This window comes from Brucella sp. H1_1004, from assembly GCF_047308065.1.
GTDB classification, from domain to species: Bacteria; Pseudomonadota; Alphaproteobacteria; order Rhizobiales; family Rhizobiaceae; genus Brucella; species Brucella pseudogrignonensis_B.
Genome location: NZ_JAYKZA010000002.1, coordinates 240001 through 354284, shown reverse-complemented (window position 1 = coordinate 354284; position 114284 = coordinate 240001). Strand labels below are relative to the sequence as shown.

The following is a 114284-nucleotide window of genomic DNA, read 5'->3' as shown; positions in this document are numbered from 1 at the left end:
CTATGAAGCAGTGTTCCAGACTTCGAACGAAGGCCTCGGCCAGACCACTGCTGTTGGTATCGGCGGCGATCCGGTCAAGGGCACCGAGTTCATCGACGTGCTGGAAATGTTCCTCGCCGACGACGAAACCAAGTCGATCGTCATGATCGGTGAAATCGGTGGCTCCGCTGAAGAAGAAGCAGCGCAGTTCCTGAAGGACGAAGCAAAGCGCGGTCGCAAGAAGCCAATGGTTGGCTTTATCGCTGGCCGTACGGCTCCTGCCGGACGCACCATGGGCCATGCTGGCGCCGTGATCTCGGGCGGCAAGGGCGGCGCAGAAGACAAGATTGCAGCCATGGAATCGGCTGGCATTCGTGTGTCTCCTTCGCCAGCACAGCTCGGCAAGACGCTGGTTGAAGTCCTCAAGGGCTGAGACTGCGTTATTGATTGAAATGAACCGGCCGTGGCGAAAGCCACTGCCGGGTTTAATATACCAGCCGCAGCGGTCGGTTTAAGAGAATGTCAGGCTTTGGCCATCATTCTTCCGCAGGAATAGAGTTCGCGATTGAGTTATGCCGGGGTCTGTTGTGGTTCCTCCCCGGCGGCGTGAGGGATGAAGGTCAAAAGCTTCCGGCCCGCGCATGATGAGCCACTACAAGGAGACGGAGCGGAGGCTCCGGATTAGGTTATGGCAAGGCAAGAACAAGCCAACGACGTTTTCGCCCTTACCTCGTTCCTCTATGGCGGCAATGCCGACTATATTGAGGAGCTCTATGCCAAGTACGAGGATGATCCCAACTCGGTCGATGCCGAGTGGCGCGATTTCTTCGCACAGCTGAAGGACGATGCCGACGATGTGCGTAAAAACGCACAGGGCGCAAGCTGGACCCGCAAGAACTGGCCAATTCAGGCCAATGGCGAGCTGATTTCGGCACTCGACGGCAACTGGGCCGAAGTTGAAAAGCATGTCACCGACAAGCTTAAAGGCAAGGCTGCAAAGGGTGATGCAAAAGCGTCTGCTCCGGCACTGACATCCGAAGAGATTGCACAGGCTGCACGCGATAGCGTTCGCGCCATCATGATGATCCGCGCATTCCGTATGCGTGGCCATTTGCACGCCAATCTTGATCCGCTCGGTCTTGCTGAAAAGCCTAATGATTTCAGCGAACTTGATCCGGCAACCTATGGCTTCACGCCTGCCGATTATGATCGCAAGATCTTCATTGATAATGTTCTTGGTCTAGAATACGCGACAGTTCCGCAGATGCTTGAAATTCTCAAGCGCACTTATTGTGGCAATATCGGCGTTGAATTCATGCATATTTCCGATCCGGTCGAAAAGGCCTGGATTCAGGAACGCATCGAAGGTCCGGATAAAGGCTATGCTTTCACCGCGGAAGGCAAGAAGGCCATTCTGTCGAAGCTGATTGAAGCCGAAGGCTTTGAGCAGTTCATTGACGTCAAGTATAAGGGCACCAAGCGTTTTGGTCTTGATGGCGGTGAATCGCTGATCCCGGCGCTGGAACAGATCGTCAAGCGCGGCGGTCAGATGGGCCTCAAGGAAGTCGTGCTCGGCATGGCGCACCGTGGTCGTCTGAACGTGTTGTCCCAGGTTATGGGCAAGCCGCACCGCGCAATTTTCCACGAATTCAAGGGCGGCTCCTATGCGCCTGACGATGTGGAAGGTTCGGGCGACGTGAAGTACCATCTTGGTGCGTCGTCGGACCGCGAGTTCGATGGCAACAAGGTTCACCTTTCGCTGACTGCCAACCCGTCGCACCTTGAAATCGTCAACCCGGTTGTCATGGGCAAGGCACGCGCCAAGCAGGATCTGCTCGTTGGCCGTACCCGCGACGATATGGTGCCACTGACTGAACGCGCAAAGGTTCTGCCGCTGCTGCTGCACGGCGATGCTGCTTTCGCAGGTCAGGGTGTTGTTGCCGAGTGTCTCGGTCTTTCGGGTCTGAAGGGTCACCGCGTTGGCGGTACACTGCACTTCATCATCAACAACCAGATCGGTTTCACCACCAATCCGGCCTTCTCGCGTTCGTCGCCTTATCCATCGGATGTGGCGAAGATGATTGAAGCGCCGATCTTCCACGTCAATGGTGACGATCCGGAAGCGGTTGTCTTCGCAGCGAAAGTTGCGATGGAATTCCGCATGATCTTCCACAAGCCTGTTGTTGTGGACATGTTCTGCTATCGCCGCTTTGGTCACAATGAAGGTGACGAACCTTCATTCACTCAGCCATTGATGTATAAGGAAATCCGTGCGCACAAGACAACTGTTCAGCTTTACAGCGACAAGCTGATTGCTGAAGGTTTGCTGGCACAGGCTGACATCGACAAGATGAAGGCTGACTGGCGCGAAAAGCTTGAGCAGGAATTTGAAGCGGGTCAGAGCTATAAGCCAAACAAGGCTGACTGGTTTGACGGTGCGTGGAGTGGCCTGCGTACGGCAGACAATGCCGACGAACAACGCCGCGGCAAGACCGGCGTTCCGATCAAGACGCTCAAGGAAATCGGCAAGAAGCTTGTTGAAGTGCCAAAGGATTTCAATGTCCATCGCACGATCCAGCGCTTCCTCGATAATCGCGCCAAGATGATCGAAACGGGCGAAGGCATCGATTGGGCAACTGCTGAATCGCTGGCATTTGGTTCCCTGGTTTCCGAAGGCAGCCCGATTCGCTTATCGGGTCAGGACGTGGAACGCGGCACCTTCTCGCAGCGCCACACGGTTCTCTATGATCAGGAAACCCAGAACCGCTATATCCCACTGAACAACATTCAGAAGGGTCAGGCGATCTACGAAGCCATCAACTCGATGCTTTCGGAAGAAGCTGTGCTCGGCTACGAATATGGTTATTCGCTTTCCGATCCGCGCGCTCTGGTTCTCTGGGAAGCTCAGTTCGGCGACTTTGCCAACGGTGCACAGGTCGTGTTCGATCAGTTCATCTCGTCGGGTGAACGCAAATGGCTGCGTATGTCGGGTCTCGTCTGCCTTCTGCCACATGGCTATGAAGGTCAGGGTCCTGAGCATTCGTCGGCGCGTCTTGAGCGTTATCTCCAGCTTTGTGCGGAAGATAACATGCAGGTTGCCAACGTTACCACGCCGGCTAACTACTTCCACATTCTGCGCCGTCAGATGAAGCGTGACTTCCGTAAGCCGCTGATCATGATGACGCCAAAGTCGCTGCTGCGCCACAAGCGTGCTGTGTCGAGCCTCAACGAACTGTCGGGCGATTCATCGTTCCACCGTCTGCTTTGGGATGATGCGCAGTACAACAAGGGCGATGAAGGCATTAAGCTTCAAAAGGATGCCAAGATCCGCCGCGTCGTTCTGTGCTCGGGTAAGGTCTATTACGATCTTTACGAAGAGCGCGAAAAGCGTGGCATCGATGATGTCTATCTGCTGCGTGTCGAACAGCTTTACCCGTTCCCGGCAAAGGCGCTCATCAATGAGCTGTCGCGCTTCCGTCAGGCAGAAATCGTCTGGTGTCAGGAAGAGCCGAAGAACATGGGTGCGTGGTCGTTCATCGATCCGTATCTGGAATGGGTTCTTGCACATATCGACGCAAAGCATCAGCGCGTTCGCTACACCGGTCGTCCGGCAGCGGCGTCGCCTGCAACGGGTCTGATGTCGAAGCACCTTGCGCAGCTTGAGGCTTTCCTCGAGGATGCGCTCGGAAACTAATTGAATTGTCAGTAAGAAGCGGTTTGAAAAAGCCGCTTCATCCTGAGTTGAACATAAATCTAAAGATCGAAGATCACGGAAGAAGAAACCATGGCCACCGAAATTCGCGTTCCCACGCTTGGGGAGTCCGTTACTGAGGCAACCATCGGAAAGTGGTTCAAGAAGGTTGGCGACGCAATCGCTGCTGACGAACCGCTGGTGGAACTGGAAACCGACAAGGTGACAATTGAAGTTCCAGCTGCGGCTGCGGGCGTTTTGGCTGAAATCGTTGCGCAGGAAGGCGACACTGTTGAGGTGAACGCACTGCTCGGCCAGATTTCCGGCGAGGGCTCCGCTCCTGCCCCTAAGAAGGAAGAAGCCAAGCCAGCAGCAGCTGCTGCTCCGGCGGCGGCGCCTGTTGCTTCCGCATCGTCGGGGCCAGCCATGCAGCCAGCACCGGCTGCTTCCAAGCTTCTCGCTGAAAAAGGCCTTTCGGCTGATCAGGTTGATGGCTCGGGCAAGCGCGGTCAGGTTCTCAAGGGCGACGTTCTCGACGCAATTGCTAAAGGCGTTTCGGCTGCTCCAGCGGCAGCTGCGCCTGTTGCTGCACGTCCTGCTTCGTCGGCTGACGATGCTCCGCGCGAAGAACGCGTGAAGATGACCCGTCTGCGCCAGACCATTGCCAAGCGCCTTAAAGACGCACAGAACACCGCCGCAATGCTGACGACTTATAACGAAGTCGATATGTCGGCTGTGATGGAGCTTCGCGCTCGTTACAAGGACATTTTTGAGAAGAAGCACGGCGTCAAGCTCGGCTTCATGGGCTTTTTCACGAAGGCTGTGACGCACGCGCTGAAGGAAATCCCAGCTGTTAACGCTGAGATCGACGGCACCGACATCATCTACAAGAACTTTGCGCATGTCGGCATGGCTGTCGGCACCGATAAGGGCCTCGTTGTTCCTGTTATCCGTGATGCCGATCAGATGTCGATTGCTGGCGTTGAAAAGGAACTCGGTCGTCTTGCGAAAGCTGCGCGCGATGGTTCGCTTTCGATGGCTGACATGCAGGGCGGCACCTTCACCATCACCAATGGTGGTGTTTACGGCTCGCTGATGTCTTCGCCGATCCTCAACTCGCCGCAGTCGGGTATTCTCGGCATGCACAAGATTCAGGATCGCCCGGTTGTTGTCGGCGGCCAGATCGTCATCCGCCCGATGATGTATCTTGCGCTTTCCTATGATCACCGTATCGTTGACGGCAAGGAAGCCGTGACCTTCCTCGTTCGCGTCAAGGAAAGCCTGGAAGATCCAGAACGTCTGGTTCTTGACCTGTAAGGAATAGAGCTATGGAGCTGGGTATCTTTTCCGCGTCGCCTTTTCTCCCGCTGATTGGCTGGAGTGTTGTCTTGCTGGTGGTTCATATCCTCCTGCAGGGCTGGACGGTGACGAGGGAACTCGGCTCCAAATGGAATGCGGGTCCGCGCGATAATGGCTTGAAAGCCTCTGGTCATCTGGCCGGTCGTGCGGAACGCGCGTCCAACAATTTCCGCGAGACCTACCCTGCATTTGTTGCGCTCGCACTAGCGCTTGTGTTCAAGGGCGATGCAGCAACGCTTGGGCTTTACGGTGCGTGGATCTGGTTCGTCTGCCGCATCATCTATGTGCCGCTTTACCTGGCGGGTATTCCGTATATCCGCTCGCTGGTCTGGGTCGGTTCGCTGGCCGGGCTTGCACTCATGTTTTTCAATCTGGTTTTTTAGGCGATTTCCTGCATCTGAACGGTGCCGGGCGAAGGAAAAGCGATGCATCCCTATCTGTTTGAACTTGCATCTCTGATGGCGATTTTCGTTTTTGCTATCGTTTCGCCGGGCGCTGATCTGGCGATGGTTATTCGTCAGTCACTGATGCATGGTCGTCGTGAGGCAATCATTACCAGTTTCGGTATTGGCGCTGCACTGATGATGCATGTCACCTATACGGTGCTGGGTCTTGGACTGATTATCTCCAAGTCGATCTATCTGTTCAATATCGTCAAATGGTGCGGTGTGGCCTATCTGGTCTATATCGGCATCAAGGCATTGCGTGCCGGTTCAACCAAGATTGATGTCGATATAAGCACACAGGAAGCGCGTGTTCAGCAGAGTGCACTGAAAGCTTTCAGTCTCGGTTTTGCTGCCAATGCGCTGAACCCCAAAGCCGTGTTCTTCTTCCTTTCGATTTTCTCAACCGTTGTCAGTCTGCACACCCCCAATGAAGTGAAGCTCGGCTATGGTGTTGTGATGGCCTCGGCATTGATTTCGTGGTTCATCGGTGTCAGCCTTTTCATGACGACGCCTAAGATGCGCGCGGTGTTCTCGCGTGCTTCAAAATGGATCGACAGGACAAGCGGCGTGGTTTTCATTGCCCTTGGTCTCAAACTTGCCATCGCTAAAGCGCAGTAATCGCTGCCGGATGATTGAGGAGAACCGACAGATGCATGACGTTAAAAAGCTTTTCAAGGTAATGGCTGCATCAGCGCTTGCTGTGACTGTTTTCTCGAGCGCTGTTCAGGCCGCCTGTACGCAGAATCGCGCGACTTATCGCGATCAGGGCGATGCTTACACGCTCACCTTCAACGAGGCGCAGTCGAATGCGCTCAAGATGAGCCCGGCACCGACCAATGAATTCACAATCACTGCTGATGATAAGCCGGATTTCAAATTGTCCGGCCTTGTGATCTGGCCGGAAGAGGGCGTTGCGCGTCCTTATGCGCTGATCACTTATAATTGCAAGAATGGCGGTACTGATCCGGAAGATCTGGATGATTGCAGTCTCTGGCAGAGTGTCGTCTATGCGTTGAAAGAGGGAGCGGAAGCTGATGTCTTGCCAAAGGCCGATGAACCGGCAGCGCAGGCAATTTTGTTTCCCGATCTGGTGTCGGCGCTGGACGGATATGATTTTGGTGCAGCGAAGCCGGATAAGCCGCTTCAGTTTGAAAGCTTCCGCTTTAAATCCTGCACACCTGAGGAATAACCGGATTTCTGGTTGAAAATAGTTGACGAGCCAGGAGTGGCTCAGACGTAAGAAGGATAGTTCAATGTCTTATGATGTGGTTGTCATTGGTACCGGCCCCGGCGGCTATGTTGCTGCAATCAAGGCGGCACAGCTTGGCCTATCGGTCGCTGTCGTGGAAAAGCGCAAGACCTTTGGCGGCACCTGTCTCAATGTTGGCTGCATTCCTTCCAAGGCGCTGTTGCATGCATCTGAAGTTTTTGCGGAAGCCGGACATTCATTTGATGCGCTCGGCGTTGAAATCAGCAAGCCGAAGCTCAATCTCGAAAAGATGATGGCGCATAAGGATGCGACCGTTAAGTCGAACACATCGGGCGTCGAATTCCTGTTCAAGAAGAACAAGATCACTGCTTTCATCGGCACCGGCAAGATCGTTGCCAAGGGTAAGGTTTCTGTAACTGCCGAAGACGGCAGCGTTCAGGAAATTGAAGCCAAGAATATCATCATCGCAACCGGTTCGGATGTTGCTGGCATTCCTGGGGTTAAGGTCGATATTGACGAGAAGGTTATTCTCTCTTCGACCGGCGCAATCGCGCTCGACAAGGTTCCTGAGCATCTCGTCGTTGTTGGCGGCGGTGTGATCGGTCTGGAACTTGGTTCTGTGTGGGCGCGTCTCGGCGCGAAAGTGACTGTTGTCGAATATCTCGACAAGGTGCTCGGCGCGATGGACGGTGAAGTGTCCAAGCAGTTCCAGCGCCTGCTGGAAAAGCAGGGCATTGCGTTTAAGCTCAGCGCAAAGGTAACCGGTGTTGAAAAGTCGGCTAAGGGCGCGAAAGTGACCTTTGAGCCGGTTAAGGGTGGCGACGCAGAAACCATCGAAACCGATGCAGTTCTGATTTCGACGGGGCGTCGTCCTTACACCGATGGTCTGGGTCTTCAGGAAGCTGGCGTGAGTGTCGATGATCGCGGTCGCGTGGCCATTGATGGCCACTGGCGCACCAATATCGAAGGCATTTATGCGATTGGCGACGTGGTTCAGGGTCCGATGCTGGCGCATAAGGCGGAAGATGAAGGCATTGCGGTTGCTGAAATCATCGCTGGTCAGGCCGGACACGTAAACTTCGACGTCATTCCAAGCGTTGTTTACACGCAGCCGGAAGTGGCTTCCGTTGGCAAGACCGAAGAAGAACTAAAAGCCGCTGGTGTTGAATATAAGATCGGCAAGTTCCCGTTCACGGCAAATGGTCGTGCACGCGCCATGCAGCATACAGACGGCTTCGTGAAGATCCTTGCCGACAAGGCCACCGATCGCGTTCTGGGTGCTCATATCCTCGGCTATAATGCCGGTGAAATGATTCACGAACTGGCTGTGCTGATGGAATTTGGTGGTTCGTCCGAAGATCTGGCACGCACCTGCCATGCGCATCCAACTATGTCGGAAGCGGTGCGTGAATCGGCCTTGGCAACTTTTGCCAAGCCAATTCACATGTAAGATCTGGTTTCTACTAAAAAATCAAAGGCCCGCTTAGGCGGGCCTTTTTCGTATGATTAGTTCTGTGCGGGTGGTGTTGTGGGCGGTGCCGCAGATGGCATTGTTGTTTCGCTCTGTGTCGCAGGTGGAGGCGGCGCTGACGTATCGCTGGTTCCGCTTCTGTAAAAGAAGAAACCCATAATAAGGATTGCGATGAGCAAAATGACGGCAAGCACAAGGCCGCTACTTCCTTTTGGCTGTGGAGGCCGTCCAGCCGGGTTTGCAAGCGGGTCCGTCTGACGTGGATTGTTTAATGGATCATTGCTGGGATTGAGTGGGTCAACCATTTGCGCTCCTCCAGTTGGTTGCAACCATTGGAAAGTCTAACGCGAGCAGGCCGGGATGGTTCCACTTCTGGGCATGTGCTTACATCGCTGTGAGCCTATAGCCCTGCGCACGCAGCAGTTCTACCAGTCCTTCCTTGCCGGGCAGATGCAGGGCGCCGACGGCGATAAAGGCATCACCAGTGGCAAGGACAGGTGCTGCACGTTTTGCCATGATGTGGTTGCGGTCTGTGAGCAAAACTTTCTGGAAAAGGTCGTAGTCTTCCTCGGACAGACTGTCCGGCACGATTTTTCGCAATGCGGGCATAATCATCCCGATTTCACCCTGAAGATAGAGCGCAATCGTGGTTTCCATGGCATCTTCGATGTTGTCGCCATATTGCGCGGCAGATATCAGATTGCGAATATGAAAATCGAGCGGAAGCCGGTTCATCGCCTCAAGCTGCTCGACCGCGTTTTCAAGGCCGAGAACTGGCCGGCCCTGATCCTGCGCTTCTGTGATCAAGTATTCATCGAGGAAGTCTGCACCGTCGAGTTTTCTCTGTCTTTCGCATTTGGGAAGCGCCAGCAGACTTGTGATGATCCACGGTTTCATTGTGCCGACGGCACCCAGAATGATGCCGCGCGCTTCCAGTTTCTTATCGATTTCTTTAAGCTGGTCCTGTGGCAGATGCGATTGCAGCGTGGAGCCATCGGTGAACTGGATCAGTTCCGGCTGTTCAAGTTTAACCCGCAGAAACGCTTTCGGATCGGTAATATCTGTGGCCTCGACGACAATCCTGTCCGCATCATTATAGGCTTTCGTTACGGCCTCGGGCAGGGCTATCACACGCGGATCGCTCAGATGAATGGTTCCAAACAAATAGGATGGCTTTAGCCCATCCTTTTCGATTTTCCAAAAGATGCCCTTGTGATTGGGCATTTTGATCGCTTCATTCTGAAGCTCGGACCAGAGTTTTGGGTCTTTTTTGTCCAGACCATCAATCAGATTGACGCCGTGTGGAGTACAGGTGACTTCCGAACTTTCAGCCCGGGCGTGGGCGGAACTGACGATGAGGGCGCAGGCAAAAAGAAAGAACAGCTTTTTCATAAGCCGAATATAGGGTGGTTAGCGGCGGATAGCACCCCCGATTAAGCGCGCGGATGCGCTTTGTCGTAAACATCCAGAAGCCTTGCGCTATCGACGCCGGTATAGACCTGCGTGGTTGAGAGGCTTGCGTGGCCAAGCAGTTCCTGAATGGTGCGAAGATCGCCGCCGCGGCCCAGCAGATGCGTGGCAAAGGAATGGCGCAGCGCATGTGGTGTTGCGGTGTCAGGAAGTCCGAGACCTGCACGTAGCTTTTGCATTTCGCGCTGGATGATGGCTGCATGAAGTTCGCCGCCTTTGGCCCCTCTGAACAGCGGCTTGTCGGCAGAAAGATCAAACGGGCAGAGTTCCCGATATTGGGCAACAGCGCGATGGACTGCTGGAAGCAGTGGCACCATGCGGGATTTGCCACCTTTACCCGTGATCGTGATCGAAAGCGCTGACGTGTCGCTCAATGCATCACCCGCGAGGCCCAGTGCTTCGGAAATGCGAAGACCGCAGCCATAAAGCAATGTCAGAACAGCCGCATTGCGTGCCGCAATCCAAGGCTCTTCCGCCATCTGGCCATCGGCGGCGACAACCTTGCGCGCATCCTCTGCGGTCAAGGGCTTTGGCAGTGATTTTGGCTGACGCGGTGCGCGTATGGCGCTCGCGCCTGCGGCATTGACCAGACCGCGTTTTTCCAGGTGCTTGAGCAGGGAGCGGACACCAGCAAGACCGCGCCCCAATGTGCGGGCACCGGCACCATCGCTGCGGCGGTTTGCCAGATAGGAGCGCAGATCAGCAACGCGCAGACTGCCAATATCTTTGATGGACGGTGGCTCACCCAAATGCCCGGTCATGAATTGCAGAAACTGGCGGGTGTCGCGCTCATAGGCTTCCAGCGTATTTTCGGACAGCCGACGCATGTCTTTGAGCGTCTTCAGCCACTCCTCGCGTGCAGCCGCAAGATCCGCGCGGGCAGGGATAAGGAATTCGCTTTTGCTCGTCATGGTCGGGATTCGCTGCTTGAGTTGGGCTTGGTATAGTTTGCCAGCGATAGGTTGCCGGGCGGTAAAGATACTGCCTTTCGTTTTTCTTGGCGTTTTTAGGGGAAATTGGGTAAGCGATAGAAAATCACCCTTCAAATACGGAAATATTCATGTCGCGCCTAGAAAATCCAATCCAGCTTGCCGTTGTTGGCGCCGCTCATGGCATCCGTGGCGAAGTGAGAGTTAAGACTTATACCGATGATCCGCTCGCTATTGCCGATTATGGCCAGCTTTATGATGCGCAGGGCAAGGCGTATGAAGTGCTTGAAGCGCGTGCGGCCAAGACTGTTGTTGTTGTTCGCTTTAAAGGCGTCAATGACCGCAATGCTGCTGAAGCCTTGAACGGCACCGAGCTTTTCATCGACCGTTCGCAGCTTCATGATGAAGAACTCAATGAAGACGAGTTTTTCCAGACTGATCTGATCGGACTTGAAGCCTTTGATGCTGACGGCAAATCTTACGGTGTTATCAGTGCCCTTTTTGATTTTGGCGGCGGTGATCTGATTGAATTGAGCCTCAAGGGAAAACGTCCGATGCTGATTCCGTTCACGGAAGCGGCTGTGCCGGACATTGATTTTGACAAGGGAACGATTACCGTCGAGCCTTATGCTGCCGGGCTGATTGCTGATGACGATGATAATCCGCTCAACGATCGTGATAGATCTGAAAAACAACAGAAGCGGCCGAAGAAGTCATGAGCGACCTGTCTGAAACACAGAAGCAGGGATTTCATGCCTCGGTGCTGACGCTTTATCCCGAAATGTTTCCGGGACCGCTGGGTGTATCGCTGGCAGGAAAAGCGCTTACTGATAATACATGGTCGCTTGATACAATTCAGATCCGTGATTTTGCCGAAGGCAAGCATCGCATGGTCGATGACACGCCATCGGGTGGCGGCGCTGGCATGGTGATGAAGGCGGACGTGGTTGCGCGTGCGCTTGATTCTGTTGCTGATGAGCGCCCCATGCTGCTGATGAGCCCGCGTGGTGCGCCCTTGACGCAAAAGCGCGTGCGCGAACTGGCCGACGGTCCGGGTGCCATCATTCTCTGCGGTCGTTTTGAAGGCGTCGATGAGCGGGTGATTGAAGCTCGTCAACTCGAAGAGATTTCAATTGGCGATTACATTCTTTCAGGTGGAGAGACGGCGGCGATTGTGTTGCTTGATGCGATTGTCCGGTTGCTTCCGGGTGTAATGGGCAATCAGGAGTCTGGCGAGACGGAAAGTTTTGAGACCGGGCTTCTGGAGCATCCGCATTATACGCGCCCGCAAGTATGGGAAGACCGTGCAATCCCTGATGTACTGACATCGGGCAATCATGGTGCAATAGCGAAATGGCGTCATGCGCAGGCTGAACGCATTACAAAAGAGCGGCGTCCTGATCTCTGGAACACTTATTGCGAGGGCAAACGCAAATGAACCTGATTCAGCGGCTCGAAAGTCTTTCACTCGCGCTGCTGGCGCTGGGTGCTTATTGGGTGAGTGGCGTGAGCTGGTGGCTGTTTGCGATTCTCATCCTTGCGCCTGATTTGTCATTCTTTGCCTATCTCAAAGGGCCGCGCACGGGCGCTATCATTTACAATATCGCGCATAGCTGGATTGGTGTTGTGCTTGTGGCAGTTCTTGGCTGGGTGATGAGCTGGCCGCTTTGCTTCGCGCTTGCGCTTATCTGGGCGGTTCATATTGGTATTGATCGCGCCCTCGGCTTTGGCCTTAAATATGGAACTGGTTTTCAGGACACGCATCTTGGACGCATTGGCGGTAAGTCGGGAAATCGTCGTCTTGATATTGATTCATTTCACGCAATGGTGTATTGCCGCGCCAGTTCGGGAAAACCCGACGTCTTTTAACTAATAAATGGTGCACCGCTCCTGCCTGATTTATCGGGCATAACCACAGGGCCAAGATGCTTGGTGGTAAGTGCAGAGCGCTCTGGCTGTTTGAGAATAATTCGTAAAGGAGTCAGACGATGACCGACATTATTCGTCAGCTTGAAGCCGAACAGGCAGCAAAGATCGAAGAAAAGCGCAAGCTTCCAGATTTCCAGCCAGGCGACAGTGTTCGCGTTCAGGTTCGCGTTACCGAAGGTACACGTACCCGCGTACAGGCCTATGAAGGCGTTTGCATTGCGCGCTCCGGCGCTGGCATCAATGAAAGCTTCACCGTTCGTAAGATTTCTTACGGCGAAGGCGTAGAGCGCGTATTCCCAGTTTACTCGCCAATCGTAGAAGGTGTTGAACTCGTTCGCCGCGGTAAGGTCCGTCGCGCGAAGCTTTACTACCTGCGTGGCCTCACCGGTAAGGCTGCACGTATTGCTGAGAAGAAAGACAACCGCTCCAAGGCAGAACGCGAAGCCGACAAGGTCGCTGCTGCTAAGGCAGAAGCTGCAAAGACTGCCGCTGAATAAGCCAGTTTTCGCAAGAATCTGAAAAGGGCGGTCTTTGGACCGCCTTTTTTATTTGCAAAATCCAAATGCCTGCGTAACATATTGCATAATTCCGCCAATATTGCGCAAGATTGTTACTGCGACACCCTGTTGCGGTTTGTGTTTCTTGACGAAACGCCAAGGCGGGTGCATATGACAGCTCAAATTAAGAACTATTCAAAGGAACTCTCGCAATGAGCGCGCCGCGTACACTTTACGACAAGATTTGGGATGACCATGTAGTGGACCAGCAGGACGATGGTACCTGCCTCCTTTATATTGATCGCCATCTTGTGCACGAAGTGACAAGCCCGCAAGCCTTTGAAGGCTTGCGCATGGCGGGTCGGCAAGTGCGTCACCCTGAGAAGACGCTCGCGGTTGTCGATCATAACGTTCCAACGTCAAAAGACCGCGTAAACGGCATCAAGAACGAAGAAAGCCGTATTCAGGTTGAAGCGCTTGCAAAAAATGCGGCCGACTTCAATGTCGAATATTACTCGGAACGGGACCGACGTCAGGGCGTTGTGCACATTGTCGGACCGGAGCAGGGCTTTACGCTGCCGGGCATGACGATTGTTTGTGGTGACAGCCACACGTCAACTCACGGTGCTTTCGGATCGCTGGCACACGGTATCGGCACATCGGAAGTCGAGCATGTTCTCGCGACCCAGACGCTGATCCAGAAAAAAGCCAAGAACATGCTGGTGCGTGTTGAAGGCGAACTGGCTCCGGGCGTTACCGCCAAGGACATCACACTTGCTATCATCGGCGAAATCGGCACCGCAGGCGGCACCGGTTACGTGATCGAGTATGCAGGCAGCGCCATTCGCTCTCTTTCGATGGAAGGTCGCATGACCGTCTGCAACATGTCGATTGAGGGTGGCGCCCGCGCCGGTCTGATTGCGCCAGACGAGACAACTTTTGCTTATGTCGCCGACAAGCCACGCGCACCGAAGGGCGAGGCTCTCGAGCAGGCAATCGGTTACTGGAAAACGTTGCATTCGGATGAAGGTGCGCATTTCGACAAGATCGTTGAACTGGATGCTGCTAAAATTTCGCCAGTTGTCTCCTGGGGTTCTTCGCCGGAAGACGTGGTCTTTGTGACCGACATCGTTCCGAATCCTGACGAAATCAAGGACGAAACCAAGCGTGCATCGAAGTGGCGTGCGCTTGATTATATGGATCTGAAGCCGGGCACCAAGATGACCGACATTAAGATCGATCGTGTTTTCATTGGTTCGTGCACGAACGGACGCATTGAAGATCTGCGCGATGCAGCCCGTATGGCTGCTGGCAAGAAAGTTGCTGCAGGTGTCAGCGCCATGATCGTTCCGGGTTCTGGTCTTGTGAAGGAGCAGGCGGAGGCCGAAGGTCTCGACAAGATTTTCATCGAAGCAGGCTTTGACTGGCGTGAGCCGGGCTGCTCAATGTGTCTTGCGATGAATGATGATCGCTTGAAGCCAGGTGAACGTTGTGCGTCGACCTCGAACCGTAATTTCGAAGGCCGTCAGGGCTTCAAGGGCCGCACACATCTTGTGTCGCCAGCGATGGCTGCGGCTGCGGCAATTGCCGGTCATTTCGTCGACATTCGCGACTGGAACTGATTTTTCCAGTTTATGAATCTGAAAGCCGCCGGAGCAATCCGGCGGTCTTTTTGTTTTTTGAAGGGCATGCGATGTATTGATCTAAATTAGATGCTTTTTCACTTTTTTGGTCTAATATAGTTTTTTAAAAGACGCCGTTATTTAGCGTCAGCAAACATATATGCCGGGACGCACGGATGGACGGCGCTGAGTTCATACTTTTGATCAATATGACCGTCTCCGGTCTGTTTGCGCTTACTTTTTTTGGTATTGCGGCCTATGCGCGTGACAATAGTGCGGCACCGGTTTTTGGCATCGGCTTTGTTTTTGCGATGCTCTACTTCCTCACAGAGCTTCTGACGCCGTCAATTCCAAACCCGAAATTCGCCTACATGCTTGGCTTTAGTATGTATTTTCTGACGATGGCATTTCTCGTGATTGGCCTTGCACGGATGTATTCGTTGCCCGTGCCATGGCTACCGCTGGGTATTCTTTCTGCCGCCTCCCTGCTGTTAATTTATAGTATTTACGATATTGCACGCAGTGAAATGCTGGGTCGTATTCTCTATCAATTGCCGTATTTTTTAATCCTCATGCTTGCAGTCTGGATTGTGATTCATAGCCGAACAAGCAGTAGAGCTCGTACAAGGCCTTTTGGCCGTGCCTGGGGTGCTCTTGATGGCTTGATGGCGGGCTTGTTTACGGTGAGTGCAATTCATTTTCTGATCAAGCCTGTGCTGGCCAATCTGGTTGGTGGGGCTGGTGCATCGCCTGATGATTATATTCGCACGGACTATGCGCTTTTGGTCCAGTCGATTGGTGCAGGGCTCTCGGTCGCTGGGGGTTTGCTGCTGCTTTTAAGCCTCATGGGAGAGCTGATTTCCGATGTGACGCTGCGTTCGGAGACTGATCAGCTTTCGGGATTGCTCAATCGGCGTGGTTTCGAATTTAGAGCCGAAGCCGCCATCGAAAAATCCAAACGGATGCGGCAGGCACTGTCGCTGATCGTCTGCGACATTGATTACTTTAAACTCATCAACGACACGCACGGACATGCTCTGGGTGACCGGGTGATCGCGGTATTTGCTGATGAGTTACGCCGCACGGCAGCAGCGAAGGGTGGTATTGCGGCACGTATGGGGGGCGAGGAGTTTGCTGTGCTGTTGCCCGGTCATACGATCCAGTCAGCATGGCGTTTTGCGGAGCGTGCGCGGTTGTCTTGTGCCGATATTTCCCTGCCCACCTCCGGTGGTGAAGTTACATTCACGGTCAGTTTCGGTGTGACTGAGATGGAGTTTGATGACTTTTTCTCTGATGTCTACAAACGCGCTGATGCAGCACTTTATGAGGCCAAGAAGAATGGCCGTAATTGCGTCCGCACGGCTTTGCCTATGATGCTTGATGACAATGTTGTCGAATTGCGTGGCACCAACAGAGCCCGATAAAACACGTTGAATTATACGGATATGCTTTACCTATGGGCGGGCTGTTGTCTACAATCGCCGCACTCCCGTTTTTGGGGATGCGTTTGGAGGAAAGGACTGAAATGACCACAGATCATGCCGTCGATATTGCACTTTTGCATTTGCGTGATGCTCATGAGTTCTCGCCTCTGCTTGCAAGCTATGCACAGGCATTGAAACGCGGTGCGCCACGTCGACCGGATGATTTTTATGCCGAGCATCTGTTGCAGGATCGTGCGACCGAAATCCTTGGTGCGCGCGTTGATGGCGATCTTGTTGGTTTTGTCATTTTCTTTGATCTGCCGGAGCCGGTTTCCGGCCTGCGTGCAGGGCAGGTGGATCACATTTACGTTCATCATGATCATCGTGGCAAAGGCATTGCGAAAGCGCTGATTGATGTGCTGGCTGACAAGGCCGAAGAGCGCAGCTGGTCAAAGCTTGTGCTCAATGCGCCGCGCGTGCCGGAAGATGGTCGCAAGCTCTATGAACAGGTCGCTACGGCTGCTGACTGGTCCAGCTATGTGATTCGCTTCGGGAGCTGAGTTTCATTGGTAAAAGTGGATGAAATTACACATGTTTTGCCAAATATAGGACTTCAATCGTTTGAATTCCTAAATCACGTGAAAGTGTCGTCCGGGTGCGACCAATTGTTAGTCTTTTCGTGAAAAAGCTTCTTTGACGTGGTGGTGAAAGCGCAGTAGAAAGCGCCACATAGGGTCGTGTGACACGATCAAGCCATATTTTCTGGGTCGTGCTGGCGCAGGATCGAACAATTCTGTTTCCTTGCGCTGCGAACGACATCGAACTGGGCTTTTTACAAGCCCACATCTGCTTCGTCATGCCAAACAAAGTTGGTCAGTGATGAGGCGGGTGGAAACGTCAGGGAAGCCCACGAGAGCCATGACACAACCGACCGTTACGCGTCAGCGTCCTTTGTCGCCACATCTGTCGATTTATCGACCGAAGATTACGATGACGATGTCGATCATCCATCGTATCACCGGTGTTGCGCTTTATTTCGGAACCGTTCTTCTCGCTGCTTGGCTGATTGCCGCTGCCATCGGTGAAGACGCTTTTAACACTGTGAGCTGGGTCTACAATTCGTGGATCGGCTACGTTGTTCTGTTTGGCTACACCTGGGCGCTGTTGCACCATCTGGCTGGCGGGGTGCGCCATTTCATCTGGGACATGGGTGCCGGACTTGAAAAGCACACAGCCAGCAAGATTGCCTGGGCAACGCTTGCCTTCTCATTGCCTGTAACAATCCTCGTCTGGGTTGTTGCTTTCGCAGTGCGCTGAAAGGAGTTCTGACATGAACGATATGCGTACACCTCTCGGCAAGGTTCGCGGTCTGGGGTCTGCCAAGGAAGGCACGGGCCACTTCTGGTTTCAGCGTATGAGCGCCGTGGCGCTCGTTCCGCTGGTTCTGTTTTTCGTTGGTCTGGTCATTTCGCTGCAAGGCGCAAGCTATGCGGAAGTGAAAGCCGTTCTGGCGCATCCTTTCACCGCTCTGGTGATGGCGCTGTTCGTGTTGACCGGCGTTTACCACATGCGTCTTGGCATGCAGGTTGTTATTGAAGATTACATTCACAGCGAAGGCCTGAAGGTTCTGCTGGTCATGCTCAACACCTTTTTCACGGTGGTTGTAGGCGTGGTTTGCGTTTACGCGATCCTCAAGCTGAGCTTCGGAGGTTGATAGCCCGATGGCTAGTGCACAAAACAATGCAGCTGGTGCTGCGGGCGAAAAGAACTACACATTCGTTGATCACAAATTTGATGTTGTCGTGGTGGGTGCCGGTGGTGCCGGTCTGCGCGCAACACTTGGTATGGCCGAACAGGGGCTGAAGACAGCCTGTATCACCAAAGTTTTCCCGACGCGCTCCCATACGGTTGCAGCGCAGGGTGGAATTGCGGCATCGCTCAAAAACATGGGCCCGGACAGCTGGCAGTGGCATATGTACGATACCGTTAAGGGATCGGACTGGCTGGGTGACACCGACGCGATGGAATATCTGGCGCGTGAGGCTCCTGCTGCGGTTTACGAGCTTGAACATTACGGTGTGCCGTTCTCGCGTACCGAAGAGGGCAAGATTTATCAGCGCCCGTTCGGTGGCCACATGCAGAACTTTGGTGATGGCCCTCCGGTTCAGCGCACCTGTGCTGCTGCCGACCGTACCGGCCACGCGATCCTGCACACGCTTTACGGTCAGTCGCTGAAAAACAATGCGCAGTTTTTCATTGAATATTTTGCGCTTGATCTGATCATGACCGATGGTGTGTGCACCGGCGTTGTGGCCTGGAACCTCGATGACGGCACGATCCATCGCTTTTCTGCCAAGATGGTGGTTCTGGCGACGGGTGGGTATGGCCGTTCGTACTTCTCTGCAACCTCCGCGCATACATGCACCGGTGACGGTGGCGGTATGGCGGCACGCGCGGGCCTTCCGCTTCAGGATATGGAATTTGTTCAGTTCCATCCCACTGGCATTTACGGCGCAGGCTGCCTGATTACCGAAGGCGCACGCGGCGAAGGCGGTTATCTCGTCAATTCCGAAGGCGAGCGCTTTATGGAGCGTTATGCACCTTCTGCCAAGGACCTGGCCTCACGTGACGTCGTTTCGCGCTGCATGACTATGGAAATCCGCGCTGGTCGCGGCGTCGGCAAGAACAAAGACCACATCTACCTGCATCTCGACCATCTTGATCCGGCTGTTCTGCATGAACGTCTGCCCGGTATTTCCGAGTCGGCCAAGATTTTCGCAGGCGTTGATGTGACCAAGGAACCGATCCCGGTTCTGCCGACCGTTCACTACAATATGGGCGGTATTCCAACCAATTATTGGGGCGAAGTGCTGAACCCGACGTCAGAAGATCCCGACCGCGTTCAGCCGGGCCTGATGGCTGTGGGTGAAGCTGGTTGCGCATCGGTGCATGGTGCAAACCGTCTCGGCTCCAACTCGCTGATCGATCTTGTTGTGTTTGGCCGTGCGGCGGCTATCCGCGCTGGCGAAGTTATTGATCGTTCTGCAAAGATCCCGGATATCAACGAAGCTGCGTGCGACAAGATCATGGAACGTTTCCATCGTCTTCGTTATGCGAACGGCAATACGCCAACCGCAGAACTGCGCGAAAAGATGCAGCGCACGATGCAGGAAGATGCAGCTGTGTTCCGGACGTCAGAATCGCTCAAACAGGGCGTGGCGCGTATGGCTGAAATCTGGAAAGAACTGCCTAACCTCAAGGTTTCTGACCGCTCAATGATCTGGAACTCCGATCTGGTTGAAACGCTGGAACTGGAAAACCTGATGGCAAACGCCATGGTGACAGTTGTTTCGGCTGAAGCTCGTCAGGAAAGCCGCGGCGCACATGCGCATGAGGATTTTCCGGATCGTAATGACGCCGAATGGCGTAAACACACCCTGTCATGGCTGTCACCAAATGGTGACGTGAAGCTTGATTACCGCCCTGTCCATCTCGATCCGCTGACGACCGAGGAAGAAGGCGGCATCAGCCTGGCCAAAATCGCGCCGAAAAAGCGCGTTTACTAATCGAGGGAATGAGCAATGGTTGAACTCGCACTTCCCAAAAACTCCCGTATGCAGGAAGGCAAAACCTGGCCGCGTCCAGATGGTGCCAAGAATGTGACGGAGTTTCGCATTTATCGCTGGTCGCCGGATGACGACGCAAATCCAAGCATCGATACCTATTATATCGATCGCGATGATTGCGGCCCAATGGTGCTCGACGGTCTTCTCTATATCAAGAACAAGATTGATCCGACGCTGACGCTGCGCCGTTCATGCCGTGAAGGCATTTGCGGTTCATGCGCGATGAATATCGACGGCGCGAACACGCTTGCCTGCACTAAGGGCATGGACGAAATCAAGGGTTCTATCAAGGTTTACCCGCTGCCGCATATGCCGGTTGTGAAGGATCTGGTGCCTGATCTCAGCAACTTCTATGCGCAGCACCGTTCGATTGAGCCATGGCTCAAGACGGTTTCTCCAGAGCCACAGAAGGAATGGTTGCAGAGCCACGAAGATCGTCAAAAGCTTGATGGTCTTTACGAATGCATTCTCTGCGCCTGCTGCTCGACCTCGTGCCCAAGCTACTGGTGGAACGGCGACCGTTATCTCGGACCGGCTGTGCTGCTTCAGGCCTATCGCTGGCTGATTGACAGCCGCGATGAAGCCAAGGGCGAACGTCTCGATAATCTCGAAGATCCGTTCCGTCTCTATCGCTGCCATACGATCATGAACTGCGCGCAGACTTGCCCGAAGGGTCTTAACCCTGCCAAGGCGATTGCCGAAATCAAGAAAATGATGGTTGAGCGCCGCGTGTAATCGCGGCAATCGCCTTTTTTGTTTCCCTTTCGGCCTGTGGCCTCAACGCCTCTTGTACCGAAATTAAGAAAACGATGGTTGAGCGCTGCGTGTAATCGCGGCAATCAAATGAAGAATTAAAGGGAGGTTTTGCCTCCCTTTTCTTTTGCCGACGATCTGGCTGATACTTGATTTTTTCGTGTTGCCCATATCTGATCAGAAAGCAGAAGTTTACTCCTCGTTTGAAGGTTTCATCATGCTTGATCATATCGGTTTCAATATTTCCAGCATGCCCAAGTCCAGTGCATTCTACGATGCCGCGCTAAAACCACTTGGTATTTCGCGTGCGATGGAATTTGGTGACTGGGTTGGCTATGGCCGCAACGGTAAGCCGGAGTTTTGGATTGGCAAGCAGAAGGGTTCAAAGCTGGAGGGCGTTTTGCATGTGGCCTTTTCAGCGGGAACCCGGTCTGAAGTCGACCGCTTTTACGAGGCGGCTATCGCGGCTGGTGGGCGCGATAATGGTAAACCCGGAATCCGTGAACATTATCACCCCGATTATTATGCGGCTTTCGTGACCGATCCTGACGGCCATAATATCGAAGCCGTCTGTCACCTGCCAGAATGAAAAAGCGGGCAATGCCCGCTTCTATTTTATGATACCAGTTTGGCGTCCAGCGTAACTTCTATGGCACCAAGTGCTTTAGAAAGCGGGCATGTCTTTTCCGCTGTTTCAGCGAGCTTCTGAAAATCGTCGTTTGATATGTCGGGAATGGTTGCATTAAGCGTCAAAGCACTGCGCGTAATCTCGAAGCCACCACCAGAGGCAGGAACCACTGTGACCGCCGCTGTTGCTTCAAGCTTTTCAGCCGGCGTGCCATTTTTTGTCAGAAGTGCTGAGAGGTTCATAGCAAAGCAGCCTGCATGCGCTGCACCAAGCAATTCTTCCGGATTGGTGCCAGCGCGGCCGCTTTCATCCTCAAAGCGCGCTTTGAAGTCATAAGGCAGATCTTTCAAGGCACCACTCTGTGTATTGAGCGTACCTTTGCCTTCTTTGAGCGTGCCTTTCCAGACGGCTGTTGCTTTTCTATCCATGATGAAACTCCTCTGTTGGGTTTAAAAACCACATAGGGCGCATTCAGATGCGTTCCAGTGTCAGCTATGGGCAATCTTACGGTTTGTATCGTCTGCCCATGCCAGTGAAAGCATGAGAACGATGATAATAATCATGTTGAAGAAGAAGCGATCATAGGGCATCGGAAAATAAACAAACTTTCCAAGAATTCCGATGACCATGGCAAAGATAATACCATTCAATCGCGGTATATCTGATCTGATCCCGGCTCTCGCCATTGCGATCCATGCGACCAATGCTATCAGAAGTATTGAGGGCCAGCTTTCGAGATAAAGCGCGAGTATGATACCTCGAATATAGGCTTTGATCAGAAGGACGAGCGAAAAGTCCGGATTAAAACCAGCCATAGAGTTTGGCATATTAATGCAGGTGAAATAGAGGTGCGCCCACCACCCCGGATGCCCCGCAGTTTTCTCCATTATTAATCCTGCTGCGATGCACACTGCGAAGGCGATCAGAAGTGGGAGTTTTCGCCAGCCGAACAGGAATGCTGTGATCAACAGGGCGAATATCATGATGATATTATCCGGGCGAACTGTGAAGGAGAGCACGAGTAGCATCGCACCCAGCCAGTCATGTTTACGCAGAATGGCAAAAATGGCAGCGAGGGATAGCGCTGCCATGATGATATCAGGAAACACAGCTGACGATATCGGTCCATAGCCGGCTAGCAAAAGTACGGGACCCACGATGAGGCCAGCCTGAAGCGATTGATAGCTGGCGAGCAACCACAGCGTGAGAAGCCCAATCGTAATCGAGGCTGCAATACTGATAACATGGCCGCCGAGCACAAGGCCTGTATAAGGCTCAACCCAGCGCAGCAATTGAATATAGCCAGCCTTGACACGATACATCACCAACAGTGATTTGAAACTGTCGGGGCTCTCCCATTGGGCACTTCGAAAGCCCCCATCGTGTTTCAAGACTTGAAGTTCACCTTCTGATGCCACTTCGGCGACTTGCCGCCATGTTTCCGTATGTAGCTGTTCTGCATCGGGATAGCGGTTTTCCAGGGCTGTCGCGATATAGGCGATCATATCCCAATTATTGTCAGGCTTAACGGCTGAATAGATGACGGCGGACGCCATAGCGGTAATGATAGCAATCGCACCCGCTATTTTGGATAGTTTGTGTACGCGTGTGGTTGACCAGAAGCTTGCCTGGGCGTGCAGGATCACATCGATCAATCGTTTATTGATATACATGCCCCGAGGCCCCCACGCCTATATTACATTTCGCTTTTTTAGCAGACGTGAAAGCTTTTTCCAGTGGTCGTGCTGAGACTAAATCGCTTCTCCTTGCAGCAGGCGCGGAGTGTCGCCCGAAAGACCAGCCGCCTGTTTAATAAAGAACGACTTGAGGCTCGGAACGCGATCCACGAGACCCAGCCCAATGTCGCGAATGGTGCGCACAGCCGGATTGTCGTTGGAGAAGAGTTTGGTCAGCACGTCTGTGGTGACACCCATCTGTACCGTGTCGAACCGGCGCCATGCCTGATAGCGTTCCAGTGCCGCAAAAGAGCCGATGTCGAGGCCAAGGCGGTCTGTCTCGACGATTACTTCTGCAATCGCTGCAGCATCGCGGAAACCGAGATTGAGACCTTGGCCTGCAATCGGATGAATACGATGGGCTGCATCGCCCACAAGTGCGAAACGCGGTTTTACAAATTCGCGTGCCAGGGTGAGGCCGAGCGGGAAGGCGCGGCGTGGGCCTTCGACTGTGAGTGCGCCAAGGCGATGGCCAAAACGCTGTTCGAGTTCTGTTTCGAAGATGAAGTCATCTTCCCGGATGAGACGCTCCGCATCGGCGGTGCGTTCTGTCCAGACGAGTGAACTGCGATTGCCTCTCAGCGGCAGGATTGCAAATGGACCAGCAGGCAGGAAATGTTCGTCGGCACGGCCTCCATGTGGGCGTTCATGGGAAACATTACAAACAATGCCGGACTGGTCGTAATCCCAGTTAACGGTTTTGATGCCTGCAATATCACGCAGGCGCGATTTCGCTCCATCAGCGGCAATCAGCAAGCGCGTGGAGATTGTTTCGCCATTGGCCAGAGAAACTGTGACGGATTCGGGCAGTGTTTCAAAATTCTCGACACTCATGCCTTCGATAAAGGTGATGCCGAGTTCATCCGCTTTTCTGTGAAGGGCGGTGTTGAGAACGCGGTTTTCCACCATATGCGCAAAGGGTTCGCCGGGATTAACATCACCAGAGAATGTCAGAAAGACTGGACGCACCGGATCAGAGGTGCGGGAGTCTGTGACGACCATTTCGGTAATTGGCTGCGCATCTGTGACAATCTCCTGCCAGCAGCCAAGCTGATCAAGCATGCGCGAGGCGGCAGCGGCAATGGAAGAAGCACGCGGGTCATTTTTCCATGCGCCTGCGGGTGCACCATCAATGACGGTTACGGAAAGATGCGGGGCTGCGGATTTGACAGCAACAGCAGTCACAAGGCCGACATAGCCACCACCTGCAATCACCAGATCGCGTTTGTTGGCTGCATTTTGTGTGGCTTCGGCGGACATAGCTCTTCCTTTCAGGTCGTTCTTCGATGAAGCAGATAAGGCTGCGACAGTTTGGGTGAACTTGACAGTTTCCCTTGTGCAAGCCCAAACAGTTCATCAAGAATATGTTCTCTATATAGGGTTTCAGGAGACAGGCTGTCCATGTCCAATAATGAAAAGACCGATCTATCAAAGGCCGAGCAAACGGCTGCCATGCAGCAGCTTCTTGAGACGCTTGATCTTGAAACGCTGGAAGTGGATCTTTTCCGTGGTAATAGCCCACAAGTGGGGTGGCAGCGCGTTTTTGGTGGACAGGTGATCGGTCAGGCGCTGATTGCAGCCCAGCGCACGGTGGAGGCAGAGCGGCAGGTTCACTCTCTGCATGGCTATTTTGTGCGTCCGGGCGATCCGGCAATCCCGATTATTTATGAAGTTGACCGTATTCACGATGGTTCGAGCTTCAACACGCGTCGCGTTTTGGCAAAGCAGCACGGTAAGGCGATCTTCACTCTCTCGGCCTCATTTCAGATTGATGAGCCGGGTCTTGATCATCAGATCGAAATGCCGGAAGGTCTGCCATTGCCTGAGCAACTGGTCGGCGATCACGATCTGAAAGACGAATATCTGCATTTGGCACCCGCTGGTGTGCGCAAATATTGGGAGCAGGAGCGTCCCATCGAGATCAAGCCGGTGTCGCTTAAGCATTATTTCTCGCGTGAAAAACTGGCGCCAAGTCAGCATGTATGGGTGCGCGCGCGGGGCATCGTGCCGGATGATCGTGCGCTTCAGGCGGCTATTCTTGCCTATCTCTCCGATATGACATTGCTTGATACATCGCTTCACCCGCATGGACGCACGATTTTTGATCGTGATCTGCAGGTGGCGAGCCTTGATCATGCCATGTGGTTTCATCGCCCATGCAGGCTTGATGACTGGCTTTTATACACGCAGGACACCCCAAGCGCCTCCGGCGCACGTGGATTTAACCGTGGTGCCCTTTACACACGCGACGGCTTGTTAATCGCGTCGGTTGCGCAAGAAGGGCTTATTCGTGTGCATGAAAAAGCCAAATGATGATATTTTAATCATCGGCAATGCGCGTGTTTAATTTTTATGCAATGGTCGTTGGCGTAAAATGAACTCTACGGCTAAAAATTGAATCCGATGAATCACTTAAAGCGGTTTTGCCCATCCGGGCGAGACCGCTTTTATTTTCTCATCGAAAGATTTTTCGGTGCTTTCACCTTTTATCGAGTTTACCGAAAAGCCCGCATTTTGGGCGAAAATATAGCGTCCAACTGATAGTTTTGAGACATCATTGAGCATGAGACATCAGAAAAATTGCATTTCTATGGAGTGGTGGTCGGTAACTGGCACGATTTTTGTTTCTCTTAGTTCGAACCGGTCTTTTCAGCGCAGACGCGTTTGAAGCCGCCATTCGACGGAGATACTCGATGCTCATAACTGAAAGATTCAAGCAGACGGCATTTGCCACCCTTCCTGCGCTGCTCGTATTAGCTGGAACAGCTTTTGCACAGGATGCAGCCGAAGCGACCCCGACCCTTGATACGGGCGACACCGCCTGGATGCTGACTTCAACCGCGCTCGTGCTGATGATGACCATTCCTGGTCTCGCACTTTTCTACGGCGGTATGGTTCGCAAGAAAAATGTGCTTTCCACTGTGATGCAGAGCTTCGCCATCACCTGCCTTATGTCGGTCTTGTGGATGTTCTTTGGCTACTCGCTTGCTTTCACCGATGGCGGTTCGATGAACGCCTATATCGGCGGTTTCGATAAGGCATTCCTGTCGGGCGTGACGATGGAATCGCTCACCGGAACCATTCCTGAATATCTCTTCATCGTGTTTCAGATGACCTTTGCGGTTATCACGCCTGCGCTGATTGCAGGTTCGTTTGCTGAACGCATGAAATTTTCATCCATGCTCGTTTTCATGGTTCTGTGGCTGTTCATCGTCTATGTGCCGGTGGCGCATTGGGTATGGGGCGGCGGCTTCCTCGGTTCTGACGGTGTTCTCGACTTTGCTGGTGGTACGGTTGTTCACATCAATGCTGGTGTTGCTGGTCTTGTTGCAGCCCTTATCATTGGCAAGCGCGATGGTTACGGCCACATCAACATGGCACCGCACAACCTCGTTCTCTCGGTCATTGGTGCTGCTCTTCTGTGGGTGGGCTGGTTCGGCTTCAACGCTGGTTCGGCTGCTGGTGCCAATTCGCTTGCTGCTGTCGCCATGCTTAACACACAGGTTGCGACCGCTGGTGCAGCGCTTGCCTGGATGTTTGCTGAATGGGCAATCGCCGGTAAGCCAAGCGTTCTTGGCATCATCTCGGGTGCGGTTGCAGGTCTCGTTGCCGTTACGCCTGCCGCTGGTTTCGTCAACCCAACGGGCGCACTGATCATCGGTATCATTGCAGGCCTTATCTGCTACGTGGCAGCGGTTAAGCTCAAGCACGCACTTGGCTATGACGACTCGCTCGATGCCTTCGGTGTACACGGTGTTGGCGGCTTTGTTGGCGCGATCCTGACTGGCTTCTTTGCCGATGTAGCCATCAATGCTGCTGGTGAAGGTGCAACCATGGGCAAGCAGTTCTTCGGTGCGGCAGTTACGATTGTTTACACCGCAGTTGCGACAGCCATCATCCTTTATGTGATCAAGGCCATCATGGGTTTGCGCCCGACAAAGCAGGAAGAAATGGAAGGTCTCGACATCGCGTTGCACGGCGAGTCTGTTCAGTAGAACAGGGTTGTCTCAAGAAGAAAAAGGCGCGGGAAACCGCGCCTTTTTCACGTTCAGCGTTATTTGCCTGTGCAGGACACTGCATGGTTAATGAGGAATTAACCATCGCAAGGCTAGGATCGTCCCGATTCATTGCGCCCAGGGCCATTTAAGCCTGAGGGCAACAAACCATAGTTCGGGACAGGCTTTATGCGGCAAGGATATTCGCCCTCATACCCGCTGCGTGACGAGCGGATTTCGGAAGATAGACTGCGGCTGGTCAATATCTTCCGCAGGCAGTTCTATATCCTCTTTGGGTTGGCGCTGCTTTCGCTGGCAGCGATGGCTGTTGGCGCGCTTGCGACATGGAATGTGGCTGATCCCAGCCTCAGCCACGCCACGGATAATCCCGTCACCAACGCGCTTGGCTATCCGGGTGCGGTCTTCTCCGATATTGCCATGCAGTTCTTCGGCCTTGCCAGTGTTCCTGCACTTTTGCCGCTTGCAGTCTGGTCGCTGCTGATGATGACGCGCGGTGGCATTGGCCGGATCGCAAAGCGCAGCATCGCTTGGTTTGGCGCGGCTTTGCTGTTTGCAGCCATTGCAAGCTGCTTTGCAGTTCCCGAAAGCTGGCCGATGCCGATTGGTCTCGGCGGTGTTTTCGGTGATCTGGTTCTGCGCATCCCCGGCATCTTTTTAGGTTCCTTCCCGCAAGGCGCAATTGCTTCGGGCATTGCGCTGGTTCTGGCTTTCCCGGCGCTTTGGCTGTGCTTGTTTGCAAGCGGGATCATCGGACGAGGCAACGCCGCGGCTGATGGTGCGAGCGAACGCGGCGCATCGACTGAAGATGACTATTCGGATTATGAAGATGCAGACGATGAAGCAACTTCTGGTGGCCTCTCTGCGTTTGTTGGTTCTCTTACCCACACAATTTACAGCGCAACTGCAACTTTCAAACGTCTGACCGGAATGAACCGCCGCAAGCCGCGCGAAGATGAATATGGCGATATGCGTCAGGTACGCCGCAGTGCGGAAGCGCGTGGCAGTGCCCGCCATGAGCCGGGCTTTGGAGGCGCATCTTCGCAAGAACCGCCATTTGATATGGATGGTGATGGCGATGATATGCCGCTTGCCGGTGAAGAGTGGCACGATGCACCGCCGCAGCGTTCTAAAGCGAGGATCGCTGAACGTGCACCAGCACCAAAGAGCGGTGCGCGCATTCAGCGTGAAGCGCAGTCTTCGTTCCTGAAAGATGGTGGCGCATTTGAAATGCCATCCTTGCATTTCCTTGCTGAACCGAAGCTTGTGCAGCGCGATGCATCGCTGTCCAAGGAAGCGCTCGAACAGAATGCGCGTCTTTTGGAAGGTGTACTGGAAGATTTCGGCGTGCGCGGCGAGATCATCAATGTGAAGCCGGGGCCTGTTGTTACGCTTTACGAGCTTGAGCCTGCTCCGGGTATCAAATCGTCCCGCGTGATTGGCTTGGCTGACGATATTGCCCGCTCGATGAGCGCGATTGCAGCGCGTGTTGCTGTTGTTCCGGGGCGCAATGTGATCGGCATCGAACTGCCAAACCAGAAGCGCGAAATGGTTTATTTGCGCGAAATGCTGGCGAGCCGTGATTTTGAGCAAACCAAAGCAAAGCTTGCGCTGGCACTCGGCAAGACCATCAATGGTGAGCCGGTCATCGCCGATATTGCAAAAATGCCCCATGTTCTGGTGGCAGGTACGACGGGTTCGGGTAAATCGGTTGCGATCAACACGATGATCCTGTCGCTGGTCTATCGCATGACGCCAAAAGAATGCCGCCTGATCATGATTGATCCCAAGATGCTGGAGCTTTCGATTTATGACGGTATTCCGCATCTTCTGACGCCTGTTGTGACCGACCCGAAGAAGGCGGTGGTTGCGCTCAAATGGACTGTGCGGGAGATGGAAGACCGCTATCGCAAAATGTCCAAGGTTGGCGTGCGCAACATTGACGGCTTCAATCAGCGCGTTGGCGAAGCCCAGAAAAAGGGGGAGAACATCGCGCGCACTGTGCAGACCGGCTTTGACCGGAACACGGGCGAAGCGATCTATGAAACCGAGCAGCTTGATCTCGAACCAATGCCATATATCGTCGTGATTATCGACGAAATGGCCGATCTGATGATGGTCGCGGGCAAGGATATTGAAGGCACAGTGCAGCGTTTGGCGCAGATGGCGCGTGCGGCGGGTATCCATGTGATCATGGCAACGCAGCGTCCTTCGGTTGATGTGATCACGGGTACGATCAAGGCGAATTTCCCGACCCGTATTTCCTTCCAGGTTACTTCTAAGATCGATAGCCGCACCATTCTGGGTGAACAAGGCGCTGAGCAGTTGCTTGGTCAGGGCGATATGCTGTTCATGGCCGGTGGCGGTCGCATTCAGCGCGTGCATGGTCCATTCGTGGGCGATGACGAGGTTGAGCGTATTGTTCAGCATCTCAAGCTTCAGGGCGTGCCGGAATATCTCGACGCGATAACCGAGGATGAGGAAGAAGACGAAGGCGGCGGACCGGCTGGAACGTCCAGCCTTGAAAACTCCGACGATCCTTATGATCAGGCTGTTGCGGTGGTATTGCGCGATAAGAAGGCTTCAACGTCCTATATCCAGCGTCGCTTGGGCATTGGCTATAATCGTGCGGCTTCAATCATTGAGCGCATGGAAGAAGAAGGCATTGTCGGTCCTGCCAATCATGCGGGCAAGCGCGAGATACTTGTGCCGACAGAAGACGACTATTAATTCTCAGGATCTCATCGGTTTTTGTGCTGCCATACTGGCGCCTAACTGCCGGTTTATTCTGAGACAATGATGAAAAAAGAGAGTTTGCTCATGATGATCTCCCGTATTTCGAGTTTTATGAAAGCCAGCCGCTTAGTGGCCGTCCTCGGATTGGGAGCATTGAGTCTTGGTGTTGTGGCTCCGGCTTTGGTGCCGGTGGCAGCCCATGCACAAGGCGCAAGCGGTGCTGCCGCTGCACAGCAGATCGCAGATCATTTCTCATCATTGCGGACGCTGACCGGTGAATTTGTTCAATTCGGCCCCAAGGGTGAACAGACAGGCGGCACCTTTTATCTGGAACGTCCGGGCAAGATTCGTTTCAACTATGACAAGTCGCCAATCCGCGTGATTTCTGATGGCAATCAGGTTGTCATCAACAATCGCAAGCTCGATACATGGGATATGTACGCGCTGAACACAACGCCTTTGCGGATGCTTCTTGCTGACCGGATTGATCTGGGTGGCGGTCGCCTTCAGAGCGTCAAACAAGACCCTGACATGACCACACTGGTGGTTGGTGACAAATCAGCTTTTGGAAACTCAAAAATAACCATGATGTTTGAGCCCAAGACCATGGACCTTAAGCAATGGACCATCACTGACGCGCAGGGGCTCGACACAACGATCATGGTGTTTAATGTTCGCAGTGGCGTTCGCTTTACCGACGACATGTTCAAGATTGACTATCAGCGCATCGCGATGAAGCGCAAGGGCCAGTAAATCTTACGCTCGATATTTGCATTTTTCGGATAAATCGTTAGGTTCGCGGCCATCTTCTGATGGCTGTGAGTCTTATTTCCATGACATTTTCTGTTGCTACCTGGAACATCAATTCCGTTCGCCTGCGTATGCCGCTGGTTGAGCAGTTTTTAAGCGATTATCAGCCGGATGTTCTCTGCCTTCAGGAAACAAAATGTCCCGACGATCAGTTTCCTTCCAAGGGCTTCCGCGCGCTTGGTTATGAGCATATCGCGATCAGTGGCCAGAAGGGCTATCACGGCGTTGCAACGATCTCAAAACGGCCGCTGAGCGACGTTGAAAAGGTCGGTTTTTGCGAAATGGGCGATTGCCGTCATTTAAGCGCGGTCGTCGAAGCAGGCGGCAAAAAACTGCGCATTCACAATTTCTATGTGCCGGCGGGTGGCGATGAGCCGGACCCGGAAATCAATCCAAAATTTGCGCACAAGCTTGGTTTCCTTGAAGAGATGCGCGCGATTGTTGCTGACAGGCAGGATGGCAATTCGTCGATCCTCGTGGGTGATCTCAACATTGCGCCACTGGAAAACGATGTCTGGTCGCATAAGCAATTGTTGAAAATCGTCAGCCATACACCGATCGAGACCACCACACTTGAAGATCTTCGCGTCAAAGGCGGCTGGAGCGATCTGATGCGTCAGGTTATTCCAGCAGACCAGAAAATCTATACATGGTGGAGCTATCGCGCGAAGGATTGGGATGCAGCCGATCGTGGCCGCAGGCTCGATCACGTTTGGGGTTCGGCTGATCTGGAAGCGCATATGCAGGGCCTGCAAATTCTGCGCGAAGCGCGTGGCTGGGATCGTCCATCCGATCACGTACCAGTGATTGCGACATTCAATCTGGATTAATCGAACGCGCAAGCCTATATAGAGCGAAGTTTAGAAGAGGAGATAAGAGCATGGATCGTTCAGCACTGTTTTCAATGACCAGTGTTTGCAACGTTTCCGGGGTTCTTCATGTCTTCTCTTCTCACGCTTCAGGATATTTCCGCGCTCTCGCCTGATGGCCGTACACTCTTTTCCTGTATCAATTTCAACTTAACTGAAGGCCGTATTGGGCTTGTCGGACGGAATGGTATTGGCAAATCCACCCTTCTGAAAATCATGAGCGGGGCGTTGTTGCCTGCAAGCGGAACTGTTGCGCGCACTGGCCGGATTGGTGTGCTTGCGCAGAATATCGGCAGTGATGGTCAGCAGACTGTAGCCGATCTGTTTGAGGCGGGTGCTGCCTTTGACATGCTTGCGCGTATCGAAGCAGGTGCGGGCACTGACGCTGATTTCGAGCAGGCCGATTGGCTGTTGCCACAGCGCTTTGATGAGGCTTTGCAGCTGTTTGGGCTTTCGCTTGCGCCACAAACCCTGCTTTCAGCATTAAGCGGCGGGCAGCAGACACGGGCAGCACTCGCAGCTTTAATGTTTAAGAAGCCCGATCTTATTCTGCTCGATGAACCCACCAACAATCTTGATCGCGATGGTCGTCAGGCTGTCGCTGACATGCTTGCGAAATGGCAGGGAGCTGCTGTTGTCGTTAGTCATGATCGTGAATTGTTGCGGGGAATGGATGCGATAGCTGAGCTTTCGCAAGGCGCTTTGACGCTTTATGGCGGCAACTGGGATTTCTATCACGAGCGGAAGGAAGCAGAGCGGGAAGGGGCGCAGCGTGATCTTGAGCTTGCGCAGCGCGATGTGAAACAGGTCAGGCTCAAGGCGCAGGAAGCTGCCGAACGGCAGGCAAAAAGCGATGCACGCGGGAAAAAGTCTCGCGCCGATGCGGGCATGAGCAAGCTGCTGCTGGATGCGCGTGCCGATAAAGCGCAAAAGACTGGCGGTCGTGGTGAATTGCTTGCTGAGCGCAATGCAGAGCGCGCGCAAAACCAGTTGCGTGAAGCGCAAGCTAAGGTCGAACGCAATAAGCCAATGCGCTTTAACATTGAGGCTGCGCTTTCGTCTTCCGGGCGTGTGATGCTGGAAATGCTCAATGTTTCTGGCGGGCCAGTACCGGAGCGTCCAGTTATCCGGGACTTCTCGCTGAAAATTGTCGGGCCAGAACGCATTGTCATTCGCGGCGCAAATGGTGCTGGCAAAACCTCGCTGTTGCGATTGATCACGGGCGATTTGCAGCCTGTTTCAGGTGAGGTGAAGCGCTTTGCGTCTATTGCCGTGTTTGATCAGCAGATGAGCTTGATGGATCGAGATGCGACGCTCTATGAGAATTTCCGCAGGTTGAACAAAGGTTCCAGTGATAATGATGCTCATTCGGCTTTGGCGCGCTTCTCATTTCGTGGTGAGAGTGCGTCACGTCTGGCAGGTAGCTTAAGCGGTGGTGAATTGCTGCGTGCAGCGTTGGCGTGTGTGCTTGCAGGAACGCGCAGACCTGAACTGCTTATTCTGGATGAGCCGACAAATCATCTCGATCTTGATTCAATTCAGGCACTGGAAACAGCACTGAATGATTATGAGGGTGGCCTGTTGCTGGTAAGCCATGATCAGCAGTTTCTGGATGCCCTTAGCTTGAAAACCACTGTCGAATTATAGGTATGGAACTTTTCGTCAAATTAAGCAGCAGTATCGGTTCAAATAATTTTGAAATATATTTTCAGTGGAAATGAAATTTAATTCACCTAACGATTGATTAATTCGATCATCGGAAATTCCTCTAGCCAGATATCTTGGAGATATTATTGGCTTTTGCCCTTGATTCAGACCATAAGATTCAGATCCACGCGCTACAGGATAATAAAGGCGATCACTTGATTTATGAGATGAACAATATTTTGGAATATTTGATGTCGCTATATAGTCTTTTAAATGGATATTTTTTATTTCATTTTCTTCAATAAATGTATGACCTACGAAATACTCCGTTGGTAATAAATTTTTTAGGTTGTCAGGTATGAAATCGATTTCATCAATACTTGGCTTATAATGACCGCTTTTATTATCCCATTTAATTATTTTCCCGTTTTCAAGAGAAATATTTCCTGCGTAATATACTCTCGGGTTTTCTGTACCAGGTATTGATGCCAACGAACCGTGACCAATCAATTTATCATCATTTAAGTTATTTGGCTCTGGCCGGACAGGAACACCGCAAATTATTCGAGGATTACGTATTTCAATAGGTATAACAAAAGCAAAATATCCGTCAGCTATTACAGGTAACTTATGACCCAGGCTGTACATGATATATTTGTCATTAATTTTAATAAGTTGATATATATCATTTAATTCTGGCTTATCTTGCATACAAAATTTTTTTAAAGATACGTATCCCATATTATAAATACTCTTTACTGAAAATAATAATATAGCATATAAAAATGTTTATCGTGCTGTCATAATATGTAGTATTTATTTTTTAGTTGATCGATCATCAATCAAAGTGTGGTGCTACTTTTTCAATATCGGCAATCAGTTGCAGCAGGTTTCTTCTGATATGCGCGTGTAGCGAGGCTGCAGCTTCCGGATATTCTTCCAAAATGCGCCGAAACACTGAGCGGCTGATGCGGATGACTTCGGTTTCTTCCTCAGCCAGCGCACCGGTCATACGGGAGGTTTGGGCAATCAAAGCCATTTCGCCAAGCATGGCACCGGGGCCGACGGGGCGGATTGTGACCCGCCCTTCGTCTGTATCGTGAAACAGGCTGATATTGCCCGATACGACAATATAGCCGCAATCAGCACTCTGGCCTTCGCGGAATAATTCGCGACCAGCACGCAGCACAAGACGTTCTGCGCCGAAAGCGAGCAGACGCAACTGTTCGGGTGAAAAAGACTCGAACAGGCTGACTAAACTGAGAATGCGGATATCGTCATCGAGCGCCATAGCTTGTCATGACACCCGCATCATGCGCTGTCCATCATGGGACAAGTTTGTATCCCCCGCTTTCTGTAACCAGAAGCGATGCATTGGATGGATCCTTCTCGATTTTCTGACGCAGACGATAAACATGGGTTTCCAGCGTGTGTGTCGTGACACCAGAATTATACCCCCAAACTTCTTCAAGAAGCACATCGCGGCCAATGACCTTGTCGCCAGCGCGATAGAGATACTTGATGATCGCCGCTTCTTTTTCGGTCAGGCGGATCTTGCTGCCCTTCTCATCGATAAGCAGCTTCTGGCCCGGCTTGAATGTGTAAGGCCCAACGATAAATGTCGCGTCTTCGCTTTGCTCATGTTGGCGCAATTGCGCGCGGATACGCGCAAGCAGCACAGCGAACTTGAACGGCTTGGTTACGTAATCATTCGCACCTGATTCGAGACCGAGAATCGTGTCCGATTCGGTGTCGTGACCGGTCAGCATAATGATAGGAGCCTTAAATCCACCTTTGCGGAGCAGCTTGACTGCTTCGCGACCGTCCATATCCGGCAGACCCACGTCCATGATCAGCAGATCAACAATGCCGTTGCGCGCTGTCTGAATACCCTTGGTGGCATTGTCTTCCTGAAGAATCTGGAACTCTTCGCATAGCTCCAGCTGTTCGACGAGGATGGAGCGGAGATCTTCGTCATCGTCCACGAGCAGTATTGTACGACCTGTCATGCCTGTCCTCGTTACTCTTTGATTCAAATAGTTGTTCGTGTTTTATGACATTTAATGGCGACAAGTTGAAGCCGTGAAAAAACAGAGCAGCTTTTCAGGCGATCACCCAAACTTTACCAGCAGGCAGAAAACGGAGGCAGGCTTGTCCAAATATCACAACAACCGCGGAATTGGCGTCATCGAGGTACGGGCAAAGCCCGGCCATAAAACGCGCGGCCTGCTTGCTGCTGGCAATTTGGTGCTCGAATGTGCGCTTGGCAAGGGGGGAATCAGCGCTTTCAAGCGCGAAGGTGACGGTGCGACGCCACTTTCTTCCATGCGGTTGCTTTATGGATATCGTCGTGGCGATGCCCGGCAATGGCCTCTCACGCCTTTGCCGTTGAAGCGTGTGCGCAAGCTCGATGGCTGGTGCGATGCGCCAAACGACGCCAATTACAATCGTCCGGTCCATCTTCCTTTTAAGCCAAGCCATGAGAAGATGTGGCGCAATGATGACGTTTACGATGCCTGCATTGTAATGGATTGGAATATCAGCCCGCGCAAACGTGGCTGTGGCAGCGCGATTTTCTTTCATCTTGCGCGTCCGGGTTATACGCCGACCGAAGGCTGTATAGCATTGAAGCGCGCCGACATGGCGCGCCTCTTACCGCATCTGACCAATAGAACGGTTGTTCGTGTTCTCAGGTAATTAGTGTGCCCCCGCCGGAACGATTTTCACTTCATTGCCCTCAACATCGTAGAGTTTACCGTTCTGGATATAATCGCCATCATGTAGTTCTGCGATCTGGTGGTGGCGAATAATGCGTTCCGTGCCCTCAGCAAAGACTGACATCTGGTTTGAGTTGCCAGCTTTGAACTCGTTGAACATCAGGTTGAGCACGATTGCCATCAATGCAGCTGAGCTGATGCCCGAATGAAAGATCGTCTCAAACCATGCCGGAAAATGGTGATAGAATTCGGGTGCTGCAATCGGAATCATACCGAAGCCGATCGACGTTGCCACGATGATCAGATTGATATTGTTCTGATAATCGACTTTTGACAGTGTGCGGATGCCACTTGCGGCAACCGTTCCGAACAGAACGATACCGGCACCGCCGAGCACGGCTGGCGGCACACAGGCGATCACACGGCCCATCACCGGAAGAAGACCAAGCGTAATCAGGATAAGCCCGCCCGTGGCAACCACATAGCGACTTTTCACACCTGTTACAGCAACAAGACCGACATTCTGTGCGAAGGCACTCTGCGTGAATGAGCCGACGACAGGTGCGAGAATGCTCGATGCCATATCGGCGCGCAGCCCATCGCCGAGACGGCGGGAGTTGACTTTCGTTCCCAGAATTTCACCGACCGCCAGAATATCGGCAGAGGTTTCGACCAGTGTCACGACAATCACGATGAACATCGACAGCGTTGCTGCGATGCTGAAAATCGGCCAGCCAAAATGGAAGATTTCGGGCAGGGCCATCACCGGGCCTTCTGCTACACGCGTAAAATCCGTCATGCCGAGCGCCCATGCAACGCCTGTTCCGATCACCATCGCAAGCAGGATCGATAGACGTGAAATCGTTGCATTGCCGATTTTGCTGAGCAAGAGCACGATCAGCAGGGTGAGACCTGCAAGACCAATATTACCCATGCTGCCAAAGTCGGGCGCTTTGCTGTTGCCGCCCATCGCCCAGCGCGCGGCAACCGGCATGAGAGTGAGACCGATGGTGGTGATCACAATGCCTGTAACAAGGGGTGGGAAAAAACGTGTCACGCGTGAGAAGATTGGCGTGATGAGAAAGCCTATGAGCGCTGCTGCTATCACTGCGCCCAGCACGACCTGAATGCCTGCCTCGCCGGTTTCGGCAGAGGTGACAATGGCAACCATCGTCGCAACACCAGCGAATGATACGCCCTGCACCAGCGGAAGCTGGCAGCCAAAAAATGGAATGCCGATGGTTTGCAGGACGGTTGCGACGCCACCGGCAAAAAGCGACGCGGTAATCAGCAAACCGATCTCGCTGGCGCTCAAGCCTGCCGCCTGACCGATAATCAGCGGCACGGCGACAATGCCGCCATACATGGTTAGAACATGCTGAAATCCATAGGCAAGATTGGCGGCGACGGATAGTTTTTCGTCTTCAGGACGCGGACTGGCCATCATCCCTGTTGGGTGTGCATTCACGATTATTCCTCCCGATGTCTCTCCTCAAAGACAGGGGGCGAGTATATTCCTCACACACAGACTGACTGCATTGCTTTTGCTTGAAGTTGTTTTCGATGTAAGCGACCTAATGGGTTAGGCAGGCGCTTCGCGCATGGCATCACTGAGAACGGTGAAGATATAAGGCTCAAGTGATTGCGCGACGTTGAAACGCAGATAGCGGGTTGCACTGCGCGATGGGCTGAAGACGTCGCCGGGTGCTAACAATACGCCCTTCTCAAGCGCATAGCGGGCAATCTGGCCTGAATTCATGCCTTCAGGCAAGCGCGCCCATAGAAAGATGCCGCCCTGCGGTTCGGTCCAGAGTTCCAGCCCGATTGCTTTGAGCCGGTTTGCCGTCATGGTCATGGTGTCAGCGAGCTTAGCGCGCAGACCGTCGATATGGCGGCGATAGGTTCCATCGGTAAGCAGGGCGTGCACAATCTGGGCGGACAGAACGTTGCTGCTGAATGAGGTCGCAAGTTTCAGATCAGTAATTCCGTCGATCCAGTCACGACGACCTGCGATATAGCCGACACGCGCTGCGGCCGAGAGTGTCTTCGAGAAACTACCGATATGGAGCACCCGGTCAAAGCCATCAAGCTCGGCAAGAAGCGGTGCTGGTGACGGATGAAAATCGCCAAAGATATTGTCTTCTACAAGCTTTATGTCGTGGATTTCGGCAAGCTTCAGCAAACGGTGTGCTGTGGCGGGCGTCATGATGCCGCCCGTCGGATTGTGCAGCCCAGCATTGGAAATATACAGCTTTGGCGCTTGTTCTTCAGCGGCCTTTGCAAAGGCCTCCAGATCGGGGCCTGTATGCGTGTAGGGGATGCCGATCAGTTTGACGCGATGTGAAAGAAGCGAAGCCTGAAAGTTGAAATAGCAGGGGTCGTCGACCAGCACGGTGTCGCCGGGCTGCAGCAGAAAGCGGCAGATGAGATCGATAGCATGTGTGCCTGAATCGGTCAGCAAGATATCGCCACCGGACATATCAATGCCCTGTTCAGACAGTTTGCGCGCCAGATGATTGCGCAGAGGAAGAAAGCCGAGCGGCTCTCCATATGCGACGAGATTGCTGTCTTCATCGCGTGCGATGGTGCGCATGGCGCGACGAATGCCTTCAAGCGGCAGCCATTGATCAGGCAGCCAGCCACAACCGGGCTTATAGGTTTCGTTATCCGTTTCAAGAGATTGGCGCATGACCCAGAAAGGATCAATCTGCCGATCTTTGTATGGTGTAGTTGCAGCAACCGTAAATGGCTGGCGTCCGCGCTCAGATACATAAAACCCTGCACCCCGGCGCGATTGAATAACGCCTTCCGCTACCAGCCGATCATAGGCTTCAACCACAGTGGATTTCGAGACATTCATGGTTTCGGCCAGACGACGGATTGATGGCAGACGTGCTCCGGGTGCTAGGCTCATAGCGGCAATGCGCTCACGAATAATCGTCATGACTTTGTCAACGAGCGAGATTTTTTCAGCAGTCGTTTTCTCTTCGCTGTTGCCAGCGAGATATGCGGCTTCCACTGCTTCAAGACTGCGTAACAGGCCTGTTGAAATCATCTGTACCATCCTTCGTATCAGTACAGTTTAGCAAAATTGTATGGAAACTGTCTCTGCTTAATTTGCCGAATTCACGACACTTTGCCAGAATCATCTCCATGAAACTGCAACAGATCGAAAAGACTTATGAACAAGACTGCGGGTTGGATTAACGGATTTATCGGTGTTCTTATTTTTAGTGGGTCGTTACCCGCAACACGTCTGGCGGTGATCGATATAGACCCGACGTTTTTAACGATGACGCGCGCGTCGATTGCGGGGCTGCTGGGCCTTGCGCTGCTGCTCGCCTTCCGCGCGCCATTTCCCAGCCGAAATGACGTTGTTTCGCTGATTGTTGTGGCGCTTGGTGTGGTGGTGGGTTTTCCATTGCTGACAGGCATTGCACTGCAACACATGACCTCTGCCCATGCAATTGTGTTTATTGGCCTGCTGCCTTTGGCGACAGCCGTATTTGCTGTTTTGCGTGGCGGTGAAAGCCCGCGCCCACTGTTCTGGCTGTTCTCTGTGGCGGGTAGCGCTATTGTTGCGTCTTATGCTTACGGGCAGGGTTCTCAGTCCACGTTACTGGGCGATGTGCTGATGCTCGGCGCGATCATTGCCTGTGGGCTTGGTTATGCAGAAGGTGCGAGCCTTTCGCGCAGACTAGGTGGCTGGCAGGTGATCTGCTGGGCGCTGGTCTTCTCGCTGCCGGTGATGTTGCCGCTCAGCATTCTCACACGCCCTGAGACATGGGCTGGCATCGGCGCCATGGCATGGGGTGGACTTGCCTATGTGACGCTATTCTCGATGCTGATCGGCTTTTTCTTCTGGTATCGCGGGCTTGCGCAAGGCGGTGCGGCAGCCGTTGGCCAACTGCAATTGTTACAGCCATTCTTTGGCCTGATGCTGGCCGCATCGATTGCCGGTGAACCGGTTAGTATGGGTATGGTGCTGACTGCCGGTGTGGTGGTGCTCTGCGTGGCTGGAGCCAAACGGTTTGCTTAGACAAGCTTGTCGCCCAAAAGTGGGAACCAGTTTTGGGATAAAGACAAGCGTTATATGAATCCCCAGACTGTCGTGCGTTTGACTTCAGCATCCTCAAGCGCTCGTGTGACAGGCACTGTATAAACGGCAAGCTGCTCAAGCCGGTTTTTGGGCAGATAGGCGCGGCCCGGATCACCGACGATGATGTGGGCACCGCGAGCGGCAAGCTTTGCAAACCATGGGATCAGACGATCTGCGAGCGGCTTTTCGTAGAACACATCGCCGGCAAGCACCACTTCCCATCCATGATCCTGATTGATCAGATCGGTGAGTGTCGGGGTGATGGTAACACTGTTTGCAGCCGCGTTGATTTCGATAGCTGGCAGCGCAAATGGATCAATATCGGAAGCAAGCACGTTGTCTGCGCCCGCTTTCATAGCTGCAATTGCAACCAGACCTGAGCCGGAAGCGAAATCCAGTACAGTTTTGCCGAAGACCATTTCCGGGTGATCGAGAATATAGCGTGCTACGCCCTGACCACCCGCCCAGGCAAAGGCCCAGAAAGGCGGCGGCAGGCCGATGGTTGCCAGTTCTTCCTCGGTTTTATGCCAGAGGTCGTGGGCTTCATCGGCCAGATAGAGATTGATTTCCGGCACATGCGGCGGCGCTTGCAATCCTGTATTGGCCAGTATGAAATCGCGCGTCGCCTTATGTGCCGGATTAAGCATCAGATTCTGTTCGCGTCCAGTCCGCCCATGCGGCAGACTTCAATCCACTCGTCTTCCGTTACCGGCTGCACCGAAAGGCGCATGGATGTGACGAGCGCCATCTTTTCGAGTTTCGGATTGGCTTTCACATCTTTGAGCGTCACCGGCTTCGGCATATCGCGAACAGCCTTTATGTCCACGCAATCCCAACGCGGATCGTCTGTGGTGCTGTCAGGATGCGAAAGCGCACAGACCTCGACAATGCCGACCACTTCCAGACCTTCGTTGGAATGGTAGAAAAAGCCTTTGTCGCCGATCTTCATGGCGCGCATGTTGTTGCGTGCCAGATAGTTGCGCACGCCGTCCCACTGTTCGCCTTGTTCGCCACGGGCTTTTTGCATTTCCCATGACCATTTGAATGGTTCAGACTTGAACAGCCAGTAAGCCATGACCTGCCCTTATGCGTTTGCTGGATTGTTGATCGCCCAGTTCCATGGGCGCACGGTCACATCAGCAAAAAGGCCAGCCAGTGCGTAAGGATCATTCGCGCCGATCTTTTCAGCTGTTGCCTTATCGGCGGCTTCCACAACGACGAGGCTGCCATTTGGCTTGCCATCTTCACCAAGGAATGGGCCTGCGAATTTCAGCACATCACCCAGCGATTTGAGATAGTCGAGATGGGCCGGACGCGTATCAAGGCGCACTTGCAGATGATCAGGCTTGTCGTTGCACAGAAGAGCAAAAAGCATGTTATTCTAACCTTTTTGTTTATGAATGATCTTATCCGAAATTGGCTTCCCACTTTTCGGGATCATGCATTTTGTTTGAGCATGATCTTATCTGAAAACCGCTACGCCCTTTTCGGGATCATGCTTTAATCCTCAGTCTTGAGTGGTCGGTTTAAAAGCGCGGTAACGGCTTCATCAATCGTGATTTTTCCTGCAAGAAGTGCAGCGACTGCCGAAATGATTGGTGCTGGCACGTCATGTTGTCTGCAAAGTTCGGCAGCTATCGGAGCGGTCGCCACACCTTCCGCCAGCGGGCGGTTGGTGAGATCTTCGCTACGACCGATTGCCAGCCCGTAGGAATAGTTGCGCGATTGCGATGATGAGCAGGTCAGCATCAGATCGCCAAGTCCGGAAAGGCCCATAATGGTTTCTGGCTTTGCGCCCATGGCCTGCGCAACACGGCGCAGTTCGGCAAAGCCGCGCGTGACAAGGGCTGCTTGCGCGCTGGCACCATAGCCGCGCCCGATGGCAGCCCCTGCTGCAAGCGCCAGCACGTTTTTCAGAGCGCCGCCGATTTCAACGCCTTTGAGATCGGTGGTCGAATAGCAGCGGAAGGCTGGCCCGGAGAGCATCGCTGCAAGCTGATCGGCAATGGCTGCGTCTTCACAGGCAATGGTGACTGCCGTTGGCAGACCGCGTGCTACGTCGGTTGCGAAACTTGGGCCGGACAGCGCGCTGATTGTATGGTGTGGAAGCACTTCAGACACCACTTCTGACATGAGGCGTCCTGTCTCGCGCTCGATGCCTTTGGCGCAAAGAATGACGGGTGCGGATTGCGGAATATGCGCGCTTAGTTCCATCAGTCCTTTGCGCATTGCCTGTGCTGGAATAACGACGAGAACCGCATCGGCCTTTTCAAGGACAGCCTTGGCATCCGTGCTGGCGCGAATTCCTGCGGGCAATTCGATCTCGCCGAGATAGGAGGGATTGCGGCGCTGGTCGTTTATATGAGCAACGGTTTGCGCATCGCGTGCATAAAGCCATGCGTCGTGACCGTTGATGGCTGCCATGGCTGCAAGGGCTGTTCCCCACGCGCCGCCACCCAGAACGGCGATTTTAGCGCGTTCGCTCATGCCTTTGCTCCCCGTCGTCCGGTGCCGAACATGGGCGCTGATTTTTCATCAAGCGGCCAGCGTGAACGCGGAGCAAGATTGAGCGAATCAGGGCCTTGGGTTGCAGCCCGCTCGGCACCTGCCCATGCAATCATTGCTGCATTATCGGTGCAGAGATTGAGCGGCGGTGCGATGAAGCTGAAACCATGCTTTTCGCAAAGCTTCTCCAGCGCGGCCCGCAAGGTTTTGTTGGCTGCAACACCACCTGCAACGATGAGCGACGGTGTTTCGCAATCCGGGAACTCATCCTTGAACCGCTCGAGCGAGCGCTTCACACGATCTGACAACGTATCGGCAACCGCATCCTGAAACGATGCGCAGATGTCAGCTACATCCTGATCAGAAAGAGGGCTAAGTTCTGTTGCGGTCTGGCGCACAGCCGTCTTGAGGCCAGAGAATGAGAAATCGAGCCGGGCTTCACCCTTAAGTGGGCGTGGCAGCGGGAACCTTTTCGGGTCGCCCGTTAGCGCCATGCGTTCAACAGCCGGACCACCCGGATAAGGCAGACCAAGCAGCTTGGCAGTCTTGTCGAAAGCCTCCCCCAGAGCATCGTCGATTGTCGTGCCAAGGCGTTCATAATCACCAAGACCACGCACAAGAACCATCTGCGTATGACCGCCGGATACCAGCAGCAGCAGATACGGAAATGGGAGGTTGTCGGTCAGTCGTGCTGTGAGCGCGTGGCCTTCCAGATGATTGACCGCATAAAACGGCTTGTTCGCAGCCATGGCCATCGCCTTAGCAGTCATCAGGCCGACGATAAGACCGCCGATAAGCCCGGGACCGGCGGTCGCGGCAATCGCGTCCACATCATCGAGCGGCACATTGGCGTCTTTCAGCGCACGTTCCACCAGCCGGTCGAGCGCTTCAACATGGGCGCGGGCGGCAATTTCCGGCACCACGCCGCCGTAAGGTTCGTGTTCGGCGATCTGGCTGAGCACCACATTGGACAAAATATGCCCTTTGCCGCTATCGTCGCGTTCAACGATGGCGGCGGCTGTTTCGTCGCAACTTGTTTCTATTCCAAGAACGCGCATTTGCGGTTAGACCCTGCCTGTCTCATAACTTTACATAATATTTCCCGGAAACCCGGTATCATGGACGGCGCGATATGCAAACAGCATCCTTGAAGATTGGCAGCTTGAAGATCGGTACAAGGGGCAGCAAGCTTGCGCTCGCGCAGGCCTATGAAACGCGCTCCCGTCTGATTGCCGCGCATGGCTTCAATGAAGATGCGATCGAAATCGTGCCCATGTCCACTGCCGGAGATCGTATCCAGGATCGCCCGCTGTCGCAGGTTGGTGGCAAGGGGCTGTTTACCGAAGAGATCGAAGCAGCGCTGAAAGATGGCCGCATTGATCTGGCTGTGCATTCCACCAAGGATATGCCGACTGTTCTGCCGGAAGGTCTTCATCTTTCCGCATTCCTAGAGCGCGAAGATCCGCGTGATGCTTTTGTCGGTCGCACCTCCAAGCGTTTTCTTGATCTGCCGCAGGGGGCTGTGGTTGGCTCATCCTCGTTGCGCCGTCAGGCAATGATCAAGCGTCTGCGGCCTGATCTTCACGTGGTGATGTTCCGTGGCAATGTCCAGACACGTCTGCGTAAACTCGAAGAAGGCGAAGTGGATGGAACATTTCTTGCGTGTGCCGGTTTGCGACGGCTTGATCTGGCAGATGTTATCACCGATTTGCTCGATCCGTCGGTGTTTTTGCCAGCGCCGGGACAGGGTGCAATCGGGATTGAAACCCGTATTGGCGATGAAAAAATCGATGCACTGTTAAAGCCATTGGCGCATCATGACACGCATGTGGCGCTGGCCTGTGAACGTGCATTCCTTGCGACGCTTGACGGCTCTTGCCGCACGCCGATTGCCGGTCTTGCGATTGTGAATGGTGACACGATTTCATTTCGTGGGATGATCCTGACGCCGGATGGTCGTGAGGCGCATGAAGTGACGGCTGAAGGTTTGGCGTCCGATGCAGCCGAGCTTGGATCGGATGCCGCCAAGCGCGTGCGCGCGGAAGCGGGTCCAGATTTCTTTGAGGGCTGGGAGTAACATTGGCAGCTGAGCACAAGACAGGAACGCGCGGCCCTGTTCTGATCACAAGGCCCGAACCATCGGCATCAGTGACGGCAGCAAAGCTTGCCGCACTCGGTTTTTCGCCGGTTTTGATGCCTTTAAGCCGTACGGTTGCTCTGGAGTTTTCTGCCGCGAATCAATCCTTCGACGCACTTGCTGTGACCAGCGCCAATGCATTCCGGCATGTGCAGGACGATTTTCTCCGGCTTTATAAAGCATTGCCGCTGTTTGCCGTTGGTGAGGGCACGGCGCGTGCCGCGCGTGCAGCGGGTTTTGATCAGGTGATTGAGGGCGGCGGTGATGCCGTTCGTCTGGCGGCGAGCATGGCAGAACATTTGCCAAAAGGCGCACGGGTTTTTTATCTCGCCGGACGGATACGTCAGCCGATCTTTGAAGAACGTGTGCTGCAGGCTGGCCTTAAAATGCGGGTCTGCGATGTTTATAACGTCGAGCAGATTGGCTATTCTGATGATGAAATCAGAGCGCTTTTGCCCAAAAGTCCATTTGTCGCGGTTTTGCTTTATTCGGGCGTCGCTGCGCAGTATCTGGCTCGGATGATGCCGCAGATTGAGGCCGCATTTGGCTCGGATACGCAGTTTTTGTGCATTTCTGGCCGGGTTGCGGAGCAATTGCCGGAGAAATGGAAAACGCAGAAACGCATCGCCGACCATCCTGACGAGAAGGGAATTTTTCGTTTGGTTTCCAAACTTTGACTCTTTTGGGCGCAACCTTCCTTCATCTCGTGATTTTATCTGATAAGCTTCACAAAAATTCTTTGCACACCGAGAGGACCCATGGCGAAATCTGGCACTCCGCGGCATTCCAAACCGACCACCAAACCCGTGACGATCAGTCTTGATCCGTCGGATGTTAAACGCGTTGATGAAGCAGCAGCGCCGAAGGTGACGCCGGCTGCTGAGCCAGTGGGTGATGCAGCAGTGAAAATGGACCCCAAGCCAGAAGAAAAGCCTGTGTTCAAGCCGGAAAGCAAATCAGAAAAGCCACCCTTTACTGCCGGTGTGAAGCCAGAGGCGTCGCGTTCTAGCGTCGCTGCGTCAGTCCCAGCGCAAAAATCGGGTTCAGGCGGCTCTCACTTGCTGGCAGGTGTTGCAGGTGGTGTGATTGCACTGGCTGGTCTTTTTGCATTGCAGTGGGGCAATGTCGTGCCATCGCCCGGCGCAAGAGTGACCGCCGAACAGCTGGCCCATATTGAGCAGCAGATTGCAGATTTACGCTCCAATCCAGCGCCTGCGCCACTTGATGACGCCAGCAAGGCGCAGCTTGCAGATTTGCAGAAAAATGTTGAGGCAGCTGAAATCAAGGCGGAAGCCGTGGCCGCAACTTTGACAGAAGTTCAACAGCAGTTTGCGTCGCTTCCAAAGTCAGATGCCGCTCCCGTGGACATTTCGGCCTTGACGGAGCGCCTTAGTGCGCTCGAAACGCAGTTAAGTGATGCAAAGAATCAGGCTGATCAGGCGGCAGCTGGTGTTTCTGGCAACAGCGGCACAATTTCAAACCTTGAACAGAAGCTGGTTTCGCTTGAGGGCAAGGTGAGTGAAAACGCGCGCCAGCCCGATGCGTCCGTATTGATTGCTGCCAATGCACTGAAGACTGCGATTGATCGCGGTGGTTCATATAAGGCTGAGCTCGATACATATGCCTCGGTTGCTCCGCAGGATAAGGCAATTGAAGGACTGAATGCCTTTGCACATTCAGGTGTGCCGACAGTTGCTGATCTCAATGCATGGTTTGGGCCGGTCGCTAACAAAATCATCGCCACTGAAAACAAGCTGCCTGCCGATGCCGGTGTGTGGGATCAGCTGGTAGCCAGCGCGAAGGGGCTTGTCAGTGTGCGTCCGGTCGCGGGCAATGTCAGCGGCACTGGCGCAGGTCCGACAACGGCCCGCATGGAAGCGGCCCTGCATGCTGGTGATCTGGAGCGCGCGATTGCTGAATGGGAGCAGCTGCCCCCTGACGCGAAAGCTGTTTCGGCAGAGTTTGCGAGCCAGATGAAGGCGCGTCGTGACGCTGATGCGCTTATTCAGCGCGTCGTCACTGAAAGCATTAAGCCAAAGAACGCAACAGACGCCACGGCGCCAAACTAAGGAGCCGTTCATGCTGCGTGTGATTTTTTACTTCGCTATCGTTGTTGCTCTCGGTTTTGGTTTCTCATGGCTGGCTGATCGACCCGGCGAACTTGATGTCACCTTTGCTGGCAATCATTACAATGTGCCGCTGATTACTGCTGCCGCAGGTGTCGTGGCAATTGTGGCTGCAATTCTGATCCTCTGGTGGGTCATCAAAAGCACCATTCAGTCGCCTTACACGTTGCGCCGTCATTTTCGTTCGCGCAAACGCGACCGGGGGTATCAGTCGCTTTCAACAGGCTTGATTGCCGCTGGTGCCGGTGATGCAGAAGCTGCCCGCCGTATGGCAAAGCAGGCCGGTACCCTGCTTGATCCTGATCTGGAGCCGATGATCAAGTTGCTGGAAGTTCAGACGGCCATGCTTGAAGGCCGTTCGGATGATGCGCGCAAGGCATTTGAGGCCATGGTTGAGGACCCTGAAACCCGACTTCTGGGCTTGCGCGGACTTTATATTGAGGCGCAGCGCATGGGCGCACGCGAAGCGGCACGTCACTATGCGACAGAAGCCGCGAAACATGCACCGCAGCTTGAATGGGCGTCGTCTGCCGTTATGGGGCAGCTTTGCTCGGAAGGTGACTGGGATGGCGCGCTTAAATTGGTTGATGCGCGTAAACAGGCCCTCTCGCATAGCAAAGATGTTGTGAAGAAGGAGCGTGCAGCGCTTCTGACGGCCAAAGCAATCGCAACTGTTGATGTCGATCATGCAAATGCCAAGGCGATTGCGCTTGAAGCCAACAAGCTTGCGCCTGATCTGGTGCCCGCGGCTGTCGTTGCAGCGCGGGCATTGTTTGCTGATGGCGAAGTGCGCAAGGGGTCGAAAATTCTAGAGGCCGCGTGGAAGCGTGCTCCGCATCCCGATATTGCATCGACCTATATTTATGGTCGCGCTGGAGACACAGTGCAGGACCGTCTCAAACGGGCAAAGCACCTGGTGACGCTCAGGTCCAACAATGCCGAAGGCAGTCTGGCGCTTGCGCGGGCTGCTTACGATGCGGGCGATTATCGTCTGGCGCGAGAAAATGCCGATAAGGTGTTGCGCGGGTCGCCGCGTGAAAGCGCTTATCTTTTGCTGGCAGACATTGAGGAAGCCGAAACAGGCGATCAGGGCAAGGTGCGTCAGTGGCTTGCACAGGCGGTGAAAGCACCGCGCGATCCGGCATGGACCGCTGATGGTTATGTGTCTGAACAGTGGTCGCCTGTATCGCCTGTGACCGGACGCCTGAACAGCTTTGAGTGGAAAGTACCTGTCGAGCAGCTTTCACCGGTGATTGAAGTGGAGAAGCCCGAAATTGCAGCGGCTGTTGAAGATTCTGTTTTGACAAGCAATGCGATTATTCCGGCTGAAAAACTTAAACCGAAGCCGCAAAATGATGATGTGATTGAGGCGGAGGTGGTCTCGCCAAAGCCTGTTGAGGTTAAGCCAGAGCCCCAAAAACCTGTAATTCAGCAGGTCGAGAAGCCAGCATTTATCGATGCAGCCGGGCCGGACAGTGATGAGACGGACAAAAAACGGACGGCTCATATCATTGTGGATGACCCGGGTGTTGATGAAAGCACAGCATCGCAAAAGCCGCAAAGCGGGCTTCGTCTGTTCTGAATTGGCGCATTGGCGTGTAGATTGTTGCTTAAAGACCACGCGATGCCGTCTTTCGCTGTTGAAAGACGGCATCGTCGCTTTCCAGTCTTGTCTCATATTTCCATCCCGTTAGTTTTAAAGTTTCTAAAGAAGAGCAGACCGAGTTGGTCTTTTGCGGTTTGAGACTTGGCGAGGGTGAATGTTCGAGCGGTTGCTGGATTTTCTGAAAGAGTTGCCTGGAAGCGGTTTACGTGAGCGGGGCGAAAAGTTTTCCGACGATGATCCAAGACTGGCTGCAGCAGCGCTGATGTTTCACATCATGGATGCTGATGGTGATGCGCGTGAGGTAGAGCGCGCCAAGCTTTCGGTCACGCTTGCACAGAAATATGGACTGAAGGGCGATGCTCTTAAGCAGCTTCTCCGAGCTGCCGAAGAGGCTGATCAGGAATCAATCAGCCTGTCGGATTTTACATCTGTTCTCAAACGCCATCTCGACTATCAGGCTCGGCTCGATTTCATCGCCCTGATGTGGAACATTGTCTATGCCGATGGTGTTGCAAGCGAAGTCGAGGTTGATGTGATGTGGCGTGTTGCCGATCTGATTGGCATCAAAGCTGAAGATCGGGATCAGATTGAAACGCGTGTTCAGGCCGGGAATATCAGCGCGTCAGAAGCCTGACGCTCTGATCGGAAATTAGGTGCGCCCTTGCAAATTGCGCGCTTTGCGCAGTTGCGGGAACATCGCGGCCCACGCAGCCGCAACAGCGATGGAACCTATTCCGCCAATAACAACGGCAGGTACCGCACCAATAGCCGCAGCCATAAGCCCGGCGCGGAATTCACCCAGCTCGTTTGATGCGCCGACAAACACCATATTGACCGCATTGACGCGTCCGCGCACGTGGTCTGGCGTCCAGAGCTGCATCAGCGTTTCGCGGATATAAACGCTGATCATATCGGCAGCACCGGCAAGAGCCAAAGCGATAATCGACAGCCAAACGAGTGTCGACACGCCAAAGATGATATTGAATAAGCCAAATAGACCGACAAAGACGAACATCACTCGACCTGCATGATCGCGGATCGGGTGACCTGCAAGCCAGATCGCGGTCAGGACGGCACCAATACCGGGTGCAGAGCGTAGCAAACCTAATCCCCATGGTCCGAGATCGAGAATGTCACGGGCATAAATCGGTAAAAGCGCGACCGTGCCACCAAGCAGAACAGCGAAGAGATCAAGCGAGATGGCGCCCAGAACAATCTTTTCTTTCCAGATATAGCGGAAACCAGCAAGCATGGAGGTAAGCGAACGCTCCTCCATCGTCGTATGTTGCCTTGGTTTTGGGATCGAGAAAATCAGGACCGAACCTGAAATCAGAAAAACTGTTGCGACACCATAAGCTGCAAGATGTGAGATACCATAGAGCAATCCACCGGCAACCGGGCCGACAATTGTTGCTACCTGCCAGGCTGATGAGTTCCATGAAACTGCATTGGCAAAATCTTCTGTCGGAACGAGGTTTACAACTAGAGAGGCTGACGATGGTCCAAGAAATGCGCGGGCAATCCCGAACACCAGAAGGGCTGCGAAGACAATTATCGGCTCGAAATCACTCAACAGCGTGAGCAAAAGCAGAAATGCAGTGACACCTGCTTCCAATATGAGCGACAAGCCCATGACAAGGCGTCGGCCAAACCGGTCAGCAGCGGCACCCGTCAACAAAACCAGCAGCAGGGCGGGTAGAAACTGTACGAGCCCTACCATGCCAAGATTGAAGGCATCGCGGGTTTGGTCATAAATTTGCCAGCCGACCGCGACGCTGACGATCTGAACGGCAAATGCGCTCAGGAAGCGTGCGGCCCAATATTTTTTGAACGACGTATGACGGAATGCGGCATAGCGATCCGCATGGGTGGCATCAGTGCTGGGGGACATTGCTCAGAACATCTGTGAAAGGGAGTTCTGTCTTATAGTAATTTATTGCGAGCAATGATCACTTTTTCTTGGAAAATCGAAACTTTTGAAAGATCTGGTGTGGTTTGCTTTAAAACACATAGTTGAAAAATAAAAAGACCGGTTTGACCCGGCCTTTTCGATGATTGCGCATAAAAAACAAACAGATAGAGCATTTCTAATGATTCAATGAAAACTGGAAATGCTCTAGGGATGCTGATCAGTCTTTACCGAGTAGGCCTTTCCAGATAATTGCACCGATCGCAGCCCCAAGTAGTGGAGCCACCCAGAATAACCACAGCTGGCCGAGCGCGTTGGTTTCGGCAAAGAGAGCTGCTGCCGCTGAACGTGCTGGATTCACCGAGGTGTTACTGATGGGGATAGCCACGAGATGGATCAGCGTAAGGGAAAGACCAATGGCGATCGGTGCAAAGCCTTTTGGCGCAGAAGAGGATGTTGAGCCGAGAATCACGATGAGGAAGAATGCTGTGAGCACGATTTCCACAATCAATGCAGAAGTTAGGCTGTAGCCGCCGGGTGAAAGTTCACCATAGCCATTGGATGCAAAGCCACCAACTGTGAAGCCAGCCTTGCCTGTGGCAATAAGATAGAGAATTGCCGCCGCGGCAATGCCGCCCAAAACTTGCGCGACCCAATAAGGGATGAGATTTTTGGCCTCAAAACGACCGGCGACCAGAAGGCCGAGCGAGACGGCTGGGTTAAAATGGCCACCGGAGATGCCACCAACGGCGTAAGCCATTGTCAGGACCGTCAAGCCAAAAGCAAGAGCGACACCGGCAAAGCCAATGCCGAGCTCAGGATATGCAGCAGCAAATATGGCGCTGCCGCAGCCGCCGAAAACAAGCCAGAATGTTCCGAAAAATTCCGCAGACAATTTATTCAACATGGAAGTCCCCAGTGTTGGTGTCGTGATGATGCCAATGCGAATCAATTTCTCAAATATATATCTATGAATTTATTGCTTCAATTGCATTTTATAGGACTTATATTTAATCAATATTTCTAATATTTAATATTTTAATATAAATTACATTTGTATTGATGGAGATTGCTTCAATTGATGGTGAAATATTAAATATACTTTATAAATCCGTAATTTAGCCGCCTTTATGCCTTAATTTAAATCGTGTTTGTTTTTGGCGAGTATATTGCGGTAATGGGTGAGCACGGGCTATAAGAAGCTTGTTCAGGCAGATAATTGCGATGAAATCGATCTAGGTACGCGGGTGTTTCGTGGGGCGTTTTAGGGAGTTGCCAGTCTTGAATAGTCAATTTCAGGCGCGAACATGCAGATTGGTTTTACAATCGGCCATGGTGATTGGAATCGGTGCGGCTGTTTCCGGGTGCACCGCGACGACGTGGTCAGAAACGGTCAGGATCGATAGCAGGCCACCAATGCCAACGGAATGTGCAGGCTGGCAGAGGATTGATCTTAAACAGCGCACGACGATGATTTTGTTGCGGGAAGACGCGCGCCTCGTCACTGACATTGACTCTCATAACCTCAAGGGCCGTAATCTGGGCTGCTGGGAATAATTAACATCGGCTTTCGTGGATAATTTGCATCGTTTATTCCGCAATTATTTTTTGCGGAGTGATTTGGTGCGTCCGCTCCAAGATTTGCCCAATTTTTCTGCGTTATAGAAAATCAAATCTCTCGTAATTTTTACAGGTGATTTTAATATAATTAACCTCACATTAACCATGGGGGTTAAAGGTCATTTTAAATTAGATTTCATCCGCAGCACCGATTGGTGGGCGGACAATTCAGAGAAGCGCAGCGGTGATACGTTTTGAGAATGTTGGCCTGAGATATGGCATGGGGCCAGAAATCCTGAGGGATGTCAGCTTCCATATTCCACCGCGCTCATTCCAGTTTCTGACTGGCCCGTCAGGCGCGGGCAAGACCTCGCTATTGCGACTGCTGTTCATGGCGCTGAAGCCAACTCGTGGACTTATCAATATTTTCGGCAAAGATGTTGCGCGTCTCGACCATAAAGCTGTGCCGTTACTTCGGCGCCGTATTGGAATTGTGTTTCAGGATTTTCGTCTTCTCGATCACATGACGACCTATGAAAATGTTGCGCTTCCTTTGCGTGTACGTGGCAAAGAAGAAGCCACTTATCGTCATGAAGTCGAAGAGCTTTTGCATTGGGTTGGTCTTGGTGATCGTATGAACGTGCTGCCACCTGTCCTTTCAGGTGGAGAAAAGCAGCGCGCGGCGATTGCACGTGCGCTGATTGATCAGCCGGAACTGCTGTTGGCCGATGAGCCGACAGGCAATGTCGATCCTCCACTTGCAAAGCGTTTGTTACGGCTTTTCGCTGAGCTTAATCGTTCGGGCACCGCGGTTATTATTGCGACGCATGATTTATCTTTGATGGATCAGGTGAATGCGCGCCGTATGATCATAGAACATGGACGGCTCGATATTTATGAATAATGCGCGCAGAAACAGCCAAAACGCTTTCGCGAAAGCCATGACAGATCTCCGCATACGCTTTGAAGATCTCAAAGATATGCTGCTGGTGCGCATCGGTAAACGCAGAAAGCGTCAGGGACCAAATCCCATTGTTCCTGATGGAAGTGTAACCGGAACAGCTTTGGTCACCGTCATTGCGATCATGACCTTTCTTGCTTGCCTCACGCTTGGCGGTGTCACCCTTGTGCGAACATCGGCTGCGCAATGGCAAAGCCAGATTGCACGTGAAGCAACTATCCAGATCAGGCCTGTCGACGGGCTGGACATGGATAAGGCGCTGTCGGATGCCAGCAGCATTGCTCGCGGTTTTTCCGGGGTCAAAGACACCAATATTATCGACAAGGACGCAACGGCACGGTTGCTTGAGCCATGGCTTGGCAGTGGTCTGAATATTGACGAATTGCCAGTGCCGCGTCTTGTCGTGGTCACGATCGATGAAAACGCGCCGCCGGATTTTGAAACCATGCGGACGGAGATTTCGCGCGCTATTCCAAGTGCCAGTTTTGATGATCATCGCACCTGGGTCGACAGACTTGTTTCGATGGCCAATACGACTGTGCTTATAGGGACTGGCGTTCTGTCACTGGTTATTGCTGCCACGGTTTTGACGGTGATTTTTGCCACGCGCGGCGCGATGTCAGGCAACGGCCATATCATTGAAGTTCTGCATTTTATCGGCGCAGAATCAAAATTCGTTGCGCGTGAATTTGAATGGCACTTCTTCCGCACGGCGCTCAAAGGTGCCTTGTTTGGCGGCGGTGCAGCTATGTTTGTGTTCTTCTGCTTTTCCTGGTGGGCATCCCGACGCATGGGAACACCGGCTGGCGATCAGGCCGCGGCGATGTTTGGCAATTTCGCGATTGGTCGTGAAGGCTATATCGGTGCTGCAGCAATTATCATTCTTGTGAGCTTTTTGACGATGCTGACAAGTCGGCTGACGGTTGTTCGTCAACTTGCGACGATGGATGGTCCGGGAGTGCGGGCTGAATGACAGCTTTTTTTGCTCATACCGATCGCAAATCGCGAATTCCTGGCAGCTTTCCGACATATCGCCGCAATGGTAGCTATGATGGCAAGTCGAACGAACACGCAGTTGAATATCGGGAAAGCAATGATGCAGCGGCACGCCAAGAAGCAGGGGCGCATATGGGCGCTGTGGTATGGCGCCGCAGTAGCACTATTGACGCGCCCTCTGGACTTGCACTGGCGGGCGCTAAATTTCTATGGTCGCTTTTAATGCGTGTATTCCGTCGACTTCAGCCTGTTTCCATTTTTCTGTTTTTGGTGATTGTCGCCTTTCTGATCGGCTTTGTTGTGTTCAGTGAGAAAGTGACAAGCATGCAATCGCCTGCATTGGATACGCCTGCTGATGCAATTGTCGTTCTGACAGGTGGCCAGTCGCGTATTCAGGCGGCGCTTGACCTTTTGAAAAATAAGCAGGGCAAGCGACTGCTGATCAGTGGCGTGCATCCTTCGACCAATGAAAAAGATTTGCAGCGCGCCACACATACGGATGCGAGCCTGTTTAACTGTTGCGTCGATCTTGATCGCTCAGCGCTGAATACGGTGGGGAATGCGACTGAAAGTGAACGCTGGATACGTGCCAACAAGTATCGCCGCGTGATTGTTGTTACGAACAATTACCACATCCCACGCAGTATTCTTGAGATGTCATCGCGGATGCAGGACGTGGAATTCGTGCCTTATCCGGTGGTCAATGGTGAGAAGCGCGCTCATAGCTGGGTTGCTGAAAGCGATACGCTGCGCGTGCTATTTATCGAGTATATTAAATATATTGGCGCGGCCATTCGTGTGGGCGGAGCGAAGATTTTCGGCGAAGCTGCCTAATCCTTTCGTGATCATGCGCAATTGATCGTCTTGTGCAACGATTTCCTTATGGAAAAATTTCGGCTTCCTGATATATCGGGTGCCGCTGCTTTCTCACAAAAGCATTCAATTTCTCTGCTTAGTTGCTCCAGATGATAAAATGTGGGGTGATGGGTATAACCAAGGTTATCGCCGATACGATGCTTCTCTATCTGCGCTCCATTTTGTTCAATCTCGCTTTTTACATCGGCACATTCGTGCAGATGGTTCTTTACACACCATTTTACTTTTTGCTTCCGCGCAAGAAGGCATGGATCGTACCCAAGACATGGGCACGCGTTAATTTGTGGTTGCAAAAGTATATTGCAGGCACGGACTACGTGATTGAAGGCCTCGAGAATATTCCTGAAGGCGCTTATATCGTCGCGCCAAAGCATCAGTCGGCATGGGATACATATGCGTTCTTGCCGCAGCTGGATGATCCGGTTCTGATCCTTAAACGGGAATTGATGCGGATACCGCTGTTTGGCTGGTATGTCGCAAAAATGGAAATGATCCCGGTCGATCGTGGATCGCGCGTAAAGGCGTTGCATTCGATCACAGTTGGCGCGCAGAAGGCGATTTCTGAAGGCCGTCAGATTCTGATTTATCCCGAAGGCACGCGTCGTTCACCGGGTGCGCCGCCAGAATATAAATATGGTATCGTGCATCTTTATCATGCGCTCAAACTTCCAGTTCTGCCTATCGCGCACAACGCCGGGCTTTACTGGCCGCGCCGCAAGTTTTTTCGCTTTCCCGGCACGATCCGTTGCAGGGTCTTGCCGCCTATTCCAGCAGGACTGGAAAAAGAAGAGTTTCTGCGTCGTCTGATCGAAACGACGGAGACGGCTTGTGATGAACTGCTCGTTGCAGCAAGTCGCGATGTGAATGCACCACCTATGCCACCAACAGCCGTGCAACGGCTGAAGGAACTCAGTGAAACAACCACAACTCCCAAATAACTCGATTGCGCTTTGTTACGGCAGAGGGAACGACAATTCGTCACGTTTTGTTGAAACTTCGTTTTTCTTGCACGCAAACATGAAACCCGTTATCAGAGCGCGACACGAAAGGACCCATCATGAATATCGATGCTATCTCGATTGGTAAGAATCCGCCAGAAGACATCAACGTAATCATCGAAGTGCCAGTTGGCGGACAGCCGATCAAGTACGAGATGGACAAAGAAGCTGGTGCCCTGATTGTGGACCGTTTCCTTTATACGCCGATGACCTATCCGGGCAATTACGGCTTCGTTCCGCATACGCTTTCAGAAGATGGCGATCCGATTGACGTTCTGGTGTGCAATACCCGTCCGCTGATTCCGGGTTGCGTGATCAACTGCCGTCCAATCGGCGTTCTGGTCATGGAAGACAATTCCGGCAAGGACGAGAAGATCATCGCAGTTCCTTCGCCAAAGCTGACACAGCGCTACGAAAAGGTGCATGATTATTCCGATCTTCCGGAAATCACACTCAAGCAGATTGCGCACTTCTTTGAGCACTACAAAGATCTGGAACCCGGTAAGTGGGTTAAGATCGGTGACTGGGGTGATGAAGATTACGCACGCAAGTTCATCGTTGAAGCGATTGAACGCGCTAAGAACAAGTAACCAGCCTTATATGATTTATAAAAATGCCCGGATGAAAATCCGGGCATTTTTGTTTACCATGTCGCTTTTGCTTCTTACAGAAGTGCTGGAAGCAGCGTCGTCCACATGAACTGGCGGATGAAGAAGATAATCAGCAGCAGGACGATCGGCGAAAGATCGATGCCACCGAGATTGGGCAGGATATTACGGATCGGACGCAGAACCGGCTCAGTAACTTTGTAAAGAAACTCGCCAATCGATGCGACGAAACGGTTGGAAGAATTGACGACGTTGAACGCATAGAGCCATGAGAAAATGGCACTTGCGATGATGATCCACGTATAGATATCGAGCGCCAGATCAATGGTGCGAAACAATGCGATCATAAAAACTTCTCCTTGAGAACTTGCCGAGATGTAGCGGTTGCATTGGGCAAGAACAAGAGCTGGGATACCTGTTTCTTATACTGATTACATGAACCGGGCTGGTGACATCAGCAACCGAGCTGTGTATCACTTTCTTTAAGTACGGGACCGTCGGCATTTCTTGCCCGCAATTCTGTGCGCCTCATAACGTCTTTTGCTGATTACGGAACGGCGATGAAGCTATTGGGTGTCTGGCCCCTTGTGACCGAAAGAGTTTGCAGTTTTCACGGCGCTAGAATGGTCTGGCTTGCGAGAATGCAACGCAAAGGGCTGGGGTTTAAGTTCTCAGAAAACAATTCTCAGCAGGTTCCGTTCTGGCAGATCCAGGGCTATAATGCCAGAATTGGGATTTCATTCGCTGTGGGCGCTTTCATTTTTGCGATGGGAAGTGTCCTTATGTTTTGCGCTCTTCGCTGGCCTCAGCTGGCTAATCTGACCAATCTGACTTTTTTTGCAGGCTCCATCCCTTTCACCATTGCTGCTGCGCTACAACACTTTCAATCGGCCAATGCTCAAGATTTTAATGCTGCATTATCGCAATCAATTGGTGAGCGTAAAGGCTTGTCGATTATCGGATGGCATCCGCATAGTGCTGGATGGCTTAGTTCGTTCACACAGTTACTCGGAACATTTGCTTTCAATATCAGTACATTTAATAGCATCGCTGCGCCTGGGTCGCCTGAATTAAATGTTCTTGAGATATGGGCACCTAATTTCGAAGGATCTGTCTTGTTTTTGATTTCAGGCTATCTTGCCTTTGTTGAAGTTGGAAACAAGCACTGGAGTTGGCACCCAAAGAGCTTGTCCTGGCAGATCGTATTTATCAACCTTTTGGGCTGTGTCGCATTTATGATCGCAGCGATTACGCCGACGTCGCCGGACCGAGGCGATGCGCTATGGTTACTCAGCTATTCAAATACGCATACGCTAATCGGAGCTTTATATTTCTTTGTGGGCGCTGTGCTTCTCATCCGGGAAAGCCACGAAGCTAAGCCGAACTGAGACAGGGCGCTTATCAGATAGCATTTCCGCTTGTTCTGCCTATTAGTTCGTTGACGTGCTCAAGTGCGTGATCGCGTACACGCATATTCCGCAAATGCTCGATAGTGTTTGAAACATAATCGATATTCGCGCCTGAATCGCCACGAGCTGATGCAACAATCGCGGCTGCTTCTTCGGCTTTGAGGGATCCTGCATATTGAATATGCGCTCGGTCTGCGACATAGGTGACAGCCTTAACATCGCGACCATCTGCAAGGCGCAGACGCAGCCATTTCTCATGATAAACGCGATTGGACATTTCACGCTCGCGTAAATAAATCATGACTTCATCTGTCATCTCGCCCGGTACACGGAACGCAATTCCAAGGCAGGAGCCGCCTGTATCCAGACCGAGCACCAGGCCTGGATGATCAGGCGTTCCGCGATGAACATGTGAATAGATGCAAAGGCTGCGCCGATAACCGTGCAGGCGTGCGCGCGCGGTTTCTACATGTGCGAATCCCGGTCGCCACATAAGGGAGCCGTAACCGAATACCCAGAAGTCATTCATATGCTGATTGTTGGTATGGTTTGTCATGGTGAGAATCAATATACGTTTAAATATGGCGCGTTTTTACCAGCAATCTCAGGATATACTGCTTTTTTTGATGTGCGAAACTTCACAAGACTCAATCCTGCCATAATATAGCCACCTGTTGGGAACAGCACATTGACTTATGTTGCGTCAGGTTTGCAAACAATCAACATCTTCCGCTAACAAAGTATTTGATTAAAAAGGTTTTTTTAATGGCGCATGCTGGGACTCAAACCAAAAAATCCAGAAAGCGTCCGATTACGATTGCGATTATCGTTCTGGTATTGATAGCCGCCTATACGGCTGGGTGGTTTTATGTTGCCGATAAGATTGAGGTGCGCGCTAAAGCTGACATAGCCAAACTGGCAGCGCAGGGCGTTGGCGTTCAGTGTGAAAACCTGCACATGGGTGGCTACCCGCTTCGCGTGAATGTGGTTTGTGCCAGCATATCATGGCAGAAGCCTTCTGAAGGTATGGCGCTGCGCGCCGGGCGATTTACCTCTGGTTCTCCGGTCTATGCGCCACACTCACTGAGCAATGAGTTGGTGGGGCCAGCTTTTGTAGAATTTCCCGGTGTTCAGCCGCTCGAAATCAATTGGGGAGCGTTTACTTCCAACACGCGTCTTGCACGACCTTTTCCAACCGAGATTGAGCTAAACGCACGAGACGTTAAGGTCGGATTGCGAACCGAAACCACGACCACTGAGCAGATTAGCAAGCTTGAGCAGATGAATTTCCGCATGAGCAATGAGGAAGGTCAGCTCAAGATCAATGGTCGTTTCGCTGGATTGAAGCTTGAACCCTATATTATTGGCAATGCCAAAAGCCCCGAGATTGACGGTCTGGTTGATTTAGCTGTTGTGGATGCAGCGACGTTCCTTGCTCCAAGTTCCGCGCCATTCAACGAACGGATGCGCGGTCATAGCGGGGTGATCAATCAAGCATTTCTCTCGATGCCAAATGGCGCAATGTTGACGGTCGCCGGGCCTTTTTCAGTTGGTCTGCAAGGCGAAATTGATGCTGACCTGAAAGTTACCATGGTCAACTCGCAATCTTTCGCACAGGCTGGACAGACGGTGTTTCCAGAACAGGGCGGTAATATTGCCACTGCCCTTTTCGCTCTTTCCGCTATGCCGAAAGACGAAAACGGCAACCCTGTTATTGATATCACCGTTCGTAAGGGTAAGGCCAGCGCTGGCTTTATCCCACTTGGGCGCTTGCCCAACCTATAAAGAAAAGGGCAGTATCACATACTGCCCTTTTTTTATTTCTTGCCGCTTGTTTGTGAGGCTGCCTGACGCCCGAAATTCGGTGCATCGACTTCCTGACCGGCATCAATGATGCTGCGGCGTACAGCCCGCGTGCGGGTGAAAAGATCAAACAGAGCTTCACCATCGCCCCAGCGGATCGAGCGCTGCAACGAGGCGAGATCTTCCGAAAAACGCGCCAGCATCTCAAGGATCGCGTCCTTGTTATGCAGGCAGACGTCTCGCCACATAGTTGGATCTGATGCAGCTAGACGTGTAAAATCGCGGAAGCCGGATGCTGAATATTTGATGACTTCCGATTTTGTCACCTGCTCAAGGTCGCTGGCTGTACCAACGATGTTATAGGCGATGATATGCGGAAGATGAGAAACAATGGCAAGCACCAGATCATGATGCTGCGGGTCCATCTGATCAAGGCGCGAGCCGCAAGCCGTCCAGAATGCGGAGAGCTTGTCTATGGCCGCTTGGTCCGTGTCTCGCAGTGGCGTGAGAATGCACCAGCGATTGTTAAATAGCTCTGCAAAACCAGCATCAGGACCAGAATATTCCGTACCAGCAAGCGGATGGCCCGGAATGAAATGCACATTCTCAGGCAACTCCGGCTGCATCTGCGCAATCACCGAAGCCTTCGTCGAGCCAACATCGGTTACGATAGCGCCTGGCTTCAGATGTTCAGCAATCTGTCTGGCAACGGTGCCGGATGAACCGACTGGCACCGATACGATAACGAGATCGGCATCTTGAACGGCTTTTGCACTATCGGTTGAGTAGCTGTCGCCGAGGTTTAATTCCTCGGCGCGCTTTAGTGTTTCGGCACTGCGTGTTGCAATGGCGATATGATTGGCAAGGCCTTCACGGCGAATGACGCGCGCCAGCGATGAACCGATGAGTCCGATACCGATAAGCGCGATTTTTTCAAAATGGATCGTGGGCATCGTCTTATTTCAGAAACTCGGTCAGAGCTGCCACAACGCCACGATTGGCCTCTTCCGTGCCGACCGTCATGCGCAATGCATTCGGGAAGCCATAGCCGCTCACACGCCGCAGAATATAGCCGCGCTTTGAAAGCCACTCATCCGCTTTATCTGCAGAATGTGCGGAATCTTCCGGGAAATGAAACAACAGGAAGTTTGTAACCGATGGTGTGACACGAAGCCCGAGCTTGGTGAATTCGTCTGTGAGCCATGACAGCCATTTTTCATTATATTCGACCGACTTCACCACATGAGCACGGTCGCGGATTGCGGCGGCACCCGCAGCGATTGCTGCCGAGTTCATGTTGAAAGGCCCACGGATACGGTTAACCGCATCAATGATGTGCAATGGCGCATACATCCAGCCGATACGCAGGCCCGGCAGACCGTGAATCTTCGAGAAGGTACGGGTCATGACGACATTTTCGTTCGACGACACCAGTTCAAGACCCGACTCATAATCATTGCGACGAACATATTCTGCATAGGCAGCATCCAGCACCAGCAGAACGTTCTTCGGCAGACCTGCATGAAGACGGCGCACCTCCTCAAACGGCAGATAGGTGCCGGTCGGATTGGCTGGATTGGCAATGAAAACGATCTTCGTGCGTGGCGTTACACCAGCAAGGATCGCATCGACATCGATGCGCTCGTTCTTTTCCTTTACCGTCACAGGCGTTGCGCCTGCGCCAAGCGTCTGGATTTTGTAAACAGCAAAGCCATGCTCCGTGATGATGGCTTCATCACCGGGTGCGAGATAGGTCTGGCAGATCAGGCCAAGCAATTCATCCGAGCCATTGCCGCAAATGATATTGCCGATGTTAAGCCCCTGTGATTCCGCGATTGCCTCGCGCAACGCCTGTGCCTGACCGTCTGGATAAATCGCAAGCGTATCGGCCAAATGCCGATAGGCCTCGATTGCATGAGGGCTGGCGCCGATTGGCGTCTCATTGGAGGAGAGCTTATAGACCTTTGCAACGCCTTCGACGTGTTCCTTGCCGGGTACATAGGCTGCTATATCGAGCAAGCCGGCTTTAGGCTGGGGACGAGAAAGGTCTTGCGTATTGGTCATGATTTTGGCTCCGCCAAAAGGACTGATGTTAAGGTTGCGTAGCGGGCATAAACCTCTGTCGCGTTCAAGTCGAGAAAAACCTTGCTGTGAAAGGTTGCAGCGCTATTTTGGGGGGTCTTTTAATGCAGTTTTTCTCAACCCGCTGACCGGAGTTCCTTGTGGAGCGAGAACCGGCACGAAGACACGACGCGAGGAGCGTTGTGCGACAGGCAGACCCTGATAGAGCCGCTTCTGTGCTTCGACCACCAAAACGCCTGAAAACAGTGGCCAGAGTTTGCGGCCAATTCCTTCAGTTGCCATGCAAGGACGCATCATCCAGCGGCGTTTCACGGGTGGGAAATGCAGCGCATTGCTGATTGTATTGACGCTAAAATTTGCCTCGCGCAGTAGCGCGGTCAACTGCGTGCGGCTATAGGGCCGGCCACTGCCAAATGGCGTGCGGTCGAGACGTGCCCACACGCCACGCCGGTTTGGCACGACAATAACGAGCCGTCCGTTCGGGGCCAGTACACGCCACATTTCTTTTAGCGTTTCCGAAGCGTTTTCGGCATATTCGAGTGCATGAACCATCAACACCCGGTCGATCGAAGAATCAGGCAGCGGCAGTTCTTCGTCGAAGACAAGCGCTGTGCTTGATTTGCCCGATGATGGCCATGCGACAGCACCCTGTCCTGCAGGCATGAATGCGAAGCTTCGCTCTGTATCTGCGCTGAATCGATCGAGATAGGGGAGGCTATAGCCAAGGCCTACGAGTCGTTCACCCGGGACGTGCCCCCATAGTGCCGCAAGCGCCATGCGAATGGATCGCTCGGCGAGATGGCCAAGGGTGGTTTCATAAAAGGAGCGGAATTCGATAATGTCCGGATGCATGGCAGGCACGCTATATCAAATCGATGAAATGGCAAATGAATATGCGCACTTCAGCGGTTCTCTAACTCGTGCACTGCAAAAGGGTGCATTTTTCTGAAAGCATGCTATAGAGCGTGCCTTTCAGAGCGAAGTTATGCTTATAAATCAGGAGACGCAGCAGATGCCTCAGGTTGGCGGAAAAACCATCGACGTGCTTTTCAGCCCGGAGGAAATCGCTGCGCGTAATCTCGCGCTGGCAAAAGAAATAGCAGGACGTGATTTTCACAATCTGCTGACGATTTCGATCCTCAAGGGGTCGTTCATTTTCGCAGCCGATCTTATTCGTGCTATGCATGATGCTGGAGTTGAACCGGATGTCGAGTTCATTACCGTTTCAAGCTATGGCAAGGGTACGACCAGCAGCGAAGTGCGTCTGCTGCGCGATATCGACAGCGATGTGAAAGATCGCGACGTTCTTCTGATTGATGATATTCTCGAATCAGGCAAGACGCTCAAGTTTGTCCGTGAGCTGATGATCGAGCGTGGAGCGCGCAGTGTGAGTATTGCCGTTCTTCTCGATAAAAGCGTGCGCCGCAAGGTGGATCTGGATGCCGATTTCGTCGCTTTCGAATGCCCGGACTATTTCGTTGTCGGCTATGGCATGGATGTCGCGCATTCGTTCCGCCAGCTACCTTACGTCGGTCACGTCCGGGACTAACCCAGAGATTTCGGCTTTAACGGCCTGCAAATGGCGCTTTCCTGCGCTTCCGGTGCTCACGTACTTTAAGTACGCTGCGCGCCGGTTCTCGAAAATCACCATTTTCGGCACGTTATAACCAAAATCTCCCGCGGCTAATGGTGTACGTTTTGGAAAAACTGATCTCGCTTTGATCAGTCGAACTGCAACAAACGTTGAAGATATTCTTTTTCCAGCTGTGGTGTCAGCGCATCGCCAAGTTTGCGACGGATTTCATCCAGAATCTCGCGGGCGCGCTGAATATCAATCTCGCCGGGAATCTTGACGCCATTCTCATTCGACATGCCGTTGCTGCCCTGCTGACGCCCGAGCGGATCGCGGCCATTCTGTCCTTGTCGCCCGTTCTGGCCTTCACCTTGCTGCCCCATGGCTTGCTGCATTTGCTGCATCATATCGCGACCACCGCGGCGCAGAGCCTCCAGCGCATTGCCTTGATGGTCTCCGGCTTCAGTGCTTTGATTGCGACCAAGAGCGTCAGCGGCATTACCCATGGATTTGTCTGCGTCAGAGAAATCCTTATTGGGGTCTATTCCCATGCCTTTCAGGTCTTCGCCGAACTTTTTCAGTTCTTGCTGAAGTGCTTGCTGCTGTTCTTGCAGCTTGCGCATAGCTTCAGCCAATTCCGAAGATGTTTCACCCGACTGGCCGCCTTGCTGCGATTCGCCTTGTCCCATCGTTCCATCATCACCGGGCAGCAAATCTTCATCGCCAAATTGGTCGCTTCCATATAGCTGCTGCATCTGCTGATCGAGCTTGAAAGTCTCGTTCATCATCTGTTGCTGACGGCGCATCAGATCGCCCAGCTTGTTCATCTGCTGCTGCATCTGATTGGGCTGACCCTGACCTTGCCCCTGTTGGCCCGCTTGAGACTGTTGCCCCATCTGCAGATTGTTCATCATATCCTGCAATTGGGACAGAAGCTGTTCAGCCTGATCGCGCGAACCCTGACGGGCCAGATTTTCAATCTGGTCCATCATGCGCTGCAGATCCTTATCGGTCAAAACACGGGCATTCGGGTTCATCGGCTGGTTTTGCGCATTTGGATTTTGCTGCTGGCGCTGCGCAAATTCGCGCAGGAATTGCTGCATGGCTTCACGAAGTTCCGCAGTCAGCTTTTCGATTTCTTCCTGTGATGCACCATTTTGTAGTGCATTACGCAGGGCTTCCTGTGCCTGACGCAGACGCTTCTCTGCGGCCGACAGATTGCCGTCTTCAATGCCGAGTGCCACCTGCCACATATAATCCGCTGTATCGCGCAGGGCATTGTCACCTGTTGCCAAGCGCAGACGCGTACGGATGGTCACGAGGCCGAGATAGTGCGCTTTGTCCTTAATCGTCTCTTCCGGGCGGACCATCAGTGCTGACAGCATATCGCGCACATGATCACGCTGCGTTGCATCGAGTGCGAGAATCCGGCGCTGCTCTGCAACAGCCTTAGCAAGCGGATTAGAGAAAGGCCGTTCCGGGAGCGTGATGATCTTCGTCTCACTGCGTCCGAATTTTCCTGCTGCATCAGTTGCAACCAGCGTCAACGCCACTTTCTGGCCAGCCCATGGGTGTTGGGTCAGGTCTTTGGAAGTCGTCGCTTCTTTGGTTCCGCGACGCGGCAGTGTAAGTGGCAGGTCTGGCGCGCCATAGAGCGGCGCCGTTTCCTCGTCCTCGTGGTCAATGTCGAGCGGAACTATTTCGCCATAGGCTTTGACGGCACCGTAATCGTCGGAAATTTCATAGCTAAGCTGCAAAGTGCCGTTTAGTGCGTGACCCGGCTCTTTGCTGAAGCGTATAGTCGGTGGATTGTCGGGCGTGACAGCAAAAGTCCAGCGGGCATCTATGCCGGAAAGATTGAGCGTCTGGTTCTGTTGCAGATCATAACGGAAATTCCGGCTATCATCGAGGCTTGTTTTCTGGTCGTCTTCGCCTTGCTTTGGTGCAATGGGCTTAATCTCTGCGCGATGACCTGTGGCATCGGTGGTGGTTAGCCTTTCGGAACTGCCGCCGATGATACGGATATTGACGACGCTGCCCTGCGGCACTTCTATTGGCTTTTCGACATTTGCTTCATCGAGCGCCGTGCTGAGGAATATCGGCGCACGACCGGTATAGGATGGCGGCGTTACCCAGGCATCAATGCGCGCAACGGCATTTGCCGAACCGGCACGGACATTAAATGCATCAGCAATCTGACCGCTATTCGGGCTGAGGCTATAGGCGGCGGAAGTCACGAACAGCAAGACCACGACAGCGCGCAGTGCATAAGGATCGCGCTCAGGGATGTGCGGACGTGGAACACCGGATTGCAGGTTTTTCAACCGCTCGGCCATGCGACGCTGATGCTCACGCCAGAGGGCTATGGTGAAGGGATCGTTGCCTCCGGTCGCCATCTGGCCAGTCTGGACGGCCAATGGCTCGTGGATCAGTCCATTCACATCTTCAATGCGGGCGGTGACCGCATCATCATCTGGCAGACGAAAGCGGAAAGGCAGATACAGTGCAATTAGCCCTGCAAGGCCAAAAAGTCCAAGCACGCCCAGATGCAGCCAGCGCGGCATGAGCGCAAAAAGCCCAAGCCAGCTCAGGCTTGCAAAAAGCGCGATCAGCAGAATCAGCGGCAAAACGAGTGGCCATGCCCGCTCAAAGCTGATCGTCAGAAAACTTTGCAGACGCAGGCGCCGAAGGGCCGCACCCTCGCCGGAAAACAGGCGGAAAAACGCATCGCGCTTGCGGATTGGCAAGTCTTTGCTGTCTTTTGTCTGTTGTGTCATCGGGTCTTTCTGATGCGTGTAACGCCTATGGTTGTTTCATAGAATAACACGCATCATGGCAAAGGCGAGGCTTTGGTCCCAATTAGAGCGCGTTTCGATCTGATTAAATCAGATCGGCGCTCTAATCATTGTTTTCAACGCGCATCTTTTCCGAAAACCGCTTCACACTTTTTGGGATGCGCTTATAGCCAGTCCGGCACGGAATCGAGCGCCAGAAGCTCTTCATAGGTGCGGCGTGGACGGATGACGTGATAGCGATCACCATCGACCAGCACTTCGGGGATCAAAAGACGGCTATTGTAGGTGCTGGACAGAACGGCACCATAAGCGCCCGTCGTGCACACGGCTATCAGATCACCCGAAGCGGGCTTTGCCACTTCACGATCAAGGCCAAGATAATCGCCCGTTTCACAAACCGGACCAACAAAATCGGCGCGAATGCGAGGGGCATTATCTTTGGTTTCCAGAACAGGCTTGATGTCATGGAAAGCTTCGTAAAGGGTCGGACGGATGAGATCGTTCATCGCTGCATCAACGATGATGAAGTTCTTGGCGTCGCCTTCTTTGACGAAAATCACTTCTGTGACCAGAAGACCAGCATTGCCGACGATCAAACGACCCGGCTCAAAGACGGTTTTGAGGCCCAGCGGCTTGATGTGCTTTGCAACGATTTCCGCATAGGCCACAGGGAGCGGCGGCGGGTTGTTATCGGTGCGATAAGGAATGCCCAAGCCTCCGCCAACATCGACGTGGCGGATGTTGTGACCGTCGGCACGCAATTCCTCAACCAGCTGCGCCATCAGCGCAAATGCATTGTCGAAAGGCTCAAGATCAATGATCTGGCTGCCGATATGCATATCAATGCCAACGACATCGATACCGGGAAGGCTTGCAGCACGCGCATAGGCCTGTCGGGCTTTTACACGTGGAATGCCGAATTTGTTTTCGGATTTGCCCGTCGAAATTTTGGCATGGGTCTTTGCATCGACATCAGGATTGATGCGCAAAGATACCGAGGCGACCTTGCCTGCCTTCACCGCACGAGCTGAAAGGATTTCAAGCTCTGGTTCGGATTCGACGTTGAAGCAGTAGATGCCTGCTTCCAGCGCGAAATCCATTTCATGCGGCGTCTTACCAACGCCGGAGAACACGATCTTGTTTGCCGGAATACCTGCGGCCAAAGCGCGGCGAATTTCGCCTTCCGAAACCGTGTCAGCTCCTGCGCCAAGCTTGGCAAGCGTCTTGAGAACAGCCAAATTGGAATTGGCCTTCAGCGCATAGGTCACCAGCGTATCCATATCGGCGAAAGCTTCGCTAAAAACGCGGAAATGGCGCTCAATGGTTGCACGGGAATAGACGTAAAAAGGCGTGCCAACCTGTTTTGCAATCTCAGGCAGGCTTACATTTTCGGCATGAAGAACGCCGTCACGATATTCAAAATGATTCACGGGAAACAATCCGAATGAGGGGATTTACAGGATTTTGTCGAGGATGAAAGGCTTGTCTTCCTTCGGTTTTTCGACTGTACGACCCTGTTCATTGGTGATGAGCTGTGCTGGCGGTGGCTCAAGTGGGCCTTTACGTCCGCAAGCGGCAAGAGTGGCAGCAAGGGCTGCGATCAGAAGCACGGAAGAAATGGCGGAGCGGCCTGTCATCAGCTTTGGTTCCCGGAATTTTTGGATGGGTCAGGTCTAACCCAAAATATCAGAAAGTGAAATCACTCCTTTAAGAGTGACTTCACCAGAATGGTCAGCTTACGCCTTCGCGATGCGATTTTTCCAGTAGGCAATCTGTTTGCGCACTTGCTGTGGTGCGGTGCCACCAAAGGACTGGCGGCTCTCAACCGACTGCTCAACCGTCAGATAGCCGAAGATCGCATCGGTAATGCCTGCATTGATCGACTGAAGATCTTCAAGCGTGAGTTCTGCAAGATCAACCTGTTTGCTTTCAGCCAGAGCAACAGCGCGGCCGGTGACATGGTGCGCATCGCGGAAAGGAAGGCCCAGTTCACGCACCAGCCAGTCAGCCAGATCGGTGGCAGTCGAATAGCCCGAACCAGCAGCTTTTTTCATGCTTGCAACATTGACGGTCAGGTCACGCACCATGCCGGACATGGCAGCGATTGCGAGTTCGAGATTTTCGGCAGCGTCGAAAACCTGCTCCTTGTCTTCCTGCATATCCTTGGAATAGGCGAGCGGCAGGCCCTTCATGATGGTCAGAAGTGCTACAAGCGAGCCGTTGATGCGGCCGGTCTTGGCGCGAACGAGTTCGGCAGCGTCCGGGTTCTTCTTCTGAGGCATGATCGACGAGCCGGTCGAGAAAGCGTCGGACAAGCGCACGAAGTTGAACTGAGGGGTTGACCAGATGACGATTTCTTCAGCCAGACGCGACAGATGGCCCGCGCAGATGGCTGCGAGTGACAGGAATTCCAGCGCGTAATCACGGTCGGAAACGCTATCGAGCGAATTGCGGGTTGGCTCGCGGAAACCGAGCGCCTGAGCCGTCATATGACGATCAATCGGGAAACCAGTGCCTGCAAGGGCTGCGGCACCGAGAGGTGATTCGTCCATGCGTTCAATCGCATCGCGTACGCGGGAAAGATCGCGGCCAAACATTTCCACATAGGCCATGCAATGATGACCAAAAGTGACAGGCTGGGCGGTCTGTAAATGCGTGAAGCCCGGCATGACAGTTGCCGCATGTTCTTCGGCACGTTCAAGAAACGCGTTGATAAGGCCTTCAAGCGCGACGGCAGTCTTTTGCATTTCCTGCTTAACCCAGAGGCGGAAATCCACCGCCACCTGATCATTGCGCGAGCGGGCTGTATGCAGACGTCCGGCAGATGCGCCAATCAGATCGGCCAGACGCGCTTCGATATTCATATGAATGTCTTCGAGCTTGCGCGAGAAGGTGAATTGGCCGTCTTCGATCTCTTTGAGGATGGTTTTCAGGCCGTCTTCGATCTTTTTATGATCGTCTGCCGCAATGATGCCTGTCTTTGCGAGCATGGCAGCATGGGCGAGCGAGCCTTGGATATCCTGCGCATAGAGTTTGCGGTCGAAGCCAATCGATGCATTGATCTCTTCCATGATCGCATCGGGTCCTGAGGCAAAACGGCCGCCCCACATCTGATTGCTTGATTTTTGTTCGCTCATGCTCGTATGCCTCGAATGCAAGACTAGGAAAGAAGTGACGCGAGATGGCAAAAGACAACGATAAGGCTAAGTCAGGAAATCGCAGGATCGTCTATCTTGCCGCTCTGGCCGGTGTCATTGCCGGTATAGGCGCGGTATACGTGATGGAACGGCCTTCTGGCAATGCTACACCCAGCAAAGTTTACGTTCAAAGTGACGAGGCTTCCGCACAATGTGCGTTAAAGGCCGATAGTCTGAAGAGCCTTGATCAAGCTGCAACCGGAAGTGTTGCTGCTATGCGTGCAGCTGAAAAGCCGATTTCAGTGGCGCATATTGCGTCCACTGGACCAGATGGCAAGCAGATGACGCTGGGTGATTACAAGGGCAAAACCCTGCTTGTGAATCTCTGGGCAACATGGTGTGCGCCTTGCCGTGAAGAAATGCCGGAGCTGGATAATTTGCAAGCGGCAAAGGGCGGAAGCGATTTTGATGTGGTTGCTATCAATATTGATACCGGCTCGGACGAGAAGCCAAAGAAATTTCTCGAAGAGATTGGCATCAAGAGCCTGAGCCTCAACCGCGATGCCACCATGTCGAGCTTCAATGAATTAAAGCGCAAAAATCTTGCATTTGGCCTGCCTGTGACATTGCTTGTCGACAAAGACGGTTGCCAGATTGCATCGATGAACGGTCCGGCTCCATGGGATGGTCCGGATGCAATCAAGCTGATTGAAGCTGCCCAAAAACTTTAGATAGACAAATATCTTGTTTGGTGGCTTCCTTAACCTCACAAAAGGGGGAGATACCAATGAGTCTGGAAGTCTGGCTGGCATTTTCTGCTGCTTCAATTGTTATGCTGATAATTCCGGGGCCAACCGTTCTGCTGGTCGTGTCTTATGCACTGGGACAGGGCTGGAAAGCGGCACTCCCTATGGCCATTGGCGTGGCGCTTGGTGATTTCACTGCCATGACGCTGTCTATGCTGGGGGTTGGTGCTTTGCTTGCCGCCTCTGCAACGGTCTTCACTGCCGTTAAATGGATTGGGGCAGCCTATCTCATCTGGCTTGGCATAAAGCTGTTTCGAGCCGGTGGCACCATGGACGCCAAAGCGCGGCACGATGAGGTCAAGCCAGTGCGGATGCTGCTTCATGCATGGCTGGTGACAGCACTTAACCCCAAAAGTATCACGTTTTTCGTGGCGTTCCTGCCGCAGTTTTTAAGCCCAAATCGCGATTTTCTCACGCAGATGCTGGTCTTTGAAAGCACGTTCCTTGTGTTGGCATTTCTCAATGCTTTTGCTTACGCGCTGATTGCCACACGCGCCCGTCGTTTCTTTGCCAACGAACGGGCGTTGCGCATTTTCAATCGTGCCGGGGGTACAATGCTTATTGGTGCGGGTGTGGCGACGGCTTCGATCCGTTCAAGCTGATTTGAAACCAGCACGCTTGAGCTGAACAATGGTCAGCTCAAGCGCAGACAAAAAGGCCGAGCGGTCTTTTGGCGAAAATGGCGCCGGTCCGCGCGTCGTTTCGCCTGCTGAACGTAGTGAATCCATCAGATTGCGCGTGGCAAGTGTGTTGCCGATGGTGCTTTCTGTATGCACTTTTCCATTGGGGGAGATCACTGATGCCCCCATCTCAATCGACCGGCTTACCAGCGGAATATCTGCCGTAATGACAATGATGCCGGGACGTGAATTTTCAGCAATCCAGTCATCCGCCGCATCCAGCTTGTCGGACACGATGACGCGTTCAACGCGTTCCGCATCGCGCGGTATGGCGATGTAGCTGTTGGCGACGAGGACCACCGGCAGATTGTGCCGTTCGGCGACGCGATAGACTTCCGCCTTCACCGGGCAGGCGTCGGCATCAACAAAAATGCGGATTGTATCGTTCTGAGTGTCCATGCTTTTTCATAGGCAGAAGCGAGGCATTTGGCAAATTGATCGCAGCAATCAGATTTATGCGATAGCGCAATTCTCCGAACCGGATTAGAGCAGGCGCCAAAGAAAAGAGTCTCTGATCATGGCTACCCGCTTTTTTCCGATTATGTTTGTGCTGCTCTGGGCCACTGGCTTTATCGGGGCGGGGCTTTCAATGCCCTATGCAGAACCATTCAGCTTTATGGCGGTGCGGTTCTCGATTGCAGCAGGCATTATGATCCTATGGGCACTGGCAAGTCATAGTGTGTGGCCACGCGGCAAAACACTGCTCAATGCAGCCATTGTCGGCTGCCTTATTCACGGCGGCTATCTTTCGGCGCTTTTCTGGGCCGTGCATCATGGCCTGCCAGCCGGTATGTCGGGACTTGTGGCTGGTCTTCAACCGATGTTGACCACGCTGATTGCAGCACTTCTTCTCGGAGAGCGGGCCAGTGGACGGCAATGGCTGGGGCTGCTGATTGGTTTTCTTGGTGTTACGATGGTGGTTTGGCCGAAGTTCTCTGGCCATAGCGGTGTTGATCCGCAAAGCCTGATTGCAGCCTTTTTGGCAGTTCTGGCGATCAGCACCGGCACAGTGTGGCAGAAGCGTTTTGGCACAGCAGCGGATTTGAAGACCGGGACTGCGGTGCAATATATTGCGGCCGCAGCAATGACCGCGGTTTGTGCTTTCGCCTTTGAAACCCGTATTATGGTCTGGTCGCCACAGCTTATCTTTGCACTGGTCTGGCTGACGCTTGCGATCTCCATCGGTGCAATTCTGGCACTTTTGGTGATGATCCGCGAAGGCGCTATGTCGAAGGTTGCGTCCCTGTTCTATCTGGTGCCGGGCACGGCTGCGATCATGGCCTATCTGATTTTCGGCGAAACTCTCGGGCCAATTCAGATCGCGGGCATGGTCGTGACGACGCTTGGTGTGGCGCTCACTACTTTGCGTCGATAAGTTCGGGCTGCTGTTCGCGCTTGCGGAAAATCATGATTGCGGCGTTGATTTCAGCGCCAATGATGAAGATCGCGGACAACATGTAAAGAAACACAATAGCCACCATAATAGAAGCAAGACCCGCATAGGTGGTGACGTAATTGGCAAATGTTTCGAGATATTTTGCAAAGGCCGTTGCTGCGGCCAGCCAAGCAACGAGCGTGATGCCGATGCCCGGAAGAATGTCACTCATGCGGCGTTTTCCGGCGGGCAGCCAAATATGCACAATGAAAAGTGCCAACACCAGAACGATCACCGCAATCGTATAGCGCCAGATGGCAATTGTGCCAGTGAAGGGCGCGATGTCTGGAAACCATTGTTCGGCGAGACGCACGGCAAGCGGTGCCAGAACCAGCAGAAAGCTGATAGCCATTAGGCTGATTGTGCCGATAAGCACAAAGCCCAGGCTTTGCAGACGACAGAAAATGATCGAACGCTGGTCGGTTACACGATAGGCGCGGTTGAGCGACATGCGCAAAGCTTCCACACCATTGGAAGCAAAATAGGCTGCCGCGATCACACTCAATGTCAGAAGTCCGCTGCGCTGAACCGTCAAAACATTCATCACTTCATTGGCAATGGGGGCCGCAATGTTGGACGGCCACATATCGAAAATGACATGCACGGCATTATTGGCAAATTCCTTGGTGCCAAGAAAACCAGCCAGTGTTGTTGCGAAAATCAGGAATGGAAATAGCGCCATCAGTCCGGAAAGGGCGATGTGCGAAGCAAAAGCCCAGCCGTCGTCGGTGCTGAAATGCCAGTAAACATCGTAAGTGACCTGACGGAGAAAACGTTTAACTTTTCGCATCCGTAGATTTTTTCCTTCGGTCGACCGACATTCATTCCAAGCGTTTAAATCTAGTATTAGATTCAATATTGCAAGGGCATAGCGGTTTTAAAACTAATGTGGTGGATTTGAAGTTCCTATCATTTGTGTTGCATTCACGTTTAGGAACTTCAAATCCGTAAACCACACTAGATTCAAAAGTTTACTCGTATGGCTTAGAACCCGAAATTCGCTCTGGAAGCTGCTCAAAAGTGATACGAATTTCGGGTTCGCCATACTCGGACGAATCAAGCACTCTGACGAAAAATAGGAGCGGAATCCGTATATGGTCGTGGAAATTGCAAAGCGCAGCATTCTTATAACCGGCTGTTCTTCGGGTATTGGGGCCTATTGCGCAACGGCTTTGCATGAGGCTGGTTGGCGTGTGTTTGCGACTGCGAGAAAAGACGCAGATATTGCTGCACTCAAAGCCAAAGGCATTGATGCGTTTTATCTCGATTATACGGAACCGCAATCCATTGAAGCGCTGGTTGATGCCGTTTTACGCGCTACCGATGGCAGGCTTGATGCACTTTTTAACAATGGTGCCTATGCGCAACCGGGTGCCATTGAAGATTTGCCGGTCGAAGCATTGCGTGCGCAATTCGAGGCTAATTTCTTTGGCTGGCATGATCTGACGCGCCGTATCATTCCCACAATGCGCGCACAGGGGCAGGGCCGGATTGTGCATTGTTCGTCTATTCTTGGGCTTGTGCCGATGAAGTGGCGCGGTGCTTATGTGGCATCGAAATTCGCGCTTGAAGGCTTGATGATGGCGCAACGCATGGAACTGGAAGGGTCGGGCATTGAGGTGTCGATGATCGAGCCGGGTCCAATTGCATCACGCTTTACCTATAGTGCAGCAGCGCATGCGCGGACCAATATCGATCTCGAAAATTCGGTGCATCGCGAACTCTATCAGCGCCAGATGGCAAAGTTAGAGGGTGGCGGCACGAAATCCAAAAACAAGCTTGGCCCGGAAGCGGTTTACGCGGTACTCAAGCATGCACTCGAAGCACCAAAGCCGCGTCCGCATTACGCAGTTACGCGACCGGCGAAACTGGGTATTCTGGCACGACGTCTGCTGCCGTCACGCTGGCTCTACAAAATGCTGTCCGATCAGTCTTGAAACCAACAAGGCAACGGACAATGGGAGGAATATAAATGGATTTCGTCTTTAAGGCAGCGGCCACGGTCGCCGCGATTGCTGTGGCAATCGTATTGATTATTGGCCTGCGCAATATGATGCGTGGTGGCGACGGTAATTTCTCCAACAAGATGATGCAGTTGCGTGTTCTGCTGCAATTTGTTGCAATTCTGCTGGTCGTTGGGGCAATCTATTTTGCACGTCAGGCAAGTGGACAATAGCAAATGGTCAAGCTCAACAAGATTTATACCCGCACAGGCGATGATGGCACCACCGGCCTTACATCCGGTGCGCGCAGACTGAAATCCGATCTGCGCGTGGAAGCCTATGGCACGGTTGATGAAACCAATGCCTGTATCGGCTTGGCGCGGCTTCATACAAGTGGCGCAGATCATGGCCCTATTGATGTGATGCTCATGCGCATCCAGAATGATCTGTTTGATCTCGGTGCCGATCTTTCAACGCCGGATGATGGGGAACCGCTTGCCTATGAACCGCTGCGCATTGTTGCATCACAGGTGACAAGGCTTGAATCTGACATCGATTATTTGAATGTTTCGATTCCGCCTTTGCGTTCGTTTATTCTGCCGGGTGGTTCGGCTGCTTCTGCCGCGTTACATCTGGCGCGCACGGTTTCGCGCCGTGCCGAACGACTGATGGTAGCGCTTGCAAAGGTTGAAGGCGAAGTCGTCTCAAAAGAGGCGTTGCAATATATCAACCGCCTCTCCGATTTTCTGTTTGTCGCCGCCCGCGCCGTCAATGATAATGGCGCGAGGGATGTTCTTTGGGTGCCGGGCGCCAATAGGTAAAGTTCAGACGCCGCGCTTATTGCCCCAGATTAGCACATGAAGCTGGGGCAGGACGCGCGCTTCAAACCAGCGATCTTCCATCACCTTGTTGATCAGCCATTCCATGCGGCTCATGATGCCGTTTATGTCGATGCTGGCTTCGTCATCTTCCGGTGGTGGTGGCGTATGATTTCCTGGCTGAAGATAGATGGCCAAATGCGGATGACGGGCCGATGCAGCTTTTGCAAAGGCATAATCCGCATCATCAAAGACCACTAATTTCAACACGACCTTTGGTTTTGATCCTGCCGTATCAATGCAGGCGGCGAGCGTCTGCCAGTCGGTTTCCATGCCGCTTGAAGGCGGTTTTGGGCTTAACACCAGTGTATCAAGTCGTGCAAACCAGTCTTTCGCGACCGATCCCTGCGTTTCCAGTGCAAAGCGATATCCCTGCATGTGGCCATGATCAATCAGCGGCCCTAATGGTTGAATAGCCGGATTTCCGCCAGAAAGTGACACTGTTATTGGCCTTTCACCTGATAATGCCGTCACTTCCTGCCATATGGCATCAATGCTCATCGGCTTCCAGTCATGGCGAAAGCGGCTTTCAACAGCATGCAGACTGTCACACCATGCGCAGCGGTAGTCGCAGCCGCCCGTGCGCACAAAAACAGTCGGCTCGCCGCTTAATACGCCTTCGCCCTGAATGGTTGGACCGAAAATCTCGCTGATGCGGATTTCAGGATGCTTGTTCATTGTTGCAGGAAACACGGTTGCAGACGTTCTGGCCGATATTCCGCCCATGTTTTGGGCGTCTCGCTAACCCTGACCGCCGTCACTTCCTGCCAGCGGCTATGACACCACTCATAAAGGTGACGCGCCAGAAATTCTGCCGTTATACGGTTGTGTCCGAGCACGTCATTGAGATGGCGATGATCGAGCTCATCATCGATATAGCGCTTGAGCGGCGCAAGCTCGTGATAGTCGCGGACAAAGCCATGCGGATCGAGATCATTGGCGGATAGTTCTACTTCCACGATGTAGTTGTGTCCATGCAACCGCGCGCATTGGTGATCGGCGGGAAGCTCTGTCAGCTGATGCGAAGCGGAGAAATGGAACTCCTTGGTGATGCGGAACATCAGGCGTTCCTTTTCTCGATTGCGGTATGCCAGAAATCAGCATCTGCGTAATATGTGGGATCTGTGACACCAGCGAGATGAAAGGCTTCGCGTCGTTCGACACAGGTGCCGCAACGTCCGCAATGATGGTCTCCGCCTTTGTAGCAGGACCATGTCGCTTCAAACGGCGTTTTGTATTTCGCACCGTCTGAAACGATGTCGCTTTTTGACTTGTGCACATAGGGCGCAAGCAGCCGGACATCAGCATAACCTTCCAGCGCATGGTTTTGCATGGTCTGGAAAGCGTCGATAAAGTCGGGACGACAATCGGGGTAGATAAAGTGATCACCACCGTGAACGGCGAGCGCCACGGCATCAGCTTTCTGTGCGGCTGCCACACCGAAAGCAATGGCCATCATAATAGCGTTGCGGTTGGGAACGACGGTTATTTTCATCGTTTCCTCGGCATAATGACCATCGGGAACATCGACGTCGTCTGTGAGTGCTGAGCCGGTCAGGCTGGCACCAATGGATCGAATATCGATGATTTGATGAGGAACGTTAAGCCACTTTGCGCAGGCTTCAGCAAAACTCAGTTCCTTTTTGTGTCGCTGGCCGTAATCGAAAGAAATAAGGCCAGTGAGCTGATGTTCCGCTGCGATTTTATAGCTGAGCGAAACGGAGTCCAATCCGCCGGAGCAGATGACAAGCGTCTTCATAGTTTGAGTCCTTGTTTTGACCGGGTAGGCTGCGACCGGATGTTTACGCTGCACTCCTAGCGCATGAGGTATGGCTTGTAAACGCCACGAAAATGGGAGGGCGCGGCATGAAGAAATTAAACGGGTCGACTGGTGCCAAGTCGTCAGGCGGCTTTCGGATAGACGTTAGTGCGAAAACGGAATGACTATCTGTCAGAATATATTCATTTAAATCGATATTGCCGCCCATCCACGATTGACGCGCACGTCAACCGTCTTTAGGTTTCGTGCCGGTTCCTGATGCTGCGGGGAAATGCTGGCTTTGACGGCGTTTCTGTCAGCAGCGTTGTCATGTCGGATTCTGACATGCGGGCAAAGATTCATGGCGGCATAGTCAGGCCGCAAAAAGTCATTGAAGAGGTAATCGCGGATGAAAGTCCTTGTCGCAGTAAAGCGGGTTGTAGATTACAACGTAAAGATCCGTGTTAAGGGTGATGGTTCAGGCGTTGAGCTTGCAAACGTTAAGATGTCGATGAACCCTTTTGACGAGATCGCGGTTGAAGAAGCGATCCGTTTGAAGGAAGCTGGCAAGGTCACGGAAATCGTCGTGGTTTCGGTCGGTCCGGCACAGGCGCAGGAAACACTGCGCACCGCGCTCGCCATGGGTGCGGACCGCGCAATCCTCGTGAAGACTGACGAAACCGTGGAGCCGCTCGGCGTTGCCAAGGTTCTGAAGGGCGTGGTCGAAGCTGAACAGCCAGACCTCGTGTTCCTCGGCAAGCAGGCAATTGACGACGATGCCAACCAGACTGGCCAGATGCTTTCTGCATTGCTCAATTGGAGCCAGGCAACTTTTGCATCGAAAGTTGAACTGGGCGATGGTTCTGCCAAGGTCACGCGCGAAGTCGATGGTGGTCTTCAGACCATTGATGTGAAGCTGCCTGCGATTGTCACCGTTGATCTGCGTTTGAACCAGCCGCGCTATGCTTCGCTGCCAAACATCATGAAGGCGAAGAAGAAGCCGCTTGATGAAAAGTCGCCTGCTGATTTCGGTGCTGACATCGCTCCGCGTCTCAAGGTTTTGAAGACCGAAGAACCGGGCGGCCGCAAGGCTGGCGTGAAGGTTGGTTCGGTTTCCGAGCTGGTTGAGAAGCTTAAGGCCGACGGCGTATTGTAAGAGATCTGAAGGGACAAACTTATGGCTATTCTTCTTATTGCCGAACATGACAATGCAAGCCTTTCCGATCAGACTGCAAAGGCGCTGACTGCTGCTGCCCAGATCGGCGGCGATGTCGATATTCTGGTTGCAGGCAAAGGCGCGAAAGCGGCTGCTGATGCCGCAGCTAAGCTTTCCGGCGTTCGCAAGGTTCTGCTTGCTGAAAGTGATGCACTGGAAAACCGTCTGGCTGAGCCATTGGCGGCAGCCATCGTTGACTTAGCGAGCAATTACGACACGATCATTGCACCAGCAACGACGTCCGCCAAGAACGTGCTGCCGCGCGTGGCAGCACTGCTTGATGTGATGCAGCTGTCGGAAATCATGGAAGTTGTGTCCGCTGACACCTTCAAGCGTCCGATCTATGCAGGCAACGCAGTCCAGACCGTTCAGTCGACTGATGCCAAGAAGGTCATCACGGTTCGCACGGCTTCTTTCTCGGCAACGGCTGAGGGCGGTTCGGCTTCGGTTGAAAGCGTGAACGCTGCTGCTGATCCGGCGCTGTCGAGCTTTGTTGAAAACGCGTTGTCGGATTCTGATCGTCCGGAACTGACCTCTGCCAAGATTATCATCTCTGGCGGTCGTGCGCTTGGTTCGTCGGAAAAGTTTGAGGAAGTGATCCTTCCTGTTGCTGACAAGCTCGGTGCAGCAGTTGGTGCCAGCCGTGCAGCGGTTGATGCGGGCTATGCGCCAAATGACTGGCAGGTTGGCCAGACGGGCAAGGTGGTTGCGCCTGAACTTTACATCGCAGTTGGTATTTCCGGCGCGATCCAGCATCTCGCGGGCATGAAAGACAGCCGCGTGATCGTGGCGATCAACAAGGACGAAGAAGCGCCGATCTTCCAGGTGGCTGATTACGGCCTCGTCGGTGATCTCTTTACCATTCTGCCAGAGCTGCAAAAAGCGCTCTAATTTTCTAAAAAGGCGACAAGTCACTCTTGTCGCCTTTTTTATTCGCTAAATCGCACAGATTGCGCGATGACCTTGCATTTTTCACCTTTAACTGGCTTGTTAGGTGAGCTTTTTAATAAGCATGAATGCGTAGCATGGAGGAGTCGATACTGTGGCAATCAAAACGGTAGGTATTGTTGGTGCGGGTCAGATGGGCAGCGGGATTGCCCATGTGTGCGCTTTGGCAGGTTACGACGTGCTGTTACACGATGCCGCTGCAGATCGGCTGGAAAAAGGTATTGCCACGATCAATGGTAATATGGCGAGGCAAGTCGCTTCGGGTAAGCTGGAAGAACAGCAACGCACCGATGCTATGAAGCTGATCCGTGCAGCCAACACCATGCAGGATCTTGCAGGCGTTGATTTGGCGATCGAAGCGGCGACGGAAGACGAAACCATCAAGCGCAAGATTTTCGCTCAGCTTTGCCCTGTGCTCAATCCTGAAGCAATTGTTGCAACCAATACGTCATCGATTTCGATCACGCGCCTTGCATCGACGACTGATCGTCCAGAGCGTTTCATCGGCATTCATTTTATGAATCCGGTTCCGATCATGAAGCTGGTGGAACTGGTGCGCGGGATCGCTACTGACGAAGAAACATTCCGCAAGTCCAAGGATTTTGTGACTGCGCTCGGCAAGACAGTCACTGTTGCCGAAGATTTTCCGGCCTTTATCGTAAACCGCATTCTGCTGCCGATGATTAATGAAGCGATCTACACGCTTTATGAAGGTGTGGGCAGTGTGGAAGCCATTGATACGGCGATGAAGCTTGGCGCCAACCATCCCATGGGCCCATTGCAGCTTGCTGATTTCATCGGTCTCGATACATGTCTATCGATTATGCAGGTTCTGCATGATGGCCTGGCGGATTCAAAATATCGCCCATGTCCGTTGCTGGTGAAATATGTTGAAGCCGGATGGCTGGGTCGTAAGACGGGGCGTGGCTTTTATGATTATCGCGGCGAACACCCGGTTCCAACGCGCTAGAGCACATCCCGAAAAGCGGAACCCGTTTTCGGACCAAGATGTGCATAAAAAAATGATTAGAACACCGAGCTGATTCAATCAGATCTGCGCTCTAATTAAAGCCTCAGCATTGAAAAAAGCCGGTGTATTCATACCGGCTTTTTATTTGTGGCTAATATCCCACGCCTGTGGAAAACCTGAATATCGTTACCGTTAACTTAACCTTAACCATACGAGTTCAGGGGTTGTTCATCTTTAATTGTTAAAGTTTTCATTAAGATGTTCGGAAGCGAAAAGCATTGCCTTAACCCTATTCGGGCTGGTGCTGGACATCATTTTAGAAAAGCAATTTGGTGAAGAGGTGAAGACGATGAACATTATAGTTCAGCTGCGTGACAGCGTTAATGTTATTCGTGAATTCGTCGCACCAAGCTACAGGCCCGAGCGCCATTACATGCGCGGTCCTGGTCCGGCTTGCGCGGCACGCACAGTAAACTGAAGATTGAGACTCCCGTAGCAGGGCCACTGAGGTTCGTGCGCGAAGTGCAAGATTTCAGGCAATAGAAAAGCCAGAGCGGGTGACCGCTCTGGCTTTTTATCTATCAGTTTCTTATTCGAGACCTTCAAAGAGTGCCGTCGAAAGATAGCGTTCTGCAAAGGATGGAATGATGATGACGATGTTCTTGCCCTTGTTCTCAGGTCGTTTGCCGATTTCAATAGCCGCGGTAAGTGCTGCACCCGACGAAATGCCAACCGGAATGCCTTCGAGACGCGCAATCAGACGCGAATTCGCGAAGGAATCTTCATTTGAAACAGTCACGATCTCATCATAAACGCCGGTATCCAGCGTCTTTGGTGCAAAGCCAGCGCCGATGCCCTGAATCTTGTGTGGGCCAGGTGTGCCGCCCGAAAGAATTGGCGAATCCTTTGGTTCGACTGCAACGACTTTGAAGGATGGCTTGCGCGCCTTGATGACCTGACCAACGCCGGTGATCGTGCCGCCAGTGCCAATGCCGGAAATCAGGATATCCGCTTCGCCATTGGTGTCGTTCCAGATTTCCTCGGCAGTTGTAAGACGGTGAATTTCCGGGTTAGCCGGATTTTCAAACTGCTGCGGAATGATCGCATTCGGATTGCCTTCGGCGATTTCTTCGGCCTTGGCGATTGCGCCCTTCATGCCTTTCGAGCCTTCGGTGAGAACAAGTTCTGCACCCAACAACTTTAGCAGCTTGCGGCGTTCAACCGACATGGTTTCAGGCATGGTGAGCACGAGGCGGTAGCCCTTGGCAGCTGCTGCAAAAGCAAGCGCAATGCCGGTATTGCCGGAGGTCGGCTCAACGAATACGGTTTTACCCGGAACAGCTTTGCCTTGTGCTTCCAGTGCTTCGATCAGAGCAAGACCGATACGGTCCTTGACGCTCGCCAATGGATTGAAGAACTCAAGCTTTACCAGCAGGTTGGCTTCTACGCCGTTTTCCTTGGCGAATTTATCGATGCGGACGAGCGGCGTGTTGCCGATCGTGTCGAGGATAGAATCATAAATGCGCCCGCGTCCCGCAGCTGCGCCGCCTTTTTCGCCAAGTGGCTTGCTCATGGAAAAATCTCCTTTTGTTTGGGACGAAGTTTAAGAGGAAATTGCGCAAAAGCATAGCTGGCTCTGTGCTTCGGATTGCTAAAATTTGGAATTTTATTCTTTAACATCGATGAGAGTAGAATATCTTTTCACGCTGTTATGCGCGGACGGTGCGCACCATGATTTGTTTGAAAAAGACAATTCATCACTCTCAAACCACTCGTTCTCTCTTTCGATAAGCTCTTCGTGTCTATAAGCTTTTCCTGTCTGATTGATCCACATCAATGCCCTTTTTCATAGCGGCGCGCATGATTGGATCGTGATCACATACAGGAGGCTTGGGCTGTGTATAAGAAAATTCTGATTGCTACTGATGGTTCTGAACTTGCAGATAAAGGCGTCGAACAGGGCGTGGCGCTTGCAAAGCAGTTTGGTTCGAAAGTGTCGCTGGTTTCTGTGACTGAGCTTCTGCCATCCTATGGCATTGTGGTTGCTGCCGAATGGGCTTCCAGCCCTGCTGCATTTCAGGAGTATCGCGAGGCAATCACCAAAGCGGCATCTGAGCTTCTCGCAAAAGCGAAAGCCAAGGCAGAAGCTGTGGGCGTTGAGGCTGAAACTTTGCACATTGAAAACCAATCTCCGGCACAAGGCATTATCGAGGCGGCACAAAAGACTGGGAGCGATTTGATCGTCATCGCATCGCATGGCCGCCGTGGCGTCAATAAATTGCTCTTGGGCAGTCAGGCGGCTGAGGTTCTTTCTTTCAGCTCGGTGCCGGTTCTGGTGATCAAGTAGTCAGGTAATTTGCACGATGGCGAGTAGACGGTTCTGTTCGCTCTTAGTCGCTTAAGCGTCTAATGCCGCAAGAAGATTGCGGTCTATCTCTGTTTGGCACGGCCCACGACCAGGCAGCGCTCATAAAGACTGGCAATTCTTTGCCAGTCTTTCAGTCTGCCAAACATAATTTCGATACGATTGCGCCGCTTCTATTGGCGCTCCTCATAGTTGTTAGGCTTTTTACGGGTTTGCACCTTGGGTGAGCCCATGGTTGTGCAGAAAAATGGGGGCAGGCGCGACATTTGTCCTGCACTTGGCCAGTAAAGATTACGCATCGATCAGTCTCTTCAAGCGAAGCTGGATCAGTTCATAACTGTCAAATCAATCGGGCCTGAACCTAACCACGATTACCCAAACGCATTCCCAAGACTACGGCGATATAGCCGAGAACGATACTCAACGTTAAATACAATAATGCCGACAGCATTCCGGTCGTTGACCCTGCCATTAAAACATAGGCACCGTAAACAAAGCTGGAGAAAGTCGAAAGCCCACCCATGATGCCAGTCGCTACCAACGTGTTAACACCTTGGCTGAGCGTACCTTTCTGATAAAGGCTGGTCGTAAGTCCGAGCAAGAATGATGCTATGATGTTAGCGAGAAGGATTGACATTGGAATCCCGTCTGAAAGCGTTGGCACGCCCAACATCAGAAATTCACGGGAAATAGCACCGACGGCACCTCCCACGAAAACCAATATGATTGTGTTCATCATCGCGCCGCCCTCAACCTATCCAACTTGCTAGCGTGGCACCGAATGCCGCCGCAGCCAGGCCCGAAATCACAGATCCAAAAAGATATACGATTGCCAAACCCTGATAACGCTCCCGCGCCAGCTTTACAGCATCCAGCTGCATCGAACTGAATGTTGTATATCCGCCGAGAAAGCCGGTCAGAGCGCCTGCCTTCAATATATTGCCAAAGCGGTCATCCCATTCGACAGAAAACAACACTGACAGAAAGCCTATAACAAAAGCGCCTGTCACATTGATCATGAATGTTCCGAGTGGAAACTTACCATTATAGCTCTCGTTAGCCAGTTTACCGACCCACCACCGAAACAATGAGCCAACGCCGCCTCCTAGGCTCAGGACTCATTGCTTTCCGAGCCAGAATATAACGGCTGCTGCAAGATCTATTGCTGCACGGAACACAATCGGGCAGCGATCATAACGGGTAGCAATTCTTCGCCAGTCTTTCAGTCTGCCAAACATGATTTCGATACGATTGCGTCGCTTGTATCGACGTTTGTCATACTTAATAGGCTTCTTACGGTTTTTGCGACCCGGGATGCATGGCTTTATCTCTTTGTCTTTTAACCGTTTTCTGAACCAGTCGGCATCATAGCCTCTATCAGCAAGAAGCCAGTCGACCTTCGGTAACGTCTCAATTAAGGCTGCAGCTCCGGTGTAGTCGCTGATTTGTCCCGCCGTGACGTGTAACCTGATAGGGCGACCCTGCGTGTCGGTGACGGCGTGCAACTTGGTATTCATGCCACCTTTTGTCCGGCCGATCAGCCGTCCACCATCCCCTTTTTTAGCCGTAGGCTTGAGGCCGTGCGGTGCGCTTTCAAATAGGTCGCATCTATCATGACAGTCTTTCCGACCGACGACTTGGAAGACAGGCCTTCAAGTATTTGAGCAAATATCCCCTTGTGACACCAACGGTTCCAACGATTATAGAGCGTTTTAGAGGGCCCGTATTCTCGAGGGGCATCACACCACCGTAACCCATTACGAAGAATGAATATAATTCCACTCAAGACACGCCTGTCATCAACGCGTGGACGTCCATGGCTCTTGGGAAAAAAGGGCCGAAGGCGTGACATTTGCCCTTCGCTCAGCCAGTAAAGATTGCTCATCGTTCAGTCTCCTCAAGAGAAACTGAATCAGCTCTTCATTCTCAAATCAATAGGTCCTGAGCCTAGACCGACCCACAACATATCTAACGGCTGCATGTTACCCCCTCGTCGTCAATCCCGTTAGTAATATCCTGATTCCGATTGCGCGCAAGTTGCGAGCCAACTTCGCCTGAATACTAAGGATTGGGCCTGTTCAATTTTGCCTATCCCCTTTTCCAGCGCTTTTCACTCAAATACCGCGATTTACTGAGAGTCCAACTTGGGCGGTTATCAAGCTGAAATATTTTTGATGCTTTTGAGGGGGCACCTTGGACATTTTCAATGGGTTTGAGAGTGCCTTGTCATTCCGTGGGTAGGTTCTGAATTTAATCAAAGAAAATAAAAGGGGCTATGAATCTTAGTGTTATAAAAAAAGCGCATGCAAATTAACCGCGAACTTTATTACTCACCAACGCTATACTCAATCAATCGAGGCACTGGACTAATGTAGGAGCGGCGAACTGTGATTTTTTCCGAAGAGGAGTTTGTCGAATACGTTATGCGGAACGATCGTAACCGTTACCTCTTAGACACGCTTCCAGCTTTAAGATTGCCTCAATGCACATTGACTGCGGGCTGCTTGTTTCAAACCGTATGGAATATCAAAAGCGGGAACAAGCCCGATTGGGCAATCAAGGATTATGACATTTTTTATTTTGATGCCAGTGACCTATCTTGGGAAGCGGAAGATGCTGTAATCCAAAAAGCGAGGTCTTTGCTTGGCAACATGGGTGAAAGCATTGAGATACGGAACCAAGCCCGTGTTCATCTCTGGTATCAGCAAAAATTCAATTCGCCTTGCCCTGTACTGACATGCGTTGAAGATGGTATCGACCGCTTTCTTATCGAAGGTAGCAAGTTTGGAATTAATCTCGAGACAGGTTCTGTCTACGCACCAATCGGATTTGATGACATGTGGAAAGGTGTTTTACGCATCAATCCAAATAATCCTCACAGAGATCTCTTTATCAGCAAGTGCCAAACCTATAGGTCTCGATGGCCTTGGCTCTCTATTTTTAGTTGATACTCAAGCACCCAGCTTGTTTCAGTCACCTTATGGGCTGGCATATGACGGCTGATTTCCTGCGCAGTAAGCCTGCGGGATGGTTCGATTTAACATCAATGTTTATCCAATGACCAACCGAGTGAAAAAGTAGGGGCCACGATGGGGAGAGTAATAATTTTTTAAGTGTTTGAAAAATAGGCGATTTATTGAATTAAATGGTGCGGGTGGTCGGAATCGAACCGACACTCCTTGCGGAACCGGATTTTGAGTCCGGCGCGTCTACCAGTTCCACCACACCCGCACTTAACTGCCGAAGCAGTTTGATATGGTCCAAAAACGGACAGCGGGGACGGATATAACGGCTAAACGAAACGAGGTCAATCGCTCTCAAGCGGCTTGACTGATTATACTTTTGCACAGACGCCAATCTGTTCGAAACCGGCGACATAGTCAGTAGCTGATGTCGCCTGAACAAACAGACTTTTCAATATCGCGTCACCTTAGCGGCGCATATTATATTCGACGATATTCCAACAGACGAGAAAAGCAATCAGGCCTAACACGATGAGATCGAGTGTCTTCAGATATGTGAGATATTCCAACATAGCGCATCTCCTTCCCAAGGGAGGCGTGTTGGTTTTTATGAGGCAGCGAAAAACGGTCTTAATTTCAGATTTACTTGCTGCAATATAATTAAAAATTAGAGCAACAAGTTCAGGCCTTCATCTTTCGCATGCATTGCTTTAATTCAGACGCTCTCCCAATAGAAAATATAGCACAGCTTTCCGAATTATCAAATTTTTGTATTTGTCCCTACTTTGGAGTGTTCGATATTATTTCCGTTCCGCAAAATTACGAATACGGTTGCGTATGATACGCGTCAGATTGCGGGTGCGTTGATAAAGATGAATTTGTGAAGCCGCCTGGCGGACCTGTTTGTCAACGCCCGGATGGAGCCCAATCACAAGTGTTTCGATGGTTTCACGCTCTCCAAACAGTCGCGACATCACCGGATGATCCGGCACGGCGCAAGAATCGGTTCGAGTGATGTTGGGGTCTTCAAGATGATTCTTGACCACCTCAATCATCAGCAACGTTCCGGGTGAGTAGGCCCGTAACGTCTCGTCATAGGCTGTTTTCCATGTCCATGCTTCGCCGGACACGGTGAAAACGATCAGGATAGCGATCACACGCCCATCCAATTCAAGCGTATGAATGCGTGCACAATCGCGCTCGGCGAGATTGTTGACAGCTTCGCGCGCAAAGGCTGCGCGGAACCGGTCAACGGCCATCGCGGTGCCACGACGGCCTTTCCAGCCGCTGGCTTCCAGCGTCAGGAAATGTTCAAACGCAAAGCGGATTTCATCGGGCGTGCGGGCGATACGATGTACGAGGTTGCCCTTCTCCGCGAGGCGACGCCATAGACGGCTGTAATCGCGACGGTGGTGTGATCCGATGGCGTGCTTGATATAGGTTTCGCCATCCAGCTTGCTTTCAAGAAATGGTCGCGCTTTTTGTTCTATAGAGACGATTGGCAACTGACGTCCGATCGCGACTGAGCGAATAAGTTTTGCAACAGCGCCATCGGCGCGCATTTCCGGGAGTACGAGTACTTCCGGCATTTTAATGTGGTCGCGGGCGAGAATATCAAACAGATCTTCAACGACGCCCACTGGATCATCATGATCAATCAACGGGGTGCCTTGTGGACCAAATGGTGTTGCCCATGCACGAATGACCGGCGAGGACAGCGGTAAGCCGGGTCGCTCAATCGTATAGGGCATAACGAAACGCAGGCGGCTGCGAATTTCGTTTTCATCACGCATGACCATGAAGCGGACTTCTCGATCTTCAAGGCGTGGCATGGCAGGTGCCAGAAAGCGCGCATTAAAGAAGATGTTTGGCTCGATGGTACGACTGCTCAGATGGTCAAGCTCATCACGCAGTTCAAAACCAGCCGACGCGCCGTAGATGGCTAGCTTCCGTGGAATGTCGCGATTGTGGAGACTTTCTTCGAGCCTCTTGGTTGCATCCATCGCCGCTACATTTTCTGAGAATTGCGATATTATGCGTGCTGTATGTCCGCCGACGGATTCCTCAAGCAAAGGTTTGGCAGCCATTACAAAGTCTCCTCGGGGAAAGTTCTAAGGGGCTTGAGAATAAACATGGTGACTTGCATTGTTTTATACACAGCCGTTGAAAGCAAAAATGCCTCGAGCAACATTGAAAAAGCGGTAGATAACGCGGCGCCCATTAATCCAAAGCGTGGAATGAAGATGAGGTTGAGCAGAATGTTCACGGCAAGTGTTAGCGCGTAGAGCAGCGCGCAGATATTCTGCTTGCCTGACATGTTAAGTAGGCTTTCAGCCGGGCCAACGCTTGCGCGGGCTATGACCCCGATAATCAGTACGAAGAGTAGCGGATAGCCGTGCGTGAAGCCGCTTCCAAAAAGCATTAACAGCGGATAGCCCAATGCAAGAATGACAATGCCTAGCAGGAGTGTCGGCCAGAATGTCCAGCTTGTCGATGCTTCGGCGAAGCGCACAAATTCAGCGCGATTTCCACTGTGTAGCAGGTCAGAATAGCGTTGAGCCACCCCCGCTTTCACTGCGAAATAGACGAAATGCGCCAGCGCCATAATTTTTGTTGCAGCAAAATAAACGGCCACGTCCTGCGGTTCCATCATTTGGCCAACCATCAGTACATCAACATTGATGAGCAGGAAGAAAAAACCTTCGACAAGAAACATCGGGAGTGCGACTTTCATCCATTGCGAGAAGAGGATTTCTTTCTCGCCAATGGGGATGTCTTTTTTCAGCGACCGATTAACACTCAGGAGTTGGCCCAAAGCGGTTAACCACGTTGCTGCTATGGAAGCAGCCAAACCAGTGATCGCTGATGCTTTTAGCCCAATGACATGGGCGGCAATCATGAAAACAAGCACAAGCAAAGGCCGGATGATGTAGCTCGGTGTCAAGGCTATCATGATCCATGAGCGTGATCGGGCAATACCGTCAAGCATATTGCCTAGAGTGATCATCGGCAGGCAAATGAGGCCCAGAATGAATGGGACAAGATAATAGCTCTCGACGCTGTCTCTGAGCAAATAGAGTAGCAGATAGCCCAGCAGAGCTATTATACTTGCAGATACAAAGGCAAAAATGCGCCCTGTGTAGAGTATGCCGCGCAATGGATTGAAAAGATTGCGTTGAATATATTCAGGCACATAGCGAATGATGGTGGTGTGTAGTCCAAAGCAGGCAAGGTCACCGACAATGACCATTGTCAGCCAGACAAGTACAAAGATACCGTACTGAAACTCTCCCATCCAGCGGGCGAGGATGACTTGTGAAATCAATGCGATAGCTGAGCTCGCAATCCGTACCGTGAACGCGACGGCTGAAGAACGCTGTGCGCTCGACTGGGCATCCGTTCCGCTGAGCATAGTATCAAGCCGCTCCGTCAAAGGACGAAGTGCGGCTGCGATACTGCCGGGTAAATACCGGCTCGCTGCACTGGATACTAAGAGACGCACGCTAAGCTAACCCTGTTTTCGTATGGTTTAAAGAAGGCACGATGTTATTCGGGGGTATTTTTCAACCCACGATAGCCGGACATTAGATTGCAGTTCTTTAAAAAGGTAAAAGGAATCGGCCTCAGCTATTACAGCACCGGCAAATTGAGAGAGATGGTAATTACTTTCTGAATATATAAGCTTCAGCGCATGTACTAAGGCTAGTGTGGTGGATTTAAAGTTCCTATCATTCGCGCTGCATTCACCTCGAGGAACTTTAAACCCGTAAACCACACTAGATTCAATAATTTGCTGGCATGGCTTTGGACCCGAAATTCGCTCAGGTGGTCGCTTTGCAGTGAAGCGAATTTCGGGTCCGCCATACTCGTTATGCCGCGTTTTAAAAAGAAAACCCGGCGATTGCGCGCCGGGTTTTCAGGTAAGCTAGATTGTTGTCAGCGCTTATTCAAATGCGCCGTGGCAATGCTTGTATTTCTTGCCAGACCCGCAAGGGCAGGATTCGTTGCGGCTCACTTTGCCCCATGTTTTAGGATCAGTGGGGTCCCGTTCAGAAGCGGGGATGATGCGCTCATCCTGCTGGTGTTGGGCCCAAGCATTTTCGTCAAAGTCATTTTCGCCAGTGGTGCCGTCGATATGAACGCCGGTCATTGGCGGAAGTTCTGGCTCAGCCGGAGCTTCACGAACGATTTCAACACGCATCAACTGTGTAATGACCACTTCGCGCAAGTTGGCGAGCAGAGCCTGAAACAGCTCAAAACCTTCGGTCTTGTATTCGTTAAGCGGATCGCGCTGCGCATAGCCACGGAAACCAACGACCGAACGCAGGTGGTCAAGATTGACCAGATGTTCGCGCCAGAGATTGTCGAGCGACTGCATGATCACTGACTTTTCGATGTAAGTCATGATCTGCGGACCGAAGCGTTCTGCTTTCTCGGCGGCTGCCTTGTCGGCGGCTTCCTTGATGCGGGCTTCAAACTCTTCTTCGGCGATGCCTTCTTCCTTGGCCCATTCGTCAACTGGCAACGCAAGGTTGAGCTTGGTGAGAATGTCGTCCTTGAGGGCGGCAATTTCCCATTTTTCTGCGTAAGCATCTTTGGGAATACGAAGCGCAACCATGTCCTCGATCACTTCGTGACGCATTTCGGTCACGGTGTCGGTGAGGTCTTCGTCGTCCATGATTTCAAGACGTTGCTCGAAGATCACCTTACGCTGATCATTCATCACGTCGTCATATTTGAGAAGGTTCTTACGGATTTCGAAGTTACGCGCTTCAACCTTGGTTTGCGCCTTTTCAAGCGCCTTGTTGATCCATGGGTGAACGATAGCTTCGTCTTCCTTGAGGCCCAGCTTCTGCAGCATGCCGTCCATACGGTCGGAGCCGAAGATGCGCATCAGATCATCTTGAAGCGACAGGAAGAACTTTGAACGGCCCGGATCGCCTTGACGACCCGAACGACCGCGTAGCTGGTTGTCGATACGGCGGCTTTCGTGACGCTCGGTCGCGAGAACGTAAAGGCCACCCGCTGCGAGTGCTTTTTCTTTCAGCTTAGCGATGTCGGCCTTGATCTCAGCGATCTTTGCTGTGCGCTCTGGACCTTCCGGAACATCTGCGAGCTCGTTTTGAACGCGCATTTCAAGATTGCCGCCGAGCTGAATGTCCGTACCGCGACCCGCCATGTTGGTGGCGATGGTCACCGCACCCGGAACACCGGCCTGTGCGATAATGAAAGCTTCCTGTTCGTGATAACGGGCATTGAGAACCTGAAAATTCTTGATGCCATCTTTGCGCAGGCGCTCAGCAAGCAATTCCGACTTTTCAATCGACGTCGTGCCGACCAGAACAGGCTGTCCCTTTTCATGGGAGGCGCGAATGTCCTTCACGATGGCTTTGTATTTTTCTTCGACAGTACGATAGACTTCATCGTCTTCGTCAAGGCGTTTAACTGGCAGATTGGTCGGGATTTCAAGAACATTCAGACCATAAATGTTGCCGAATTCTTCTGCTTCCGTAGACGCTGTACCGGTCATGCCGGAAAGCTTGGTGTACATGCGGAAGTAGTTCTGGAAGGTGATCGAAGCCAGCGTCTGGTTTTCAGGCTGGATTGTCACATGTTCCTTCGCTTCCAGCGCCTGATGCAGGCCTTCCGAGAAGCGGCGACCCGGCATCATACGTCCCGTAAATTCGTCGATAATGACGATTTCGTCGTTGCGGACGATGTAATCCTTGTCGCGCTGGAACAGCTTATGCGCACGAAGCGCGTTGTTCAGGTGATGGACAACTGCGACATTCTCAATGTCGTAAAGGCTTTCGCCCTTAAGGTGTCCGGCAGCGTCGAGAAGCTGCTCAACCTTTTCGGTGCCGACTTCGGTGAAGATTGCTGTCTTCTGCTTTTCATCGATTTCAAAATCTTCCGGCTCAAGCGCTGGAATGAAAGTGTCGATGAGGTTGTAGAAGTCAGAGCGATCTTCCAACGGACCGGAGATAATCAGCGGCGTACGGGCTTCGTCGATGAGGATCGAATCAACTTCATCGACGATGGCGTAGTTGTGGCCGCGCTGTACCATCTGACCGCGCTCATATTTCATATTATCGCGCAGATAATCGAAGCCGAGTTCGTTGTTGGTCGCGTAGGTGATGTCACAGGCGTAGGCTGCCTGACGTTCACCATCATCAAGGCCATGCTTGATCACGCCCACGGTCAGACCGAGGAAGTTGTAAAGCTTGCCCATGGTTTCAGCGTCGCGGGTAGCGAGGTAATCATTGACCGTCACCACATGCACGCCCTTGCCTTCAAGCGCGTTGAGGTACACGGGCAAGGTCGCCATCAGCGTCTTGCCTTCACCGGTGCGCATTTCAGCAATGCCGCGTTCATGAAGAACCATACCGCCGATGAGCTGTACGTCGAAGGGACGCATGCCAAGCACGCGCTTTGCCGCTTCACGTGCGGTTGCAAAAGCATCCGGAAGCAATGCGTCGAGCTTCTTGCCCTGGGCGAGTTCTGCGCGGAATTCCGCAGTCTTTGCCTGAAGCTGTTCGTCGGTAAGGGATGCGTAATTCTTCTCAAGCGCAGTAATCTGTTCCGCACGAGCGCGCAGTGTTTTCACATGGCGGTCGTTGGACGAACCGAATATCTTGCGGGCGAGGCCGCCAAAGCTGACCATTCCTGGTCCTTTCCTGTGCGTTCAGCCGGAAGCGCTTCCGGCGCCATTGCCTTTTTCGATTTCACCGAAACTCTAAAAAGGCTCTAACTCTTTAATTCTTTCGCATTTTCGAGTGCAAAACCACATTGCAATTTTGCCGATCATGCTTTGTCGAATGCTTTATTCACGCGTATTAAAACAAATGCAAGAAAACTGCGCGTCGAAAGCTGCCAGATACGGCGCATTTTCAACGCAATTCCCCAGCCGCTTACTGGACGTCAAGCTGAAGGACAGATAAGAGGGGCTTCAAGCGATGTCAATGTTGCTCGAAAGGCCGGAAAGCTCGTATTTTCTAAAGGATAATCCGGGTTTCGGGCCAAATTCCGCCGCATTCATGGGGCCGGTAGGCGGTCTCGAAGGAGAGAATCTCATATGAAAGCCTTTTTCAAAGCCCCATCCCGCAAAGCTCTTGCCGTTCTCGCGACATCCGTTGCGCTTGCTGGTTTCAGCAGTTCGGCTGTTTTTGCGCAGGATGCAGCGAAACCCGCTGAAGCCGCAACGTCTGCTGCCGCTTCCGAAGATCCGGCAAAGGTTCTTGCTACCGTCAACGGCAATGACATCACGGTTGGTGAAGTCGATCAGGCCGCTGGCGATCTTGATCCACAGTTTGCTCGCCTTCCAGCTGAACAGCGCCGTCTGGCCGCTCTTGCAGCCCTCATCGACATCAAGGCGATGGCTGGTGAAGCAACCAAGGAAAAGCTTGATCAGAGCGACGATTTCAAGAAGCGCATGGAGTTTCTGCGTGAACGCGCGCTCCACAACGAATATTTCAAAGATGCCGTTGTCGACAAGATTTCGGACGCGGATGTTCGTAGTCGTTACGACAAGGAAATCGCGGCTATTCCTCCACAGACAGAAGTGCGTGCGCGTCACATTCTCGTGAAGACCAAGGAAGAGGCCGAAGCGATCATCAAGAAGCTTGAAGGTGGCGCGAAGTTTGAAGATCTCGCCAAGGAAAGCTCGACCGATGGCACTGCTGCCAATGGTGGCGATCTCGGTTACTTCTCCGAAGGTCAGATGGTTCCGGAATTTGAAAAGGCCGCTTTCGCATTGAAGCCGGGCGAATACACGAAGGAGCCTGTGCAGTCGCAGTTTGGCTTCCACGTCATTCAGCTGGAAGACCGCCGCACCAAGCAGCCGCCAGCATTCGATCAGGTGGCTGAGCAGATCCGTTCGATCATCATGCGTGAGCGTTATGTCGATATGGTGAAGAAGCTGCGCGATGGCATGAAGATCGAGTATAAGGATCCAGCCGTCGATAAAGCGATGAAGGAAGCCGCAGCGGCGCAGGAACAGGGTGATGCACCCGACGCCGCCCCGCAGCAGTAAGCTTTGAATGCATGAAAACGCCCTGCATTGCGGGGCGTTTTTTTATGCCGATATCGGGCGGTATCAGACAGATGAAACTATGAAACCGCCCGATCGTTTTATTTAGCCGCATTATCCCGCGCAAAACCGCTTCGCACTTTTGCTGGAAATGCTTTACTTATAACTTGATTTTGTACGGCAAACCTTTCCAATGCGGCAGAATCAAATCGCATTTCTCTAGAGGCAATCATGTCTGCGACCGTATCCCCGCTTGCTCCAAAACATTACCCATCCATGCCGGTCATTCACGGCGTCCGCATTGCAACTGCTGCTGCCGGTATCAAGTATAAGGGCCGCACGGACGTCATGCTGATGGTGTTTGACAAGCCTGCGGAAGCAGCCGGGGTTTTCACCCGTTCGCTCTGCCCGTCCGCCCCGGTGGATTTCTGCCGCCAGAATCTCGTTCATGGCAAAGCGCGTGCTGTTGTGGTCAATTCCGGTAATGCCAATGCTTTCACCGGCCTTAAGGGTCGTGAAGCAACGCAGGCGACTGCCGAAGCCGCTGCCAAAGCTGTTGGCTGCAAGACGACTGATGTGTTCCTTGCGTCTACAGGTGTGATTGGCGAACCGCTTGATGCATCAAAGTTCTCCGGTCTTCTGGATGATATGGCAAACACTGCCAGCGATGATTTCTGGACTGAAGCCGCTAAAGCGATCATGACCACCGATACCTATCCGAAAGTTGCGACCGAAACAGTGCTGCTCGGACAGGTTCCGGTAACGATCAATGGTATCTCGAAGGGTGCGGGCATGATCGCGCCTGATATGGCGACGATGCTTTCCTTCGTCGTTACAGATGCGCCGATCAAGGCTGATGTGCTGCAAAGCTTGCTTTCAAAAGGCGTAGGCTCGACATTCAATGCTGTGACTGTCGATAGCGACACGTCGACATCTGACACGCTGATGCTGTTTGCAACCGGAGCGGCAACAGAGCGCGGAGCGCTTGAAGTCACTGATGCTTCCGATAAACGTCTTGGCGAATTTAAGAAGGCGCTGGGCCGTGTTCTGAAATCACTTGCACTTCAGGTCGTTCGCGACGGTGAAGGTGCCCGCAAAATGGTCGAAGTTGAAGTGACGGGTGCGAAATCGGCCACTTCAGCCAAGAAAATTGCACTTTCAATCGCCAATTCGCCGCTGGTCAAAACCGCTGTTGCTGGCGAAGACGCAAACTGGGGACGTGTAGTTATGGCTGTTGGCAAGGCTGGAGAACCGGCTGATCGCGATCTTCTCGCCATCTGGTTTGGCGATATTCGCGTGGCGCATCAGGGCCAGCGCGATCCGGCTTATTCAGAAGAAGCAACCTCGGCTTACATGAAGGGCGAAGATATTCTCATCCGCGTTGATCTCGGTCTCGGCAAGGGTAAGGCGACCGTCTGGACCTGCGATCTGACAAAGGAATATGTTGCGATCAACGGCGACTACCGTAGTTAAGTTTAAAGAGAGTTTGAACATGTCCAATCTTGCTATCGTTCGCCAGCTGGAAGCCGTGGGTTTTCGCGCATGGCCTGCCACGTCCGTTCATTATGACGGGACATGGGCGATACGCATGACGGCTGCGCATCCCTCCAAGCGTCTCAACTCGGTTAACCCACTCGATCCGGGTGATACGCGCGATATTCCGGCGCGTGTCGAGCAGGCATCACAACGCTTTCGTACCTATGGCCGGGTTCCGTGTTTCAGGCTTTCGCCGCTGGCTCCTGTTGAGTTGGAGAATTATCTCGAAGGACTTGGCTGGAAGCGTCACGATGAAACGATCGTTATGACAGCCAATCTGAGTGCTCTTGATCTTACGGCTGAACGTGATGAAGCGCCTTTGAAAGACATTGGCCGCTATGTAGATGCGTCGATTGCCATTCATGGTCGCCCGACAGAATTGCGTCCGGGCTTCTCCGAATTGCTGGACGGGATTCGCCCGAATAAGGGGATGTTTGTTCTCGAAGAAGGTAATCGCGCCGTATCCAATGTGCTCTGTGTTCAGGATAGTGCAATGGCCGGTTTGTTTGATGTCGGAACTTTGCCAGCAGTGCGTCAAAAGGGGCACGGCAAGGCTTTGATCGGTGCGACGCTCAAATGGGCAAAATCGCTGGGTGCAAAAACCGCATGGCTGCAAATTGAAGCTGATAATGTTGCTGGTTTAGCGCTCTATAAGCGCTTCGGCTTTCAGGAAGCCTATCGCTACGCTTATCGGGAAAGTAATGAGAAATGACTGACGTGAAATCGCGCCGTATTGTTTTGGTTGCGGCCTGTGCGCTGGTCGATGCTGACGGGCGTGTGCTGTTGGCACAGCGCCCAGAAGGTAAGTCGCTTGCTGGTCTCTGGGAGTTTCCCGGAGGTAAGGTTGAGGCTGGTGAAACGCCGGAAGAAACCCTGATCCGTGAGCTTCAGGAAGAGGTTGGTATTACGACGAAAGTGGCCTGTCTCGCGCCGCTGACTTTTGCCAGCCACACCTATGATGACTTCCATTTGTTAATGCCGCTTTATGTCTGTCGTCGCTTTGAAGGTGTGGCGCAGGGGCTGGAAGGTCAAGCACTGAAATGGGTGCGTCCGAAGGATATGCGGGATTATCCGATGCCGCCAGCAGACGAGCCGCTGATCCCATTTTTGATCGATCTGTTGTGAGCCTGTGGAAAGCTACGAAATAGTTCCCAAATCCTTGACCGTTAACCTTCCGCGTTAATCGATGATTCACTCCACTGCGGCATTCTCAGGGATAAGTGTTCCGGAGTTAGCCTCATGAGTTTTGATAATAATTATTTCAGCGCAGATCATAATGAATACACCCCGGGCCCACTTTCGAAAGCGGGTCGCGGCATCCTGCGCGTCGTGCTTCTTTTTGGCTCTGCCGCAGTCGCTCTTGCACTGATTATTGTGCCGGTTTTAAATGATCAGGCGAATAAGCTTGCGGCACAATCGGTTCTGCCAGCTGGCATTGATCGCACGATGACCGGATCAATCAAGCGGGATGTTCATGCGGAGCGCAAGGCACCCGTAAGACCAATCTGTGTGATCGAAGTAGACGGCACTCAAAGGGGCGACTGCTAAACGGCTTACTCTGCTTTTTTAAGCGCATCAGCCAATGAGGCTTTGGCAGAGCCGGGCTTCAATGGCTTTTGCTGTGATTCGTGCGGTGCCCAGCCAGACAGCCAGATAGTCGAGAAACTTGCGCGAATGCGTCCATCCGGATCGCTGAAGCGCTCTGCATAGATTTCGGCTGCACGGAGAAATAGTTTCTTTGAAACTGGTTTGCGGGAACGATCGCGCAGCACATTTTGCATTCCCATGGCGCGCAGATCAGCTATCAGGTTGAAAATGCTGTCATAACGCACAGTGACATTTTCCACGTCTGTGACCGGAAGCGCAAAACCAGCGCGTTGCAACAGCCCGCCGACGTCACGCACGTCGGCAAATGGGAAGATACGCGGCGAAGCGCCGCCTGTTAGCTCGACCTCTGCCTGCAAAAGGCTTTCGCGTAATTCGCCCAAAGTTCCGTTGCCGCTGAGTGCTGCCAGAAACAAACCGTCGGGCTTCAATGCGCGTGCAATCTGGATCATCGCACCCGGAGTATCGTTGGTTGAATGCAGTGATAGCAGCGAAACAATGAGATCAGCGCTTTGCGGCTTGAGTGGCAGGGCTTCGTCATCGGCAACGACTGCCGGGAAGGGGCCATTGAGAAAAGTTGCATCGCGTTCGATGCGCAAAATCATATCTGCTTTGCCAGAACGGGCAATGGTACTCGCCGCAAGACCATTATGCCCCGCGAGGTCAACTGCAACCGGGAAACGGCGTGTCACTGCATCCAACCGATCTTCAAGATCTTCTGCTGCCCTTTGCAAAATAAAGTCTGCTCCCGGGATCGCGCGTTTAAAGGCACGGCGGCGAAACGTAAGCTGGAGGTCGCGATCAAAGATCGCATTTTCAGACGATTGGGCAGGTGAAGGGGCGGCCATTGCGATTCCGTCTTCTCTTTCGGATATGCGTTGGTAATATAGATACAGGCGTAGATGCATTCGAACGGGGGCGAATGCAATGGTTGATGACGAGAGGTCTCATCAAAGCTTGTTGTTGAGACTGAAAGCAAGTGTGCTGGGCGCTCTAAGCTGCGGCTTGCGCTCGACTGCCGATATTCTGTTTCCAGCGACCTGTATCGGTTGTCGCATTCAGGTTTCAGAGCCGGGAACACTATGCCCGCGCTGCTGGTCGCAACTGCGCTTTATCGAGAAGCCTTATTGTCCGGTGCTTGGCATTCCGTTTAGCTATGACTTTGGTGAAAACTTCATGAGTGCAGAAGCGATTGCTGATCCGCCACCTTTCCGGCGTCTACGTTCTGCCGTGTTGCATCGGGGGGCAGCGCAGCGCATGGCGGTCGCGCTGAAATTTCATGATCGCACTGATCTTGCGCCGTGGATGGCACGCTGGATGCAGCGCGCTGGATGCGAATTGCTCGACGAATGTGACGTTATTCTGCCGGTGCCTTTGCACAAATGGCGGTTCTGGTCGCGTCGATTTAATCAGTCTGCGGAATTGGCACGTACACTGGCGCGATTAAGCAGCAAACCTTTTGCTCCACAGGCGGTAAAGCGCATTCGGCGGACTGATCAGCAAATTGGGCTGGGCCTAAAAGAGCGAAAGCGCAATGTGGATGGTGCGTTTCGCGTACCCAAAGAGCATGAAATTCATGTGCGTGGGCGGCGGGTGTTGTTGATCGATGATGTCTATACCACGGGTTCGACGGTCAAGGCTGCTACGCGCGCGCTGCTGCGTGGCGGTGCAAAAAGCGTTGACGTGCTCACATTCAGCCGGGTTCTGCCTGACGCCTGAATACAGCTTTGTGAAGTGATAAGGGGCTTCCAGATCGTGGTTTTGCTACTTATATAGATGGCAACGAATGGAGTTTTTCATGACCGATATTACCATCTATACCCGTCCCGGCTGCCCTTATTGCACCCGTGCCGTCAGCCTTCTCAAAAACAAGGGCGTTGAGTTTAACGAAATTAATGCGGGCGCTACACCGGAACTGCGTGCAGAAATGCAGGAACGTTCGGGCCGTAATACCTTCCCGCAGATTTTTGTCGGCTCGGTGCATGTTGGCGGTTGCGATGATCTTGTCGCACTCGACAATGCAGGCAAGCTTGACGGCCTGCTTGCGACCGGCGAACTGAACTAAGATCAGGGTAGGGGAGGTTTTTATGAGCACCTTTCGCGCTGCTGCCGTCCAGATGCGTTCAGGCACCGATGTGACCCGCAATGTTGAGGCGATGGAAAAAATGGTTTCCGATGCTGTGGCAAAAGGTGCTCAATATGTGCAAACCCCTGAGATGACGGGCGCGCTGATGCGCGACCGTGCAGCGCTTTTTGCAAGCCTGCGTGATGAAAATGATGACCTCGTCTTTAAAGCCGCATCAGCGCTTGCAAAGAAGCACGGCATTTTCCTGCATATCGGTTCGACAGCCATTGCAGCGGGTGATGGCAAGATTGCCAATCGTGGCGGTATTTTCGCGCCATCGGGTGAGAAGATCGCGACTTATGACAAGGTGCATATGTTTGATGTCGATCTCGACAACGGCGAAAGCTGGCGCGAATCGGCAACCTATGAGCCGGGCAAGGAAACGGTGATTGCGGAGCTGCCTTTTGCCAATGTTGGCATGGCGGTATGTTATGATATTCGCTTTCCGCAGCTCTTCCGTGCGCAGGCTTTGGCTGGTGCAAATGTAATCACGGGGCCTGCCGCTTTCACGCGTCAGACAGGTGAGGCACACTGGCATGTTTTGCAGCGTGCGCGTGCCATTGAAAATGGCGCATTCCTGATTTCAGCGGCGCAAGGTGGTGTGCATGAAGACGGTCGCGAGACTTATGGTCATTCACTGATCGTTTCGCCATGGGGCAAAGTTCTGGCAGAAGCCGCCCATGATGAGCCGGGTGTCATCATTGCTGACATTGATGTTGCGGAGAGCGTTGCGGCACGTGCGAAAGTGCCAAACCTCAAGAATGCGCGCGAGTTTTCGGTGAAGGTCGCCCAAGAGAAACAGGACGCATAATCTATGATCCGCTTTTCGCTTCATTGCGATCACGGCCATGAATTTGAAGGCTGGTTTCGCGACAATGCCGATTTTGACCGGCAGTCGGAACGAAAACTCGTCTCCTGTCCTGTTTGCAATTCGCCTGATATTCAGAAATCACTAATGGCCCCTGCGGTCTCTACCAGCCGTTCGAAAGAGCAGGTGGCGATTGCTATGGATCAGGCGCAAAAGCAGGTGCTTGAGCAAATGCGCGAGCTCAGCCGCAAGGTGCGCGAGAACGCTGATTATGTTGGCGATCAATTTGCCGAGGAAGCGCGTAAAATCCATTTCGGTGAAACGGAAGCGCGCGGGATTTACGGTGAAGCGTCCAAGGAAGATGTTCATTCGTTGCTTGAAGATGGTGTTGAAGTCATGCCATTGCCGGTTTTTCCGGAAGATAAGAATTAGTTGATAATTGTGATGCGTAGGAGATCAGGCGCATGAAACTCATGGATTCTGCGCCATTTTTGTTGCTGACGACCGGCACGCTTCTGGGGCTTATTCTACCGCTTGGTAAGATTGCGGCTGAGGCAGGTGTTCCACCCGCGATCTGGACATTTCTGTTTTCGGCGAGTGCAGGTATTATCCTGTTGCTGGTCATGTTTTTGGGAAAAAGGCGTATTGGCTTTGCGGGTGGCAGGCTGCGTTATTACATCTGCACAGCTGCGATTTCCTATGCGCTGCCCAATCTGCTGATTCTGTCGGCAATCCCGCGTCTTGGTGCTGGGTTCACAGGAATCATGTACACGCTATCGCCAGTGATCACGCTTCTGATTTCGATGGGCTTTGGCCTTCGACGCCCCAACGCGTTGGGTATTGCTGGTATTGTTGTAGGCTTTATTGGCGCAATCATGGTTGCGATGACCCGTGGTGAAGTGGGCAAGCCAGCCGATCCGCTGTGGATCGGCTTGGCGCTTCTCATTCCTGTGTTTCTGGCGATGGGAAATGTCTATCGCACAATCGATTGGCCGAAAAATGCTGATCCGACTGAGCTTGCTGCGGGCAGTCATCTGGCGGCGGCCCTGATGCTGTTTATCGGGATTTTGCTGTTTAGCGGCAATTTCCAGATTGAAACGCTCGCTCTGGCGCCCGCGACTGCTGTGGCGCAAGGGATCGCTGCGGCAGGTATGTTTGCGCTTTTCTTCCGGTTACAGGCGGTGGGTGGTCCGGTTTATCTGAGCCAGATCGGTTATGTGGCTGCGGCACTCGGACTGATTTCAGGCACGCTGTTCCTGGGGGAAAACTATCCGCCGCTTACATGGATAGGTGCAGTCGTCATCGCCATTGGTGTGGCGCTGACGACAAAAGCTCAGAAACGATAATAGTTGCTGTATTAAGCAGGCCGTTCAGCGAGAACCATGTAGTTTACATCGGTATCGCGTGAGCGGCTCCAGCTGTCGGCAAGCGGATTATAGGTCACGCCCAGCTTGTCGATCAGGGTAAGGCCAGCCTTTGAAAAGGCTGCTTCCAGTTCTTCCGGGCGGACCAGCTTTTCATATTGATGCGTGCCGCGTGGCAGCCAGCGCAGCACATATTCCGCACCAATGATCGCAAGGCCATAGGCCTTGAGCGTGCGATTGATGGTAGCGACGAACATCAGTCCACCCGGTTTCACCATTTCGCTGGTCTTCGACATGAACAGGTCAACGTCGGAAACGTGTTCGACCACTTCCATGTTGAGGACGACGTCGAATTTCTCGCCCGCTTCAGCCAGCGCTTCCGCAGTGGTCGCGCGATAATCGACGTCCACACCGCTTTGGGCTGCATGGATTTTTGCGACTTCGATATTGGTCTCAGAAGCATCGGCACCGATGACTGTTGCACCGAGACGCGACATCGGTTCACACAACAGACCACCGCCGCAACCGATATCGAGAAAGCGCAGGCCTTCAAAGGGGCGCGGGCTGTTCGGGTCGCGGTTGAACTTTTCGCAGACCTTTTCCTTGATATAAGTCAGGCGCGTCGGATTGAATTTATGGAGCGGACGGAACTTACCCTGTGGGTCCCACCATTGCGCGGCAATACGCGAAAAATGCTCGATTTCAGAAGCATCGATGGTGGTGCGGGCGGTCTCAGTCATATCATTCTCCTGCGGAAGCGCGTGCAATCCTGCTCTCAAGGTAGCGTGTTAAAGTCAAGGATCAAATCAAATTCCCGAATTGGACGCGTTGATTATTGTTTCACGGGAATCACACCCTTGCGGAAGCGCGACATTTTAGCTATGTGACCCCGGGTTTGTCTGTCGCAAGAAAATAAGGTTTCGGCAGGCGTTAGTGTAATTTTGCAAAAGACGGGACGTATCCTTAAATGGCGCGCATCGTGATGAAATTCGGCGGCACTTCTGTGGCCGATCTGGAACGCATCTCTAATGTGGCGCGCCACGTCAAACGTGAAGTCGATGCGGGCAATCAGGTTGCTGTTGTCGTCTCCGCCATGTCGGGCAAGACGAATGAGCTGGTCAACTGGGTGCAGAACATGCCCAAGGTTGCCGGTGGTACATCGCCTTTCTACGACGCACGCGAATATGACGCGATTGTTGCATCTGGCGAGCAGGTAACGAGTGGCCTTCTGGCGATTGCGCTGCAATCTATCGGCGTTGACGCGCGTTCGTGGCAGGGCTGGCAGATTCCGATCAAGACAGACAATGCGCATGGCGCTGCCCGTATTCAGGAAATCGACGGCTCGGAAATCATCCGTCGCATGGAAATGGGGCAGGTTGCCGTTGTTGCCGGTTTCCAGGGCATCGGCCCGGATAACCGCATTGCAACGCTCGGTCGTGGTGGTTCGGACACTTCGGCTGTGGCGATTGCTGCTGGTGTGAAGGCTGACCGTTGCGACATCTATACCGATGTTGATGGCGTTTACACGACCGATCCACGTATTGAACCCAAGGCAAAGCGCCTTTCCCGCATTACGTTTGAAGAAATGCTGGAAATGGCTTCGCTCGGCGCAAAGGTTCTGCAGGTGCGTTCGGTTGAACTCGCCATGGTACATAAAGTTCGCACTTTCGTGCGCTCAAGTTTTACGGACCCCAATGCACCGGGCATGGATGATCCGATCAACCCGCCCGGAACACTCATTTGCGACGAGGATGAAATCGTGGAACAGCAGGTCGTCACTGGTATCGCTTATGCGAAGGATGAAGCTCAGATTTCGCTCCGACGCGTGGCCGACCGGCCAGGTATCTCGGCAGCAATTTTCGGCCCACTGGCTGAAGAGCACATCAATGTCGATATGATTGTGCAGAACGTGTCGGAAGACGGCTCGAAAACCGACATGACTTTCACGATCCCAACGGGTGACATCGACAAGGCGCTGCGTGTTCTCGATAAGGCGAAGGGTGAAATCGGTTCTGATCACATTCAGTCTGAAACCGGTCTTGCTAAGATCTCTGTAATCGGCATCGGTATGCGTAGTCATGCGGGCGTTGCAGCGACCGCTTTTAAAGCATTGGCTGAAAAGGGGATTAATATCCGCGCTATCACCACGTCGGAAATCAAAATTTCGATCCTAATCGATGGCCCTTACGCTGAACTCGCAGTGCGCACGCTGCATGGCGTTTACGGTTTGGATAAGTAATTCGCCCTCTTTGTCTGCTTCGTTTTGAAACAATGCCGCTCCCTATAATAAGGGCGCGGCATTTTCTTATTATATAAGTTGTCAGATTTTCTGACGATTAGACTAGACGCGCGTGTCAAAAATGCTCACAAAGGATTCGGCGTAACGCTTCGCAGGCGGGTAAAGGGAACTGGCTTTGCGGAAAAGCTGAGCCTGTACCAAATGAGGAGCCCCCCACGATCATGCGTGATCTGACAACTGGTCCCCGCGTGCTGCTGAAGCGGCTGCGCGAATTGATGGCTGAATCACTGGAGCCACAGGAACGCCTTGACCGGATCGTCCGTGAAATCGCGCAAAATATGGTCGCGGAGGTTTGCTCCTTCTATATTCTTCGTGCCGATGGCGTGCTTGAGTTGTACGCGACTGAGGGTCTTAATCCACAGTCTGTCCACCTGGCACAGCTGCGTCTGGGGCAGGGCCTAGTGGGAACGATTGCTGCAAGCGCGCGCCCGCTGAACCTGACCGATGCGCAAAGCCATCCAGCCTTTGCTTATCTGCCGGAAACCGGCGAAGAAGCTTATAATTCATTCCTCGGTGTTCCTGTTCTTCGTGCTGGCCGCACTTTGGGCGTTCTTGTCGTTCAGAATCAGACCAAGCGGGCTTATCGCGAAGACGAGGTTGAAGCACTTGAGACGACAGCAATGGTTCTGGCCGAGATTATCGCGACGGGCGACGGCTTGCGTTTGGCGCGGCCCGGTATCGAACTGGATCTTGGTCGACCGATGAGTGTGACCGGAAACGGGCTCAATGACGGCATTGGCCTCGGCCATGTTGTGCTGCACGAGCCGCGTATCGTTGTAACGAACCTGTTTAACGAAGACAGTCAGGCAGAGTTGACGCGGCTGGAAACAGCGCTCGGTTCTTTGCGCATTTCCATTGATGATATGCTTTCGCGACGTGATGTTGCTGCTGAAGGCGAGCATCGTGAAGTGCTCGAAGCTTACCGCATGTTTGCGCATGATCGCGGCTGGGTGCGTCGTCTTGAAGAAGCCATTCACAATGGTCTGACAGCAGAAGCGGCTGTTGAGAAGGTGCAGAGCGATACGCGTGCGCGCATGGTGCATCTGACTGACCCTTACATGCGGGAGCGTTTGTCGGACTTTGATGATCTGGCCAATCGTCTGCTGCGTCAGCTGATGGGTCGCGATGTTAAAACGATGGCCGAATCATTGGCTAAGGATGCGATTATTGTCGCGCGCACGATGGGCGCTGCGGAGCTTCTTGATTATCCGCGTGAGCGTTTGCGTGGCGTGGTGCTGGAAGATGGTGCAGCCACGAGCCATGTGGTGATTGTTGCCCGTGCGATGGGGATTCCTGTCGTTGGTCAGGCCAAGGGCGCTGTGTCCATGGCTGAAAACAATGATGCTGCGATTATCGATGGCGATGAAGGCATCGTGCATCTGCGTCCGCAGACAGATGTTGAATCGGCCTATGCCGAAAAAGTTCGCTTCCGTGCGCGCCGTCAGGCCCTTTATCGCGAATCACGCGACAAGCCTGCACTGACCAAAGATGGCGTTGACATTTCTCTGCTGATGAATGCGGGTCTGCTGGTGGATTTGCCACAGCTTGCAGCATCAGGTGCCAGTGGTATCGGTCTGTTCCGTACCGAACTTCAGTTTATGGTTGCGTCCACCTTCCCACGTGCTGAACAGCAGGAGCGTCTCTATCGCTCGGTGATCGAGGCTGCGGGCAACAAGCCAGTGACTTTCCGCACACTTGATATTGGTGGTGACAAGGTTCTTCCTTATTTCCGGGCAACTGCGCAGGAAGAAAATCCGGCGCTTGGCTGGCGTGCAATTCGCCTCACGCTGGATCGTCCGGGATTGCTGCGCACGCAGTTGCGTGCACTTCTGAAAGCTGCTGGTGGGCGTGAACTCAAGATTATGCTGCCGATGGTCACTGAAGTATCCGAGGTTAAGGCCGCACGCGAGATCATCGATCGCGAAGTGCGTCACCTTTCGCGCTTTGCCCATACGTTGCCGAATAATCTCAAGCTTGGTGCGATGATCGAAGTGCCTGCACTTCTTTGGCAGCTTGATGAACTGATGGCGATTGTGGATTTTGTCTCCGTCGGTTCCAACGATCTGTTCCAGTTCTTGATGGCGGTTGACCGTGGCAATTCGCTGATTTCAAGCCGTTTCGATCAGTTGTCGCCTGCCTTCCTGCGCACGCTTCGTCACATTGTTGACGCTGGTAATCGTCATGGAAAGCCTGTGACGTTGTGTGGTGAAATGGCCGGACGTCCGCTGACGGCTATGGCATTGCTGGGTCTTGGTTTCCGCTCGATTTCGATGTCGGCTGCCAATATTGGCCCGGTCAAAGCAATGCTTGGTGCGCTTGACGTAAGCAAGCTGAATGCTTTGTTGAATGAGAAGCTCGACAAGCCAAATGGTGCGCATTCGCTGCGTGAATTGCTGCTTCAGTTTGCAGAAGACAACGATATTCCGCTATAGCTGAGATCATTGCAGGAAATGTTTGGGCGCGGGACTCTATGTTCGGCGCTCAATTTTGCTTATTCACGCCAAGATTAAAGATTTCAGGACATACCCATGAGCGCCTTGCCACAGGACCGGATGGACCAGCTTTTGAAGCGGTTCTCAATGATTGAAAGCCAGATGGCGAACAATCCTGATTCTGTCACCTATGTGAAACTGGCTTCCGAATATTCTGAGCTTCAGGACGTTGTCGGTAAAATTCGCGAACTGACGGATGCGCGTAGCGAGGCGAGAGATCTGATTGCGATGCGCGATGATGCATCGACTGATGCGGAAATGCGTGCGCTGGCGCTTGAAGAACTGCCAGAAGTTGAAAAGCGCATCGAAGTGCTTGAGCAGGAAGTTCAGATTTTGCTTCTGCCCAAAGATGCGGCCGACGAGAAGAATGCTATTCTTGAAATTCGTGCGGGTACGGGCGGATTGGAAGCGGCACTTTTCGCTGGCGATCTGTTTCGCATGTATGAGCGGTTTGCCGCTGAAAAAGGCTGGCGCGTCGAACTGGTTTCGGCAAGCGATGGCGATGCCGGCGGCTTTAAGGAAATCATCGCGACTGTTTCGGGAAAGGGTGTGTTCTCGAAACTGAAGTTTGAATCCGGTGTGCATCGTGTGCAGCGTGTGCCGGAAACGGAAGCAGGTGGCCGTATTCATACGTCTGCTGCAACGGTCGCCGTGCTTCCTGAAGCGGAAGACATTGATATTGAAATTCGCAATGAAGATATTCGCATCGATACAATGCGCGCTTCGGGTGCGGGTGGTCAGCACGTTAACACGACCGACTCCGCTGTTCGTATAACGCATATTCCAACAGGCATCATGGTTGTGCAGGCGGAAAAATCACAGCATCAGAACCGCGCCCGTGCCATGCAGATTCTGCGTGCCCGTCTTTATGACATGGAACGTCAGAAAGCAGAAAGCGAACGATCTGAATCGCGCCGCAGTCAGGTGGGGTCTGGCGATCGTTCTGAGCGTATCCGTACCTATAATTTTCCGCAGGGCCGCGTGACCGATCACCGTATTAACCTCACACTTTACAAGTTGGATCGTGTGATGATGGGCGAGCTTGACGAACTGGTCGATGCGCTGATTTCTGATCATCAGACAGCCCTTCTCATGGAACTGGGCGAAAACGCGTGAGCGGCGAGCGCCTTGATCAGTTAATGGCATTGAGCCGTACGCGGTTGCGCGAAGGGGGCGTGGATACGCCTGATCTTGATGCGCAATTGCTTGTCGAATGGACGACTGGCGCAACACGGCTTGATCTGATTTCATGGCCGGAAAAGTTGATAAATGAGGACAAGGTCGCGCAGTTAAACGATGCGCTGGAGCGCCGTATTGCAGGCGAGCCGGTGCATCGCATCATCGGTATGCGTGAGTTTTATGGTCTGCCATTTAGACTCTCGCCCGAAACGCTTGAACCGCGTCCGGATACGGAAGCGCTTGTCGATCTCGTTTCACCCTATATCGAAAAGCTGATCGAACAGCATGGTCGGGCCTTGATGCTCGATATGGGCACCGGCACTGGTGCTATTGTGATTTCACTTCTGCACAAGTTTGAAAAGCTCAACGGTATCGGGCTCGATATTGCCGACGGCGCGCTTGCCATGGCACGGATCAATGCGGCGGCCAATGGTGTGAGCGCGAGATTTGCTGCGCTTAAAAGCGACTGGTTTTCAAATGTAAGTGGCAGGTTTCATCTCATTGTCTCAAACCCGCCTTATATTCCAAGCAGGGACATTGAAGATCTGTCGCGCGAAGTGCGCGAGCATGACCCAATGGCGGCTCTGGATGGCGGGAATGACGGACTTGATTTCTATCGCTCCCTTGCAAATGAGGCTCGTGCGTACCTATATGAAGGTGGAATAGTTGCCGTTGAGATTGGCGCAGGCCAGTTTGACGATGTGCGCGTCATTTTTGAAAGCGCTGATTTTCAATTGACGAATGAAGCAATTGATCTCGGTGGTCATAGAAGGGCCATGGTTTTCATAAATTTAGACAGTGTAAGCGTTTGAAAGACTGCATGTTAAAAAACGCGCGATGACATCAAAAAAGCGCTTGGAATTTGCGGCGAAGCCGTTTAGTTTCCAGCCACCGTATATAGCCAGAATGGTTTTGCCCGCTTGAGGGCGGTGGCGGAAATACTCCATGACGATTTAGGTCATGCTCCCGTGAGGGTTTTTCTCAAGGGATGGTTTGTACGGAAGTGCACGGCTTTCACAAATAGTTCCGAAGAGTTTTGCTTTTCGGAGGGTCTTGCAAATGCCAAGCCGGAAAGTTCGCATTGTCTTTGGTGGACAGTGCGGAACTCTTAACAATTCGATGTGTGGGAAGTTTTAGGGTGTGCTTCCTCCATGGCTCGATAATGCGAAGCCGGTGGCTTTAAGCCACAGGAATATGACGCCCTTAAATCTGAAAAGAGAAGACGATGAGGCCAGCACAGCAGAACAGGCGTATGCGCGGACGGGGGAATAACAATAATAACAACAATAACAACCGCAAGGGCCCCAATCCTCTGTCGCGTAATTATGAAAGCAATGGTCCGGACGTAAAAATCCGCGGCAATGCTCAGCATATTGCAGAAAAATATACGACACTGGCTCGCGACGCACAGGCGTCTGGTGACCGTGTTATGGCTGAAAATTATCTTCAGCACGCAGAACATTATAATCGCATCATTATGGCTGCTATGGCAGCGCAGAACATTCCATACCAGCGCGAAGAAAACTTCGACAATGATGGTGGCGATGAGGATGAAGGTGGCTTCGTGCCAACCACTCCTGTGCACCAGCCCGTCAATGGTTCGGGTCCGCAGCCTGTGATTGAAGGCACTCCAGCTGAAGTGGTTTATGGCGAAGAAGGCAGCGACAATCGTTCGGAAGGACGCCCGGATACTCGTTCTGATGGCCGTCCTGACAACCGTTCGCAGCCACGCGAAGGTCGTGATTCCCGCGAAGGACGCGACGGACGTGATCAGCGCCGTCTTGGTCGCGGTCGTCGTCCACAGCGTGAACGCTTCAATGCGGATGAGCAGTCCGATCAGCCAGCTGTAGAGGCACCGGTTGCTGCTGCGGTTGCCGATCAGCAGTCGATTCCAGCTCCAGTTGCTGAAAAGCCTTTCGTTGAAACGCCGGTTGTTGAGGCACCAGTTACAGAACAGCCAGTTGCCGAAAAGCCAAAGCGTGCTGAAAGGCCTGCAAAGGTTGCAGAAGAAGCGGCACCCGTTGTTGAAAAGCCAGCGCCTGTAGCGGAAGCATCTGTTGAAGCTTCAGTTAAGGCAGAGGCTCCGGCCCGTGTCACACGTCGTCCGGGTCGCCCGCGTCGCGTGCCGAAGGATGAAGTTCCTGAAACAGCGGATTCCGACGCATAATGCCTGAATGGCAATATGGTTGATTGCAAAAAACGGCGTGGTTTTCCGCGCCGTTTTTATTTACGCGCTTTTGGCTTTTCTGGTCTTGCCGAACCTTATTGATCTTCCCATATTTCTCCTTGGATAGTGAGCCAGCCGAATTCGGGGGCTCCGTCACCAGAACTCTTCCGATGCCAGAATGGGTTGGAAGGAAAAGGAGACAATATGAATATTGAGAAATACACAGAACGGGTTCGCGGTTTTATTCAGTCGGCCCAGACTTTCGCCCTTTCCTCGGGCAATCAGCAGTTTACCCCTGAACATCTCCTTAAAGTGCTCGTCGATGATGACGAAGGTCTTGTTGCATCGCTCATTGAGCGTGCCGGTGGCCGCATCAGCGACGTACGTTTGGGCTTGCAGACAGCGCTTGAAAAACTGCCAAAGGTGAGCGGCGGTAACGATCAGCTTTATTTGGCTCAGCCATTGGCAAAGGTTTTTACTCTTGCTGAAGAGCTGGCAAACAAGGCCGGAGATAGCTTTGTGACGGTTGAGCGTTTGCTCACAGCCCTTGCTATCGAGAAATCTGCAAAAACGTCTGAAATTCTGGCTGCCGCCGGTGTGACACCGACCGCGCTCAACAAGGTTATCAATGACATGCGCAAAGGCCGCACAGCCGATTCCGCTTCTGCTGAAAGCAATTACGATGCGCTGAAAAAATATGCGCGTGATCTGACGGAAGATGCGCGTGCGGGCAAGCTCGATCCGGTTATCGGTCGCGATGAAGAAATTCGCCGCACGATTCAGGTTCTGTCGCGCCGCACCAAAAACAACCCAGTTTTGATTGGTGAACCTGGCGTTGGTAAAACAGCAATTGCCGAAGGTCTGGCGTTGCGTATCGTCAATGGTGACGTGCCGGAATCACTGAAAGACAAGCAGTTGATGGCGCTCGATATGGGTGCGTTGATCGCTGGTGCGAAATATCGCGGTGAGTTTGAAGAACGTCTGAAGGCTGTGCTTTCGGAAACGCAGGCTGCTGCTGGCCAGATCATTCTTTTCATCGATGAAATGCATACGCTTGTGGGCGCAGGCAAGTCTGATGGTGCGATGGATGCATCCAACCTGCTCAAGCCAGCATTGGCTCGTGGCGAATTGCACTGCGTTGGTGCGACCACGCTTGAGGAGTATCGCAAATATGTTGAGAAGGATGCAGCGCTCGCGCGTCGTTTCCAGCCGGTGTTTGTTGATGAGCCGACTGTTGAAGATACGATCTCAATCCTTCGCGGTTTGAAGGAGAAGTATGAGCAGCACCATAAGGTCCGCGTTTCCGACTCGGCACTGGTTGCGGCTGCAACGCTATCGAATCGTTACATCACAGATCGCTTTTTGCCGGATAAAGCTATTGATCTTGTCGATGAAGCCGCTTCGCGTCTGCGTATGCAGGTTGATTCAAAGCCGGAAGAATTGGACGAGATTGATCGTCGTGCGATGCAGCTAAAGATCGAGCGGGAAGCACTGAAGGTCGAAACTGATACGGCTTCGATTGATCGTTTGCAGCGTCTTGAAAAAGAGCTGACCGATCTGGAAGAAGAATCAGCGGAACTGACAGCCAAATGGCAGGCTGAAAAGCAGAAGCTTGGACTTGCGGCAGATTTGAAGCGGCAGCTTGAAGAAGCGCGCAATGCTTTGGCGATTGCGCAGCGTAGTGGGGAATTCCAGAAGGCTGGTGAACTGGCCTATGGCACGATCCCGCAGCTTGAAAAGCAGCTTGTCGAGGCTGAAAGCAATGAGAACAAAGGCTCCTTGCTGGAGGAAACCGTAACACCTGAGCATGTCGGGCAGATTGTTTCCCGCTGGACTGGCATCCCGGTTGAGCGGATGCTGGAAGGCGAGCGCGAAAAGCTTTTGCGCATGGAGGATGAAATCGGCAAACGGGTTGTCGGACAGGGTGAAGCAGTTCAGGCTGTTTCAAAAGCTGTTCGTCGTGCACGTGCGGGTCTTCAGGATCCGAACCGGCCAATTGGTTCGTTCATTTTCCTCGGACCAACCGGCGTGGGCAAGACCGAGTTGACCAAAGCTTTGGCTTCATTCCTGTTTCAGGATGACACGGCCATGGTTCGCATTGATATGTCGGAATTCATGGAAAAGCATTCTGTGAGCCGGCTGATCGGTGCACCTCCCGGCTATGTCGGCTATGAAGAAGGCGGTGTCCTGACGGAATCTGTGCGACGCAGGCCATATCAGGTGATCCTGTTCGACGAAATCGAAAAGGCGCACCCGGATGTGTTCAACGTTTTGCTTCAGGTTCTCGATGATGGACGCCTGACAGATGGTCAGGGGCGCACGGTGGATTTTCGCAATACGCTGATCATTATGACCTCGAACCTTGGCGCTGAATATCTCGTCAATCTCGGTGAGAAGGATGATGTAGAAAGTGTTCGTGAAGAGGTGATGGGTGTGGTGCGGGCTTCGTTCCGTCCGGAATTCCTGAACCGTGTCGATGAAATCATCCTGTTCCACAGGCTGCGTCGCGAAGACATGGGCTCGATTGTCGATATTCAGATGAAGCGTCTGCAGGCTCTCTTGCATGATCGCAAGATCACGTTGGAACTGGAAGACGATTCCCGCGAATGGTTGGCTAACAAGGGGTATGATCCGGCTTATGGTGCGCGTCCACTGAAGCGCGTTATCCAGAAGGAAGTTCAGGACCCGCTGGCAGAACGCATTCTGCTTGGCGATATTTTTGACGGTTCCATCGTCAAAATATTGCCTGGCTCTGATCGACTGAACTTTCGTCCCATCCGCGTGATGGGTGAGGGTGAGCCGGTGAAGGACGATGAAAAGGCATAAGGCTTTATCGAGCTGATGACGAAAGCGCCGCAATCATTCGATTGCGGCGTTTTTTATGAACTATCGATTTTTAAGGCCATCTTCATGTCCAGTTCATCTGGCATTTGCTGTTATTGAGTAATTAATTGTTAACCATATAGTTGCATCCCTTATGTAAGGTAATTCAGGGTTTCTTGTATGTCGCATCTCTTACGCATGCTTCGCTTCGGTTTGGTCGGTTCTGCAATCATTTTTGCAGCAGGTGGTTCAGCCTTTGCGGATGAGCGCGATGCGACCACTCATGTTTCGCAACCCGTGCAATTGGCACAGCTTTTCGACTGGGGGCATGAGCGTGGCCGGGATCGGGGAGTGCGCGTTTATACAGATGAATATGGCCGGCAGGTCACGATTGATCGCCGTGGACGTGTAATCAATATTGAAGATCCCCGCGATTCAGGCCGTTATGCAGGTGGTGGTCAGCAGGACGGTGGGTGGTCAGATGGTCCTGTTGGCGGTGGTGCGCCTTATGATGGCTTCGGTAATGTGCCGGAAGATCCGAATTATTACCCCGAAGCACCATCAGCACCGGGTTATGAATTTAATCGCGATGGTCAGGTGCAGCGCTCTGAGTTGCCACCGGCAGGTACGGAATATCCCGATACAGAATCACCAACTGCAAGCATCAATCGCGATCCGGGCTATCAACAGCCATCGACACAGCCACATGCTGTGCCCAATGCCGATGATATGACGCCAGCCATTGAAATGCCAAAAGGGCAGGGTGCGAAGCAGAAGATCGCAGCCTATCAGGTCTTGCTTGATCGGGCAGGTGCTTCGCCGGGCGTGATTGACGGGCGTTCAGGATCCAATGTCGATAAGGCAGCGGCCGCTTATAGCGAGATGACGGGCAAGTTCCTCAATCCAACCGATGAAGCTTCAATCGAGGCAGAATTGCAGGCGACCGGCGGTCCGGCTTTCACAGAATATACGATCACCAATGAAGATGTCGGTCGTCAATATGTGGCTTCGATCCCAGATGACTATGCTCACAAGGCGCAGCTACCTGCGATGGCATACACGTCTGTGACTGAAATGCTTGGGGAAAAATTTCACATTGATGAGGCTTATCTCAAAGAGATCAATCCGGGCGTGAACTTTAATCAGCCGGGTTCTGTTGTTCGGGTACCAAATCTCGGTAAGCCGGTCCGTGCAAAGGTTGCGAGGATCATTGCGGACAAGGCTCGCAAGCAGGTTCGGGGTTATGATGAAAATGGCAAGCTCGTAGTGGCTTACCCCTCGACAATTGGTTCGTCCGATACTCCATCGCCTTCAGGTATCGTTCAGGTGCAGCGAATCGCGATTAATCCGAACTACACTTATAATCCAAAGATCAATTTCAAGCAGGGCAGTAATGACAAGGTACTCACTATCCCTCCCGGTCCGAATGGTCCGGTTGGTACGGTTTGGATCGCACTGTCAAAACCAACTTATGGTATCCATGGAACTCCCGAACCTTCGCGTATCGGCAAGACGTCAAGCCATGGTTGTGTGCGTTTGACGAACTGGGATGCGGAAGAATTAGCGAAACTCGTCAAAGCTGGTGTAACTGTTGAGTTTACAGAGTAAGCACAGCTGAAGATCATCCGCTAAAAAGGAAAAACCCGGAAATCAGTAGCGATTTCCGGGTGTTTTATTATTGGCATTCAGTAATTGAATAGACTCTCTAACTTTTTGTGGTTCCTGTTGATGCAAGCTTGGTGCCTGTATCATCTGTGTTCAGCAGCGTATCGATACGCTCGCGCTCTTGAATAAAGGCCTCGAGTTCCTTGCCCTTGAGAGCCTTATTATCCGGCAAACGAATGCGAAGTGGATCAACCTTGGTGCCGTTGACGATAAGCTCATAGTGCAAATGCGGTCCGGTTGAGAGACCTGTCGATCCAACGTAACCGATAACCTGTCCTTGGCGCACTCGTGAACCAGCCGTTACGCCACGCGCAATCGCATTCTGGTGACTATAGCTGCTGACATAACCATTGGCGTGGCGAATCAGAGTTTGATTGCCATAGCCATTGGTCCAGCCGGCTTTTTCAACGACACCGTTACCCGATGCGATGATCGGTGTGCCGCGAGGTGCTGCCCAGTCAACACCGGTGTGCATGCGGCTATAGCCGAGGATGGGATGGCGACGCATTCCAAATGGCGAGCGGAACACACCATTTGGTACTGGGTTGCGTAACAGGAATTGCTTGGCGCTTTTTCCGTCTTCGTTGAAATAATCAACGCTGCCGTCCGGAGCCTGATAGCGATAAAATTTTCGCGTGGTTCCGCTGAAATTGGCGGCGACATAAAGCAGTTGTGAATCGCCGTCTGGCTTTTCAGGATCGTCAGGCAGGGAGAAGAAAGCGTCGATCTTGTCGCTCTGCGAGAGGCGCGCTTGTAAGTCTACATCTGACGCCAACATCTTCACGAGTTGCTCGCGCATGGTTTCTGTCATGCCATAAGCTAACGCCGCCCGGCTGATACCATCATAAACACTTGGAAGATTACCGCGAATTGCACTCGGCGGTGCATCTCCATCAAATGCCGATGCGAGCAGCGGCGTTTCTTCGGGCTGATCGGACGGCACATATTGATTACGGTCGTTAAGCGAAACTGTGACCAGATGCGTTGTACGATGATAAACGCTCGCTCTGACGACGCGATCCTCGCCGTTGCGTGTTTCCGTTCCAACACGCAGAACGCTTCCTTCTTTCAGACGAGGTGAATTCAGCAGCTTCGTGATGGCGTCGGCCATATTTGAAGCATCGTCGTCCGTGTAACCGGCGCTTTGCAATGCTTGATTGATATCCATCGTCTGGCGGAAGGGAATCAACTCTTCAGAAAAACCGTCGGTGGCTTCTTCGTCGTCAGCACGTTGCGCAACAGTCACATTTTCCTGCGTGATTTTCACGCCAAGAGCAGGGCTCAGTGCGAAAGAGGAGTCTACTCCACCGAAACGTGCTGGATCGACATAGTGTAGAGAAGCAACCTGAACATCGCCGTCAGTTAGTAAAACACCTGTTTCGCGAACCACTTTTTCCACTTCATCGACAGTTAAGTCATTTGAAGGGTCAAAGCTCGCGCTATTGAGCGGAAAATCTGCAACGCGCAGGCTCACTTCGCTTTCAACC

At 52.7% G+C, this 114284-nt stretch carries 113 protein-coding genes and 1 tRNA gene (2 of these 114 only partly in view); 70 read left to right on the top strand and 44 right to left on the bottom strand.

Annotated features, from left to right (window positions below):
* From sucD to lpdA, 7 genes are all read left to right on the top strand, one after another.
* On the top strand, window positions 1-412 hold the final stretch of the coding sequence (gene sucD, locus U2P60_RS08945; protein WP_024898520.1) for a succinate--CoA ligase subunit alpha. 491 nt of this gene lie to the left of the window's left edge; 412 of the gene's 903 nt are visible here — the last part of the coding sequence; its start codon lies beyond the left edge, outside the window; it ends in the stop codon at window positions 410-412.
* Window positions 413-667: 255 nt separating this feature from the next.
* Window positions 668-3673: a 2-oxoglutarate dehydrogenase E1 component gene (locus tag U2P60_RS08940; protein ID WP_313827440.1), complete on the top strand. Its 3006-nt coding sequence runs from the start codon at window positions 668-670 to the stop codon at window positions 3671-3673.
* Window positions 3674-3763: 90 nt separating this feature from the next.
* The gene (odhB, locus tag U2P60_RS08935) at window positions 3764-4987 is read left to right on the top strand and encodes a 2-oxoglutarate dehydrogenase complex dihydrolipoyllysine-residue succinyltransferase (RefSeq protein WP_413572272.1); all 1224 of its coding nucleotides are present in this window, start codon (window positions 3764-3766) and stop codon (window positions 4985-4987) included.
* An 11-nt stretch (window positions 4988-4998) separates the two neighbouring features.
* Window positions 4999-5412 (top strand): MAPEG family protein, encoded by a 414-nt coding sequence (locus tag U2P60_RS08930; protein WP_413572271.1) that lies wholly within the window; start codon window positions 4999-5001, stop codon window positions 5410-5412.
* A 42-nt stretch (window positions 5413-5454) separates the two neighbouring features.
* Window positions 5455-6093, top strand: coding sequence for a LysE family transporter (locus tag U2P60_RS08925; protein WP_413572269.1), 639 nt, complete (start codon window positions 5455-5457; stop codon window positions 6091-6093).
* A gap of 31 nt (window positions 6094-6124) precedes the next feature.
* Window positions 6125-6664: a hypothetical protein gene (locus tag U2P60_RS08920; protein ID WP_413572268.1), complete on the top strand. Its 540-nt coding sequence runs from the start codon at window positions 6125-6127 to the stop codon at window positions 6662-6664.
* A gap of 64 nt (window positions 6665-6728) precedes the next feature.
* Entirely contained in the window at window positions 6729-8135 is a 1407-nt protein-coding gene (lpdA, locus tag U2P60_RS08915; RefSeq protein ID WP_313827431.1) for a dihydrolipoyl dehydrogenase, read from the top strand.
* Window positions 8136-8191: 56 nt separating this feature from the next.
* Here lpdA and U2P60_RS08910 read toward each other — a convergent pair whose 3' ends face one another.
* The 3 genes from U2P60_RS08910 to U2P60_RS08900 all read right to left on the bottom strand — a co-directional run bounded on the left by U2P60_RS08910 (window position 8192) and on the right by U2P60_RS08900 (window position 10537).
* Window positions 8192-8461: a hypothetical protein gene (locus U2P60_RS08910; RefSeq protein ID WP_313827429.1), complete on the bottom strand. Its 270-nt coding sequence runs from the start codon at window positions 8459-8461 to the stop codon at window positions 8192-8194.
* A 79-nt stretch (window positions 8462-8540) separates the two neighbouring features.
* A complete protein-coding gene (locus tag U2P60_RS08905) occupies window positions 8541-9548 on the bottom strand; it encodes a TraB/GumN family protein (protein ID WP_413572267.1) in 1008 nt (335 codons plus the stop codon).
* 41 nt (window positions 9549-9589) lie between these two features.
* Complete coding sequence (locus U2P60_RS08900) at window positions 9590-10537, bottom strand: tyrosine recombinase XerC (RefSeq protein ID WP_413572266.1); 948 nt, start codon at window positions 10535-10537, stop codon at window positions 9590-9592.
* 149 nt (window positions 10538-10686) lie between these two features.
* Between U2P60_RS08900 and rimM the strand changes: the two genes are divergently transcribed.
* From rimM to U2P60_RS08845, 11 genes are all read left to right on the top strand, one after another.
* Window positions 10687-11274: a ribosome maturation factor RimM gene (gene rimM, locus U2P60_RS08895; protein WP_413572265.1), complete on the top strand. Its 588-nt coding sequence runs from the start codon at window positions 10687-10689 to the stop codon at window positions 11272-11274.
* Entirely contained in the window at window positions 11271-11993 is a 723-nt protein-coding gene (trmD, locus tag U2P60_RS08890; protein ID WP_413572264.1) for a tRNA (guanosine(37)-N1)-methyltransferase TrmD, read from the top strand. The genes rimM and trmD overlap by 4 nt, the downstream gene beginning before the upstream one ends.
* Window positions 11990-12424, top strand: coding sequence for a DUF4260 domain-containing protein (locus U2P60_RS08885; RefSeq protein WP_413572263.1), 435 nt, complete (start codon window positions 11990-11992; stop codon window positions 12422-12424). Before trmD ends, U2P60_RS08885 begins: the two co-directional genes overlap by 4 nt.
* Window positions 12425-12543: 119 nt before the next feature.
* On the top strand, window positions 12544-12981 hold the full coding sequence (gene rplS, locus U2P60_RS08880; RefSeq protein WP_413572262.1) for a 50S ribosomal protein L19: 438 nt from the start codon (window positions 12544-12546) through the stop codon (window positions 12979-12981).
* Window positions 12982-13193: 212 nt separating this feature from the next.
* Entirely contained in the window at window positions 13194-14603 is a 1410-nt protein-coding gene (gene leuC / locus U2P60_RS08875) for a 3-isopropylmalate dehydratase large subunit (RefSeq protein WP_413572260.1), read from the top strand.
* A 176-nt stretch (window positions 14604-14779) separates the two neighbouring features.
* Window positions 14780-16027, top strand: a complete 1248-nt coding sequence (locus U2P60_RS08870; protein ID WP_313827420.1) for a GGDEF domain-containing protein — start codon at window positions 14780-14782, stop codon at window positions 16025-16027.
* Window positions 16028-16128: 101 nt separating this feature from the next.
* On the top strand, window positions 16129-16587 hold the full coding sequence (locus U2P60_RS08865) for a GNAT family N-acetyltransferase (RefSeq protein WP_313827419.1): 459 nt from the start codon (window positions 16129-16131) through the stop codon (window positions 16585-16587).
* Window positions 16588-16945: 358 nt separating this feature from the next.
* Window positions 16946-17344 (top strand): succinate dehydrogenase, cytochrome b556 subunit, encoded by a 399-nt coding sequence (sdhC, locus tag U2P60_RS08860; protein WP_413572259.1) that lies wholly within the window; start codon window positions 16946-16948, stop codon window positions 17342-17344.
* 13 nt (window positions 17345-17357) lie between these two features.
* On the top strand, window positions 17358-17741 hold the full coding sequence (gene sdhD, locus U2P60_RS08855) for a succinate dehydrogenase, hydrophobic membrane anchor protein (protein ID WP_413572258.1): 384 nt from the start codon (window positions 17358-17360) through the stop codon (window positions 17739-17741).
* Window positions 17742-17748: 7 nt separating this feature from the next.
* The gene (gene sdhA, locus U2P60_RS08850) at window positions 17749-19593 is read left to right on the top strand and encodes a succinate dehydrogenase flavoprotein subunit (protein ID WP_413572257.1); all 1845 of its coding nucleotides are present in this window, start codon (window positions 17749-17751) and stop codon (window positions 19591-19593) included.
* Between the two features lie 15 nt (window positions 19594-19608).
* Window positions 19609-20388: a succinate dehydrogenase iron-sulfur subunit gene (locus U2P60_RS08845; RefSeq protein WP_007872174.1), complete on the top strand. Its 780-nt coding sequence runs from the start codon at window positions 19609-19611 to the stop codon at window positions 20386-20388.
* Here the strand turns inward: U2P60_RS08845 and U2P60_RS08840 are convergent.
* A complete protein-coding gene (locus tag U2P60_RS08840; RefSeq protein ID WP_413572255.1) occupies window positions 20357-20635 on the bottom strand; it encodes a hypothetical protein in 279 nt (92 codons plus the stop codon). The two genes, U2P60_RS08845 and U2P60_RS08840, sit on opposite strands and share 32 nt — an antisense overlap.
* Here U2P60_RS08840 and U2P60_RS08835 point away from each other — a divergent pair.
* Window positions 20624-20995, top strand: coding sequence for a VOC family protein (locus tag U2P60_RS08835; RefSeq protein WP_313827413.1), 372 nt, complete (start codon window positions 20624-20626; stop codon window positions 20993-20995). The genes U2P60_RS08840 and U2P60_RS08835 overlap by 12 nt on opposite strands.
* Before the next feature lie 26 nt (window positions 20996-21021).
* Here the strand turns inward: U2P60_RS08835 and U2P60_RS08830 are convergent, their stop codons facing one another.
* From U2P60_RS08830 to U2P60_RS08820, 3 genes are all read right to left on the bottom strand, one after another.
* On the bottom strand, window positions 21022-21462 hold the full coding sequence (locus U2P60_RS08830; protein WP_413572254.1) for an OsmC family protein: 441 nt from the start codon (window positions 21460-21462) through the stop codon (window positions 21022-21024).
* 60 nt (window positions 21463-21522) lie between these two features.
* A complete protein-coding gene (locus U2P60_RS08825; protein ID WP_413572253.1) occupies window positions 21523-22707 on the bottom strand; it encodes a hypothetical protein in 1185 nt (394 codons plus the stop codon).
* A 78-nt stretch (window positions 22708-22785) separates the two neighbouring features.
* The gene (locus tag U2P60_RS08820) at window positions 22786-24030 is read right to left on the bottom strand and encodes a ubiquinone biosynthesis hydroxylase (RefSeq protein WP_313827409.1); all 1245 of its coding nucleotides are present in this window, start codon (window positions 24028-24030) and stop codon (window positions 22786-22788) included.
* A gap of 141 nt (window positions 24031-24171) precedes the next feature.
* On the opposite strand from U2P60_RS08820, the gene tesB reads away from it, so the two are divergent.
* The 6 genes from tesB (at window position 24172) to U2P60_RS08790 (ending at window position 32845) form a co-directional block, all read left to right on the top strand.
* Window positions 24172-25083, top strand: a complete 912-nt coding sequence (tesB, locus tag U2P60_RS08815) for an acyl-CoA thioesterase II (protein WP_413572252.1) — start codon at window positions 24172-24174, stop codon at window positions 25081-25083.
* A gap of 380 nt (window positions 25084-25463) precedes the next feature.
* Complete coding sequence (locus U2P60_RS08810; RefSeq protein WP_413572251.1) at window positions 25464-26765, top strand: ammonium transporter; 1302 nt, start codon at window positions 25464-25466, stop codon at window positions 26763-26765.
* 189 nt (window positions 26766-26954) lie between these two features.
* The gene (locus U2P60_RS08805; protein ID WP_413572250.1) at window positions 26955-29513 is read left to right on the top strand and encodes a DNA translocase FtsK; all 2559 of its coding nucleotides are present in this window, start codon (window positions 26955-26957) and stop codon (window positions 29511-29513) included.
* A 90-nt stretch (window positions 29514-29603) separates the two neighbouring features.
* Window positions 29604-30272 carry an outer membrane lipoprotein carrier protein LolA gene (locus U2P60_RS08800; protein ID WP_313827405.1) on the top strand — a complete coding sequence of 223 codons (669 nt, stop codon included), beginning with the start codon at window positions 29604-29606 and terminating at the stop codon, window positions 30270-30272.
* Window positions 30273-30352: 80 nt separating this feature from the next.
* Window positions 30353-31159 carry an exodeoxyribonuclease III gene (locus U2P60_RS08795; protein ID WP_413573734.1) on the top strand — a complete coding sequence of 269 codons (807 nt, stop codon included), beginning with the start codon at window positions 30353-30355 and terminating at the stop codon, window positions 31157-31159.
* A 108-nt stretch (window positions 31160-31267) separates the two neighbouring features.
* On the top strand, window positions 31268-32845 hold the full coding sequence (locus tag U2P60_RS08790; RefSeq protein ID WP_413572249.1) for an ABC-F family ATP-binding cassette domain-containing protein: 1578 nt from the start codon (window positions 31268-31270) through the stop codon (window positions 32843-32845).
* Window positions 32846-32860: 15 nt separating this feature from the next.
* Here the strand turns inward: U2P60_RS08790 and U2P60_RS08785 are convergent, their stop codons facing one another.
* From U2P60_RS08785 to U2P60_RS08775, 3 genes are all read right to left on the bottom strand, one after another.
* Window positions 32861-33586: a hypothetical protein gene (locus U2P60_RS08785; protein ID WP_413572248.1), complete on the bottom strand. Its 726-nt coding sequence runs from the start codon at window positions 33584-33586 to the stop codon at window positions 32861-32863.
* A gap of 97 nt (window positions 33587-33683) precedes the next feature.
* Complete coding sequence (locus U2P60_RS08780; RefSeq protein WP_413572247.1) at window positions 33684-34136, bottom strand: cyclic nucleotide-binding domain-containing protein; 453 nt, start codon at window positions 34134-34136, stop codon at window positions 33684-33686.
* A gap of 34 nt (window positions 34137-34170) precedes the next feature.
* Window positions 34171-34854, bottom strand: coding sequence for a response regulator transcription factor (locus tag U2P60_RS08775; protein WP_413572246.1), 684 nt, complete (start codon window positions 34852-34854; stop codon window positions 34171-34173).
* A gap of 142 nt (window positions 34855-34996) precedes the next feature.
* On the opposite strand from U2P60_RS08775, the gene U2P60_RS08770 reads away from it, so the two are divergent.
* Complete coding sequence (locus tag U2P60_RS08770; protein WP_413572245.1) at window positions 34997-35542, top strand: L,D-transpeptidase family protein; 546 nt, start codon at window positions 34997-34999, stop codon at window positions 35540-35542.
* Here U2P60_RS08770 and U2P60_RS08765 read toward each other — a convergent pair whose 3' ends face one another.
* Together U2P60_RS08765 and U2P60_RS08760 are read right to left on the bottom strand one after the other, a co-directional pair.
* The gene (locus U2P60_RS08765) at window positions 35543-37009 is read right to left on the bottom strand and encodes a nucleobase:cation symporter-2 family protein (RefSeq protein ID WP_413573733.1); all 1467 of its coding nucleotides are present in this window, start codon (window positions 37007-37009) and stop codon (window positions 35543-35545) included. It abuts the gene before it with no gap.
* A 135-nt stretch (window positions 37010-37144) separates the two neighbouring features.
* Window positions 37145-38617, bottom strand: coding sequence for a PLP-dependent aminotransferase family protein (locus tag U2P60_RS08760; protein WP_413572244.1), 1473 nt, complete (start codon window positions 38615-38617; stop codon window positions 37145-37147).
* 126 nt (window positions 38618-38743) lie between these two features.
* On the opposite strand from U2P60_RS08760, the gene U2P60_RS08755 reads away from it, so the two are divergent.
* On the top strand, window positions 38744-39601 hold the full coding sequence (locus tag U2P60_RS08755; RefSeq protein ID WP_313827399.1) for a DMT family transporter: 858 nt from the start codon (window positions 38744-38746) through the stop codon (window positions 39599-39601).
* Window positions 39602-39651: 50 nt separating this feature from the next.
* Here the strand turns inward: U2P60_RS08755 and U2P60_RS08750 are convergent, their stop codons facing one another.
* From U2P60_RS08750 to tsaD, 5 genes are all read right to left on the bottom strand, one after another.
* Window positions 39652-40308 (bottom strand): class I SAM-dependent methyltransferase, encoded by a 657-nt coding sequence (locus U2P60_RS08750; protein ID WP_413572243.1) that lies wholly within the window; start codon window positions 40306-40308, stop codon window positions 39652-39654.
* Complete coding sequence (locus U2P60_RS08745) at window positions 40308-40736, bottom strand: EVE domain-containing protein (protein WP_413572242.1); 429 nt, start codon at window positions 40734-40736, stop codon at window positions 40308-40310. The genes U2P60_RS08750 and U2P60_RS08745 overlap by 1 nt, the downstream gene beginning before the upstream one ends.
* 9 nt (window positions 40737-40745) lie before the next feature.
* Window positions 40746-41036 (bottom strand): YciI-like protein, encoded by a 291-nt coding sequence (locus U2P60_RS08740; RefSeq protein WP_313827395.1) that lies wholly within the window; start codon window positions 41034-41036, stop codon window positions 40746-40748.
* Window positions 41037-41161: 125 nt separating this feature from the next.
* On the bottom strand, window positions 41162-42148 hold the full coding sequence (locus tag U2P60_RS08735; RefSeq protein ID WP_413572240.1) for an NAD(P)H-dependent glycerol-3-phosphate dehydrogenase: 987 nt from the start codon (window positions 42146-42148) through the stop codon (window positions 41162-41164).
* The gene (gene tsaD, locus U2P60_RS08730) at window positions 42145-43224 is read right to left on the bottom strand and encodes a tRNA (adenosine(37)-N6)-threonylcarbamoyltransferase complex transferase subunit TsaD (RefSeq protein ID WP_413572239.1); all 1080 of its coding nucleotides are present in this window, start codon (window positions 43222-43224) and stop codon (window positions 42145-42147) included. The genes U2P60_RS08735 and tsaD overlap by 4 nt, the downstream gene beginning before the upstream one ends.
* Before the next feature lie 74 nt (window positions 43225-43298).
* On the opposite strand from tsaD, the gene hemC reads away from it, so the two are divergent.
* The 5 genes from hemC to U2P60_RS08705 all read left to right on the top strand — a co-directional run bounded on the left by hemC (window position 43299) and on the right by U2P60_RS08705 (window position 48669).
* Entirely contained in the window at window positions 43299-44243 is a 945-nt protein-coding gene (gene hemC / locus U2P60_RS08725) for a hydroxymethylbilane synthase (RefSeq protein ID WP_413572238.1), read from the top strand.
* Between the two features lie 2 nt (window positions 44244-44245).
* Window positions 44246-44980, top strand: coding sequence for a uroporphyrinogen-III synthase (locus U2P60_RS08720; RefSeq protein WP_413572237.1), 735 nt, complete (start codon window positions 44246-44248; stop codon window positions 44978-44980).
* A gap of 81 nt (window positions 44981-45061) precedes the next feature.
* Window positions 45062-46372: a hypothetical protein gene (locus U2P60_RS08715; protein ID WP_413572235.1), complete on the top strand. Its 1311-nt coding sequence runs from the start codon at window positions 45062-45064 to the stop codon at window positions 46370-46372.
* Between the two features lie 10 nt (window positions 46373-46382).
* Entirely contained in the window at window positions 46383-48011 is a 1629-nt protein-coding gene (locus U2P60_RS08710) for a heme biosynthesis protein HemY (protein WP_413572234.1), read from the top strand.
* Between the two features lie 178 nt (window positions 48012-48189).
* The gene (locus U2P60_RS08705; protein ID WP_413572232.1) at window positions 48190-48669 is read left to right on the top strand and encodes a TerB family tellurite resistance protein; all 480 of its coding nucleotides are present in this window, start codon (window positions 48190-48192) and stop codon (window positions 48667-48669) included.
* A gap of 15 nt (window positions 48670-48684) precedes the next feature.
* Here U2P60_RS08705 and U2P60_RS08700 read toward each other — a convergent pair whose 3' ends face one another.
* Both U2P60_RS08700 and aqpZ read right to left on the bottom strand, forming a co-directional pair.
* Window positions 48685-49926 (bottom strand): MFS transporter, encoded by a 1242-nt coding sequence (locus tag U2P60_RS08700; RefSeq protein WP_413572231.1) that lies wholly within the window; start codon window positions 49924-49926, stop codon window positions 48685-48687.
* 238 nt (window positions 49927-50164) lie between these two features.
* Entirely contained in the window at window positions 50165-50851 is a 687-nt protein-coding gene (aqpZ, locus tag U2P60_RS08695; RefSeq protein WP_413572230.1) for an aquaporin Z, read from the bottom strand.
* Between the two features lie 374 nt (window positions 50852-51225).
* On the opposite strand from aqpZ, the gene U2P60_RS08690 reads away from it, so the two are divergent.
* The 6 genes from U2P60_RS08690 (at window position 51226) to ppa (ending at window position 55925) form a co-directional block, all read left to right on the top strand.
* Window positions 51226-51501, top strand: a complete 276-nt coding sequence (locus U2P60_RS08690; RefSeq protein WP_409558621.1) for a hypothetical protein — start codon at window positions 51226-51228, stop codon at window positions 51499-51501.
* 283 nt (window positions 51502-51784) lie between these two features.
* On the top strand, window positions 51785-52408 hold the full coding sequence (ftsE, locus tag U2P60_RS08685) for a cell division ATP-binding protein FtsE (protein WP_313827384.1): 624 nt from the start codon (window positions 51785-51787) through the stop codon (window positions 52406-52408).
* A 37-nt stretch (window positions 52409-52445) separates the two neighbouring features.
* Complete coding sequence (locus tag U2P60_RS08680) at window positions 52446-53438, top strand: cell division protein FtsX (protein ID WP_413572228.1); 993 nt, start codon at window positions 52446-52448, stop codon at window positions 53436-53438.
* Window positions 53435-54295 (top strand): YdcF family protein, encoded by an 861-nt coding sequence (locus tag U2P60_RS08675; RefSeq protein ID WP_413572227.1) that lies wholly within the window; start codon window positions 53435-53437, stop codon window positions 54293-54295. Before U2P60_RS08680 ends, U2P60_RS08675 begins: the two co-directional genes overlap by 4 nt.
* Window positions 54296-54474: 179 nt before the next feature.
* Window positions 54475-55275 carry a lysophospholipid acyltransferase family protein gene (locus tag U2P60_RS08670; protein ID WP_413573731.1) on the top strand — a complete coding sequence of 267 codons (801 nt, stop codon included), beginning with the start codon at window positions 54475-54477 and terminating at the stop codon, window positions 55273-55275.
* A 119-nt stretch (window positions 55276-55394) separates the two neighbouring features.
* Window positions 55395-55925 (top strand): inorganic diphosphatase, encoded by a 531-nt coding sequence (ppa, locus tag U2P60_RS08665; protein ID WP_310013280.1) that lies wholly within the window; start codon window positions 55395-55397, stop codon window positions 55923-55925.
* Between the two features lie 74 nt (window positions 55926-55999).
* On the opposite strand, the gene U2P60_RS08660 is transcribed toward ppa, so the two are convergent.
* On the bottom strand, window positions 56000-56290 hold the full coding sequence (locus U2P60_RS08660) for a YggT family protein (RefSeq protein ID WP_250041585.1): 291 nt from the start codon (window positions 56288-56290) through the stop codon (window positions 56000-56002).
* A 276-nt stretch (window positions 56291-56566) separates the two neighbouring features.
* Here U2P60_RS08660 and U2P60_RS08655 point away from each other — a divergent pair, with 276 nt between their 5' ends.
* Entirely contained in the window at window positions 56567-57331 is a 765-nt protein-coding gene (locus tag U2P60_RS08655) for a hypothetical protein (protein WP_413572225.1), read from the top strand.
* 13 nt (window positions 57332-57344) lie between these two features.
* Here the strand turns inward: U2P60_RS08655 and U2P60_RS08650 are convergent, their stop codons facing one another.
* On the bottom strand, window positions 57345-57908 hold the full coding sequence (locus tag U2P60_RS08650) for a gamma-glutamylcyclotransferase (RefSeq protein ID WP_313827378.1): 564 nt from the start codon (window positions 57906-57908) through the stop codon (window positions 57345-57347).
* A gap of 209 nt (window positions 57909-58117) precedes the next feature.
* On the opposite strand from U2P60_RS08650, the gene U2P60_RS08645 reads away from it, so the two are divergent.
* Entirely contained in the window at window positions 58118-59137 is a 1020-nt protein-coding gene (locus U2P60_RS08645; RefSeq protein ID WP_413572223.1) for a DUF2125 domain-containing protein, read from the top strand.
* Window positions 59138-59169: 32 nt separating this feature from the next.
* Here U2P60_RS08645 and U2P60_RS08640 read toward each other — a convergent pair whose 3' ends face one another.
* The 3 genes from U2P60_RS08640 to U2P60_RS08630 form a co-directional block, all read right to left on the bottom strand.
* Window positions 59170-60108, bottom strand: coding sequence for a prephenate/arogenate dehydrogenase family protein (locus U2P60_RS08640; protein ID WP_413572222.1), 939 nt, complete (start codon window positions 60106-60108; stop codon window positions 59170-59172).
* A 4-nt stretch (window positions 60109-60112) separates the two neighbouring features.
* A complete protein-coding gene (hisC, locus tag U2P60_RS08635; RefSeq protein WP_413572221.1) occupies window positions 60113-61219 on the bottom strand; it encodes a histidinol-phosphate transaminase in 1107 nt (368 codons plus the stop codon).
* Between the two features lie 102 nt (window positions 61220-61321).
* Window positions 61322-62089, bottom strand: coding sequence for a class I SAM-dependent methyltransferase (locus U2P60_RS08630; protein WP_413573729.1), 768 nt, complete (start codon window positions 62087-62089; stop codon window positions 61322-61324).
* 160 nt (window positions 62090-62249) lie between these two features.
* On the opposite strand from U2P60_RS08630, the gene hpt reads away from it, so the two are divergent.
* Window positions 62250-62786, top strand: coding sequence for a hypoxanthine phosphoribosyltransferase (gene hpt, locus U2P60_RS08625; protein ID WP_313827374.1), 537 nt, complete (start codon window positions 62250-62252; stop codon window positions 62784-62786).
* Between the two features lie 173 nt (window positions 62787-62959).
* Here hpt and U2P60_RS08620 read toward each other — a convergent pair whose 3' ends face one another.
* The 4 genes from U2P60_RS08620 to argH all read right to left on the bottom strand — a co-directional run bounded on the left by U2P60_RS08620 (window position 62960) and on the right by argH (window position 68742).
* Window positions 62960-65587 (bottom strand): TIGR02302 family protein, encoded by a 2628-nt coding sequence (locus tag U2P60_RS08620; RefSeq protein WP_413572220.1) that lies wholly within the window; start codon window positions 65585-65587, stop codon window positions 62960-62962.
* Between the two features lie 182 nt (window positions 65588-65769).
* Window positions 65770-67035 carry a diaminopimelate decarboxylase gene (lysA, locus tag U2P60_RS08615; RefSeq protein WP_413572219.1) on the bottom strand — a complete coding sequence of 422 codons (1266 nt, stop codon included), beginning with the start codon at window positions 67033-67035 and terminating at the stop codon, window positions 65770-65772.
* A 24-nt stretch (window positions 67036-67059) separates the two neighbouring features.
* Window positions 67060-67242 (bottom strand): LPS translocon maturation chaperone LptM, encoded by a 183-nt coding sequence (gene lptM / locus U2P60_RS08610; RefSeq protein ID WP_007872064.1) that lies wholly within the window; start codon window positions 67240-67242, stop codon window positions 67060-67062.
* 99 nt (window positions 67243-67341) lie between these two features.
* A complete protein-coding gene (gene argH, locus U2P60_RS08605) occupies window positions 67342-68742 on the bottom strand; it encodes an argininosuccinate lyase (protein ID WP_313827370.1) in 1401 nt (466 codons plus the stop codon).
* Window positions 68743-68786: 44 nt separating this feature from the next.
* Here argH and tlpA point away from each other — a divergent pair, with 44 nt between their 5' ends.
* Together tlpA and U2P60_RS08595 are read left to right on the top strand one after the other, a co-directional pair.
* The gene (tlpA, locus tag U2P60_RS08600) at window positions 68787-69473 is read left to right on the top strand and encodes a thiol:disulfide interchange protein TlpA (protein ID WP_413572218.1); all 687 of its coding nucleotides are present in this window, start codon (window positions 68787-68789) and stop codon (window positions 69471-69473) included.
* A gap of 56 nt (window positions 69474-69529) precedes the next feature.
* Entirely contained in the window at window positions 69530-70150 is a 621-nt protein-coding gene (locus U2P60_RS08595) for a LysE family translocator (RefSeq protein ID WP_313827368.1), read from the top strand.
* On the opposite strand, the gene U2P60_RS08590 is transcribed toward U2P60_RS08595, so the two are convergent.
* Entirely contained in the window at window positions 70142-70627 is a 486-nt protein-coding gene (locus tag U2P60_RS08590; RefSeq protein WP_413572217.1) for a YaiI/YqxD family protein, read from the bottom strand. The genes U2P60_RS08595 and U2P60_RS08590 overlap by 9 nt on opposite strands.
* 118 nt (window positions 70628-70745) lie before the next feature.
* Here U2P60_RS08590 and U2P60_RS08585 point away from each other — a divergent pair, with 118 nt between their 5' ends.
* Complete coding sequence (locus tag U2P60_RS08585; protein WP_413572216.1) at window positions 70746-71603, top strand: DMT family transporter; 858 nt, start codon at window positions 70746-70748, stop codon at window positions 71601-71603.
* On the opposite strand, the gene U2P60_RS08580 is transcribed toward U2P60_RS08585, so the two are convergent.
* Window positions 71587-72453, bottom strand: a complete 867-nt coding sequence (locus tag U2P60_RS08580; protein ID WP_413572215.1) for a YihY/virulence factor BrkB family protein — start codon at window positions 72451-72453, stop codon at window positions 71587-71589. The two genes, U2P60_RS08585 and U2P60_RS08580, sit on opposite strands and share 17 nt — an antisense overlap.
* A gap of 304 nt (window positions 72454-72757) precedes the next feature.
* Between U2P60_RS08580 and U2P60_RS08575 the strand changes: the two genes are divergently transcribed.
* Genes U2P60_RS08575 through U2P60_RS08565 form a run of 3 tightly spaced genes read left to right on the top strand, consistent with a single transcriptional unit; the run spans window position 72758 to window position 74427 of the window.
* Entirely contained in the window at window positions 72758-73600 is an 843-nt protein-coding gene (locus tag U2P60_RS08575) for an SDR family oxidoreductase (RefSeq protein WP_313827364.1), read from the top strand.
* 35 nt (window positions 73601-73635) lie between these two features.
* Entirely contained in the window at window positions 73636-73839 is a 204-nt protein-coding gene (locus U2P60_RS08570; RefSeq protein ID WP_313827363.1) for a twin transmembrane helix small protein, read from the top strand.
* A 3-nt stretch (window positions 73840-73842) separates the two neighbouring features.
* Window positions 73843-74427, top strand: coding sequence for a cob(I)yrinic acid a,c-diamide adenosyltransferase (locus U2P60_RS08565; RefSeq protein ID WP_413572214.1), 585 nt, complete (start codon window positions 73843-73845; stop codon window positions 74425-74427).
* Window positions 74428-74430: 3 nt separating this feature from the next.
* Here the strand turns inward: U2P60_RS08565 and queE are convergent, their stop codons facing one another.
* From queE to queC, 3 genes are read right to left on the bottom strand one after another with little or no spacing between them, the layout of a single operon-like run.
* Window positions 74431-75162: a 7-carboxy-7-deazaguanine synthase QueE gene (gene queE / locus U2P60_RS08560; RefSeq protein WP_413573728.1), complete on the bottom strand. Its 732-nt coding sequence runs from the start codon at window positions 75160-75162 to the stop codon at window positions 74431-74433.
* On the bottom strand, window positions 75159-75545 hold the full coding sequence (gene queD / locus U2P60_RS08555; protein ID WP_313827361.1) for a 6-carboxytetrahydropterin synthase QueD: 387 nt from the start codon (window positions 75543-75545) through the stop codon (window positions 75159-75161). Before queD ends, queE begins: the two co-directional genes overlap by 4 nt.
* Window positions 75545-76243, bottom strand: coding sequence for a 7-cyano-7-deazaguanine synthase QueC (queC, locus tag U2P60_RS08550; RefSeq protein ID WP_413572213.1), 699 nt, complete (start codon window positions 76241-76243; stop codon window positions 75545-75547). Before queC ends, queD begins: the two co-directional genes overlap by 1 nt.
* Window positions 76244-76652: 409 nt before the next feature.
* Here queC and U2P60_RS08545 point away from each other — a divergent pair, with 409 nt between their 5' ends.
* The 4 genes from U2P60_RS08545 to U2P60_RS08530 all read left to right on the top strand — a co-directional run bounded on the left by U2P60_RS08545 (window position 76653) and on the right by U2P60_RS08530 (window position 79855).
* Window positions 76653-77399: an electron transfer flavoprotein subunit beta/FixA family protein gene (locus U2P60_RS08545; protein ID WP_313827359.1), complete on the top strand. Its 747-nt coding sequence runs from the start codon at window positions 76653-76655 to the stop codon at window positions 77397-77399.
* A gap of 21 nt (window positions 77400-77420) precedes the next feature.
* A complete protein-coding gene (locus U2P60_RS08540; RefSeq protein WP_313827358.1) occupies window positions 77421-78350 on the top strand; it encodes an electron transfer flavoprotein subunit alpha/FixB family protein in 930 nt (309 codons plus the stop codon).
* Between the two features lie 151 nt (window positions 78351-78501).
* Window positions 78502-79377, top strand: a complete 876-nt coding sequence (locus U2P60_RS08535; protein ID WP_313827357.1) for a 3-hydroxybutyryl-CoA dehydrogenase — start codon at window positions 78502-78504, stop codon at window positions 79375-79377.
* Window positions 79378-79726: 349 nt separating this feature from the next.
* A complete protein-coding gene (locus U2P60_RS08530; protein ID WP_260525696.1) occupies window positions 79727-79855 on the top strand; it encodes a hypothetical protein in 129 nt (42 codons plus the stop codon).
* Between the two features lie 111 nt (window positions 79856-79966).
* Here the strand turns inward: U2P60_RS08530 and cysK are convergent, their stop codons facing one another.
* Window positions 79967-80950: a cysteine synthase A gene (cysK, locus tag U2P60_RS08525; protein WP_413572212.1), complete on the bottom strand. Its 984-nt coding sequence runs from the start codon at window positions 80948-80950 to the stop codon at window positions 79967-79969.
* A 324-nt stretch (window positions 80951-81274) separates the two neighbouring features.
* Between cysK and U2P60_RS08520 the strand changes: the two genes are divergently transcribed.
* Window positions 81275-81724, top strand: coding sequence for a universal stress protein (locus tag U2P60_RS08520; RefSeq protein WP_313827355.1), 450 nt, complete (start codon window positions 81275-81277; stop codon window positions 81722-81724).
* Window positions 81725-82103: 379 nt separating this feature from the next.
* On the opposite strand, the gene U2P60_RS08515 is transcribed toward U2P60_RS08520, so the two are convergent.
* The 3 genes from U2P60_RS08515 to U2P60_RS08505 all read right to left on the bottom strand — a co-directional run bounded on the left by U2P60_RS08515 (window position 82104) and on the right by U2P60_RS08505 (window position 83627).
* Window positions 82104-82481, bottom strand: coding sequence for a CrcB family protein (locus U2P60_RS08515; protein WP_413572211.1), 378 nt, complete (start codon window positions 82479-82481; stop codon window positions 82104-82106).
* Between the two features lie 10 nt (window positions 82482-82491).
* Window positions 82492-82857, bottom strand: a complete 366-nt coding sequence (crcB, locus tag U2P60_RS08510; protein WP_413573726.1) for a fluoride efflux transporter CrcB — start codon at window positions 82855-82857, stop codon at window positions 82492-82494.
* A gap of 3 nt (window positions 82858-82860) precedes the next feature.
* Window positions 82861-83627 (bottom strand): IS5 family transposase gene (locus U2P60_RS08505; RefSeq protein WP_279678372.1). Its coding sequence is split into 2 segments (ribosomal slippage): window positions 82861-83307 and window positions 83310-83627, totalling 765 coding nucleotides; the frame shifts between segments, so codons are not numbered across the junction.
* A gap of 502 nt (window positions 83628-84129) precedes the next feature.
* Between U2P60_RS08505 and U2P60_RS08500 the strand changes: the two genes are divergently transcribed.
* A complete protein-coding gene (locus U2P60_RS08500; RefSeq protein ID WP_413572210.1) occupies window positions 84130-84690 on the top strand; it encodes a nucleotidyltransferase family protein in 561 nt (186 codons plus the stop codon).
* 198 nt (window positions 84691-84888) lie between these two features.
* On the opposite strand, the gene U2P60_RS08495 is transcribed toward U2P60_RS08500, so the two are convergent.
* From U2P60_RS08495 to secA, 4 genes are all read right to left on the bottom strand, one after another.
* A tRNA-Leu gene (locus tag U2P60_RS08495) sits at window positions 84889-84973 on the bottom strand.
* Window positions 84974-85505: 532 nt separating this feature from the next.
* Window positions 85506-86792 (bottom strand): type IV secretion system effector crotonyl transferase BspF, encoded by a 1287-nt coding sequence (gene bspF, locus U2P60_RS08490; RefSeq protein WP_413572209.1) that lies wholly within the window; start codon window positions 86790-86792, stop codon window positions 85506-85508.
* Complete coding sequence (locus U2P60_RS08485; RefSeq protein ID WP_413572208.1) at window positions 86792-88207, bottom strand: lipopolysaccharide biosynthesis protein; 1416 nt, start codon at window positions 88205-88207, stop codon at window positions 86792-86794. The genes bspF and U2P60_RS08485 overlap by 1 nt, the downstream gene beginning before the upstream one ends.
* A gap of 441 nt (window positions 88208-88648) precedes the next feature.
* A complete protein-coding gene (gene secA, locus U2P60_RS08480) occupies window positions 88649-91369 on the bottom strand; it encodes a preprotein translocase subunit SecA (protein ID WP_413572207.1) in 2721 nt (906 codons plus the stop codon).
* 411 nt (window positions 91370-91780) lie between these two features.
* Between secA and U2P60_RS08475 the strand changes: the two genes are divergently transcribed.
* The 5 genes from U2P60_RS08475 (at window position 91781) to U2P60_RS08455 (ending at window position 95818) form a co-directional block, all read left to right on the top strand.
* A complete protein-coding gene (locus U2P60_RS08475) occupies window positions 91781-92737 on the top strand; it encodes a peptidylprolyl isomerase (protein WP_313827348.1) in 957 nt (318 codons plus the stop codon).
* 228 nt (window positions 92738-92965) lie between these two features.
* On the top strand, window positions 92966-94207 hold the full coding sequence (gene argJ / locus U2P60_RS08470; protein WP_413572206.1) for a bifunctional glutamate N-acetyltransferase/amino-acid acetyltransferase ArgJ: 1242 nt from the start codon (window positions 92966-92968) through the stop codon (window positions 94205-94207).
* Between the two features lie 19 nt (window positions 94208-94226).
* Complete coding sequence (locus U2P60_RS08465) at window positions 94227-94982, top strand: GNAT family N-acetyltransferase (RefSeq protein WP_413572205.1); 756 nt, start codon at window positions 94227-94229, stop codon at window positions 94980-94982.
* Window positions 94979-95395 carry an 8-oxo-dGTP diphosphatase MutT gene (gene mutT, locus U2P60_RS08460; protein WP_313827345.1) on the top strand — a complete coding sequence of 139 codons (417 nt, stop codon included), beginning with the start codon at window positions 94979-94981 and terminating at the stop codon, window positions 95393-95395. The genes U2P60_RS08465 and mutT overlap by 4 nt, the downstream gene beginning before the upstream one ends.
* 114 nt (window positions 95396-95509) lie before the next feature.
* On the top strand, window positions 95510-95818 hold the full coding sequence (locus U2P60_RS08455) for a hypothetical protein (protein ID WP_313827344.1): 309 nt from the start codon (window positions 95510-95512) through the stop codon (window positions 95816-95818).
* 5 nt (window positions 95819-95823) lie between these two features.
* Here U2P60_RS08455 and U2P60_RS08450 read toward each other — a convergent pair whose 3' ends face one another.
* Window positions 95824-96723, bottom strand: coding sequence for a methyltransferase domain-containing protein (locus tag U2P60_RS08450; protein WP_413572204.1), 900 nt, complete (start codon window positions 96721-96723; stop codon window positions 95824-95826).
* Between the two features lie 79 nt (window positions 96724-96802).
* Between U2P60_RS08450 and U2P60_RS08445 the strand changes: the two genes are divergently transcribed.
* The 5 genes from U2P60_RS08445 to U2P60_RS08425 all read left to right on the top strand — a co-directional run bounded on the left by U2P60_RS08445 (window position 96803) and on the right by U2P60_RS08425 (window position 100154).
* A complete protein-coding gene (locus U2P60_RS08445) occupies window positions 96803-97594 on the top strand; it encodes a ComF family protein (RefSeq protein ID WP_413572202.1) in 792 nt (263 codons plus the stop codon).
* 79 nt (window positions 97595-97673) lie between these two features.
* Window positions 97674-97940, top strand: coding sequence for a glutaredoxin 3 (gene grxC, locus U2P60_RS08440; protein ID WP_313827341.1), 267 nt, complete (start codon window positions 97674-97676; stop codon window positions 97938-97940).
* 22 nt (window positions 97941-97962) lie between these two features.
* Window positions 97963-98811 (top strand): carbon-nitrogen hydrolase family protein, encoded by an 849-nt coding sequence (locus U2P60_RS08435; protein ID WP_413572200.1) that lies wholly within the window; start codon window positions 97963-97965, stop codon window positions 98809-98811.
* A gap of 3 nt (window positions 98812-98814) precedes the next feature.
* Entirely contained in the window at window positions 98815-99240 is a 426-nt protein-coding gene (locus U2P60_RS08430) for a DUF1178 family protein (RefSeq protein WP_250041645.1), read from the top strand.
* A 32-nt stretch (window positions 99241-99272) separates the two neighbouring features.
* The gene (locus tag U2P60_RS08425; protein WP_413572198.1) at window positions 99273-100154 is read left to right on the top strand and encodes a DMT family transporter; all 882 of its coding nucleotides are present in this window, start codon (window positions 99273-99275) and stop codon (window positions 100152-100154) included.
* Between the two features lie 11 nt (window positions 100155-100165).
* Here the strand turns inward: U2P60_RS08425 and ubiG are convergent, their stop codons facing one another.
* A complete protein-coding gene (gene ubiG, locus U2P60_RS08420; RefSeq protein WP_313827337.1) occupies window positions 100166-100912 on the bottom strand; it encodes a bifunctional 2-polyprenyl-6-hydroxyphenol methylase/3-demethylubiquinol 3-O-methyltransferase UbiG in 747 nt (248 codons plus the stop codon).
* Window positions 100913-101139: 227 nt separating this feature from the next.
* On the opposite strand from ubiG, the gene U2P60_RS08415 reads away from it, so the two are divergent.
* The 7 genes from U2P60_RS08415 to U2P60_RS08385 all read left to right on the top strand — a co-directional run bounded on the left by U2P60_RS08415 (window position 101140) and on the right by U2P60_RS08385 (window position 112740).
* Window positions 101140-102411: an aspartate kinase gene (locus U2P60_RS08415; RefSeq protein WP_187543904.1), complete on the top strand. Its 1272-nt coding sequence runs from the start codon at window positions 101140-101142 to the stop codon at window positions 102409-102411.
* 221 nt (window positions 102412-102632) lie between these two features.
* A complete protein-coding gene (gene ptsP / locus U2P60_RS08410; RefSeq protein WP_413572197.1) occupies window positions 102633-104903 on the top strand; it encodes a phosphoenolpyruvate--protein phosphotransferase in 2271 nt (756 codons plus the stop codon).
* Between the two features lie 96 nt (window positions 104904-104999).
* A complete protein-coding gene (gene prfA, locus U2P60_RS08405; protein WP_413572196.1) occupies window positions 105000-106079 on the top strand; it encodes a peptide chain release factor 1 in 1080 nt (359 codons plus the stop codon).
* 23 nt (window positions 106080-106102) lie between these two features.
* Window positions 106103-106954, top strand: a complete 852-nt coding sequence (gene prmC / locus U2P60_RS08400; RefSeq protein WP_413573724.1) for a peptide chain release factor N(5)-glutamine methyltransferase — start codon at window positions 106103-106105, stop codon at window positions 106952-106954.
* Window positions 106955-107367: 413 nt separating this feature from the next.
* The gene (locus U2P60_RS08395) at window positions 107368-108309 is read left to right on the top strand and encodes a DUF4167 domain-containing protein (RefSeq protein ID WP_413572194.1); all 942 of its coding nucleotides are present in this window, start codon (window positions 107368-107370) and stop codon (window positions 108307-108309) included.
* 204 nt (window positions 108310-108513) lie between these two features.
* On the top strand, window positions 108514-111135 hold the full coding sequence (gene clpB / locus U2P60_RS08390) for an ATP-dependent chaperone ClpB (RefSeq protein ID WP_413572193.1): 2622 nt from the start codon (window positions 108514-108516) through the stop codon (window positions 111133-111135).
* A 177-nt stretch (window positions 111136-111312) separates the two neighbouring features.
* Complete coding sequence (locus U2P60_RS08385; RefSeq protein WP_313827328.1) at window positions 111313-112740, top strand: L,D-transpeptidase; 1428 nt, start codon at window positions 111313-111315, stop codon at window positions 112738-112740.
* Between the two features lie 97 nt (window positions 112741-112837).
* Here the strand turns inward: U2P60_RS08385 and U2P60_RS08380 are convergent, their stop codons facing one another.
* Window positions 112838-114284, bottom strand: partial view of a M23 family metallopeptidase gene (locus tag U2P60_RS08380; RefSeq protein WP_413572191.1) — the 3' portion only. 509 nt of this gene lie beyond the right edge of the window; 1447 of the gene's 1956 nt are visible here — the last part of the coding sequence; its start codon lies off the right edge, out of view — the gene reads right to left on this strand; it ends in the stop codon at window positions 112838-112840.

Coding starts and splice junctions, on each gene's coding strand:
- cysK (WP_413572212.1), bottom strand. CDS start 80,950: ATGAGCAAGCCACTTGGCGAAAAAGGCGGCGCAGCTGCGGGACGCGGG.
- clpB (WP_413572193.1), top strand. CDS start 108,514: ATGAATATTGAGAAATACACAGAACGGGTTCGCGGTTTTATTCAGTCG.
- U2P60_RS08940 (WP_313827440.1), top strand. CDS start 668: ATGGCAAGGCAAGAACAAGCCAACGACGTTTTCGCCCTTACCTCGTTC.
- U2P60_RS08870 (WP_313827420.1), top strand. CDS start 14,780: ATGGACGGCGCTGAGTTCATACTTTTGATCAATATGACCGTCTCCGGT.
- U2P60_RS08820 (WP_313827409.1), bottom strand. CDS start 24,030: ATGTCCGCCGAAGCCACACAAAATGCAGCCAACAAACGCGATCTGGTG.
- U2P60_RS08675 (WP_413572227.1), top strand. CDS start 53,435: ATGACAGCTTTTTTTGCTCATACCGATCGCAAATCGCGAATTCCTGGC.
- U2P60_RS08435 (WP_413572200.1), top strand. CDS start 97,963: ATGAGCACCTTTCGCGCTGCTGCCGTCCAGATGCGTTCAGGCACCGAT.
- U2P60_RS08830 (WP_413572254.1), bottom strand. CDS start 21,462: ATGGATAGAAAAGCAACAGCCGTCTGGAAAGGCACGCTCAAAGAAGGC.
- U2P60_RS08425 (WP_413572198.1), top strand. CDS start 99,273: ATGAAACTCATGGATTCTGCGCCATTTTTGTTGCTGACGACCGGCACG.
- U2P60_RS08450 (WP_413572204.1), bottom strand. CDS start 96,723: ATGGCCGCCCCTTCACCTGCCCAATCGTCTGAAAATGCGATCTTTGAT.
- U2P60_RS08590 (WP_413572217.1), bottom strand. CDS start 70,627: ATGGACACTCAGAACGATACAATCCGCATTTTTGTTGATGCCGACGCC.
- trmD (WP_413572264.1), top strand. CDS start 11,271: ATGAGCGACCTGTCTGAAACACAGAAGCAGGGATTTCATGCCTCGGTG.
- U2P60_RS08760 (WP_413572244.1), bottom strand. CDS start 38,617: ATGATTTCAACAGGCCTGTTACGCAGTCTTGAAGCAGTGGAAGCCGCA.
- tlpA (WP_413572218.1), top strand. CDS start 68,787: ATGGCAAAAGACAACGATAAGGCTAAGTCAGGAAATCGCAGGATCGTC.
- U2P60_RS08655 (WP_413572225.1), top strand. CDS start 56,567: ATGGTCTGGCTTGCGAGAATGCAACGCAAAGGGCTGGGGTTTAAGTTC.
- U2P60_RS08920 (WP_413572268.1), top strand. CDS start 6,125: ATGCATGACGTTAAAAAGCTTTTCAAGGTAATGGCTGCATCAGCGCTT.
- U2P60_RS08905 (WP_413572267.1), bottom strand. CDS start 9,548: ATGAAAAAGCTGTTCTTTCTTTTTGCCTGCGCCCTCATCGTCAGTTCC.
- U2P60_RS08700 (WP_413572231.1), bottom strand. CDS start 49,926: ATGTCCCCCAGCACTGATGCCACCCATGCGGATCGCTATGCCGCATTC.
- U2P60_RS08515 (WP_413572211.1), bottom strand. CDS start 82,481: ATGATGAACACAATCATATTGGTTTTCGTGGGAGGTGCCGTCGGTGCT.
- U2P60_RS08715 (WP_413572235.1), top strand. CDS start 45,062: ATGGCGAAATCTGGCACTCCGCGGCATTCCAAACCGACCACCAAACCC.
- U2P60_RS08580 (WP_413572215.1), bottom strand. CDS start 72,453: ATGCGAAAAGTTAAACGTTTTCTCCGTCAGGTCACTTACGATGTTTAC.
- U2P60_RS08570 (WP_313827363.1), top strand. CDS start 73,636: ATGGATTTCGTCTTTAAGGCAGCGGCCACGGTCGCCGCGATTGCTGTG.
- U2P60_RS08465 (WP_413572205.1), top strand. CDS start 94,227: ATGTCCAATCTTGCTATCGTTCGCCAGCTGGAAGCCGTGGGTTTTCGC.
- U2P60_RS08620 (WP_413572220.1), bottom strand. CDS start 65,587: ATGACACAACAGACAAAAGACAGCAAAGACTTGCCAATCCGCAAGCGC.
- U2P60_RS08475 (WP_313827348.1), top strand. CDS start 91,781: ATGAAAGCCTTTTTCAAAGCCCCATCCCGCAAAGCTCTTGCCGTTCTC.
- sdhC (WP_413572259.1), top strand. CDS start 16,946: ATGACACAACCGACCGTTACGCGTCAGCGTCCTTTGTCGCCACATCTG.
- U2P60_RS08930 (WP_413572271.1), top strand. CDS start 4,999: ATGGAGCTGGGTATCTTTTCCGCGTCGCCTTTTCTCCCGCTGATTGGC.
- tsaD (WP_413572239.1), bottom strand. CDS start 43,224: ATGCGCGTTCTTGGAATAGAAACAAGTTGCGACGAAACAGCCGCCGCC.
- odhB (WP_413572272.1), top strand. CDS start 3,764: ATGGCCACCGAAATTCGCGTTCCCACGCTTGGGGAGTCCGTTACTGAG.
- U2P60_RS08385 (WP_313827328.1), top strand. CDS start 111,313: ATGTCGCATCTCTTACGCATGCTTCGCTTCGGTTTGGTCGGTTCTGCA.
- U2P60_RS08810 (WP_413572251.1), top strand. CDS start 25,464: ATGCTCATAACTGAAAGATTCAAGCAGACGGCATTTGCCACCCTTCCT.
- U2P60_RS08885 (WP_413572263.1), top strand. CDS start 11,990: ATGAACCTGATTCAGCGGCTCGAAAGTCTTTCACTCGCGCTGCTGGCG.
- lptM (WP_007872064.1), bottom strand. CDS start 67,242: ATGACAGGCCGCTCCGCCATTTCTTCCGTGCTTCTGATCGCAGCCCTT.
- ptsP (WP_413572197.1), top strand. CDS start 102,633: ATGCGTGATCTGACAACTGGTCCCCGCGTGCTGCTGAAGCGGCTGCGC.
- prfA (WP_413572196.1), top strand. CDS start 105,000: ATGAGCGCCTTGCCACAGGACCGGATGGACCAGCTTTTGAAGCGGTTC.
- sdhD (WP_413572258.1), top strand. CDS start 17,358: ATGAACGATATGCGTACACCTCTCGGCAAGGTTCGCGGTCTGGGGTCT.
- lpdA (WP_313827431.1), top strand. CDS start 6,729: ATGTCTTATGATGTGGTTGTCATTGGTACCGGCCCCGGCGGCTATGTT.
- hemC (WP_413572238.1), top strand. CDS start 43,299: ATGCAAACAGCATCCTTGAAGATTGGCAGCTTGAAGATCGGTACAAGG.
- U2P60_RS08670 (WP_413573731.1), top strand. CDS start 54,475: ATGCTTCTCTATCTGCGCTCCATTTTGTTCAATCTCGCTTTTTACATC.
- argJ (WP_413572206.1), top strand. CDS start 92,966: ATGTCTGCGACCGTATCCCCGCTTGCTCCAAAACATTACCCATCCATG.
- U2P60_RS08865 (WP_313827419.1), top strand. CDS start 16,129: ATGACCACAGATCATGCCGTCGATATTGCACTTTTGCATTTGCGTGAT.
- rimM (WP_413572265.1), top strand. CDS start 10,687: ATGTCGCGCCTAGAAAATCCAATCCAGCTTGCCGTTGTTGGCGCCGCT.
- U2P60_RS08395 (WP_413572194.1), top strand. CDS start 107,368: ATGAGGCCAGCACAGCAGAACAGGCGTATGCGCGGACGGGGGAATAAC.
- U2P60_RS08680 (WP_413572228.1), top strand. CDS start 52,446: ATGACAGATCTCCGCATACGCTTTGAAGATCTCAAAGATATGCTGCTG.
- U2P60_RS08650 (WP_313827378.1), bottom strand. CDS start 57,908: ATGACAAACCATACCAACAATCAGCATATGAATGACTTCTGGGTATTC.
- ftsE (WP_313827384.1), top strand. CDS start 51,785: ATGGGGCCAGAAATCCTGAGGGATGTCAGCTTCCATATTCCACCGCGC.
- U2P60_RS08545 (WP_313827359.1), top strand. CDS start 76,653: ATGAAAGTCCTTGTCGCAGTAAAGCGGGTTGTAGATTACAACGTAAAG.
- U2P60_RS08660 (WP_250041585.1), bottom strand. CDS start 56,290: ATGATCGCATTGTTTCGCACCATTGATCTGGCGCTCGATATCTATACG.
- U2P60_RS08595 (WP_313827368.1), top strand. CDS start 69,530: ATGAGTCTGGAAGTCTGGCTGGCATTTTCTGCTGCTTCAATTGTTATG.
- leuC (WP_413572260.1), top strand. CDS start 13,194: ATGAGCGCGCCGCGTACACTTTACGACAAGATTTGGGATGACCATGTA.
- U2P60_RS08585 (WP_413572216.1), top strand. CDS start 70,746: ATGGCTACCCGCTTTTTTCCGATTATGTTTGTGCTGCTCTGGGCCACT.
- U2P60_RS08645 (WP_413572223.1), top strand. CDS start 58,118: ATGGCGCATGCTGGGACTCAAACCAAAAAATCCAGAAAGCGTCCGATT.
- ubiG (WP_313827337.1), bottom strand. CDS start 100,912: ATGACTGAGACCGCCCGCACCACCATCGATGCTTCTGAAATCGAGCAT.
- U2P60_RS08755 (WP_313827399.1), top strand. CDS start 38,744: ATGAACAAGACTGCGGGTTGGATTAACGGATTTATCGGTGTTCTTATT.
- secA (WP_413572207.1), bottom strand. CDS start 91,369: ATGGTCAGCTTTGGCGGCCTCGCCCGCAAGATATTCGGTTCGTCCAAC.
- U2P60_RS08840 (WP_413572255.1), bottom strand. CDS start 20,635: ATGATCAAGCATGATGAAACCTTCAAACGAGGAGTAAACTTCTGCTTT.
- argH (WP_313827370.1), bottom strand. CDS start 68,742: ATGAGCGAACAAAAATCAAGCAATCAGATGTGGGGCGGCCGTTTTGCC.
- U2P60_RS08845 (WP_007872174.1), top strand. CDS start 19,609: ATGGTTGAACTCGCACTTCCCAAAAACTCCCGTATGCAGGAAGGCAAA.
- U2P60_RS08750 (WP_413572243.1), bottom strand. CDS start 40,308: ATGCTTAATCCGGCACATAAGGCGACGCGCGATTTCATACTGGCCAAT.
- U2P60_RS08575 (WP_313827364.1), top strand. CDS start 72,758: ATGGTCGTGGAAATTGCAAAGCGCAGCATTCTTATAACCGGCTGTTCT.
- sdhA (WP_413572257.1), top strand. CDS start 17,749: ATGGCTAGTGCACAAAACAATGCAGCTGGTGCTGCGGGCGAAAAGAAC.
- hpt (WP_313827374.1), top strand. CDS start 62,250: ATGCCTCAGGTTGGCGGAAAAACCATCGACGTGCTTTTCAGCCCGGAG.
- queC (WP_413572213.1), bottom strand. CDS start 76,243: ATGAAGACGCTTGTCATCTGCTCCGGCGGATTGGACTCCGTTTCGCTC.
- U2P60_RS08780 (WP_413572247.1), bottom strand. CDS start 34,136: ATGGCGCTCGATGACGATATCCGCATTCTCAGTTTAGTCAGCCTGTTC.
- U2P60_RS08710 (WP_413572234.1), top strand. CDS start 46,383: ATGCTGCGTGTGATTTTTTACTTCGCTATCGTTGTTGCTCTCGGTTTT.
- queD (WP_313827361.1), bottom strand. CDS start 75,545: ATGTTCCGCATCACCAAGGAGTTCCATTTCTCCGCTTCGCATCAGCTG.
- U2P60_RS08925 (WP_413572269.1), top strand. CDS start 5,455: ATGCATCCCTATCTGTTTGAACTTGCATCTCTGATGGCGATTTTCGTT.
- U2P60_RS08910 (WP_313827429.1), bottom strand. CDS start 8,461: ATGGTTGACCCACTCAATCCCAGCAATGATCCATTAAACAATCCACGT.
- queE (WP_413573728.1), bottom strand. CDS start 75,162: ATGAACAAGCATCCTGAAATCCGCATCAGCGAGATTTTCGGTCCAACC.
- U2P60_RS08785 (WP_413572248.1), bottom strand. CDS start 33,586: ATGGGATACGTATCTTTAAAAAAATTTTGTATGCAAGATAAGCCAGAA.
- bspF (WP_413572209.1), bottom strand. CDS start 86,792: ATGGCTGCCAAACCTTTGCTTGAGGAATCCGTCGGCGGACATACAGCA.
- U2P60_RS08805 (WP_413572250.1), top strand. CDS start 26,955: ATGCGGCAAGGATATTCGCCCTCATACCCGCTGCGTGACGAGCGGATT.
- U2P60_RS08835 (WP_313827413.1), top strand. CDS start 20,624: ATGCTTGATCATATCGGTTTCAATATTTCCAGCATGCCCAAGTCCAGT.
- U2P60_RS08775 (WP_413572246.1), bottom strand. CDS start 34,854: ATGACAGGTCGTACAATACTGCTCGTGGACGATGACGAAGATCTCCGC.
- grxC (WP_313827341.1), top strand. CDS start 97,674: ATGACCGATATTACCATCTATACCCGTCCCGGCTGCCCTTATTGCACC.
- U2P60_RS08735 (WP_413572240.1), bottom strand. CDS start 42,148: ATGAGCGAACGCGCTAAAATCGCCGTTCTGGGTGGCGGCGCGTGGGGA.
- U2P60_RS08565 (WP_413572214.1), top strand. CDS start 73,843: ATGGTCAAGCTCAACAAGATTTATACCCGCACAGGCGATGATGGCACC.
- U2P60_RS08530 (WP_260525696.1), top strand. CDS start 79,727: ATGAACATTATAGTTCAGCTGCGTGACAGCGTTAATGTTATTCGTGAA.
- rplS (WP_413572262.1), top strand. CDS start 12,544: ATGACCGACATTATTCGTCAGCTTGAAGCCGAACAGGCAGCAAAGATC.
- U2P60_RS08540 (WP_313827358.1), top strand. CDS start 77,421: ATGGCTATTCTTCTTATTGCCGAACATGACAATGCAAGCCTTTCCGAT.
- U2P60_RS08740 (WP_313827395.1), bottom strand. CDS start 41,036: ATGCTTTTTGCTCTTCTGTGCAACGACAAGCCTGATCATCTGCAAGTG.
- U2P60_RS08800 (WP_313827405.1), top strand. CDS start 29,604: ATGATGATCTCCCGTATTTCGAGTTTTATGAAAGCCAGCCGCTTAGTG.
- U2P60_RS08900 (WP_413572266.1), bottom strand. CDS start 10,537: ATGACGAGCAAAAGCGAATTCCTTATCCCTGCCCGCGCGGATCTTGCG.
- U2P60_RS08790 (WP_413572249.1), top strand. CDS start 31,268: ATGTCTTCTCTTCTCACGCTTCAGGATATTTCCGCGCTCTCGCCTGAT.
- U2P60_RS08705 (WP_413572232.1), top strand. CDS start 48,190: ATGTTCGAGCGGTTGCTGGATTTTCTGAAAGAGTTGCCTGGAAGCGGT.
- U2P60_RS08445 (WP_413572202.1), top strand. CDS start 96,803: ATGGTTGATGACGAGAGGTCTCATCAAAGCTTGTTGTTGAGACTGAAA.
- U2P60_RS08640 (WP_413572222.1), bottom strand. CDS start 60,108: ATGCCCACGATCCATTTTGAAAAAATCGCGCTTATCGGTATCGGACTC.
- tesB (WP_413572252.1), top strand. CDS start 24,172: ATGTCCAATAATGAAAAGACCGATCTATCAAAGGCCGAGCAAACGGCT.
- U2P60_RS08795 (WP_413573734.1), top strand. CDS start 30,353: ATGACATTTTCTGTTGCTACCTGGAACATCAATTCCGTTCGCCTGCGT.
- hisC (WP_413572221.1), bottom strand. CDS start 61,219: ATGACCAATACGCAAGACCTTTCTCGTCCCCAGCCTAAAGCCGGCTTG.
- U2P60_RS08825 (WP_413572253.1), bottom strand. CDS start 22,707: ATGTATATCAATAAACGATTGATCGATGTGATCCTGCACGCCCAGGCA.
- ppa (WP_310013280.1), top strand. CDS start 55,395: ATGAATATCGATGCTATCTCGATTGGTAAGAATCCGCCAGAAGACATC.
- aqpZ (WP_413572230.1), bottom strand. CDS start 50,851: ATGTTGAATAAATTGTCTGCGGAATTTTTCGGAACATTCTGGCTTGTT.
- U2P60_RS08630 (WP_413573729.1), bottom strand. CDS start 62,089: ATGCATCCGGACATTATCGAATTCCGCTCCTTTTATGAAACCACCCTT.
- U2P60_RS08745 (WP_413572242.1), bottom strand. CDS start 40,736: ATGGCTTACTGGCTGTTCAAGTCTGAACCATTCAAATGGTCATGGGAA.
- U2P60_RS08765 (WP_413573733.1), bottom strand. CDS start 37,009: ATGATGGCCAGTCCGCGTCCTGAAGACGAAAAACTATCCGTCGCCGCC.
- mutT (WP_313827345.1), top strand. CDS start 94,979: ATGACTGACGTGAAATCGCGCCGTATTGTTTTGGTTGCGGCCTGTGCG.
- U2P60_RS08430 (WP_250041645.1), top strand. CDS start 98,815: ATGATCCGCTTTTCGCTTCATTGCGATCACGGCCATGAATTTGAAGGC.
- prmC (WP_413573724.1), top strand. CDS start 106,103: ATGGCATTGAGCCGTACGCGGTTGCGCGAAGGGGGCGTGGATACGCCT.
- U2P60_RS08455 (WP_313827344.1), top strand. CDS start 95,510: ATGAGTTTTGATAATAATTATTTCAGCGCAGATCATAATGAATACACC.
- U2P60_RS08415 (WP_187543904.1), top strand. CDS start 101,140: ATGGCGCGCATCGTGATGAAATTCGGCGGCACTTCTGTGGCCGATCTG.